This is a genomic window from Paenibacillus sp. FSL F4-0100, from assembly GCF_037993005.1.
Lineage (GTDB): Bacteria > Bacillota > Bacilli > Paenibacillales > Paenibacillaceae > Paenibacillus_AQ.
Genome location: NZ_CP150303.1, coordinates 2932914 through 3048256 on the forward strand (window position 1 = coordinate 2932914; position 115343 = coordinate 3048256).

The following is a 115343-nucleotide window of genomic DNA, read 5'->3' on the forward strand; positions in this document are numbered from 1 at the left end:
GAGGAAGAAGAAACACAGGAATGGAACGACCGTTCCTTCGATCTGTCTCCCGATGAGTCGGTACACTGCAAAAAATCCGAAGTGAAAGAAAAGGCAACCCAGCCGCCAAAGAGTTATACGGAAGGTACCTTGCTGAAGGCGATGGAGAGTGCCGGAAAATCCATTGAGGATGAAGCGCTTCGGGATGCGATGAAAGACAGCGGTCTGGGAACGCCGGCAACCCGGGCAGCGACCATTGAACGCTTGAAGAAGGTCGGATATATTACGATGCAGGGCAAAAGAATCACCGTTACCCAAAAGGGAAGGACGGCGGTGGAGTTGATCCGGCATGCTGGCGTAGAATTACTCGCTTCGCCTGAGATGACGGGTCAATGGGAACGGCGTCTTCACCAAATATCCAAGGGCGAGGCTTCGGCTGACGTGTTCATGCAAAACGTGCAGAAGTTTACCATTTCGATCATCAATAAGGTATCCTCGCAGCGTCAGGCCCCTTCGTCATTATTCGGCGGGGACGAGGACAAGTCCAAAGGCAGAGGGAAGCGAAGCACGGGGAAAGTTGCCGCAGCCCCACGCGACAAGGAAGAACGTACGGCTAAGCGGACTCCGAAGTCGGATGCCTCCACTTCAAGTGAAGCACCGTCCGTACGCTCTTCATTAGGCCGATGCCCTAGACCCGGATGTGAAGGGCATATTATTGAAGGACGCAAAGGCTATGGCTGCGCAAATTTCAAAACCGGCTGCAACTATGTCATCTGGAAGGAATTTGCCGGTAAACAAGTTTCGCATGCGATGCTGAAATCCTTGCTGCTTCAAGGAAAGACCCAGCTATTATCCTTTAAAAACGAGGACGGCAGCACGTATAAAGGCAGGATTGTCCTAGCTGCTGAAGGGAACGGAAAGCTTGCCGTTCAGGCAGAGGACTCGAATGAAGCCGTGAAATCGTGAGGCGACACCGTTAAATAAAAAAAACCGAGCCAACCAGGGATCCCCTCCTTGATCGGCTCGGTCTGTTTTGATTAATCTAAGTGATCTTCTATGACCTCGGGCACTTCGGTCAGCGCCGAAACGGTATACAGCACATTATGCGGCTCTTGCTTCAACTCGACCAGATTATATTGCCATTCGCGCTGCTGCTTGATATAGATGCTGTTGATGCCGGCCGTCAGCGCCGGAACGACATCCGTGCGAAGCGAGTTGCCGATCATCCATGTATCGGAGCGGGAGAATGTCCCCAACGTGAGGATTTCTTCCAATGCCGTAATATTTTTATGCTGGCGAATGTAGATTCGGTCATTGAAGTAATCGGCCAGCTTCATCTGTTTGATTTTCCGCTTCTGAATTTTAGTCTCGCCTCCTGTGTAGAGGTGGAGGCAGTGTCCATCTTCCTGAAGCTTCTCGAGCGTCTCGACCATGCCGGGGTAGGCTTCGATTTCCTGCTCATATACACTGAGCCCTAACTCGTAGAGAAGCTCTTCTTCCTTGCGCGAGCTTTCTCTTCCATGAATGCGGCCGAAATAATGGTACGTATCAATTAGGGATTGCGGGAAGTTCGCACTTGCAAATCCCAGCTTATCTACGCCGGCTACGTCGATTTCCATCTGCTTGGCCCGGACTTCTTCAGTAGTCAAGCCAACATGTTGAAACCATTCGGTCATACACTCGAAGTAATCGCCGAGAATCAGATTGAAGTATTTGTTGCAATGTATTAATGTGTCATCCATGTCGAAGATAATATGTTGCGATGTTTTACTCATGGTATACTCCTTCTTGCTATGAAAGTCGAATGTAAGTTTCCAGAAACATTTGAAGCTCGGCAGCCCCATCCGGCCGCAGACTGAATCTTTCGTTATTCTCGGACTTCAGATGGGAGCGCAGCAAGCCTGCTGCTCTCAATATCATCAAGTGGTGCATCAATTCCTCATAGGGCTGACCCAACTCGGACGCCATTTCGGACACGGCCTTCGGCTCATCTGCAATATAACGCAGGAGACGCAGGCGTTTCGGGTCGGCGAGAGCCTCGGTCATGCGGAGGAGAACGACGGGCGGCTCATCTTCCTCTTCTTCCGGGATATCGATAGGATACTGGAGCAGGAGTACGTTCTCATAGAAGCAATAGGTATTGATCGGCCGGAAATGCGTGCCCGGGAACAAAACGACGTTTTCTTGAGGCACATCGTCCAGTATAACCCCGCTTGAGGCATATTCGATCAAATTTTCGTCATCCATTTTCGGAAGGAGCATTCGTTTCTCTTCGGCATCGTCTTCCAGGAGCTGATATAGGTCAGGCTCCACTTCCGAGAAGTAGTGCTCATGCCACAGCTTCATCAGCGGTGTGTAGTTTTCTCGAATTCTAGATGTTTCATCCCGCGAGAGGGAGGGCAAGTGAGGCTGAAGCAGGTCATGCAGCTCTTCCACGGCGGAAGTTTCAATCCAATTCAGAAAATCCGGGATTTCAAGGTGTTCTCCCCGAAGCATGATTAAGGCGTATAACACATCATAATCCGCGAGCGGCCATGATCGGGCTCGGCTGAACTGGACGCGAACAGGCTGAGGTAAACGCTCGTCCATCTCTGTTATCAGCTGTTTTCCGATATCCAGGTTATCGGTCCATTTCCTTGTTGCATATATCATGAAGCTGCCCAGCAGCTCGTAGACCATAGATACATCGATACTAACTTTATATTTCATTAACGGATACCCTCCCAATTGATGGCATTGTTATTATTATGGCTTGTATGGATTGGGCTTGTCCACTATAATGTTCATCTGACTGTTTAAATTCATCGTTTTTTCACATTAGAGGAGGACTATATTTCAGTGACAGAAGCTGTAACCCCCCGTCAGGGGAGAACTCATTATTTCATTTTAATTGCCGTCGTCGTTGCGGCTGGTTTAAGCCAGGGACTGTTATTGCCGGTGCTGGCTATATTTTTGGAACGGATGGGCATTTCATCCTCCATGAACGGATTGAACGCGGCTGCCTTATATGTAGGCTCATTTGCCATGACACTTGTTGCGGAAAGACTTCTCGGCTGGGTCGGTTTCAAAAAACTGATCATTTCGGGACTAGTGCTCGTGATGCTGTCGCTGGTTGCTTTTCCGTTGATTCCAAGCGTGGCCGTCTGGTTTGTACTGCGCGTGCTCGTCGGTATAGGCGATAGCGCACTTCATTATGCCGCCCAGCTATGGGTGCTGATGATGTCAACGGTTAAGAACCGGGGGCGAAGCATATCCTTTTATGGCATGTCCTACGGTTTGGGATTCAGCATAGGGCCGCTGGGCATTCCGCTGCTGAAGTATGGCGAGGCGGTACCATTTATAATTCTGGCCGTGCTGTTCTTGTTCATTCTGTTGGTCGTGCTCTTCAAACTTCCGAACTTGAAGCCGGAAAAAAGCGAGAGTGGGGATCAGCAGCCAGCTGGACGCTATCTCAAAAGCTACCGCCTGGCCTGGTTTGCGTTGATTCCCGCGTTTCTCTACGGCTATATGGAAGCAGGGATTAACAGCAACTTCCCGGTCTACGGGTTAAGAAGCGGATTTACATTGGGCGAAATTTCGGCGTTGCTTCCTTTTGTCGGCATCGGCGGTCTGGTGCTGCAGCTTCCCCTCGGCATGTGGAGTGATAAATTCGGACGCAAACGGGTGCTGACGATCGCCGGTATTGTGGGCGGATGCTGTTTCTTGCTCATTCCTGCAGCAGGAACGAATTTCTGGGCAACCTTAGTATTATTAACGCTGGCCGGTGGCCTGGTTGGTTCTTTCTTCTCCCTCGGTTTGGCTTATGCGGCGGATATCCTTCCCAGAGTGCTGCTGCCGGCGGCCAACGTCGTGGCTTCCTTCCATTTTAATGCGGGCAGCATAGCAGGTCCGAATGCCGGGGGCGCCATCATGGAAACGGGGTGGAACGGAGGGATCTTCGTACTGCTTGGTGGATTGTATATTCTGTTTGCCTGTACGGGATTATGGTTTAAAGTCAAAACCACATCAACACAAGAATAGGAACGTGCGTTCTCATGGCAATTGCTTTCGCTTTCTTCTAAACTAGAGAGTAGGAATATGCACTTGACGGGAGAGACGATAACATGATTAAAGTGGATCGGCTGAAGAAAACGATGGGTCCTGAACGCACACCGGTGTTAAAGGATATCACTTTTCAGATGGAGCACGGGGAAATGATCGGTCTGATCGGTGCTAGCGGAAGCGGGAAAAGCTTGTTAATGAGCTGTCTATCCATGCAGCAAAAATGGGACGGAGGCAAATTAACGATTGATGGCGAAGATATGATGAATCCTGCGGGAAAACGGAGAATTCGCCGGGAATGGGCTTATCTTGAGCAGAACCCGTCCTTGAATGTTAATCGAACGGCACTTAAGAATGTATTGATCGGACAATCCAGCCAAACACCGCTGTGGCGGATGGTAACCGGGATGGTCCGGTCTGATGATTATATGGGAGCTATGGACACGATCGAGCACCTTGGGTTGTTGGACAAGGCCAAACGAAAAGCCGGCGAGTTAAGCGGCGGCGAGAAGCAGCGGATTGCTATTGCCCGTGCACTTGTTCATGGTGCCAAGGTGATTTTGGCGGACGAGCCGGTCACGGGACTCGATCCGGCCTCGGCCGAGCATGTATTGAAGACGCTCAAATCCTTATGCGAGGAAGAACGTTTAACCGTATTTACCGTTATACCCTTGGAGCTAGCCGAGAAGTATTGCACACGGATCATGGGTCTATCCGGCGGAGAGCTGGCCGTGGATGTGACCGGAAGACGTTTAACCCATGGCGAGAAGTCAAGACTGTAATTATCGATCACCAAAGACGCCAGGTGAATGTATAGAAATGAGTTGATACTTATTGAAATATAGAGTGATGCAAGCCCTCTTGGCAGGCTTGTTACTATGGATCATTAGCGGCTGCACCTTTATTCAGGACCCGGTCTCTTTAATGAAGAAACCGGATTTGCCGACGGATAAAGCGACGCTGAATGGCGCCATCCAATCTGCGCTTCTGAAGAATAAGCTGGATAATGCCGCCATTATCCGGCCGCGAAGTGACGTGGATAGCAGTTCCATCCGTATTCAGGACCTGGACAATGACGGAATTTTGGAAGCTGTCGTCTTCTATCAGACGCCGGACGATGAAGTGAAAATCCATGGCATGATCATGCAGCAGCAAGGCGACACATGGGTGAAGAATCTTGATTTCGACGGAGAAGGGACGGTATTGGAGTCGTTTGATTTCGTTGATTTTACGAATGACGGCAAGGTCGACATCGTAGCCGGCTTCTCACGCGGAGAAGAGAATCTTCAGAACCTGCTGGCCGTGTATTCATTCTCCGGGAATTCGCTCGAAAAAATACCGGCTTTGCCATACACACACTTTAATATCGGAGATATGAACGGGGATAAGATCAACGATATTACGGTTGTCTATCTTCAACAGAAAGAGCTCTCGTATATCAGCACCTATCAATACGATAAATACGAGGACGCCTTTGTCGAGCTGAACAAGCTGGATCTGGGACCGAATATCGAAAGTTATTACAATGTTGTCGCAGGTAAAGTGGCCAAGGACAAAGAAGGTATCATCTTGGACGCTTCGGTTGTATCCAACTCTTCTTATTCCAAACTCATCATTATGGAGGATAACCAGTTTATTGACGTCCTTCAGGATGAATTGCTTACCTACAAGGAACTGCCTGTAGAGAGCGAAGATGTGAATGATGACGGTATTTTAGAGTTTGGTGTTCTTACGAGACCGAGCGGCTGGGAGGATCGGCTTATTCTGGAAGAGATCCCGTTCTTCACCACGTACTTCCAGTGGGACGGAGTGGTACGGGAGAACAACGAAAAAGAAGGGCTTCAATTCGTGCTCCAAAGGTACTACGATATGAACAATCGATTCTATCTGGACTTTCCGCCAGACATGTATAATAAGATTACCATCACGCCGGAATCCAACAAAAATGCTTATTTGAATTTTGTGACGACCGACACGGGAGAGTCCGTTGCCGAGATTAAATTCTTTTCAAAGGCCCAGTGGGGAAAAGCCGAATCCGATTGGGAGATTCTGGTGAAGGAGAAAAACCGCGTAATTGCTTATCGCAGTCATGGCGATCTGAAATTGAGTAAAAAAGATAAAAAGCCAAACAGCAATAATGTGGCTCCTATCGAAAGAAAGGGGAACTAGACCTTGAGTAAAGTGCTCATATTAGAAGATGAAGAATCTATCCGCAGTTTTATCGTAATTAATCTGAAACGAAACGGCTTTGACGTCCTGGAGACTGGGGATGGCAACGAAGCCCTTCGTTTGCTGCAAACGACGCCAGATATCGATATCGCCTTGCTTGATGTCATGGTACCAGGGATTGACGGATTTGAAGTTTGCCGCAGAATTCGGGAAACGAACGAGCGGATCGGTATTATTTTCCTGACGGCAAAAGTTCAGGAGCAGGATAAAGTGTATGCCCTCTCCGTTGGTGCCGATGACCACGTAAGCAAACCGTTCAGTCCGACGGAGTTAATCGCCAGGCTGCAATCTTTACTGCGGAGGGTGAATGTCCAGCGTGCGGGAACCGCCAAGGTATCGTTTCAATCAGGTCCCTTTACGCTGGATCTGATCTCCAAGCAGTTTAAGAAGAACGGGCAGCCGGTGGAGCTGACGCCAACAGAATTTTCGCTGGTGCAGTTTTTCCTGGAGAAAGAAAACACGCCGCTTAGTCGTGATGTGCTGCTCGATCATGTATGGGGCAAAGAATATATGGGTGACCCCAAAATCGTGGACGTGAACATTCGGAGACTACGCCAAAAAATCGAAGGCAATCCTTCCGAGCCGGAATACCTCCAGACGGTATGGGGACACGGCTATAAATGGAAGGGTCAGGGACAATGATCATCAAAAAAGGCATTCGGCGGCAAATCGTGCTGCACTACTTCCTGGTAGTGTTCATCGCCTTGCTGCTGATTGAGGTTATATTTCTAATCGCTTTACGATCGTATTATTACGATACGGTATACAATCATATTTTGAATCACATTAATACCGCCAACGCCTTTTATCAGCCCTTCCGATTAACCTCGACGGAGAACGCTAACCAGTTGAGCGAGATGGTTCGCCATTTTGAATTGTATACAACGGAGCTTCAAATTTTGAATCCGGGTGGTCAAGTTCTCTCCACATCCACCGGTTTCGAAATAGAGCAGACCATCAAGACCAGTGATGTCACCCAAGCGCTCGCAGGCAATACGGGCCGTTGGATTGGCAAACAGCAAGGTACGGGGCAGATCGTAATGGCTGTATCTCAAACCGTTTCGAACGGATTTGAGAAAACGTACATTCTTCGCTATGTGACTTCGCTTGAGTTCATTAACGACAAGCTGATGAAAATCACGCTGTTTGCCGTCAGCATCGGTGGGGCCGTGCTAGCGCTCGTGCTTGCCTTCAGCATCGGGCTGGCCAATTCCATCGTAAAGCCGCTCAACAACATTACCACGGTATCTGCGCAGATGGCCAAGGGCAGGTTTAACGTGAGAATCAAAGGCGATTATAAATACGAGCTTGGTGAGCTGTCGTCAACCCTGAACTACATGGCGCAGGAGATTGTACGAAGCAATCAGGTAAAGGATGATTTTGTTTCATCCATTTCGCATGAGCTGCGGACTCCGCTCACAAGCATTAAGGGCTGGAGTGAAACGCTCGACTCCGGTGGCTATGATCCGGAAGAAACGAAGATCGGGATGCAGATTATTTCTAAGGAAACCGATCGTTTGATCGGTCTTGTTGAAGAGTTGCTCGACTTCTCCAAGCTCCAGCAGAATGAGATGAAGCTTGTGAAGGGTATCGTGAATTTACGGGAGCTTCTGCAAGAGATTATGCTCAATCTGTGGACCAAGGCCGAGAAGAAGGGCGTCCAAATCAAACTGGAGACCGATGAAAAGCCGATTATCTATGGGGATGCCAACCGCTTGAAGCAGGTGTTTCTGAACATTGTGGATAATGCGATTAAATTCTCGCATGAGAACGGCGTGATCAACCTGTCCTTCGCTATGGAAGACAAGTTTGTGATCGTAACCGTGGAAGATCACGGCATTGGCATATCGGACGAACATCTGCGGCGGGTAAAGGATCGGTTCTTCCAGGTTAATCCGCTTAACGGGGGAACTGGACTGGGCCTTGCGATTACGCAGCAGCTCATTGAACTCCATGGGGGCACGATGGAGATGGAAAGCGAACTCGGGCACGGAACATCCGTTATCGTCAAGCTGCCGCTGCCTGAAGGGAAAATACCGATGGCCGGCGGATTAGAGAACGGTGAGGATGACGTAGCCGGACCGACCGTATAAGCTTTGCCGGGTTACCGGCAAAGCTTTTCTCAAGAGTACAGAATTGTTAAGTTTTCAGCGAAGCGTACTGTATTCGCAATTATATGTTGTGGGGCAGTGTTTTGGGGTCCCCGCAAAGTATTCGGATTAAGCAGCGAGGTATAGGCTCCACTTTGTGGGGCTGATGTGTAAGGGGGAGTGCGGAATTGGGACACACAGCAGCAACGTTTTCTACTGAGCAAGGTCTGTTTGAATTAAAAGTGGCTGAGGCAGAACAGGCAGGAGTGATGCTGTCGCTTCTCAAGGAAGCGGCAGAGGTGATGGAACAGCAAGGGCGCAAGCAGTGGAGTCCTTCTATCTTCTCCTTCGACTTGATGGAGCAGTACCTGGCGGAGCGTGAGGTGTTTATCCTCTGGCATAAAGATGTCGCCGTCGGCATGTTCACGTTACAGTATGGAGATCCAGCTTATTGGGGAGAGCGGGATGATCCGGCATATGGTTATCTGCATCGGCTGACCGTGCGCGCCTCCTATCGGGGACTGGAGCTTGGAACCAAGATGATTTCCTTTGCGGAATCGTATTTGTTATCCATGGGTAAACAGGGTTTCAGACTGGATTGCGTAACTCATCTGCCAACGCTGAATCAATTTTATCAGCGCCAAGGATTTCAGTTCGTGGCTGAGCAGGATATGGGTGGTCGTGTCGTGAATTTATATGAGAAGAGATTTATTTCATAATTTTACAGTTTTATAAAACCTAAGTCGCATGCGCTTGAAACACAGTCAGCAGGGCACGATACATGAGAAAAAGCGATCCGTGACGGATCGCTTTTTTGTATAAAAGTCTGAAGAAATTGATCTCAGAGCTAATATGTTGTTGAAGAACTCGTTTAGGATGAAGAGACATTAGCCCGCAAGCGTCCTTTTTCGTATACATCCTGAAGCAGTCGGGACGGCTGGGTACGAATGGTTGGCTTCGGAAGTACGGTCTCATAAGGTCCAACAACCACTACGTTGCCGGGAGTTCCTTTTACAATCGCTCCATCCTTGATGATTGCTCCCTCACCGATAATGGCATGCTCGATATGAGCGCCCTTGCCGATTTTGACATTCGGCATGACCACACTGTCTTTAACGATGGAGTATTTGCCGATCTCCGCACCGCAGAATATAACGGAGCTCTTGGCTTTTCCTTCGAAGGTGCATTGGTCATGAATCAAGCAGTCTGTGTGTTCCGTATTCCGGTTCCGCGCTGCCGAAAGTTTGGTCTTCCATGCACGGGTATACATGGGCCAATCGGATCTTTCCAGAACAAGCTCGTTTTGGCTAAGCACATCCATATGGGCTTCCCAGAGGCTTTCTACAGTACCCACATCGCGCCAGTAGCCCTGGAAGCGATACGCAAGCAGCGACTCTTCTCCGGACAGCATCTTAGGGATGACATCCTTCCCGAAGTCATGGCTGGAGTTGGAATCAGCCGCATCCTCAATGAGGTGCCGCTTCAGATAGTCCCAACGGAACAAATATATGCCCATCGAGGCGAGGTTGCTTTGCGGTTCTGCCGGTTTTTCGGCAAATTCAATGATATTGAGATTGTCGTCAACGCTCATGACGCCAAACCGGCTGGCGTCTTCCCAGGGCACTTCCATCACGGAGATCGTGGCAGGTGCCTCCTGCTGTATGTGGGCTTCAAGCATTTCGCGGTAATCCATTTGATAAATATGGTCCCCGGATAGAATAAGGACATGTTCGGGATTTTGATCATCGATGTATGGAATGTTTTTATAAATGGCGTCTGCTGTACCCAAGTATCCATCTTGGTGTGTGCTGTTGGATGGAAGCAGAGCGATGCCTTCACGTCCTGTATGTGTTAGTCCCCAGGGTTCACCTTCACCGATATGTTCGTGTAATGATTCTGCCTCATATTGTGTTAGGACTCCAACCGTATCGATTCCGGAGTTCACACAATTGCTGAGAGGAAAATCGATTATACGATAATGTCCGCCAAATGGAACGGCGGGTTTTGCCAGCTTGGACGTAAGGGGGGCTAATCGTTTACCCTCTCCACCGGCCAGAAGCATAGCAATACAGTCTTTTCTCTTCATCACGTTTCCCTCCCAATGTATTTTCACGTTGTACATTACATAAACGACATTCCCGGGGTTTGAAACGATTATATTGAAAAAGTGAAATGAAAATTACAAAATTATTTTTCAGGGACATTTTTTATTTTCAACATGGTTAGAATGGGGTAATAGCACTAATAATATTTTGGATTTATAAAGAAAAAGCGGGTGACGATGATTGAACCAAGCAGTTAGGGAAGGAAACATGACTCCGGAACAATTGTATTTATTTCATGAAGGAACCTGGTTTCACAGTTACCAATCCATGGGTGCACACCGTGCTACGGAAGATGGAGTTGAAGGCGTGCGTTTTACGGTTTGGGCTCCGAATGCAAGGCAGGTGGGTCTTGCCGGAGACTGGAACGGCTGGGACGGTTCCCAGGACACGTTATATAGGATACCCGATTCGGGAATTTGGAGTCGGTTTTTCCCTGGGATGAAGACTGGAACTTTTTACAAATATCATATCACGGGACCGTATGGAGAAACGTTCTTGAAGGCGGATCCGTACGCGTTTCACGCCGAAGTTCGACCTGCAACCGCATCGGTTGTGACCGATCTTTCTGGATATCATTGGAACGACGCAACATGGAGAAGAAAGAACAGATCCCCCTACACCAAGCCGATGAACATATATGAGATGCACGTTGGAACCTGGCGGCAAAAAGAGGACGGTTCGTTCTATACATATCGCGAACTGGCGGACCAGCTGATCCCCTACTTGCTGGAGATGAGCTATACCCACGTGGAATTCATGCCCTTGGCTGAGCATCCGTACGACCTTTCATGGGGGTATCAGGGAACCGGATTCTTTGCGCTGACCAGCAGATACGGAAGTCCCCATGATTTCATGTACCTTGTTGATCAGCTGCATCAAGCTGGTATCGGCGTGCTGCTTGACTGGGTGCCCGCACATTTTGCCAAGGATGCCCACGGGCTTCGACTGTTTGACGGGGCGCCTCTTTATGAGTACGCAGATTCGCAAAAAGCAGAGAAACCGGGCTGGGGAACACTGTCTTTCGATTATGCCAAGCCTGAGGTGATTTCATTCCTCATCTCCAATGCCTTATTTTGGATGGATATGTATCATATTGATGGTCTTCGTGTGGACGCTGTGACAAGCATGATCCGGCTCGATTTTGAGAAGCGCGAAGGTCAGTATAAACCTAATGAACATGGTGGCTTGGAAAATCTCGAAGCGATATCCTTTCTGCAGGAATTGAATAAAGCTGTGTTTCGATATTACCCGAATGCCTTGATGATGGCTGAGGAATCCAGCGCATGGGCAGGAGTTACCGCACCTGTGCACGAAGGGGGCCTTGGGTTCAATTACAAGTGGAACATGGGCTGGATGAATGACACGCTGTCCTATGTGGAGCAAGAATTCGATCAGCGGCCTACCCATCATAATTTACTAACATTTCCCATTTGTTATGCCTATTCAGAAAATTTTACATTACCGCTGTCACATGATGAAGTTGTCCACGGGAAGAAATCACTGCTTAATAAAATGCCGGGGAGCTATGAACAAAAGTTTGCAGGACTCCGCATTTTGCTTGGATATCAGATCACCCAGCCTGGCAAGAAGCTGCTGTTTATGGGGGGAGAGTTCGGCCAATTCATTGAATGGAAGGATCAGGAGCAGCTGGATTGGCTGCTGCTTGATTACGAAAGCCACCGGAAGCAGTTGGCTTATACGGCAGCGTTAAACCGCATGTATGTGGAGGAGAAGGCGCTATGGGAGCAGGATCACAGGTGGGAAGGCTTTGAGTGGCTTAGCGCTGATGATCATGAGCAGAGTGTCTTATCGTACATGAGAATGGGCACAAAACCTAGCGATACACTAATCATCGTCATTAATTTTCAGCCCTGGGCATATGACCAATATCGGATCGGCTTACCGAGAGCGGGACAGTACGTGGAAATATTGAATTCCGATCATACCGATTATGGCGGCTCCGGACTGGTTAACAACGAAGACTTAAAAGCAGAGAAGAAGGCCTGGCATGGTCAAACCCACAGCTTGGAGATCAAGCTGCCTCCACTAGGCATGGTGGTGTTAAAGAAAAAGCCGCGTTCCAGAAAGTTGCAGGCACAAGAGGACGTTTCACTGAAGGCATCAGTAGTAAAAGAGAAGACGGCACGGAAAACCAAACGAATCTAAAGGGGGAAGCAGGATTGAAAGTGTTATTTGCTGCTTCAGAATGTGGACCATACATCAAGACAGGCGGATTGGCGGATGTGATCGCTGCTTTGCCGAAATCCCTTCGCGGCATGGGCGAGGATATTCGGGTGGTTCTGCCCAAATATCGCGGCATTCCTGACGACTACCGGGAGCGCATGGCGCATGTCGGGGAAACCCGGGTACGGGTAGGCTGGCGCGAGCAGTATTGCGGCATCGAGTCCCTGGTTGAGGACGGAGTCACGATTTATTTTGTAGACAATGAATATTATTTTGGCCGCGAAGGTATTTACGGCTACTTGGACGATGGCGAACGCTTTTCGTTCTTCAATCGCGCCGTTCTTGAGATCTTGCCGGTAATCGGTTTTCAGCCGGACGTGCTTCACTGCCATGATTGGCATACGGCGATGATTCCGCTGCTCCTTGAAGATGTCTACCGACATGATCCTTACTATGCGGGAATTCGAACCGTATTTACAATCCACAATTTGTTGTATCAAGGCGTATATCCGTACGAGGTGCTGGTCGATCTGCTCGGAATCCACAGCCGTCATTTTACAGCGGAGGGCGTAGAATATTACGGAAACGTGAATTTCATGAAAGCGGGAATCGTGTATGCAGATCATGTAACGACGGTTAGCCCGACTTATGCTTCGGAGATCCAGACCGGTTATTACGGATACGGACTCGACGGGCTTTTGTCAGCCCAAGGTTCGAGATTGAGCGGCATTGTGAATGGTATAGATACTAAGAGCTACAACCCGGCGACCGATCCGCACATCGCGATGAAGTACCGGAGCGGTCTGAGTAAGAAAACGCAGAACAAAATTGCCTTGCAAGAAGAGTTGAACCTTCCGGTAGCACCGCATATTCCGTTGATGTCGATGGTGACGCGGCTGGTCGATTCGAAGGGGCTCGATCTGCTCATCCGGATTCTGGATGAGCTGCTCTACTATGATGAGATTCAATTTGTCGTTCTGGGAACGGGTGATCCGTCTTATGAACATTGGTTCAAGGAAGCGGCGAATCGGTATCCCAATAAAATGTCGGCCCAGATTCGGTTCAATGAACCGTTATCGCGGCGCTTCTACGCTGGCAGCGATCTGTTCCTGATGCCTTCCAAATTTGAACCGTGCGGTATCAGCCAACTCATCGCCATGCGTTACGGCAGTGTGCCGATTGTCCGCGAAACAGGCGGACTGAATGATACGGTTCATGCATATAACGAGTATACGGGAGAAGGGAATGGATTCTCTTTCAAGGATTACAATGCCCATGATATGATGAACACGATCCGGCGCGCGACCTCGCTTTACCGCATGCCTGAGCACTGGCGTAAAGTGACTAAGAACGCATTGGGCGGGGATTATAGCTGGAACGTTTCGGCCAAGGAATATCAGGAGATATACCATCAAATCACCCAATCTCAGGCTTGAACCATAACAAGACACAGGGGTGTAAGGATAGCCAAATTATGCGCTGTCCTTGCACCCCTGTGCTCGTTAAAGTTTGGTATAGATGTATGGCGCCAGTTGGTCTGATCACATAAGATGAGTTTACTAATGTTTCAATCGCCGGCATAAAATTCGATATGCATAAGGCTCTAAATCGATATGCATTGTCCCGTTTACTGGTTTTACGGGCTCTTTTGTCTCGGCATCAATCCAATCGGACGTGACGATAGGATGCGATATGGTGCGTGCCGAGTTGCTGTTGTTCATCCAGACGATAAAATGCATGGTTTCGTCCGCACGCTCGTACACAATGCAAGGATCATGGAGATTCGCTTGCAGGAAGCGGAAGCGTCCCTGTCTCAGCGCCTTATGCTTTTTCCGAAGCGCGATCATCCCTTGATAAAACGTATACAGCTCTTGGTTTCGTTTCTTTGGATCCCATTCCATGCATTTGCGGCAATCGGGATCTCCGTCACCGGTCAATCCGATTTCGTCGCCATAAAAGATGCACGGCGTACCCATGAATGTAAACAGAAATACAACCGTGAGTTTCATGCGCCGGATATCTTCTCCCACACGGGTAAGCAGCCTCGGCGTATCGTGGCTGCACAGCAGATTAAAGACCACTTCGTTGGTCTGCTGCGGATATCGCATCAGGATCGAGCCGATACGGTTGGCGAACGTGAGCCCGTCCATGTTGCCGTTGAAGAACTCCAGCACCTTATCGGCAAAAGGATAATTCATTACGGAATCAAACTGGTCACCTTGCAGCCAGATTAAGGAGTCCGACCAGACCTCGCCCACGATATAAGCCTCAGGGTTGGCCTTCTTGACGACCTGTCTGAAATCCCGCCAGAAGTGATGATCAATTTCATTGGCAACGTCCAGGCGCCAGCCGTCGAGATTGATCTCCTTGATCCAGTATTCGGCTACACCCAGCAAATACGCCTTCACTTCGGGATTGGCGGTATTGAATTTCGGCATATTTCCGAAAAAACCGAACGTATCGTAGCTGGGAATGCCATCCTTGACCTCGCAGGGAAACTGGTTCACATGAAACCATTTCGAATACTTGGATTTCTCGCCGTGCTTCAGCACATCCTGAAAGGGCGGGAACTCCTCGCTGCAGTGATTGAATACCGCATCGAGAACCACTCGGATGCCTTTTGCGTGACAAGTATCTACTACTTTTTTCAACAACTCATTATCGCCAAAGTGCGGATCCACCTGTTTATAATCAACCGTGTCATATTTATGATTGGAGGGGGAGAGGAAGAGAGGAGTAAAATAAATGGCGTTGATACCCAGGTCAACGAGATCATCGAGATGATCCAGTACGCCCTGCAGGTCACCGCCGAAGAAATTATCCACCTCCGGCTTGCCGCCCCAGGTCTCGGTTTTTTCTGGATTGGTGGCTGCGTTTCCGTTAGCAAAGCGCTCCGTCATAATTTGATAAAACACGGCTTCCTTGGCCCATTCCGGTACTTTGAATACATCGACTTCATGTATGTACGGAAATTCAAAGTAACCTGCAGGCGGATAAGGATAGTCCCATCCGATTCCGTTGTCCACCATATAAACCGTTTCATCTCCGGCATGAATTCGAAAGCCGTAGGACAGTCTTTTGTATTTCGGCCTAACTCCGCATTCCCAGTAGTCAAACATGTCATCCGAGGCGGCCTTTTCCATGGTGATCTCGAAGTACGTACGGTCCCAATCGTATTTGTCGCCGGTCATGGCAACAACAGAATCAATGTCGTTTTTCTTGGTTCGAATCCGAAGATGAATGGTTTTCGTATCATATGCATAAGCCCATTTATCTCTTGGAACATGATACAGTGCTTCTAACAGCATGGTTACACCTCCTATATGAGTAAAGCTATAGCTAATTAATAACCAACTGCTGGCTTGCATGAATCATGGAGTGAAAGAGACCGCCCGGCTAGCCTTCCTATTTATCAAGTACTGCATGTTATGCGCAATTATAAGATGGGAAGGGGACGGAGAGATTATGCATCGTCGAAAGATTGCTTACCATAGATCCTCGTATCACTTTCTGGATGATGCTAAAGTCCTGTATTTACATTTATATGTAGGAAAAATTGAACGGCCCGTAATGGTTAACATAGCGAAGTGATTTCCACAATATGGACTCTCAATCGATTCACCCCTCTAATTTATTTGTTTAAATGATTAAAAGAATCATGAGTAACATAATCCTAAGGGTATGATGAATTGACCGTTGTATTAAAATAGTGGAGTAGACGCCATATGTAGGGTTTAATATAAGGGTGCTGTTCATGAGAACCCATGAATTTTCATTGCATATTCATGCATCCTGTTTTATAATGACTCAGTTGCATTTTTTCTGGTTGAATTTATTTGTAACAGTTAGGGGAGAAACGAGACATATGAAACGTAAATTTACAGCGTGGATGACCCTGTTCATGGTGGTCGTGCTGTCTTTTGGCAGTATCGTTCATGCGGAGGGTGAGAAGAAAACGGTGATTCTCGGCACGAGTGCCGATTATGCACCTTATGAGTTCCATAAAACGATAGATGGCGTGGATACCATCGTCGGATTTGATATCGATATTGCGAAGGAAATCGCCAAGGATCTTGGCGCCGAGCTCATTATTAAGGACACCTCCTTTGATGCTCTCTTGCCGGAGCTGACGAGCGGACGCGTGGATTTTGTCATATCGGGCATGAATCCGACAGAAGAGCGCCGAAAAAGCATCGATTTCTCCGAGCCTTATTATGCTGCGGAACAATCGGTTGTCGTTCGTAAGGAAGATGCACTAAAGTTTAACACGCTTGAGAGCCTGGAGGGAGCACGCATCGGGGTTCAGAAAAGCTCCATTCAGGAGTCCATTGCAAAGACAATTCCGAAAGCCAACGTGGTATCACTGGATAAAATCCCGGACTTGCTGCTGCAGCTGGAATCCGAGCGCGTGGATGTTGTTCTCGCTGAGTATCCAATCGCGAAGACCAATATGAATGAAGCGACGATGGTGATCACGGACGCTAAACCGACGGCTGAGAACGATGCTTATGCCATCGGGGTTCGTAAAGGGAACGAAGAGCTGCTGAAGAGCATTAATGCTACACTTGAGCGTTTGAAGGAGAATGACCAGATCCAGAAGTTTGTCGACGAGGCCAGCGACCTGGCTGCAGGCCGTAAAGCAGAGAATCTGAACACATTTGAGTTCTTTTGGAAATATCGCGATTATTACGCCAAGGGAATCCAGTTTACGTTGCTTATTTCGGCTCTTGGTGTATTTTTAGGCTTCATTCTCGGATTGATTATCGCTTTAATGCGGATGTCGGGTGTAAAAATCCTTAAGTTTTTGGCTACCGCTTATATTGAGATCATCCGTGGTACCCCGATGCTGGTCCAGTTGTTTATTATCCATTACAGTTTGGCGGCGTTTGATATTAAATTCTCACCGATCCAGTCGGGTATTTTGACGCTTTCTATCAACAGCGCTGCCTATCTAGCTGAAATATTCCGTGCCGGCATTCAAGGCGTGGACCGCGGTCAATTGGAGGCTGCACGCTCACTCGGAATGACCAAGGGCAAAGCGATGCGCCACATTATTTTGCCGCAAGCGTTAAAAGGCGTTTTGCCTGCGATCGGTAATGAGTTTGTTGTCATCATCAAGGAATCCTCCATCGTCTCCTTCATCGGTGTGGTGGACATTATGTATCAAGCCCAGATTTTGCGCGGCATGACGTTTGCGGCATTGAATCCGCTGCTTGTGGCTGCCCTGATCTACTTTATACTGACATTCGTTCTTTCGAAGCTTCTGGGTGTCTGGGAAAGGAAGTTGAGTGCAAGTGATAACCGTTAAGGATCTTCATAAATCGTTTGGCAAGCTGGAAATCTTGAAGGGCATTGACATTGAGATTGCAAAAGGAGAAGTAGTGGTTGTCATCGGGCCGAGCGGCTCCGGTAAAAGTACCTTCTTGCGATGTCTTAATTTGCTTGAAGTGCCGACCAGCGGCGAAATTTCGTTCGAGGGTGAGCTGATCACCGCCAAGAATCACAATATCAATGGAACCCGTGAGAAAATGGGCATGGTATTTCAGCAGTTTAATCTGTTTCCTCACAAGAAGGTCATCGATAATATTACGCTTGCTCCAATCCAGGTGAAGGGTGTCTCGGCAAAGGAAGCCGAGGCTACTGCAGACGAGCTGCTGAAGTCGGTTGGACTGCAGGATAAGAAGGAGTCTTATCCTTCCCAGCTGTCCGGTGGACAGAAGCAGAGAATTGCCATTGCCCGCGCACTCGCGATGCAGCCGCATGTCATGCTGTTTGACGAGCCAACCTCCGCACTGGACCCTGAGATGGTGGGTGAGGTACTGGAAGTAATGAAGAAACTTGCCGAAGGCGGTATGACGATGGTCATCGTCACCCATGAGATGGGCTTCGCCCGGGAAGTGGGAGATCGGATCCTGTTCATGGATGGCGGTAAAATCGTAGAGGAAGGCACGCCGGACCAGTTGTTTGGCAATCCGACTCATCCTCGTACGCAAGAGTTTTTAAGTAAGGTTTTGTAACTTTTATTTCTACATTGTAACAAACAAAAACAGCGCCATACCTGATCGTTTCAGGAATTGGCGCTGTTTTTGTTTGTTTATTGGTAACAATTGCTTGCAGTATAGGTTACAAAATTGTGATATATTGATGTTCGTTGACATATTACATCCGAATTACCAGGCTACATAAAAGGAGGCATCTTTAGATGTTACAACAAATGAGATCATGGACTAGAAATTATGGACTTAACAAAAATAATAAGATCGCTGGAAAAACAGCAAAATGGCTTACCGTTACAGCCGTTGTACTTGGCCTGACTTTCGCCGGAGGGGGACTGCAGGCACATGCAAGCGCAGTGCATGTCGCTAAGAATGGCGACACCTTCTACTTCTTATCTAAACAGTACGGTGTAAACATGGACAAGCTGATGAAGGCTAACCCTACGATTAAGGCAACGAATATATACCAGGGGCTAAAAATCACCATTCCAGGGACGGTATCGATGAACTCGACGGCATCTGCTGCACCTATCGCTCCAGGAACCACCGGATTTACGCCCAGCTTGAGCGTTTCCCCTGAGAAGAACGTGGTGGAAGCATGGGGCAAGACGTTTAATTATAGCAAAGCATTGTCGGTCAAGGCTACTGCCTATTCTTCTGCAGCAAGCGAGAACGGTGGTTGGGGCGCGGTTGATTACTTCGGAAATTCCCTTGAGCTCGGCACCATCGCTGTCGATCCCAAGATCATTCCGCTCGGTACCAAGGTGCTTGTAACAGGACATGAGCATCCAGGACTGCCGAAAAAGGCATTTGTGGCAGAAGCTCGTGATATTGGTGGAGCTATTAAAGGGAATAGGATTGATATTTTCATCCCAGGTTCAAAATCATCCGTGAATCAATTCGGCATTCAGGATATCAAATTGTTCATTATCGAATAATTTAATTCATCCTCATGAAATAATCATTCTAATACGGAAGACGGCTAGACTGGATCCAAACTCCAGTTAGCCGTCTTTTTTTGTTATTCAGATCTATCTCGACTCTGACACGCCTAACATCTCCGGGAGTGTGACGAAGCTATATCCCTTACTCCGCAGCTCGGTAATAATGTCCGGGAGCGCTTCGATCGTTCCGGTTAGGTTGGATCCCACGCCACCTCCGGCATGTTGGAGTACGATCGAGCCTGGCCCGACCGCTGATAAAATGTTGCTTTTCACCTCTTCCTTACTCAGCCCTTTCCAATCGAGGGAGTCGACATTCCAATTCACGACTTTGTATCCGTTTTTGCGTGCCCACTGAAGCTGCTCTTCATTGATATCACCATAAGGCGGACGGATTAGCCGAGGGTCCACTCCGGTTAGGGATTTCAAGATCGTGTTGGTACGTCCGATTTGGCCTTTGAATTTCTCCAGGCTCAGCTTGTTCAGCTGGGCGTGATTATAGGAGTGATTACCAATGGCGTGACCTTCATCATGAATTCGTTTCGCGAGATCGGGATGTTTTTTGGCCCGTTCCCCCACTGCAAAGAACGTGGCTTTTACCTGAAACTTTTTGAGGACGTCCAGTACTTTTCCGGTAAATCGGGGATCCGGGACATCATCAAAGGTCAGAGCGATCTGTTTGACCCGGGGTCCGCTGGAGCGAAAGGTATCCGGATATTTTCTCAGTAATTGACTTAAAGACGGCGCATCGTCTGAATTTTGGGTCTTATTGCGCTTGGCATGATCCAAGATTTGGCCGGATTCCGACATGACTGAAGTGTCCTGGGGTTGAAGTGACAAACTATGTACATCGGACGCGTGTGCCGAGATGTCCGGCACCATGAAAAAGAATAACAGGATACACAACAGGCAGCTTCCTGCACGGTATCGATTGAACATCACGATCGACCCCTTTCGCTTTTTAATATGGTATGCCCAGTTGATCGTGCGATTATCCTCAATATGGGAATGCGATGTTTTTTAGTTTTCCCTCAGAAAGGTGTATAATAACCGGTAACAGATTGGTTATTACATCTTGATCATTTGGATATGGAAGGAGATAATCGCTTGGCAGACTTGTTTACACCTTACAATTTCAAGAATTTGACCCTCAAGAACCGCATTGTTATGCCACCGATGTGTCAATATTCCGTTCAAGCTGAGGACGGGATTCCGAATGATTGGCATTTTGTTCATTACGTCAGCCGTGCCGTTGGAGGTACTGGCTTCATTATTGTAGAAATGACAGGCGTCCATCCTGATGGACGCATAACGAATCAGGACACGGGGATATGGGACGATAATCAGATCCCAGCCTATCGCCGTATTGTGGAGAGCGTGCATTCTTATGGAACCAAGATTGGTATCCAGCTTGGGCATGCCGGAAGAAAAGCGCAGGATGCAGAACCGTCAGTAGCTCCTTCTGCGATTCCGTTCAGTTCCCATTACAAAATGCCCAAGATGCTCTCCGGGGCGGAAGTGGAAGAGCTCATTCAAGCCTTCAAGGAAGGCGCGCGTCGAGCTGTTGAAGCCGGGTTCGATACCGTTGAGATTCATGGCGCCCATGGTTACCTCATTCATCAGTTTCACTCGCCGCTAACGAACCAGCGCAGTGATGAATATGGTCAAGACCTTCCTCTGTTCGGCGAGCGGGTTGTCCAAGCCGTTAAGGAAGTCCTGCCCGAAGGCATGCCGATCATAATGAGGGTATCTGCAAAAGAATATGTGGACGGCGGCTATGATGTGCAATACTGTGCGGAGATTTGCAAACGTTACCGCGATGCCGGCGTCGATATTTTTCATATCTCCTCGGGGGGAGAAGGCCAGGTCGGCGCCAATGGAGGTCCGGAAGCGAAGCCCGGTTATCAGGTGGATCTGGCAGCAGAGTTCAAACAGCTGTTAAAGGTGCCTGTTATTGCGGTAGGATTGCTGGATGATTACCATGCCGCGCAAGAGGTGATTTTGTCAGGCAAAGCGGATCTGGTGGCGATTGGCCGGGGCATGCTCCGCGATCCCTACTGGGCTGTTCATGCAGCCAAGGCGCTTGATGGAGGACAGAAAGTCCCCAAGCAATATGAACGAGCATATTAAAAAATGCGTGTTCCAAAATTGTGAGTTTTGAACAACTTCTAAAAAATTTTTGAAACGTTTGGGAACATGCAACGTAAATATTAATCATATACCAGTATTTTAAAGTGAAAGCGAGAGGAAGAGAACGATGTCCATATTTAAAAGATTGCGCGATTTGACCATGTCCAATATTAACGCCATTATCGACAAGGCGGAAGACCCGATTAAAATGACGGATCAGTACATTCGAGATATGACGGAAGATCTTGAGGATGCTGAGAAAGCGGTAGCTTCACAAATTGCCATTGAGAAACGCTTTAAAGCACTTTATGAAGAGCAAGCTGCGCTCGTGGAAAAACGCACGCAGCAAGCGCATACCGCAGCACAAGCTCAAAACGTTGATCTTGCCCGCCGCGCGCTGGAAGAGAAGAAGGCCGCCGAGGCCAAGCGTGATGAGTACAAAGCCAGCTACGATCAGAACAAACTGGCAGCCGACAATCTGCGCGGCAAGCTGGAAGAAATGCGCAAGCAGCTTACAGCGATGAAGAACAAACGTGAAACTTTGGTCGCTCGTTATAATGCCGCTAAAGCGCAAACCGAGATCAACAAAGCGATGAACGGGTTTGGGACTGACACAGCATCGGCCGGATTGAAACGAATGGAAGAGAAGATGCTGGCTATGGAAGCTCGTGCGGAAGCAAGCAATGAAATGTCGTCACGTGAGAAATCCCTTGATGAAGAGTTTGAGAACCTTGGCAAGGACAAAGTCGTTGAGGATGAGCTTGCAGCCTTGATGAAACAATACGAGAACAAGTAATAACGGATTTTAGCGGTCTAACAGTTATATTGTTCAGGGGGCGAGGGAGAAACAGCAGAGCTGAATGCAGCTGAGCTTCTCCTTCGCTTTTGTTTGATCGTAGATATAAGGGAAGATCCTTTTATTAGACGTCTGTCTTCAATTGAGGCAGCCCGGGCTTAAGGGAGTTTTTGTATGTTGAATGTGGAGGCTTAGAGATGGATTTTGATATGATCTTGCGTGTATTGCTATGGACAGCTGTCGGTGGGCTGCTGTTGTTTGTTTTGATGTTTGTGGATTCCCTGTTCACGAAATATAACGATCTTGAAGAAGTGAAAGCGGGTAACATGGCGGTAACCACAAGACTGATATTGAAACTGTTCGCACAAGGGTATATTTTATCCGTGTCGATTGGTACGTCATATCATCTACTTGAGGCGATAGTGGTATCAATCATTTCGTTTATCATATTGCTGATTCTCGAATCGTTGACAGAGCTCATGCTGCGTAACTTCGGCAAGCTGAACCTTGACAAAGGAACCCGCGAGGGAAAGACGGGATACGGTTTATTTGCAGGTTCGCTGCATGTGGTTGGAGCGTTAATTATTACCGCTTGCCTATAGAACGCATAATGGAGATAGGGGACAGGAAAGATGAGTATGTGGAAAAGAATCAGCAATTTATTTAGTAAGCCGGAGCCGCCCAAGGTAGAGAAAAGCATGCTGCAGCTGGCTCCCGGCGATATTTGTGAAGTGTCTCTAGTCACTTATGAAGTCACGGGTCGTGTGCACAATCGCGGTCGTAATGCGGTCGTCTTGACGCTTCAGGATGGCAGCACCATTGCTTATCTGCATATTGAGGAACGCGAGACGGTTCAGTATGCGTTATACGCTCCGATCGATGGACGGCTGGACTCTCCGGATGAGGTACCGTCCATCATCGATTTGGACGATCATGTCTTTCATTTGGAAGAGGAATACGGGGGACATGTATCGATTACGGGTCGTACTGCGTTTACGCAAAGTGGGGAGCAGCATGTATGGCAATACCAATCGGATGATTACAAGCTGCTGCGGATTGAATGGCAGAACGGGCGGTTTATGTTGTATGAAGGCGAGAAAGTGATACCGGGGGACGTTCGAGTTATCCGGGCGACTTAGGAGTGGTGGCATGAAGGAACGCTCTTTTATATCTATAAAAATCATATTGGTGCTGAGTTTATTCGTATCATTATTGAGTGGATGCGGAGCGCCGAATATCAAGGATACCTATCCGCTGGAATCCGTCAATCGAGACGGAAATGCAACGTCCTATGTATACCGGGCAGCTGATAAAAGCGTTCCCGATGTTGCAAACGAGCTCACGGCGGCAAACACGCCGGATCAATCGTCTCCTGCGGATACCGAGCGGATGTTTCTGGTGTATGGGGATGAGTATTACCATTTGCAGCAGGACCCCCAGAAGCCAACCGATACGCTGATCGAGATCGATTCCAGGGAGTATGTTCAGCGCAATTATGATTCAAGTTTTCTGCAAGGTTACTTAACGGCAGTTCTGATCGGAAATTTATTTGATTCGATGGGCGGCGGAGGTTACCGGGGGTATACAAGTAAAGATGTGTATAAACCGGCACAAGGTAACTATAAGAAGCCGACAAGCAAGGATAAGAAGATCGCTCCGCCGTTGACGGTGGACCGGAGCGGGAAGATTACTCGGCGCGGTCAGGATTCTGCCGGTACCGGTGGAGGCCTGTTCCGACGAAATCCGGATACAAGCGGAGACCGCGGCACGATTAAGCGCGGCGAAAGCGGCGGGGGACTGTTCGATTCGCCTAAGAAATCGTACAAGAAGCCGAAGACCCGAATCGGATCTGGCAAGATCTCCCGAAGGGGACGAAGGTAAAGCAAGGAGTCTATAAGCGCATGGTCTGGTGACCATGCGCTTTTTTTGTACGAGCAGAAGGGTTTCATATGAGCCGAAGGCTCGGTTTGAAGATTGCTCAGAATGTAGTACAGTAAGAATGTCAGGTTTCTTTGAGTCAGAAAGTGAGGAATGCGTTGTGAAGGATAATCATTCGATATCGCCTAAGAAACAAAATCATAAATTTGATCGGCGCGCTTTACAGGTAGCGGACGCGCAAGCGCTTGCCGCTTCATATGCAGGGCTTGGTCAGGAGGAGTTCATTCGGCTGCAGGATAGTGATGGACGTGTGCTTGCTTCCGATGTCATCGCCCCTCATCCGTTTCCGGCTTTTGCACGTTCGGGCATGGACGGTTATGCTGTTCGCTCAGTGGATTTGGCAGCATGCGATCTAGGGGGAAAGGTGTGGCTCGAGGTTGTTGACCAGATCCCGTGCGGATATGTGTCTTCAATCCCGATCGAGCAAGGCAAGGCTTCCCGCATCATGACAGGCGCTCAAGTCCCGGAAGGGGCGGACGCTGTCGTTATGCTTGAAGCGACGGAGCTTCGAATGGAGGATGGCTTAACCCATGTAGGCTTCAAGAGGTCCATCGAGAAGGGGAAGAATATCACTCCCCTCGGATTCGAGCTTCAGGAAGGTGATTTGATCCTCCGCCGAGGAACTCTGATCGGGCCTGGAGAAATTTCAGTTCTGGCTACCTTCGGCATACATCAGGTTGAAGTGTATCGTCAGCCAGTGGTAGGAATTTTCTCGACGGGCACCGAACTACTGGACATCACCGAGCCGCTTGAACCCGGTAAAATCCGAAACAGCAATACCTATATGCTCGCATCGCAAATTCGGGAAGCCGGTGGTGTGCCAGTGATTATGGAGGCGATCCCGGATGATATCGAGCTTGCCCGCCAGAAGGTGGAGCAAGCGCTGCAGGTGTATGATATCGTGGTTACGACAGGCGGCGTTTCAGTTGGCGACTACGATATTATGGGGGAGCTGGTGACATCCGGCGGTCTGGACATGCTGTTTAATAAAGTCACGATGCGTCCCGGAAGTGTTACAACCGCGGCTGTTAAGGATGGTAAACTGCTCTTCGCGCTATCGGGTAATCCGGGCGCATGTTATGTGGGATTTCTGTTGTTTGTCAGACCTGCGATCCGCAAGATGCTTGGCATGGAGCAGTTGTTCTTAACCGAATGGACGGCAGAATTGGGTTCGGATTACTCGAAAGTGAACAACTTTACCCGTTTCGTCCGGGGGAGCCTTAAGGTGTCAAACGGCAAGCTTGTAGCCACACCTGCATCCCTTGATGAATCGAGTGTCATGATCACGATCAAAGACAGTGACTGTTTAATCGTGATCCCGCCAGAGCTTCGAGGTGCAGTTAAAGGCCAAGCCGTACGGGTCCTCGTTCTGCCAGGAACCTGGACATGAAGGTTTTCCAGGTATGCGGTTATAAGAACAGCGGCAAAACCACGTTGATAACCGCCTTGATTCCACTGTTGAAACGCCATGGCATTCGGACAGCCATCATCAAGCATGACGGGCACGGATTCGAAATGGACCACGAAGGGACAGATACGTACAAATTCCGTGAGGCGGGAGCCGAGGGGATCGCTATCGCTTCGCCAGGGCGTACGGCGATGCTGATGGAAACGGAGCTGGAACTTGCGTCGTTAGTCCATTTGTACAGCGATTTTGAGCTGGTGCTTGTTGAGGGCTATAAGATGCAGCCTTATCCGAAGCTCGTACTGCTGCGAGGAATGGAGGATATTGGGCTAGTGGATCAAGTTGAAGAGATCAGGGGTATTGTGGTGCGTCCTGAAATGCTGAAGGAACCGTCAGCCCTGCATGAGATACAGCAGCGGCTAGCGGTTCCCCTATTTACTTGGAATGACACAGAGCGGATTACGTCGGTGCTGCTGTCATTATAAAGAAGTTGTGGTTAATCATCGGAGCGGCGTTCAATCGCCTCGGACATCGTTTTGTCCGTTAAGTGGGCGTACACTTCGGTTGTCTCGGTGGATGCGTGACCCAGTTGTTCTTTGGTTTTGTAAATATCATTTTGCAGATAATAGTCGGTTGCAAACGAATGCCGCAGCTTATGCACGGTTAGGGCTGGCTTGCCAAAACGCTTGGCGTATTTGATGATCATCGCCTGAATTGCCCGCTTGGTCATGCGCTGCCCTTCATTCTGGCCGTTACGCAGTGCAACGAACAGAGCCTTTTCTTTTTTCGGCACCTTGTAACGGGCCTGCCGAAGCTGCAGGTAATATTCAAGATCGTCTTTGGCTTGCGCACGGAAGTAGACCGGGGTTTTAAAGGTTTCGTCGTTATTACCTTTACGATAGACATGGAGCATTTTATTGTTCAGGTCGATGTCTGCCAGATTCAAATTGACCACTTCGGATACACGAAGGCCGGAATTTAATATGAGGCTGGCGATACATGCGTCTCTGACTTTATTTTGCTCATGCGCGTAGAGCGCCTGTTTGTTCTGCTCCACATCCAGCCCATAACCTTCGTGAATGTAAGTAATGAAATCCTGAAGCTCTTCTTCTTCCAGTATTTTTCCTTTTAACTTGGCAGCCGTATCTTTGGGTTTATGAATTCGCTTAATTTCCACTTTAGCCATGATGTTACGCTTGAGAAGCGGGTAAAAGTCCTCGTCCTCTGCAATCTGGCTTAAATAATGAAACAGGGAGCGCAGCGATGAGAGCTTGCGGGAAACCGTGATTCTGGAGTTGGTCCCTTCCCGGCGCGTAGTCAGATATAATCGATAACTGGTGATGCTGTCCATGCGCAGCGTCTCCAGCTCGAGCAGCGTCACCTCTCGATTAGAGGTTGCTTGGGACAGCCCCTCCGACCGGAGCCAATTAAAAAACGTTTCATAATCCCTTACATATTCGAGCAGGGTGGAGGGGGAGAGATCCGGGAGCTTGTAGTCGATAAATTGCTGTACGAACCAAGGCATGTCCGGCGATTTCTCATCGAGTCTTGCACGGTCGATATCTTTTTGTATATTCATGTTCCACCTCGAATACTTGTCTTTATAGCGATGACCTGTGTCATTAATTACTAGTGTAACATATGGAAAGTCTATCGTGCTTGCAGGTGTCAGATCACCGTGCTCACTGATCCGTTAATGCGCTTGTGTTTCACTATGAGCGGATACTATGATGAAGATATGACGCGTTAAAATGATAGATGATATGCCAGGGAGGCGGCAGCATGATTTCAGAACGAGCGGAACGCATGGGAATTGAGCTGGTTCCGAAGCGGAAACAAGCCGTTATCGTAAACTTAATGCAATTGTACCTATATGATTTTACCAAGTATCTGGATATTTCGGTAAATGATCAAGGGTTGTTTTTACCCTATCCGGATCTGGATGAGTTCTGGAAAAAGCGGGACCGGAAATACCCTTATCTGATTACGTTTGATCAACGGCCCGCCGGGTTTGCTTTGATCGAGCGGATGGATGACGCCGCAGAAGCGGACTATTACATGACGGAATTTTTTGTTATGCAAAAATATCGGCGAACGGGATTGGGGACTTGGGCGGCGACCTGTCTGTTCGATCAGTTCCAGGGACGCTGGAAGGTGACGCAAGTGAGCAGCAATATACCGGCGCAGGCGTTTTGGCGAAAAGTCATTGAATCTTATACGGGCGGTCGATATGAGGAATATATTGATCCGGTTCGTCATAATCCTTCGCAATATTTTAATTCCTAGTATTTTTACATGGATCGAAGGAGCGTTTCATTTTTTGATGATAGAATTTGATACAGGTCGATGCTTAGGAGGAATTTGAATGTATTTACCGAGTTTTCATCTGGAAGGGAAAAAAGCTTTTGTTACAGGGGCGGGACGTGGAATCGGACGCGCCATTGCCATAGGATTGGCAGAGGCCGGATGTGATGTCGGCTTGATGTCCCGAACCAGAAGCGATTTGGAGGAGACCGCAAATCTGATCAATGGTTTGAACCAGGGTCAGGCCTTTGTGCTGCCGGGTGATCTGACCATAAGGGAAGAAATGGAGGGAGCGATTCGAGAATTTGTGGATCAGGCAGGACGAATCGATATACTGGTCAATAATGCCGGCATGAATATTCGTACGCCTGCGCTGGAAGTGACGGATTCCGAATGGGACTTAATTATGCAGACCAACCTGAAGGCGGCTTTTGTAGCTTCTCAAGCGGCTGCCCGATTTATGAAAGATCAGGGAAATGGCAGAATCATTAACATCTCCTCCGTAGGCGGACACACGGCCCTTCGCACGGGCGTTGTCTATGGAGCCACGAAGGCGGCTCTCATCCATATGACCAAGGTGCTTGCGATGGAGTGGGCGCAGTATGGAATTCAGGTCAACTCGGTCGGACCTTGGTATTTCCGGACTCCGCTGACCGAGAAGCTGCTTAGTGATGAGGATTATATGCAGGCCATATTGGACCGGACACCGCTTAAGCGCGTGGGAAGTCTGGAAGAAGTGGTGGGACCTGTCGTTTTCCTGGCGTCCGAGGCTGCTAATTACATGACCGGGCAAACGCTGCTGGTGGATGGCGGACTTAGCATATATGGATTTTAACAGGGAGGAGAGTAAAGGAAGATGGAACGTCGAGCATTTGGACGAACGGACATGCAGGTTAGCGTGCTGGGATTCGGCGGCGCCGAGATCGGCAAGTCGGCTCAAAAGATGGTGGACCGGCTCCTGCACAGTGCATTGATGCAGGTCTTAACATGATTGATACCGCAGAAGGTTATGGGGACAGCGAGGAATTGATTGGCAAGGCTTTGTCAGGTCGAAGAGATGATTATTACCTGTTTACCAAATCCGGCCATGCTTCCGGTCTGGACTATCCGAATTGGGATCCTGTAATGCTTGCTCAGAGCATTGACCGCAGCTTGAAGCGACTGCAGTTGGACCACGTCGATGTTATCCATCTTCACAGCTGCTCTGAAGAAATCTTGCGGCGGGGCGAAGTGATTGAGGTGCTGCGAAGAGCTAAGGAGCAGGGGAAAACGCGGTACATCGGCTACAGCTCAGCGAACAGGATTATGCTTATCCTTATTGGGTCAGGTTAAGCGAATTGAATTACGATTTTCTCACGGATGTTCAGTAAGGCGTTGCAATGGCATTAAGATTCACCTTAAGCACGCCGGGCGTAGCAACTGCCATCGTCGGTACGGCAAATCCGGACCGCTGGGAGCAAAATGCCGCATTATTGGAAAAAGGGCAGCTGCCGGAGGATGTTTACGAGTCGATCCGCAATCGCTGGCGAGAGGTTGCCGGTGCGGATTGGGTGGGCAAGGTATAGGTGTATAAAAAGAGCCTGTCGAGAGATCTCGACAGGCTCTTTTTTCCTGCTTAAAAGATTGCAAACCATGACTGTAAATGATGATGTTATTTCAACATATGAAAAATTCATAATAGAGAAATGTCCATCCATTTCCTGATCTAACCACTGCATTATTTTCATCTGGCTTCCTCTATACCTAGCACATTTTCCTAGTTTAAAAAGGGAGGCATGAAGCGAAAAAAGTTGACATGGAAAAATTTCCCCCTGCAAAAGATGAATGTCCCCCTTTGAAACCAGTAGGGCTTGGAATAAAATTCTGGTAGACAGCAAGTATTTACATAAGGTTCTGAAAAAATACTTAGGGGGATTAGAAATGAAAAGGACTTCCATGTTACTCATGAGTGTCATGTTGTTGCTCTCCATGTTCCTAGCAGCATGCGGTAACAGCAGTGGCACCAACACTCCTGCTGCTGAAGGAGATACTCCGAAGACGGAAACGACTCCGCCGGCAGATGAGAAGAAGGATGAAGCCGCTCCGGTTTCACTCCGCGTGTTCTCGACTTTCGGAGGAACTGACGCAGCTCGCGAAGCCTTCCAGGCAGCGTTGGATGAATTCACGAAGGAGCATCCGAACGTGAAGATAGACAACGATACCATGTCCGCAAATGATGACGGTTTCAGAACGAAAGTTAACACCGACATGAACAGCGGCAACGAGCCTGACTTGCTGTTCTACTTCATCGGGGCTGACGCAGAAGGATTCGTCAATGCCGGTAAAGTTGTGCCGCTGAACGAAATTCTCGACGCTGACGCTGAATGGAAGAACGGCTTCATTCCTGACGCGCTTGAGCTTGCCAAGCAAAAAGACGGTAACATTTACGCTGCACCATTGACCGGTTTCTATGAAGGCTTGTTCGTTAACAAAAAAATCTTCGAAGAAAATGGTCTGGAGCTTCCAACAGACTGGGCGAAATTGACCACAGCTGTGAAAACGTTATCTGACAAAGGCATTATTCCTTTGTCCGTACCATTTGACCAATCCCACTACCTGATCGAACATACGATTTTGTCCGCAGCAGGTCCTGAAAGCCAAAGCAAAGGTCTGCTTGATGGCATCGATCCAAACTGGGAAAAAGCGTATGCGGCTATGAAAGAATTGTATGACCTGGGCGCATTCCCTAAAGATGCAGCAACGATCGACCTGAGCATGTCCGGCAACTACTATAGTGAAGGCCTGGCTGCTATGACCATAGAAGGATCTTGGGCAGTTGGCGGTTGGAGCGATGATACTCGTGACAACTCTACAGTTCTGCCATTCCCTACGGTTCCTGGTGGCGCTGGTAGCGGTAATGATATCGTAGGCGGTTTCGGTTCCGGTTTCTACCTCTCCAAAGCCACTTATGATGATGCAGCCAAAAAAGAAGCGGCAATCGCTTTGCTGAAACACCTGACTTCCCCGGCATCTATTCAAAAAATCGCTTCAGCTAACGGTGGTACACCAGCTGCTGACGTTGAAGTGACTGGATTGCCGCAAGTAGCTCTTGACGGTTTCGCTATGGCAGCTAAAGCAGCTACCATCGTTGCACCGGTTGACAGTAAAGTTTCGCAAGAAACGTTTGGTAACCTTCGTGCTAATGTTCAGCCTGTAGTGGAAGGTAAGAAGACTCCTACTCAAGCTATCGAAGAAGCGAAGAAAACCGAGGATGCCAACAAAAAATAGTTTTCATCAGAAACGGTAGAATTAAAAGTGACGTTACGCCGCCCCTCTGCTTTCATTTGGGCGGCGTAGTCATTTCGGCAAGGACGATGAAGAAAAATAAACATCAAGGGTGATTAATATGAAGGGTGATCGCAAGTACATTGTGATGTTTTTATTACCCGCAGCAGCCATCATGACAATCTTTTTATATTATCCGTTCTTCAAGAGTTTGTATCTTAGCTTTTATCGCACAAGCGGCTTTTTCGATAAAAAGTTTGTGGGATGGGCTAACTATGAGAGACTCGTTACGGATAAACTGCTTGGCGCTGCAACATTGCACACGCTGGAAATCATGCTCTATGTTATCGTGTTTCAGGTTGGGATCGCACTTGTGTTGGCCGTCCTGGTAGATAATATTTCCAAGCTCAAAGGGTTTTATCGAACTGTCTTTTTCTTCCCGGTTGTCATATCCGGTACTGCCATTTCCTTATTATTTGTATTGTTCTACAATTACAACTTTGGTTTGCTGAACAATTTGCTGGCGAATTTCAACATTGAGAAGATTCTGTGGCTGGATGCGAAGAATGCGCTTAAGGCAGTATCGATTCCAACGGTATGGCATTATGTGGGCTTTTATTTCGTCCTGTTCTTGACCGCCATGTCCAAAATACCCGCGGATTATTATGAGGCTGCAAAATTGGAAGGAATCACCGGGTTCAAGAAAACAACGATGCTTACAATTCCGCTCATCATGAGTGACATTAAGGTTGTTATCACCCTTGCCATTACGGGAACGTTGAAGGTGTTCGAGTTCATCTGGGTCATTACAAGCGGCCAGAATGGAACGGAAGTACTGGGAACGTATATGTACAAAAAGGCCATGGTGGATCAGAACTTTGGTTACGGATCGGCGGTTGCTATATACATGGTGATCTTTGGCGTACTGCTTGCATTGATTGCCAACCGTTTGATGAAAAGAGACGAGATTACATACTAAGCATTATAGGGGTGTACTGTTATGGAGCCAACCATCGTCGTTGAACACAAAACTCAGCGCGTTAGGAAAAGTCGGTTTAGTTTAGGCACCACGTTGATGTACGTGATTTTGACAGCGTGGTCCTTAACAACCATCTATCCGTTATTCTGGATCGTGAATAACTCGTTCAAGGTTTCTCGCGATGTGATGAATAATTCCTTTGGTATCGCATGGGAACCGGTGTTTGTTAACTATCAGAACGCATTTGACCGCATCAATATCGGAAGAAGTTATATCAATAGCTTGGTGATGTCCTTCAGTACCGTATTGTTGGTGTTATTGCTCGGAGGACTAGCCGCTTATGTGCTGTCCAGATTCAACTTTAAAGGCAAGCGCACGATTTATTCCATTCTGTATGCGACACTTTTGATCCCGGCGTTTGCTACCGTAGTTCCGGTATATGAGCTTCTTATCAAAACCAGCCTGGTCAATACATACTGGGGCCTAATCTTCCCGCAAACGGCAGGCAATCTGACGTTTGCGACCTTGGTTATTGCCGGTTATATGGCAACGATACCGAAAGAGCTTGAAGAAGCTTCTTTTATGGACGGATGCAACCGATGGCAGATGTTTGTTAAGATATTCGTTCCGATCTCGCAGCCTGTATTTGCATCGACAAGTATTTTTGTATTTATGTGGTCGTACAATGACTTGTTCTCAGCGTTGATCTTTGTAAACAAAGAGAATGTCCGTCCGATCGTTGCATTGCTTAATGAGATCAGTTCCCAATACGGAACAGACTTTGGCCTGATGGCTACGGCAGTATCGTTGACCGTTATTCCGGTGCTCATTGTGTACCTGTTTATCTCAAAGTATATTCAGAAAGGTTTGACCGAAGGAGCCGTCAAGGGTTAAGGAGACAGCGAATTCAACGAATAGGCAAGTCAAGAGGGGACGCTTTCGTCACCTGTTTGACTTGCCTATTCGTTGTTATATCCCATTTAGTCATTTAGTCTTTAAATCTGGATCATAGTCGGATTAGCATTTTAAGCAGATGGGTGATTAAATTCGATTAAGCGTGAGAAGCCATTTCTCCATAACCGGCATGGATTGCTCTTTGGGCAATCGCTTTTGCTGCGTTTAAGATGCTGCTATCGATGCCGTGATGTTCGGACACGTGGATGATATGCTCCATATTTGTCATGTTGGAGATGAGAGTTGTGCCCTCGCCAGGGTAGACGACTTGATCCACATCTTGTGCGATATAGGTTTTTTTAATTATAAAAATAAGGTGATTATTTCAATATATGAAAAATTCATAACAATGAAGAAAAGCGCTCCCTATCTCTCAGGCAAACTATATACGGTTTCACCCGTACCTAGTTACGACGAAAAGGATGAAATCAATCATCATACTAACTAAAAGAAAGTAGTTGACAAAATATTAGCTTCGTGTTAGTTTGTATATACAAATGAGAGGTGACTGGTTATGAATATCGATGATTCCATACTAAGCTCATGCTTGTTTTTTACATCGAATCGGTTTGCTCGTTCGATGACCAAGATGGCGGAGGAAGCTTTTGCCAAAGCTGGTTTATCGCCAACATATTCCTATGTTCTGGTGGTAATCCATCAATATCCCGGCATAACGCAGAAAGAGCTAAGCGATAAGTTATCGATTGCTCCATCCACAAGCACCCGGTTCATTGATAAGCTGGAGGAGAAGCAGTTGGTACTGCGCCAATCCGAATGGAAAGAAACGCATATTTTTTTAACGGATGAAGGGAAGTTGTTATATCAGGAGCTGAACCAATATTTTGAACAGCTGTATGGACAGTATGTTTCCCTCTTGGGGAAGGAACATAGCGAACAATTAACTAAACTTCTCCATGAATCCAGTGAAATATTGAAAAAGGGAATATAAAGCTTCTTTTTCACCCCTCATTTGTATATACAATTGATAAAGGAGAGATTCATCATGAAGATTGGTATTATCGGTGCAACAGGGAAAGCGGGAAGTCTGATTCTCAAGGAAGCACAAGCACGCGGTCATGAAGTAACGGCAATTGTACGTAATGCATCCAAGGTCTCCGATTCCAGTATTAACATTTTGGAGAAGAACGTGCTGGATTTGACTAATGCCGATCTTCAAGGCTTCGATGTTGTCGTGAATGCTTTTGCGGCGGCGCCTGGGCAGGAAACTCAATATGTGGAAGTAGGCCGAGTATTGATAGAAGCTCTGAAAGGCACGAATACCAGACTGTTTGTGATGGGCGGTGCCGGGAGCTTGTTTGTTGATGAAGCCAAAACCTTGCGACTCATGGAAACTCCTGATTTTCCTAAGGAATATTATCCGACAGCATTCCATGCCGGTGAGAATTTGAAAGACCTGGAGCAAACTTCTGATGTGAAATGGACGTTTCTTAGTCCGGCAGCCTTCTTTAATCCGAAAGGTCAACGCACTGGCAGTTATCAGGAAGGCAAGGACCATGTCATTGTCAATTCGAGCGGTCAAAGCTATGTCAGCTACGCGGATTACGCGATTGCGGTATTGGATGAACTTGAACAGCCGAAGCATATCAATGAGCGTTATACGGTAGTATCCGAGGCTTAATAAACCCGGCAACGACCTTCATATAGATTTTTGAATAAGCTGATTTCATCATGAAATCAGCTTATTTTAATGTGGGAAAACGGCCTTAATAAGTGAATAATACATCATATGAAAAATTCATAATAATCGAATAACTTCAATTTATCTAGCTAACTTCGATCTAATACACCCCAACCTCCTGTATAGTCCCTACACAAAAGTGAAAATGGTGGGGAGGGAAATATACATATTATGGTAAATGCTCTTCATTCCGTTAAAATGTATAAGTTATGCGTATGGTTGCATCATCCAGTGACCTGCATACAACATTGGTTGTACGCAGGCTGAACCGGAGTAAACACAGTAGGAACCGTTTTTGGTTTGTGACGAAACATCGTTAGATATAGGAGTTCATAAGAAACGAATATTGATATCACGAAATCGGCCTGTAGACATTTTTGGCATCTTAATTTGAAGAGTATGCTGTTTATAGGTCGCAATGCTTTGTGCAGGAAGAATGGGGACGGGTAAGACGATGGTCTGGCTTTGATCTTTTGGCAAACCATGGATTTTAATTTGTGTCCGATTTAGCTTAATCCATAAGTTTTCCGGATGGACACGTTTGGGGATATAACATTTTACAACCAGAAAGTTATGGGTATCAAAAGTTTCATATCGAAGTGTATTAGGGTTAGGCAGTATTTCATTTCCGGCGGTTGCTTGTTTTATCGTATCCTTTACATAATCCTCAATTAAGGTTGGATCCAGCTGGAAATCCTCATTGAGATCATTAAGATCTTTGAATGGAAACGAATTGTTCTTGAAAAAAGAGTCCTTTGACAACCAGTCAGGCCGTTTGGATCTTGAGTTCACTCTATATCCCTCCCTCGTTCTGTAAATTCATTATATGGGCGAAAGAATGTTAGAGTGACATCTGGGCTTCCAACTACATAGAATAAATCCAAGCGTATGATTTTGAATGAAGAGGTGGAATTGTGGTTTCGATTATCGGCAATATGAAGATTGTAAACGTGGGCCCCAGTTCTACGGTCTTGGTTGGAAATACAGGCGTCATTGATTTAAACAGTACCTCAAAAGCTTATTCCGGCGCCAACTCGTTCACCACTGGCGATAGTATTGGTACGAATATTACAAACAACCAGGCCAGCAGCACGAATACATTCGATCCGGACTTGATTGATTCACCTAATGCTTAATTAAGGTTGTGATCCACTGTGAATCTAACAGTACATCAATGTATTAATATACAGCAGTTTCGGGTGGGAGCGGTGACTAATTCTTCGGTCCTGCAGATTGGAACCGCCGGAGAGATCCGGGCATTATCCAATATATATAACACAGGTGGGTTTACAGGCCCTGCTCCGGAATTCGAGCCTCAAAATAATAGCAATAACCCCTTGGTCCCATTACCTGCGCCAATTGAAGGACTGTATAGGCAAGAATGAGGTGAATCACCTGTGCATAGATTGTATAAGGAGCAGGGGAGGCGGTTCCATGTATGATTATTATATACAGCAATTGTCCTATATTCTTCAAACCCAGTCAGACCAGCTGAGTAGAATGGAACAAATGCTGAAGGAAATGCGCAGTCAAATAGATCAATTAAAACCGGGAAGCGAGAAAACGATAGATCGGGTGCAATATAATTTTGATTTATTGAAGATTGAAAAATTGGAAGGCACCTTAAATATTGGATTGATGCCTAAGGCTGGGCAATCCCTGGACGATATTACCGTGAATGGTCAGCCGTTAGAACAGTCTCAGACGGGAAATACAGGCGGCGAACTACACTCGAACATATATCAGAATGTATCACGTTATCTAGAAGATATCGTACCTAAGCAGATCGAGCGCATGCTTCCCGAATCCAAGCTTGTAGTTGGTGATGAATATGCTGGGGTTATTATCGAGGATATTCGTAAACAACTCGGAGACCGTATAACCGTTTATCTGAGGCAATATCAAACGAATAGGGAATCTATGAACCCGCAAGATGTTGAGCAATCGATCATCAAACAAGTGAAGAGTGAGATCGTTACGGCAGTTGAGCAGCACCTTCTTAATTTGCAACGAGGGAAGTGGAATTCAAATGAAAATGACAGTCGTCAATAAAGAGCTTCAGGTTGGTTCGATCCGCATTACAGCGATCTCAAGTTCATCGGTACTGTTGATTGGAGATACCCATGTCATGAATTGCTCCTCCATGTATGATACGCCTTCCGAATCACTACAAATCACCCCGCTTGTTCCGTTATCTCCGAGTGCCGCATCATGAAGCGTCATTCACACGTTGATAACATGTATATCATCAATATTTCCAATAGCTCCGTATTTGTATGCGGTGAATCGGGACATATCGATGCCGATACGCGTGCATTGGCGGTTCAGCGGCAGGTGCCGGTGTTCTTTGAAGACGAGGGACAATATGAGGATTACCCGATATTCTCCAGGTTGATACCCACATGGCCGCCGTACTCAGACGTAGAACTAAATATTATACAAGATTATAAAAAGATTCATGTGGGATGCGTCGATATTATAGCCACTGCATCTGCATCGGTTGTACAGGTGGGTCCGAACGACACTATGGATTTGGAATCCAGGGTGAAGGCGATCAGACACTTTATTACGGATGCACCAGAGTATTTAAAGGATTATAAGGGAGTTATCGTCAAATAGAATTTCGTGAACCGGTACTGAACGAAAAATCAATATGTTACCTTCGTTCACGATGACTCTGACGGTTCCCCGATTGGTAGGAGATATGTACAAAAACGGGAGGAGCGCATGGCGCTCCTCCTGTTTCTATGTGATCTACGGATTATTCTCCTTGCTGATGGGCAGCTTCGTCTTTGATCTCTTCTCGGAAGCCGGAAATACTCTTTTCGCGACGAGCATTACGATCTTGGATCTGTTCTTTCTCGCTTGCCGGAATCTCATCCCCGAACTCCTCGAGATAATCTTCGGCTTCACGGTAGTTCTCAATCGTGTTCTGGACGGCCTGTTGCAAATGTTCTACATTGTCTTCGCGATTATCGGGTTTAGCCATGAGTTGTCACCCCCTTAAATTCAACTGCCTTGCTAAAATTTCACACCTCAAGAGTTTTCCATAATAAAAACATCCTTATGCATACGAGACTGACACTATCAAAAAAGCTACAGTATTGTAAATATTGCAAGTCACTTCTTTACATATCCGTTGGATGGAATATGTTATAATGTCGAAAAAGCAGACTTGCAGCATGACATCGAAATAAGAGGAGGAAGAATTCTTGAAATCAAGTCGTTTTATATTCTGGCTCAGTATGCTAATGATGATGGCATTGATGTTAGCAGCCTGTACCTCAGAACCGATAAAACAACAGCAAACTTCTACAGTAGAAGACCCTCCTGAATCGGTTGAAGAAGAAGAAGGTCAGACCATTACACTAGTAACGCCGGATACGGCGATGAAAGCGCCCGAGGAAAAAAGTAAATATCAGATACATACACGGTTGACGGATTTCCAACTCATAAATGAGTCAACAGGGATTGCTTGGGGGATAACGAACACGGAGCTGCGCCTTTACCAGACGCAGGATCATGGCGAAACGTGGGTTGATATCTCTCCATCCTCGAATGTACAGTTCGTTGATAAACTGGAGTATGGGAAAGACATCGTGTTCACGGATAAGAAACATGGTTGGATTATACGCAACAAGCAGAGATCAGCTGAAACGATCCTGCTCAATACGACGGATGGAGGAGACTCCTGGAAGCTTTCTTCGCTGCCGGAGACAGGTATCGTCACGGCCATGTCCTTCGTATCATCTCAGCAGGGATGGATTATGGCAAAAGGCGACCTTTCCCGGGGCTCTGAGGAGAAGTCGCTATTTCGAACCAGCAATAATGGCGGATTATGGGAAGAGGTCATGCAGAATACAGAGTATCCTACATCTCGCGTTCCCGGCAGCGTGATCCCACGAACAGGGTCCATTATTGGCTTAACCTTCACGGATTCGCTTGTCGGATTTGCGACCATCCGTGAAATGCAATCCTCCAAATTGTATATTACCCGTGATGGAGGTCAGAAGTGGAAGTCCTCCGGACAGATATTCAAGAGCAAACTGCTGGATCAGTGCGGTTCGGTCTTTGCAGGTGCCCCCAAGTTTCTGGGCAGAGGCAGTAGTGGAAGTGAGGTTTATATACCGATTACCTGCGTGAAGGAGGATCAGGCGAGCTATTTGGGTTACTTTACTGCCGACACGGGGAAATCATGGAATCTGGTGTCATTCCCCATTTCGGGTGATACCGGTCAGGGGTCTATTCAGCCTGTTTTCCGGCGGCTTCATGATGGGTGGAGAATGGTGAACGGTATTGTTTATCATACGAATGATATGGGCAAGACCTGGAATCCATTTCCAAGGAGTAAGCTGCTGAACGATAATCTTGCCAAATATCCGAACGTGGTAAAACTGCAGTTTACATCTTCTGATGTCGGTTGGATGCTGATTGAAACATCGGACAAGAATCGATCGCGTCTGATGAAGAGCAGTGACGGCGGGGCAACCTGGCAGGGTCTATAGTTTTCGACGAGAATATATGATCTGAATATGCCGATAAAAAAGCAGATTGAAAAAGCTTTATCGAATGTGACCATCAGTTCGGATAAAGCTTTTTTTCGGTATATATTGTGAAATAAATCACAAATAATAACCTCCACGTATGCTACTATAAAGGTGTAATCAGATACTCCAAATTGTTTAGAAGGGGACGATCCTCATGCATACCGATCAAATGACGATAAATTTCCTCCGCCTTTGCTACCATTGTGATGATGCTTGCTTATGCGACACCGAGGAGCAGTGTCTGGCCTGCTGGAATGAGCAGGAAATGACACCGCAGGAGCATGAAATGACAGGACAAGAAGAAACGATGAAATGGATGAGATTGGCTTACGATTGAATGGACATGAAGACAATGAAGACAATAAAAAGAATGAATGAAACAGGACGTTCTAGTCCCGGGAAGAAGCTGATGACTGGCAAAATGCAGACATCAGCTTTTTTTGGTGCTCCCAGAAAGGGACAAGTTCTTTAAAATTTCAATCAAACTTTCCATAAGGATGAGTTAAATTGTCCGAATTAAAGCATATACATATTTCAAGACAAGGTGGAGGGGGGAGCCGTATGGGATCGGGGTCAGTATGGATGTTCGATTTTTTCGGCAGCGTTATGCCCGTGTTTTTCATCGTCGTCATCGGGATCATTTTGCTGTCGGCCGGTAAGGGAATCTTGCAATGGAGTCAGAATAACCGACAGCCTTTGCTATCGGTCGATTCCAAGATTGTGAGCAAGCGAACGGAAGTGAAACACACGCAGCAGACAGATGATACGATGTCGAGCCGTACTCGTACCACCTATTATCTGACATTTGAAGTAGAGAGCGGAGACCGCATGGAGTTTGTTGTAAATGGCGAGGAATTCGGCATGTGCGCAGAAGGAGACGAGGGACTGCTGCGTTTTCAGGGAACCCGGTATTACGGTTTCGTTAGGCACCCCAGAGCGCATCTTAGCGTGGTTCGAGGTTATGATCATCCGAAATAAGAGACGGATTTGATTTTTATATGCACCTTCTCTTGTGGTATATATGAAGGAGAAGGAGGGACAGCATATGAAATTTCAGGATAAAACGGTTGTAATCACGGGCTCTGCCAATGGGATTGGCCGCGGAGTGGCAGAGGCTTACGCTCTAAGCGGAGCTCGAGTGATATTAAGCGATGTTCATGAAGAACAGGGCAACCTGGCGGCAAACGCCTTAAAAGAACAAGGATTGAACGCTATCTTCGTCCCTTGCGATGTAAGGAAGGAAGAAGATATTAAAAGCCTGATGAACCAAGCCGTCCAATATGCCGGCACCCTCGATATTTTGATTAATAATGCCGGGGTTTCCCGTTGGAAATCGCCATATGAGCTTACGGTTGAAGACTGGGACGATGTGATCAACACGAATGTCCGAAGCTGTTTTTTGGCTACGCGTGAAGCGGCGGTACATATGAAAAAGGCTGGAAGTGGCGGGGCTGTTGTCAACATGTCATCCACGCGTTCGATTATGTCCGAGCCGAATTCGGAGGCTTATGCAGCTTCCAAAGGAGCCATTGTCGCGTTGAGCCATGCCATGGCCGTCAGCCTGGGACCCGATGGGATTCGGGTGAATTGTATAAGTCCTGGCTGGATTGAAACTGGAAACTACGATGAGCTCCGTTCAGTTGACCATAAACAGCACCCAGCCGGGCGGGTAGGGACCCCAGCTGATATCGCCAAAGCCTGCTTCTATTTTACCGATCCGGACAATGATTTCGTGACGGGGGCCCATCTCGTTGTGGATGGCGGCATGACCCGCAAAATGATATATGAGCCTTAGTCATCTGAATATGAAGAGCGTCTTCCCATGGAAGGCGCTCTTTTTCTTGATGGTCATAGGGCCAGAGTCTACCATATGATACAAATTCGTGATGCATTAACATTTTTGAAGAAAACCTGTTCATGATAAATAAAAACAGTATGATGTAATTAATGTAAGTACGAAAAAGCCACATCTAATGAATGGGAAGGAATGAGGGTATGGGGAAATTGACGACAACCAGCACAAAAAATGAGCGTTCCAATCGAGTGTCCGTGTTCGTTACGCTGCTCATGTCCTATCTTGTGATACTGCTGATCCCGGTCATCGTGTTCTGGGGACTGTATACGCAAATCGAGCGGATTATGATCGAAAATGCCAACAACTCCAACATGGCGCTGATTGAGCAGGCGAAGCAGGTGGTGGACAGCCGATTGGATGAAATGCATCTGATTTCCCGGAACATCACTTCACATCCGCGACTGGATGGGCTGCTAAAGGCCAAATCCCCTCAAAATGGAACCGAGAACTACAATTACTACACTTTCATGCAGGAGATGCAGCGATACCGCAACAGCAGCAGTTTTATCACCGATTTTTATGTATATCTACGGGAGAGCGATACGGTTCTCAGTCCCACCTTAAAGACAACGTCCAGTGTCTTGTTCTCCGATATTTACGGATATGAAAAATTAACCTATCAACAGTATCAAAAAGATATTCTGCACGGCATCCACTTTAACCGGTATTTGCCCGTGACCGAAGTCGGTAAAGGATTAAATCAGAAACGCATGCTCACATATATGCAAACGCTTCCATTTGGAGAGAAGGCCAATCCCAAAGGCGCGCTTGTTATGCTGATTGAGGAGAGGCAGATCGCAGGATTGCTTGATGAGATTGTGAAAACAAACCACGGAACCATTTACATCAAGGATGCCAGCGGCCAAGTGATTCTTAGTGCCGGTGAATCAGAGGTTCGCAATATGGGTAAAACCGCGGATCATCCGCGTGTGTTGACAGTATCGACAAGATCTGCAAGGAGCGGGTGGGAGTACGTATCGGCCGTACCGGAAAAAGTGTTTATGGAAAAGGTCAATATGGTCAAACGAATGGCCGTTGGTGTTATGGCTATCTGTCTTGTCGCTGGGATTGCGGCCTGTGCCTTCATGACCTACCGCGCGTATTTCCCTTTGCGCGACATCATCCGCTTCATCCGGCAATCCCATCCGGCTAAGGAGGGGAAGGTACGTAACGAATATGATTTTATCAAATCGACGATGGCTGATTCCTTCGGTAAGCAGACAGAGATGAAGGAGCAATTGTCCAGGCAAACCCCTGTGATTCGGTCCAACTTTTTGCAGCGATTATTGAAGGGAAACGTGGATACGGCGGATATGTCCGATCATGCTCTGGATTTCATGGGGATCTCGTTCCCGTATTCCAGTTTTGCCGTTGCCTTGATCGAGTTGAGGGATGCCAGTGGGTTTATACATAATGAGCGGGAAAGAGAATGGGCCCTGATCCGTTTTGTCACCGGGAAGGTGGCGGAAGAAATTCATCCCTTTACCGCATATTCCGTGGAGCTGGAGAAGAACCTGGTTGCGATTATTCTAAACATCCCAGAGCCACTGCATGACAAGGCAGGCCAGCTGTACGATTGGGCAGAGCAAGTGAAGCAGGTGCTTGAACAGCGCTTTAAATCCGAAATAACGATCGGGATCAGCGATATCCGTACAGGTCTTGGATGCTTGGCGAGCGGCTACACCGAAAGCTTGAAGGCTTTGGAATATTCCATTTTTACTGCGTATAAACCGATTTTATTGTACGAAGAAATGAAACAGAAAACGGGGGTGTATTATGATTTTCCCATTGAGACGGAAATCCAGCTCATTAACGCTATGAAAAGCGGGGATACGGATAAGGCGCAGGATATCATCCAGTGTCTGTACCACAATAACTTCAACGGACAATCCATCTCGCCTGAGCTCGGCAGACTCATGTTCGCTAACTTGCTCAGCACCATGTTTAAGCTGCTTAATGCTTTGAATTTGAAGTACGAGGATATATTCGGCGAGTCAGGCAAATCGCTTGAGGAAATTACGGAGGGGAGTACGGTCGAGGAGCTCTACCGGGAGGTGAAATGGATGTTCGGCATGGTTTGTCTCTACGTAAAAGATCAAAGGGGCGATTCCTCTTCGCTGCTGCTTGAGAAGATCAAGAGCTACATTGAGGATCATCACGACGATTCCATGATCAGTTTGGCTTCCATTGCCGAGCAATTTGATATTACACCGCCGTATCTGTCGGCTTTCTTCAAGAAAAACAGCGGCACCAATCTCACGGATTATCTGGCCAAGATTCGGATCGAACGCTCCAAGGAAATGATGCGAGATGCTAAAAATACGATTTCGCACATTGCCCGGTCCGTCGGTTATACCAGTGACGTCGGTTTTATCCGGGTATTTAAGAAATACGAAGGGATCACCCCGGGAAAATACAAGGATACCCTGCATTCCCTATCATCGACCTTAAGAAATGATCATCTCAATTCTTAATCCCTGTTTATGCATGTTGAAACTGTACGGTATACGATGTAAGCGTTTCAGCATTAATATTTGGGGCAGGGCTGGTTGGAATCTTCTAAGCCTAGTCTTATCTCGGATGATCATTCTTTAGGAAAAAAGGGAGGCGTCGTGATTTGAAAACAAACCGGAAACGTGTTGCGAGACTTGCGATTTTTATGCTGATTGTGGCTATGATTGCCGGATGCAGCGGAAAAGGCTCGGGGGCCGAGAAGCCTGCCGGCGAAAAAGGTAAGGAAGGAACAGGCGTGGCTGCTAGCGGTGAAACGGGATATCCTGGGCAGCTTACCTATTGGGTATCGCTAAATGGAAACGCTTCAGCAACAATGCAGGATATGAACGGAATTGCCGCATATCAGGAATTGGAGAAAACGACGGGCACCAAAGTGAAGTTCCAGCATCCACCGGCCGGTCAGGAGGCAGACGCCTTCAATATCATGGTCTCGTCAGGCAATTTGCCGGATGTTGTGGAGTACGGATGGGCTAACGTATCAGGAGGACCGGATAAAGCAATTTCGGACGGTTCGATTATTCGCCTGAATGAGCTGATTGAAGAGCATGCTCCAAATGTATCGAAATTGTTGAACGAGCATCCAGAATACAAAAAGCTGATTACGACAGACGGAGGCAACATTTACGTATTTCCGTTTATCCGCGGGGACGAGTATTTGCTGACCTTTAACGGCCTCATTATCCGCCAGGATTGGCTTGATCAGCTAAAGTTATCCGTGCCGGAGACGATAGATGAATGGTATGAAGTATTAAAGGCATTCAAAACCAAGGATCCCAATGGAAACGGGCAGGCGGATGAAATCCCGCTCCTGCTTGATATGGATATGACGGCAATCAATCATGCGTTTGTCGGTGCGTGGGGGATTACGACTGGTTTTTATCAGGTGGACGGGAATGTGAAGTATGGTCCGATCCAACCGGAATTCAAATCATATTTGGAGACGATGAGCAAATGGTACGCCGAAGGTCTCATTGATCAGGATTACGCGGCAACGGACTCTACGCTAAAAGACGCCAAAGTGACCAACAATCAAGTGGGTGCCTTCTCCGGTTACATGGGCAGCAGCCTCGGCCGTTATTCTGAGCTCATGCTAAAAAGCAATCCGAACGTAGATCTGGTAGGTGCTCCGAATGTTGTATTGAAAAAGGGAGACACTCCAATCCTTGGACAGAAGGATTCGCCATTCAACGGATTCGGCGCGGCCATTACAAAAGCGAACAAGTTTCCAGCGGAGACGGTGAAATGGCTTGATTATAAATACGGTGAAGAAGGGCATATGCTGTTTAATTTTGGGGTCGAGGGAGTCAGCTACGATATGAAGGATGGATACCCGACTTACACAGATGAAGTGATGAAAAATCCGGATGGCCTATCGATCACCCAAGCGTTGTCGAAATACAATCTGGCCAGTTATTCGGGACCTTTTGTCCAGGATCGCCGTTACATCGAGCAGTATTCCGCGCTTCCCCAGCAAAAAGCTGCCATTGAGACATGGATGAAGGCGGAGAATGACCGTTTGATGCCGATTATTTCACCAACGGCTGAGGAAAGCACGCGTTATGCCTCGATCATGAACGATATTAATACCTACTACGAAGAGATGGTCAACAAATTCATTATGGGCGTGGAGCCGATTAGCGGGTTTGATCAATTTGTCCAAACGGTTCAAGGTATGGGCATTGAGGAAGCGCTCCAGATTCAGCAAGCTGCGCTGGACCGGTTCAACAGCCGTTAAATTGTAGTTGCATGAAGAGGGAGAAGACTCAGGATTCTCCCTCTAACTGTGAATGATTTTTTTGTCAGAGGAGGGCATAGGGTGCAGCTTAAGGAAGAGACAAACCACGTTACGTTACAGAGCAAGCCAGAGAGCTTCAGCACAAGAGTTGCGAAGGACTTTCGCCGAAATTCCACAATCTACCTGATGCTGCTGCCGGTGGTGGCGTTTTATGCCGTGTTTCACTACGGACCTTTATATGGACTGCAAATTGCGTTCAAAAACTTCTCGGCAGGGCTCGGCATATGGAATAGCCCGTGGGTTGGATTTCAACATTTCAGCGATTTCTTTAACGGATTTTTCTTTGAGCGGGTGGTTTCCAATACCATCATCCTGGGAGCGTACGATCTCATATTTGTTTTTCCCGCCTCCATTGTGCTGGCGTTAATGCTGAACGAGGTTCGGCATCGCATATTTAAGCGGACGGTCCAATCCATTACGTATATTCCCCATTTCATATCCGTTGTCGTGGTTGTCGGGATGCTGGTGGATTTTTTGTCGGTAGACGGGCTGATCAATCACATCATTACCTACTTCGGCGGAAAACCGATTTCGTTCATGCGGCTGCCGGAATGGTTCCGCACCATATATACCTCATCTGCCATCTGGCAAGGGATTGGATGGGGATCTATCATTTACCTCGCGGCCATTTCCAATATCGATCCATCCCTTTATGAAGCGGCTAAAGTGGACGGTGCCGGCCGCTGGAAGCAGATGCTTCAAATTACGCTGCCCGGCATTTTGCCAACGGTCATCATACTGCTCATCTTGCGGATTGGTTCCTTTATGGCGCTGCAGGATGAGAAAATTCTGATTATGTACAATCCGGTTATCTATGAGACGGCGGACGTTATCGGTACCTATGTCTACCGCAAGGGGATACTGGAAGCGAGTTATAGCTATAGTGCTGCTGTCGGCATGTTTAATTCCCTGATTAACTTTATGCTGCTCATTGGAGCCAATTATCTCAGCAAGCGGTTTACCGACACGAAGCTGTGGTAGAAAGGGGGCATCTCATGCGTACTTCAAAATCTGTCAGTGAAATCCTGTTTGATTCTGCGAATGTCATTCTCTTGTGCTTGCTATCGATTGTCACGTTATACCCTTTCCTCTACGTATTGTTTGCTTCGATCAGTACACCAGCCGAATTCGTTCAGCACCGGGGTATCCTGCTGTGGCCAAAGGGCTTCTCGCTGGATTCTTATCGAATGGTTTTTGAGAACCCCAATATCATCCGTAGTTACATGAACACCATATTTTATGTGGTGGTCGGCACGACGCTGAACATTCTGATGACGGCTCTCGGAGCCTATGGCTTATCCAGGAAAAACGTGATGTGGAAGAGTACCATTATGATGCTGATCGTCATGACGATGTTTTTCGACGGGGGGCTCATTCCGAAATACCTGCTCGTGAAAAATATGGGTCTGATTGATACGTACTGGGCTTTGATTATTCCAAGCGCCATGACGACATGGAACTTGATTATCATGCGAACGGCATTTCAAGGGGTACCGGATGCGCTCGAGGAATCCGCTCGGATCGACGGAGCCAGCGACTGGACCATTTTGTTCCGGATCATCATCCCGCTATCGCTGCCGGTCATTGCGGTCATGGTTCTCTTTTACGGGGTATGGCACTGGAATAAATGGTTTGATGCCCTCATCTATTTAAGGGATCGGGACCTGTTTCCGCTGCAGCTGATCCTGCGCGAGATTCTGATCCAGAACGATACCAGCAGCATGATGACCTCGGTAGGCGGGGGAGACCGGATGCCGGTTGGCGAGACGATTAAGTATGCAACGATTATGGTGGCTACGCTGCCGATTTTGTTTCTATATCCATTTTTGCAGAAATATTTCGTGAAAGGCGTCATGATCGGAGCCATCAAAGAATAAGGAGGTAGTTGACTCATGTGGGAGCAAGCCATTATGGATGCGGTAGAAAAAACAAAGAGGAATATTGAACAATTCCCGATGAAGTTTCCTCATATTACGGAAGAGAAGCGTTACGAGTGGGGAGAAAGCAATGACTGGATTGAAGGATTCTATACCGGAATGATCTGGCTGTGCTATGAATATACGAAGGACCCGCTATTTAAGGAAACGGCAATAGCCCAATTGCAGGATTACAAGCTGCGTCTTGAGGAGAAGCGACATCTGGATCATCACGACATCGGATTTCTGTATCTGCCCTCTGCCTTGGCAGCGTGGATTGTGGATGAACATGAAGATGGTAAACAGCTCGCTTTGAAAGCTGCGGATCATCTGATGCTGCGCTGGCGGGAAGAGGGACAGTATATTCAGGCCTGGGGCCGGAAGGGCGACGAGAAGAACGGAGGTCGCATTATCATCGATTGCATGATGAACATACCACTGCTCTACTGGGCCTATGATCAGACGGGGGATGAGCGATACAAGCGCGTGGCCGTGGCGCACGCGGATAAGAGTCTACGCTACTTAATACGGGGGGATGATTCGTCGTATCATACCTTTTACTTCAATCCAACAGATGGAACGCCCATCCGAGGAGGAACGCATCAAGGATATCATGACGGCTCAACATGGACGCGCGGCCAGGCATGGGCCATCTACGGATTTGCGCTCTCATACCGCTATACCCGTGAACCGAAATATTTGGATACGGCTTTACGTGCTGCCCGTTTCTTTATCGAATACCTGCCGGAGGATCATGTCGCGTATTGGGATTTTGACGTTCCGATTGAAGAGGCTACGCCTCGCGATAGCTCCGCTTCCGCCATTGCGGCGTGCGGCATGCTGGAGATATTGGAGCATCTGCACGGAGAAGATGACAATAAAGGGCTATTGACAGAAGCCGTTGAGAAGTCGATGATATCTCTGGTAAACCGATATTCTACCATCGGTGAGGAGGGTGAGGAAGGCTTGATCAAGCATGGTTCCTATTACGTCAGAGGTGGTGCGGGGCCTGATGATTATATGATCTGGGGCGATTACTATTACCTCGAAGCCTTGCTGCGACTGACCAAAGGGATACCCGGCTATTGGTATGAGAGAGGTTAGTATAATTGAATCTGTGAAACATATTGGGGATGCCGTGCGCTATGCGGCACTCCCTTTTTTGTGTAAAATATCAGAGAATCATTGTTCACAATATACTCATTAGCATTGTCAGAATGTCTTTGTTATGATGAGGAAGATTCAAATTTGAGATAAATGGTTTGGAGGAGATATGTGTGTTGAAACATGTGAAAGCTTCAGTCTTGCTGACCTTGGGTCTGCTGCTAATACTGGTGTTCCCGACTGCAACGTGGGCCCATTCCAAGCTGGAAACCAGTACGCCCGCGGCAGATGCCAAGCTGACGGAAAGCGTGCAGGAAGTAAGCCTGTCATTTAATGAAAATATCGATGAAAACTTGAGCACGCTCAAGATTAAAAATGCGCAAGGCGAATCGGTTGAAGTAGCGGAGGTCAAGATCAACCAGAATACCATGCTGGGCACACTGGCTGCACCGCTTCCATCCGGCTCCTATACGGTCGAATGGAAAATCGTGGGCGGCGATGGACATCCCGTGGATGGAACATACGCCTTCGAGGTAGATGCCCCGGAAGCGGAAGTTACCCCGGAGACACCAGCAGGTACTGAAGAAACGCCTGCGGATACAGGAAATACACAGGATGAAACAGCACCAGCAGATAACACCGCTACGGACAACACGGATCAGACGGCTGACCAGAATCAGCAGGCAGACAACACTTCTGCTACCGATACCGAACAATCGGCAGGCAGTGGGTCAACCGTGTGGATCGTCGTCATCGTGATTGTAGCGGTTGTTGCAGGATACTTTGGAATTAGAGCATCACGGAAGAAAAAATAAATGTCTTACTATTGGTTAGGTGAGCCGTTTCTATATTTAGCCTACGCCATGCTGGCAGGCATCTCGGTATTGTCCCTCGTACCGAAAGCATATAAGCCGGAAATTTCAGTTCCGGCCTGGCTTGGTCCAGTGGCAGCAGCAGCCATCATCGTATTCGGATTTGTGCCGCTGCTGCAAATCATCATGTTTTTCAAGGATGATATCGGGTTCTGGAACTCCTTTAACAGCATCATGTTCAAGTTCAGTGAGGGCGAGCGTTACGCCTGGATTCTGGTTCTCTCGATCCTATTGGCGATTCTGACCATGATCGTCCGCCGGAAACCCGGTTCTGTATTACGCTGGCTTACGCCTATTGCCTTGCTGGGCATTGCGGTGGCCATGTCCTCGTTTAACCATGCGGCATCCCTGTTCGATGGCGTTGGGCAGCTTGCCTTCTTCGGCCATTTCACCGCGATGGCGATATGGACGGGGACGTTGCTGCTTACAGGATGGTTCAGCGCGGATCAGGAGCGCTGGAGCGCATTTCTCAGATGGTTTCATCCATTAGCGGTCACCTGCGTCATCGTTGTGATCGGATCGGGTCTGTTCCTGATGACGGCGGTGACGCCGGAGCCCATAAACAGCTGGACGCTGTCCTATGGGCAAGCTCTGCTGGTTAAGCATATTCTTATTCTGCCGCTATTGGTGTTTGCCTTTGTTAATGGTTATCTCGTAAAGCGCAAGCTGCGCCGGGATTCCGGTTATCGTCCAGCGGCATGGGCACGAAGTGAAGGAATTCTGATCTGGTTGATCTATATCGTCACCGGATATATGAACCAGCAGCCGGCTCCGCATGAGGTAATCGATACATTGGCCTCCTATGGTCCTGCTGCAACCTTTGTTTGGTTCCATCCCGGGTTTACGATTGGTGAACTGGCATTTACGTGGAGCTGGATAGGAATTCTTAGTCTGTGTCTCGGCCTTGCTCTTCTGTGGAATGTCGTGAACGTATTTCGCAGAAACCGGGCAGCTGCCGTCGGACTGTTAAGCGGCTTAGGCGCAGTTGTGTTGATCTATTGCGGCCTGATGTTCTCGGTTACCGCTGTTTAATATTTTGGAAGTTAACAAGGTCCTTGCTGTTTATGCAGCGGGATCTTTTTTATTGTTGAAAGAGGAAGTTGGGAATGGATAAGGATGGTATACTGGGGAGTAAATAGATTATAGCTTTTACATGCACTAACACTTTAAATGGGGGAAGTTATATGAACAATGAGAGACAAATCCGCTTAGCATCGCATTCGGATGCATCCGTCCTGGTCCGGTTGAACTGGGAGTTTAATGAAGTGCAAATGCCGTTTGCGGATGTTGAAGACCGATTAAAGCAATCGGGTGAAATTGTAGCCATAGCTTATATAGGCGATGAAGCCGTAGGATTTGCCTGTGCCCAGTCCTTTCAATCCTTCTGTTACCGGGAGCTGATCGGTGAGATTACGGAAATGTACATTCAGGAGCGGGCGAGAAGGCAGGGGCTGGCGGGCTTGCTGATCGCTTTCCTGGAAGAACAATTGATTGCGCGTGGGGTTAAGACCGTAAAGGTGCTTACGGGTCATGATAATCATGCGGCCATTGGAGTTTATGAGAAATCGGGTTATAAGCGGGAGGATGAAGTGTTTCTGGAGAAAGAGCTGGAGTAAAATGATGCACGACTGTGAAATTATGGATTTTATCCATCTTAAGCATGTTGACCCTAGCTTACATCAGGATCATCATGCTTTCTTTATTTGCTGGAATATCTGATCGCTTTACTCAGGATGCTGAACATCGCTCCGGTATTGACCAGGCGTGAGCCCTGTATTTCTCTTAAACACCGAATGGAAAGAATGCATGTCCTTATAACCGACCTTCTCGGCAATTGTACTGATTTTGTCGGGGGTGGTGCGCAGCAGCTCGCGGCTCATTCGAATGCGTACGGTCTGCAGATAGTGATGCCAGCTCTGGCCTGTATACCGGCGGAATAACCGCTGCAGGTGGCGTTCGCTGAATCCGCTGATCTGTGCAAGCTGCGTCAAAGTGAGCTCTTGCATGTACTGCCCCTCCACGTATTGAAGAACATCATGAAAGGAGTGGTGTTGAGGCTCTGATGTCATGGGTTGTGAATGTTCAATGGCCCGGTTGAACTCTATGATCAGCTGTAGCAGCAGCGTGTGCAAATAAATGGCAGAACCGCTGCCTGGCATGGCATTTTGCTCATAAAGGGAGCCAAAGAGCCTCTCAAAGCGATCATGACGGTCCATAATCGCGTGGTACCCAAGGGATCCATCTTCCATACGTTCCAAAAAGGCTGCCGTTTCCGAACCTGATGCAAAAGCAATCAGTTTGGGCAGCAGCTGTACGGAGAATATGCAATTGTTCACAATGAGCGGTTTCCCGTTCGCAGCGGTGGGTCTAAATACGTGAGGCATTCCGAGTGGTATATAGAACATTTGACCTTTGCGTACGCGCTGTACCGAGTTCTCCAGGTGATGAAAGCCTTCACCCTCCGCAATATAAGCAATCTCCAGAAAATCATGGTTATGGTAAGAGCCTGTAAAATTCTCCACGTTGCGATTCACATACATCAAGGTGTCGTCCTGGAAAAAGGTATCTCCGTGATAGGTTTCCATCGGTCGTTTCATCGTACATGCTCCTTATCATTAATCGTAGGATAGATGTCCGTTATACCACATCGAATTGTCCGTTATCCCCATAATTCCACGTTCAGGTTCACTTATAATAATAGTTGAAATAGGCACGGTTAGGGAAGCGCATATCCCGATTTACGGCCTATAAAACTTGATTGTTGGGCTAACCCTTAATGAAGGTGAACGGAGGAATGTTCTATGTTCAGCGTAACGGATCTACGATGTGAGTATCAGCATAATCCGATAGGAATCGGCGAGAAGCACCCGCGTTTTTGTTGGAAGTTGGTCTCGGACGAAAGAGCAGTCAGTCAAACGGCCTATGAGATTGAGGTTTCGAATGATGATACCTTTGCCAAGCCCCTTTGGACCTCAGGGAAAGTGGCTTCAACGCAATCGGTTCATGTGGAATTAAGCGAATGGAGTGTATCGTCTTGTAAGCGCTATACTTATCGAGTCCGCGCATGGAATCAAGCCGGGGAAGTATCGGAATGGTCGGATGCAGCCTATTGGGAGACGGGGAAACTGCAAGGGGAGAAATGGGCAGGGAAATGGATTTCGGCACCTAGGTCTTTGCTGCCTGCTGACTCTGCTCATCTACCGCTGCTCCGCAAGAGCTTCAGCTTAAAGTCGCCCATTGCGAAGGCAAGAATATACGCCTCGGCCTTAGGGCTTTATGAACTGGAGCTGAACGGACAGCGGGTGGGAGATGGTTATTTCACGCCCGGCTGGACGAGTTACGATCATACGATTCAGACACAGACCTATGATGTGACGAAGATGCTGCATTCAGGCCAAAACGCGATCGGCGCTTGGCTCGGAAATGGCTGGTACAAGGGACAATTGGGGTGGGAGGATCGGAGAGTGATCTATGGAGAGTGTTTAGCGCTTCTGCTGGAGCTGCATATTACATATGCAGACGGGAGCGAAGAAGTAATTGCAACCGATTCAAGCTGGCAGTCGGCCAAAGGCCCGATCCAGATGTCGGAACTCTACCATGGTGAAACCTATGATGCCCGGTTGGAGCTGGAAGGGTTCAGTTCAGGAGATTATAAGGCAAATGATTGGTATGGTGTCGAGTTGATCGATCTCGGTTACGAGAAACTGAAGCCTCAGATTAACGAGCCCGTGAGAGCCATTCAAACGGTGCGGCCCGTTGAATGCCGGACCACACCAAAAGGTGAAACCGTCATCGACTTCGGACAGAATTTGGTGGGCTGGGTCCGATTTAGCGTGTCCGGTGCGAAGGGCACCATGGTGACGCTGCAGCATGCGGAGATACTGGATTCCGATGGTAACTTTTATACGGAAAACCTCAGAACCGCTAAACAAACGATTCAGTACACATTAAAAGGCGGCGGGAAAGAAACCTATGAACCTCATTTTACGTTCCAAGGCTTCCGATATGTGCGTTTAGACGGTTTCACAGAGGAGCAGCTGGACCGGGGGGCTTTCGAAGCGGTTGTGCTTCATTCGGATTTTGAAGAGACCGGGACATTCCAATGCTCGGAACCCATGGTGAATCAATTGCAGAGCAACATACGATGGGGACTCAAGGGGAATTTCCTGGATGTGCCCACGGATTGCCCGCAGCGTGATGAGCGGCTTGGCTGGACCGGTGATGCACAGATGTTTATTGGTACAGCGGCTTATCTTACCAATGTGGCACCTTTCTTCACAAAATGGTTATCGGATCTGGCTGCAGAACAGCGCGATGACGGAGCCGTTCCATTCGTTGTCCCGCATGTGCTTGGCGATGAAGCATATGCTTCGGCCGCCTGGGGAGATGCGGCAGTCATATGCCCGTGGACGGTATATGTCAATTATGGCGATCGACGGATATTGGAGCGTCAATATAGGAGCATGAAGAGCTGGGTCTCCTACATTCAGGCTCAAGGAGAGAATGAGTATTTGTGGAATACCGGCTTTCATTTTGGCGATTGGCTGGGGCTGGATGCAAAATCAGGCGACTACGTGGGTGCTACGGAACGGGATTTAATAGCGTCGGCGTTCTATTGTTATTCGGTAGAGCTGCTTAAGAAAACAGCCGTCGTATTGGGACAAGAAAAAGATGCTGCCCTGTATACTGAGCTTAAAGAAAAGGTTGTTGCTGCATTTCGTAATGAATTCGTGACCCCGTCCGGAAGGCTAGCGGCTTCGACTCAGACCGCGCATGTGCTTGCCCTTATGTTTGGGTTGCTGGATGAAGAGGCAGAAAAACGGGCAGCGAAACGTCTCTATTCGCTGCTAGAGGAGAGTAGATTTCATCTAACGACAGGCTTTGTGGGCACACCCTATATGAACCATGTATTAAGCCAGCATGGCATGCATGACGCGGCATATAAGCTGCTGCTGCAACGGGACTATCCATCTTGGCTGTATCCGGTTACGAAAGGCGCTACCACGATATGGGAGCATTGGGACGGTATTAAGGAAGACGGCAGCTTCTGGAGCCGTGACATGAATTCGTTTAATCATTATGCATACGGAGCCATTGGCGAGTGGCTGTATCGTACGGTTGCCGGTATCCAGACCGTAGAGGAAGCGCCGGGTTATAAACATATTGTGATTGCGCCTGTGCCGGGCGAAGGATTGACGTGGGCTGAAGGCAAAATCGATACGCTGTACGGAACCGTCCGGTCAAGTTGGAGAATGGAAAGTGGTGGAGCGTTTCAACTGGAGGTATCCATCCCGCCAAATACAACGGCGGAAATCCGTCTGCCAGGCGCTTTTGATGCCTCAAGCGTTATCGAAGGAAAGGCGATAGCTCTAGACCAAGCGAGCGGGATTAATTCTGTGCGTGATGGGGAGGCAGGAGTTATGATTCAAGTGGGCTCAGGAGAGTATGTATTCAGATATATTTATTCCTATCACGCAGTGTAGTAATGAATAAGCAGAGAGCTAAAGTTCCTTACCGTGGTGAATTACGGCAAGGAACTTTTTTTTCTCCTCACATAGTCACATTTATGGGCGAATGCACATACAAATACAAAGTGATCTTAAGGAAGCGAGGGGAACTCTGTGGCAGTCATCAAAACGAATTCGAGTGATGTGGATCTTCTGGCAAGATTGATCCGCGCAGAGGCAGAAGGTGAAGGCGAGCAAGGCATGCTCATGGTCGGAAATGTCGGCGTGAATCGTATACTGGGCAACTGCCTGGATTTCCGAAACATCCGCAATATGAATGATATGGTGTTCCAGAGCCCTGGAGGGTTTGAAGCAACACAAAAGGGCTATTTTTATCAACGGGCTAGGGATCGGGATCGTCAGCTTGCCCGAAGAGTGATCAATGGGGAACGGATATGGCCGGCGAGCAATGCTCTTTGGTTTTTCCGCCCGGCAGGGGATTGCCCAGCTACCTGGTACAATCAGCAGAACACAGGCCGATTCAAAGCACACTGCTTCTTCACCCCGACATATGCCGATTGCCCGACTGTTTTTTGATTCATGTTATACAACCGCTTAGGCGGGAGTTATAAATTAAAGGAGGAAATTACTTATGTACAATCAAGGTGTGCCGCCTGTGAACTTCATGAATGGAGTCCGTTATCCGGGAGTGCCGAGCCGCGGGACGGCTGGTTATATGGCGAACGTTCCACCGCAGGTGCCTAGCGGAAGCCCAATGACTCCAGGAGGCACCGTTGTTCCGGCCCCGCAATTCGAACAATCTTACGTTGAGAATATTCTTCGACTGAACCTGGGCAAACAGGGAACTTTCTACATGACATATGAAAACAATTCGCAATGGAATGCAAAGGTGTTCACAGGCGTGGTCGAAGCCGCTGGACGCGATCATATCATTATCAGCGAACGGTCGACAGGACGCCGTATCATCCTGCTGATGGTAAACCTGGATTATGTCGTGTTCGACGAGCCGCTTCATTATCAATATCCGGGTGTTATCGGCAACCCGCCTCCGACTGGAAGATAACTTCTAGCAGCCAGCATATGCATAATAACCTTCGTTTACTTAGGCGTAGACGGGGGTTATTTCATTATGTTTTAGATGGAAAATATTCAATTTCGTGCGTTTTTTTTCCACAAAGGTGCGTAAATACATCGAATTCTATTAACATTTTGAATGTTTATTCATAGAATATATCAATTCATCGAAAAACGAGTGCTAACGGCTGAGAATCAAATTAAAGCTTATAACAACGCTGATTAATGTCATAAGACAACGTTTGACTGTGTATCGTAGTACTATATAATTACTTATATAGCTTGATGAAGTCGGAATAAGATAAGGAGATGAGACCATTGGGAAGTTGATGCGTAGTCCGAATACGTTGTTATGCTTGATGGCACCACACATTTTTAATAACCGAAGGAGGTGTTCCTATTCGTCATAGCATGCTGTATGGCGGGTAGGAGATCGATTGAGTGACCCCTTACCGAGTTTGATAAGTTTAACCTTGGTATTGATTCTCGTCCTGTTAAATGGATTTTTTGTATCGGCTGAATTAGCTTTCGTTAAAGTGAAAAGCAGCCGCATTGACGCTCTGGTCGAAGAAGGACATAGACGTGCAAAATTTGCGCAGAACATACTGAAGAACCTGGACGGATATATATCCGCATGCCAGTTAGGTATTACCATCGTGTCCATTGGACTCGGATGGATCGGCGAAAGAACGATATCCGCTATGATTACGCCTTGGTTTAATGGCATTGGCTGGAACAATACAGCTGTTCATGCCGTGTCCTTGGTATTAGCCTTCATCTTGATTGCACTCATGCACATTGTATTTGGTGCATTGGCGCCTAAGACGGTGGCTGTTCGTAAAGCGGAACAAATTACGCTGTTATCAGCAGGTCCACTGCGGGTATTTTACACCATCATGTTCCCGTTTATCTGGTTTGCCAATGGGCTCTCCAATAACGTTCTCCGCCTATTCCGGATGCAACCGGTGGTTGAACGGAATGTGCATACGGAGGAAGAACTGCGGGATATGATGAAAGAGAGCAGTGAGAGCGGCCTGATGGATAGCACGGATATGGTATTGGTAGACAACATTTTTGAATTTGCCGATACGACGGCAAGGGAGATCATGATCCCCAGAACAGAAATGATCTGCTTATACAACAATCTTTCATTGGAAGAAAATCTGAAGATCGCAAGCGAGGGGATGCGAACCCGTTATCCAATCTGTGACGAAGACAAGGATCATATCATTGGCTTTATTCACATTAAAGATCTGATGCGCGGATTCGTTCATGACCAGCTTTCCTTGATTCGCCCGATCATTGCTGTTCCTGAGTCGATCAAGATCAGTGATCTGCTGCGAAGAATGCAGCGGAGCAAGACGCAAATTGCCATTCTTATTGATGAATACGGCGGGACTTCAGGACTCGTAACCCTGGAGGACATTATGGAAGAAATCGTCGGTGAAATTCAAGATGAGTTTGACGAAGAGCGCCCGGGCATTGAAAAGGTGGGGGAGGATGAATACTCCATTGATGGATTGATGCTGATCGATGAAATTAATGACCAATTTGGTCTGAACGTGGATACAGAAGACTATGATACTATCGGTGGATGGCTGTCCTCACGTCTTGAGGTGCTGCTCCCACACAAAGGTCAATCTGTCATGTATGAGGATTATCGCTTTGTGATTGAGGAGACCGAGAATAAACGGATCTCGCGGATTCGTCTGATCAGGCAGCAGCAGCAGCTGATTCAGGAAGAAGCAGGCGCGTAAACTGGATATTAGAAGAAGTAGCGACATATTATGCCGCTACTTCTTTTTATTTGCAAAGAGGTTTCAATAATTATATCAAACTGTGAAAAATTAGATACTTTTATGTCGAAATCATGTGTTAAAATATGGATGTTCCTAATATATTGAAAGAAAGGTGATATGATGTCAAAAGTACGCAGTCCTAAACGTATAGCTTCAGCGCTTGCAGTCAGTGTTCTATTAAGTTTATCTCTAGCGGGAGGGGCATACGCGGATTCCGCTGCAGACATTGCACCCGGTGCTTTAACAACTCCGCCTCCGGTGGAAATGAATCTGAACTCTTCTATCAATATTTTAGCCAATAAATATTTGATGAATTATTTTTCTTCAATTGGGAAAGTAAGCAGTACTCAAGTAGGCATAAGCGGTACTACCAGTGCTTCTCAAGCTGTTGATTCTCTGGGAATCAATTATGTTCTTCAACGCTGGACGGGCTCTGCTTGGGTTGATGCGGGAGCTTCATACGATAACGGAACGAATAAGGCCTCGCTGAGCGGAAGCAAAACTTTCAATGTGCAGGCGGGTTATTATTATCGAGCTAAGACGATTCACTGGGTCAATGAGAGCGGTACATATGAAGAAGGGACTTATCACACGAGTTCGGTTTTGGTGGAGCTATAATTCGAATACGGATTTATGAAGGAATGTCCCAAAAGATCATAGATCTTGCGGGACATTTTCTTTTCTTCGTTGAAAGACGCTCCGTGAAGAATCGTCTCACCCATCGATGGCTTATCATCTGCTCATGTGGACAATCATAAAATAAAAAGGTCGAAGACCAGCCCTCAATTTGAGCCTGTCTTCGACCTTTTTACGGTGCATGAGTGAAAATCCAGGCTGTTTTTCAAAGAAACCATATACTTTGGGGGCAGCCAGTTCTTTTTTTAGATCATCTAAAAATCATTGTATGCTGTTTGCGATTTTAATGAATTCTTCTTCCGAGAAGAAGCCGCTAATGGATACAACCACTTGATCATTATCGTATAAGAAGCGCAGGTTATTCTCGGTTAAATAGGCTTTCGCTCCGGATTCAAGAACAATCGTCTTCTTGATATCTCCATTGAGATTAATCATTTTGCCAAGTTGCATCCCGATGAGATCAATATAGAAAAACTTATCGTCCGAATTTTTATATTGAAGATGAAGCTCGTCAAAATCTGCATTGTCATCCTTTGTTAATGCGGTAGCCTCATGGAATTTGTAATCTTCCGGAAGATAATTGATTTTTGGTATTTTAAATACGGCACGTTTTTGTGACTCTGTCAGAGATTCATCGGTATCTGTGAAAGGAACATATTCGGTGTCCACTAATTCAGCTGGCGGTACATGCTCTTCTGGCTCTATTCCTTGTTCCGGTGGGGGAGCGGTTAATGCCTTGCCCTCATCAACAGGCTCTCGCATGCCGAATATTTGAGTAACCACACCATTTCCCCAATCCTTGATCTCCTGATAAACCGGTGTTACCGCTTGAGTTACAGAGGATGGAGAGAATATCAACGCACCAAAGGCCATCGATGCGGCGATGACTCCGGCTAACTGAAATCTGTGTCGACGCTGTTTCTTTTTGTTAGCCTGATTGATTTGTAACTTGACCTGCTGCCAAGATTGTCGTTTGGACTCGTTGTCAGTAGGGAGTGAGGAACGTGATGCTGCACGATCAAAGGCTTCGTCAAAGGCCTCGTCAAACCAATCATCGTATTTTTCGTTGCTCATCCAATTCACCCCACTCTCTATACAGCATTTTTTTTACGGATTCTCTGGCACGAAACAAGCGCTGCTTCACGATCTCTTCACGAGTATTCAGCAGCTCCGCGATTTCCCTGTACGTCAGACTATGTTTCCAACGGTACTCAATCAATAGCTTGTATTCAGGCTTCAATTGGTCGAGGTAATGCTCGATGGATTCCTCCAGCATATTCGACTCCACCTGATGTTCCACGTTTGTGGAAGAAACTGCCACGTCCTCTTCATTAATAAAAACACTCTCAACATCCACTTGGTTACGGTATTTTTTATTTTTTCTTAAATAATTCATGGTTGAGTTTTTGGCGACGACTCGGAGCCATCCCCGCATCTTGCTTTCCGTTTCAAAATTCGGCTTACTTGTCATCACTTTTATAAAGGACTCCTGAATGATATCCTCAACAGCAGCATGATCCCGTACGACATACAGTATCTGTCCATAAACGAGGTCATAAAATTCATAATAGATTTCTTCCTGAATAGGTTCGCTCAGATCAGCGAAATCTGCTGCAAGGAGGAGCTGTAATCGGTTGGACACGCGATAATCCCCTCTCTGGTGTAACCATCCTATTTCTCTCATCATTTTACAACATATCGGGTAAAAAAGCCCTATTAATTCTAATAACAGCCAGCTTTGAAGACTGTTTCCGGAAAATGGGTCTATCCTTATGAAGTCATGTGTTTGAAGCGCTTTAGCTTATGAGTTAAAATGGCAAGTCATAGACATGCGTCCATCTCTTCATCATATGCTCGGCAACCTATCGGTATTAATCGAAATGGGGTTGAAGTTGTATCAGGAAGGGCGTAGAAAGTCCATTATGATAAAAAAACAGAGCAGCCTCTGTTTAAAGGGCTGCTCTGTAGTATAGTTCCGATCTCATTACGATGTGCTTGTCGTGCACATAGCGGAATTGTAGCGGATTAAGCCCAATTCCCGTCGATGAATACGGGTTCCTCCGTGCCCTCATGAGTGATTCCGGTAATATTAAGCTCTTTGGAGCCCATCATGAAGTCGACGTGGGTAATGCTGGTGTTCAGACCGCTTGCTTGAAGCTGTTCGGACGTCATGGTCTTGCCGCCTTCAAGGTTAAAGGCATACGCGCTGCCGATGGCCAGGTGACAGGAGGCATTTTCGTCAAACAGCGTGTTGTAATACAAGATGCCGCTTTCCGAGATCGGAGAGCGATAAGGCACAAGCGCAACTTCGCCAAGATAATGCGAGCCTTCATCCATGGAGATCAGGCGGGTTAAGGTATCCTCGCCTTGTTCCGCGGAGAAATCAACGATGCGACCCTTCTCGAACGTAATCGAGAAATTGTCGATGATGTTGCCGCCGTAACTCAAAGGCTTCGTGCTGCGTACCGTGCCGTTCACGCCGGTTTTGAGCGGAGCGGTGAATACTTCCTCCGTCGGAATGTTGGCAACGAACCGCTCACCTTTCTCGTTGTGGCTGCCCGCCTGGGCCCAAATATGCCCCTCCGGAAGCTCGATCGTAAGATCCGTACCCTGTGAAGTGAAGCGGAGCTTATGATACTTCTTGGCATTGAGCTCATCCGATTTGTGCTGGAGGGTCGTGATATGCTCTTCCCATGCACCAATGGGATCTTCGAGATCCGCGCGAACCGCGTGGAAGATTGCGTCCCACATTTTGTCCACCTGCTGCTCGGCCGGAACGTCAGGGAACACCTTGGCAGCCCAATCAGGGGAAGCGTAGGCAATGCCGGCCCAGCTCATCTTATCGGCTTGCTGATATTGCCGGTATTTCGCTATGGCTGCGCCATATGTACGCTGATAATTGGAAATACGCTCCGGATCAACGCCTTTAAGCAGGTCCGGGTTCGAGGAGAGAATTGTCAAGAAAGCAGCTCCTTGCTCGGCAAGCTCGGTTACTTCCTCCGCATAATATGTCGGCGGCTCCAGAAAAGCTTCGTCTGGTGCCAGATCATACCGTATCCGGTTCACAACCTCATCACTGTAATTCACCTTAACCTGCTTGGCACCCGTTTCATAAGCTTTCTTCACGATAAGACGTACTAGCGGTGCGGCATCGATCATTGCGTTAACGACCAGCGTTTGTCCCGCCTGCACATTGGCACCCACCTTGACTGCAAGCTCTGCATAGCGTTCCAATTTTTGTTCAAAGCTGGACATGACAGACCCTCCATTTCTTTTATGCTAACTATAAGTAATTTCATGCGCTTTCTTAATTATCCCACAATTTTTCTGTTTGTAAATCAACCTCAGGTCAATTAATGGCCGCAAAATTTCAAAGAAAGCAGCTACTTCCTAAGAAATAGCTGCTTATTCTGTATCGTTTCTTAAAATGCCCAGTTTCCTTTCAGGAATACCGGCTCTTCCTGGCCATCTGCCGTCACTCCGTAAATATCCATTTCGCCGGAGCCGATCATGAAATCGACATGGGTTACGCTAGTATTAAGACCGTTTTGAATCAATTGCTCCTGATTCATATCTTTTCCGCCTTCTAAGCAGAAAGCATATGCACTTCCGAGTGCTAGGTGGTTGGAAGCATTCTCGTCAAACAATGTATTGTAATACAGGATGTTTGACTCCGAGATCGGGGATTGATGCGGCACCAGCGCCACTTCACCAAGGTAACGGGCACCTTCATCCATGTTCAGGAGACGCTCAAGGGTCTCATAACCTTGCTCTGCCGTGAAGCTGATCACTTTACCTTTTTCAAAAGTAAGGGAGAAATTGTTCACGATGTTACCGGCATAACTCAATGGCTTCGTACTGTGCACGGTTCCGTTGACGCCTGTTTTGAGAGGAGCGGTAAAAACTTCTTCTGTTGGCATGTTAGCCACAAAGGAATGTCCTCGCTCGTTAATGCTGTCGCCTTGTGCCCAAATATGCCCTTCCGGCAGCTCGATGGTAAGATCGGTTCCCGGTGCGATATAGTGGAGTTTCTTGTATTTCTTAGCGTTCAGCACGGAGGATTTCGCTTCAAGCACTTTGAGGTGCTTGTTCCAGGCTTCCACCGGGTTATCCTGGTCCACGCGCACAGTGTGGAAAATGGCATCCCACAATTTGCCAACCTGCTCGGACTCCGGCGCATCCGGGAATACCTTGGCAGCCCAAGATGCCGAAGGAACTGCGATCAGACACCAGCTAAACTTGTCGGACTGCTGATAGGCACGGTACTGCTTCAATGCCTCGCCGCGCGCTTTGTAGAAGTTTCCGATACGCTCGGAATCAATGCCGCTGAGCAAATCGGGATTTTCGGCAAGCACATGCAGAATGGCTGCGCCGTTCTCCACCAATTCCGTCATTTCACCGGCATACCATTTTGGGGCTTCGGTAAAGACATCATCCGCAGCCTTTTCGAATTGAAGTCTTGTTATCATTTCGTCGGTCCACAGGATCTTAACCAGGCGGGCACCCGCTTCGTATGCCTTTTTGGCAATCAAGCGAGTGAACTCGGCGGAATCAACAGGAGCATGAACCACTAAAGTTTGTCCTTCCTGTATGTTAACTCCAACCTTTACAGCCAACTCGGCATATTTGTCCAAGTATGTATTGAAATCGGACATTTGGTACCCTCCAATGCAATTTAATTTACCAACCCATATTATACTAGATCAAGCCGTATAAGAAAAACAATAATCAGCTGCCAAGAAAAGTGATATACTGAGTCTTGTGAGTGCTTTACAACGTAATGAAGGAGCGTGGAAACGTGTCAGAAGTCCGAATCGAGCGTGCGGATATGAAGCGGGATGATAGCGATCAGTTCGTAGGATATACCGTATTTTCTATAGATGGACATGCATCAGCCTACGAGATCACATTCCTGAGCAAGAATGGCCGGGACTGGGACTACAGCCTGAACTTCGCCGGCGAGCCGGGAATTGAGGAGCAGTTTCTTCAGATTGACGAGCGGATTGAAGCCGACAACGAGTTGTTTGATGATTTGCTGGATGCAGCCATCGATGCCAGCGAGTTCGGCGAATAAAAGACGAATCAGAAATGGATTCCAATGAAAACAAACCGTACACCTCCCATGGAAGGGAAGGGTACGGTTTGTTTAAGATTATAGAATCTAAAAGTTTTCAGCGGATATGAACAACTTAACCTATCGTAATTCGGCCTTCCGGATGGCGATACAGTTCTTTATTATTCTTACGGCTAAGCGCGTAAGCAAGGGTTAGCGGACCTAACCGGCCAAGGAACATGAGCAGGGCAACGGTGACCTTGCCAACTCCGGATAGCTCGGTTGTAAGTCCCATGGATAACCCGGCTGTACCGAACGCGGATACGGCTTCGAACAGAATTCTTAAGAATTCGCCAGATTCCGTAACGGACAGAAACATGGAAGCTCCCACTAATAACAGCAACGATAGAATCGTCAGCGTAATGGAACGGTAAACCAAGGCTTGGGAGATTCGATTGCGATAGAGAACAACATCACGTTTTCCCTGGATCATCGTAACGACAGCACCGATGAGCACGGCGAAAGTGGTTACCTTAATTCCGCCTCCTGTTGATCCGGGAGCTGCGCCGATGAACATCAGGAGGATCATGAAGAACTGGGAGGATTGCTCCAGACTCGAGATGTCCAAGGTGCTGATGCCGCCGGAACGCGGAGTGATCGATTGGAATAGAGAGGCCATGATTTTTACCGGGTAAGAGAGCGGCCCTAATGTTTTGGGATTGCCGTGCTCCAGAATAAAGATCATGACAGCCCCAATTACGATTAACAGTGATGTCACGGTTAATACAACCTTGGAGTGAAGAGACAGTTTCTTGCACTTCGGATACTCGATAAGATCAAAGATGACAATGAAGCCGATTCCTCCAAGAAAAATTAAGAGCATTAAGATAATATTGACAAATGGATCCGCTACATAGGTTGCAAACCCCGAGAAGGGGCCGTGAATTTGGCCAAAGAGGTCAAAGCCTGCATTGTTGAATATGGAAATGCTCTGGAATATGCCGAAGTATGTCGCATCTGCAAGCGGCATAATGGCAGAGAACCTGAGCGTCAGCAGCAAGGCGCCTGCACCCTCAATGATCAGAGCGTATATGAGCACTCTGCGGATGAGATCCACAATCCCTTGAATTTGGTATTGTCCCATCGCTGCCTGAAGGATCATGCGCTCGCGAAGCGAGATTCTGCGATTGAACATCAATGCAATCCAGGTGGCTGAGGTCATAAAGCCCAATCCGCCAAGCTGAACGAGCATGAGCATAACAATTTGTCCAAACATGGACCAATGAGTCCCTGTATCCACAACGGTTAAACCCGTTACACTGATGGCGGAAACCGCTGTGAAGAGAGCATCTACAATCGAGGTAGAACTCCCGTCTACCGTAGCGATGGGAAGTTTAAGCAGGAATGTCCCGATCAGTGTAATCGAGGCAAAGCCGATCGCCAGAAATTTGGGAGGGGTCATTTGGTTGCGAAGGTCTTTCTTTTTCATGCCAATTATCCTTTTCCGAATGTTATAATTTTAAAATCATTCTCTAATATAACACGAAAGGTGAATCATTTAACCATCATGAATTCGAACCGAGCACCGATTCCCGTATTTATTCCTCTGTTTATCGGCATCATAGCTATTTCTTTTTCCTCGATTTTTGTAAAATGGTCCAGCAGCCCCGTATCCATTCAAGCGATGTACAGACTAGTGATCACGTTCCTGATCATGCTGCCCTTCGCGGGAAAATACGTGCCGGATATCAAATCGCTGAAGCGAACAGATCTGCTGCTGCTCCTTCTATCCGGAGCGATGCTGGCGCTGCATTTTTTGTTATGGATGGGCTCCTTGAAGTGGACGAGCGTAGCCAGCTCCACGATTATCCTTGCTCTTCAGCCGGTATTCGTGATGATGGGTGCTTACTTCTGGTTTAAGGAGAAAACATCGCTGGCGGCAATCGGAGGCATGGCCATCGCCTTCCTCGGTGTCTTTCTTCTAATTGGAAGCAGTGGGCTTAGTGGGAGCAAGGGTCATTTGACAGGTGATATCATGTCTTTGCTGGGGACGGCTGCGGTTGCTGTCCATATGCTGCTGGGCCAATTGCTGCTGCGCCGTCTGCCGTCATTCCTATACAGCTGGCTTGTCTTTGCGGTAGCAGCGTCCGTACTGGCGGCGTATAACGTGGGCATGAACATTCCGATGACGGGGTATTCCGGACGAGAGTGGGGGATATTTGCCTTACTGGCTGTCGTGCCAACGGTATTCGGCCATTTGTTATTTAACTGGTTGATGAAGTATGCCACAGCCTCAACCGTATCAATGAGCGTTCTCGGAGAGCCGGTTGGAGCGAGTGTACTGGCTTTTCTCCTATTGAATGAGTCGATGAATTCCCTGCAGGCGGCAGGGGGAGCGCTTGTGCTGTTAGGGCTGGTATTATTCTTGAAAGTCGGGAAATCAAAAAAGCAGCCAGTAGACATTCAACCCGAAGCGCTGGGGTGAACTTCGCTTTATTTTTGCCCTGACAGAGTAGTTATGATTGAATTTGCGTACACTGATCCTAAAAAAAGTCAAATCATTACAAAAATGGATATTGACTTGAAAAGGGGTTTCGTGCGTGAAAGCAGTCACTTATCAAGGCAGACATCGGATCCAAGTGAAGGAGATGAAGGACGCCGTTCTTCAGCACAGCGAGGATATCCTGATCCGGGTCACCACCACGGCCATCTGCGGATCGGATTTGCATTTATATAACGGTGGATTACAACAGCTGACCGATGATTACATTATCGGCCATGAGCCTTTGGGAATCGTTGTGGATGCAGGTCCGGAAGTAAGCAGGGTCAAAGTGGGTGACCGTGTAATTATTCCTTTTATTATATCTTGCGGAAAATGCCTCTTCTGCCAGAATCACATGGAGAGCCAATGCGATTATGCGAATGAAGCCAAGAATACCGGCGGTTTTTTTGGATATAGTGACGCGTTCGGCGGTTTTCAAGGTGCCCAAGCAGAGCTGTTGCGCGTCCCTTATGGAAATTCCATGCCCTTTGTTATTCCTGAGGACGCCGAGATGGAAGATGAGAAGCTGCTCATGCTCTCCGATGCGCTGCCCACAGCCATCTGGAGCGTGGAGAACGGAGGGGTTAAACCGGGCGATGTCGTGATTGTTCTGGGCTGCGGTCCGATTGGATTGCTGACGCAGAAGTTTGCCTGGCTAAAAGGCGCGAAGCGGGTGATTGCGATTGATCATGTGGATTACAGGCTAGCGCATGCGAAACGGACCAATCTTGTGGAAACCTACAATTTTGAGAAAATCCCCGAAATCGAGCATTATATCCGAGAGATCACCAAGGGCGGTGCAGATGTTGTCATTGATTGTGTAGGTCTGGACGCCAAACGGACCCCTTCTGAAATGCTAGGCAGCATGCTGAGGCTCCAGGGAGGCTCATTGGGTGCATTCCGCATGGCTGTGAGTATGGTTCGTAAATACGGGACCATCCAGCTAACCGGCGTGTATGGGCTTGTTTATAATGCATTTCCGCTTGGAGAGCTGTTCGAACGCAATATTACGTTAAAAATGGGACTGGCACCCGTCATTCATTACATGCCGCACCTATATCAAATGTTGAAAGAGGGGACTATAGATCCTTCGGATATCATCACACATCGGCTCCCGATGGAGAAGGCTGCCCACGGATACGATATCTTCAATGAACGAAAGGATGGCTGTATCAAAGTCATCCTGAAGCCTTAAGCAGCTAAATAAACCGAATGAAGAAGCGTTCTTGGCGAATGAGGAGCATTCCCGGGACGCTTTTTTTGATGGAAAACGGTGTAACAGCGTTGACAAGGCAGCAGGAAGAATTCATAGTAATTAAAAATAGAATTGTAGAGTAAGAGAGGAATCGAACACAGATGAGCACCAAGTCAGAACGGCTTCCCGCAGGTATAGAGGGAAACCAGGGAAACACCTACCTTCAAGGCTTCAAAGATTGTATTCCAACCCTCCTGGGCTACCTGAGCATCGGTTTTGCGGCAGGTGTTGTCGAGCGCACCGCAGGTTTCAGCCTGCTCGAAATTACGCTCATTTCGCTGCTGCTCTATGCGGGCTCCGGGCAATTTATTGCTGCAGGGATGATAGCGGCTGCTAGCCCGATCCTATCGATCATTGTTACGATATTTTTTGTTAATGCCAGGCATCTACTGTTAAGCGCCGCGATTGCCCCGTATTTTAAAGGGCTTTCCTCAGGAAAAAGCTTCTTTATCGGCTCCCTGTTAACCGACGAGACATTTGGTGTTGCGGCAGCCAAGGCCACCGAGCAGAAGAGACTCGGCTATCAATGGATGGTCGGCCTGAATATCACGGCGTATCTGTTCTGGTGTGCAGCCAACGTAGCGGGGGGGCTAGTTGGGGAGTGGATTCCGGATCCGGAGAAGTTTGGCCTGGATTTTGCATTGCCCGGGATGTTTATCGGTTTGCTGGCTTTGCAATGGATCAGCCGGAAGAAGTATAAACTTGACTTCATGGTGGTTATGATTGCCGCCGTTTCGGTAGTAGCAGTCAGTACGATTCTGCCTGGAAGCGCGGCGGTGATTGTCGCAATTATGGTTGCGGCTACTGCAGGGATGGTGATCGAACAATGGAAATAAGATGGCATATCGCCATACTGATTATCGGTTGCGCTGTCGTAACCCTCATTCCAAGGGTTTTGCCGCTTATGGTCCTGAGCAAGCTCCGCATTCCGGAGATGATGATCCGGTGGCTCAATCATGTGCCGATTGCCGTCATGGGAGCTCTGCTAGCCCAGGAGCTGCTCCTATCGGATGGACGTGTAGATCCAGGTGGGCATACACTCGAATTGATTGCGGCCGTGCCCGCATTCCTCACCGCTTTTCTCACGAAAAGCCTGTTTGCCACCGTCATCGTCGGGATCCTGACTTTGGTGGGACTCCGCTTGTTTTTCTGACAAAACGAAGCGCTATGTTTGAGATGTTTTTCGTATCCCTAACCGGAACGATTAAAAACAACCATATTCCTTGGAATGACGAGGAATATGGCTGTTTCTATGTTCATTTGCTACCGTTCATTTGGGAAACTAGGATGTGCCAAGCCAGTGTCTGTAGGTTTCTTCCACTCCTTCTTCCAGGCTAAATAACGGGCTCCACTGCAGCAATGCACGGGTTCTCTCATTATTCAGGCAGCTGTGCAGAATATCACCATTCTTCGCAGGCAGATAGTTGACATCAATGCGGTTAGGATGCAGCCTGCTGATGTGATCGACGAGTGAATTGACGGTATGGCCAGTGCCGGTGCTAACATGAAGAACGCTCTCATCCCCGTGTTGGATGGAGGCGAGGTTCGCTTCAACCACATCCTTAACATAAATAAAATCCCGGGTTTGTTTGCCATCGCCGTATATATGAAACGGAGCGCCTTGACGCAGGCGGTCACCAAATACCGCCACAACACCGCCTTCCCCCTTCGCAGTCTGACCCGGTCCGTAGACATTCCCATAACGAAGAATGGTGTACTGCAGGCCGAAGAAGCGGTGGTATAAACGGATATATTGCTCACCTACCACTTTGGAAAGTGCATAGAGGGAGATCGGATTAACCGGATCATCCTCCGTCAGCTGAGATTTCTCCAGGTCCCCATATACGCCTGACGTCGAAGCAAACACAATCTTACGGACCCCAGCTTTACGACATGCTTCAAGTATATTGATGGTGCCCATAACATTCGCATCCGCATCAAGTCGAGGCTCCTTGATCGATCGCTGCACGTCGGCCTGTGCGGCCAAGTGGAATACGACGTCCGGCTTCAGCACGGAGATATATGCAGTTGTCTGCTGACTGTTTACATCGGCTACATGTAAAATTGCCTCGCTGTGCAGGCGACCTGGATCTCCGGTTGTCAGGTTATCGATCACATGGACTTCATAGCCTTGATTAACGAGTCCGTTCACCAGGTGGGAGCCGATAAAGCCTGCTCCGCCGGTTACAACCATCTTCATGTCTTAAACCCTCCAGCCTTTTGATTGGGATGCTTTATCCTACGTGATACGTAAGGATCATGCATTGGACAATTGACCAGGGGGGGCGAAGGAATGGGCAGATTAGATTGACGTTTACATTCCTGTTATAATGGAAGCTGAAATTTAACATTATATTTACACAAAAGAGGGAATGGAAAATGGAACGCTACCTTGAACAAAGGTTGAAATTAAGCATACTCGTTTTTTTGACGCTCTTATTGAAGTTGATCCTTCTAAGAGTGTTTCTGTTTAATGGGGTCGTATGGGGTAAGGTGCTTACCGACGCGCTGTCCCTGTTGGTCCTGATTAGCTTACTGGAGCTGATCCTGCCGGTAAGAGGGAAAAAGATGGTCTATGTGATCCTAGATGTCGTATTATCTTTTATCATGTTTGCGTCCGCGGTTTATAACGTTCATTTTGGGTCTATACCGACGTATACCGCGCTTGCGGGTATTGGTCAAGTAAACCAGGTAAGAGCCAGCATTACGGCTTTGCTAGAGCCGGAGCACTTTCTCTTCTTCCTGGACCTGCTAGTCCTATTGGTCATATGGGCGGTTCGAAAAATTCGTTCGCGCTCGCGAAGAGGATTGCATTTTGGTGGAGTCCGTTCCAGTTATTCCGCATCCTATTCGCGCAGACCTGGAATGAAGTGGCGCATCTCCATGACGGTAGTGCTGGTCATTACGAGTGTTCTGTCCGGACTTATCATCCGGAAAGAATGGGGAATCGAGAATGAAATCGTGCGCGCGGAGCAGATGGGCTTTATGAATTATCAGGTATCGGCCGTGATCCGAAATTCGCAGGAGAATCGTGCCTTAGCCGAAGGGAGTCTGCAGGACACCATTCTGCGGTCCCAGCAGCTGCTGGCGACCTATCCTTACGTTAAGGAAGCAAAGAACAAGCCGGACTACTTCGGCGCTGCCAAAGGCAAAAATCTGATTATCGTTCAGATGGAATCGCTGCAGAACTTTCCGGTGGGTCAATCCCTGAATGGCCAGGAGCTGACACCGGTGATGAACCAGCTTGCGGCTGGCGGTCTGTACTTTCCGCATATCTTCCAACAGATCGGGCAAGGCAACACTTCGGATGCCGAGTTTGCGGTCAATACATCGATTTATCCGACCGGAACGGTGGCGATGTCCACCGGGTTCGGAAATAAAGAGCTGCCGGGTCTGCCGCGGCTCTTGAACAAGCACGGGTATATTACCACGACATTCCACGTGAATGATGTGAAGTTCTGGGATCGAAGCAAACTGTACCCGGCACTTGATTTTCAGCATTATTACGACAAGCCGTATTTCACGAATGATAACTTCAATGAATTTGGACCTTCCGATGAAGAGTTGTTCCGTGTCGGCGTGGACAAGCTGCTGGAGAATCAACAGCAGAACAAGCCTACCTATGCCCATTACATCACGGTATCCAACCATTCTCCATACCATGTGAAGGATGAATTCGCGAAGATCACCCTGCCGGCTGAGCTGGAAGGGACCCATCTGGGGAATTACCTGAAGTCGGTGAATTATTCTGATTATGCACTCGGAACACTGGTTGACCGTCTGAAGCAGAACGGGTTGTGGGAGGATACCGTACTGGTTGTGTACGGGGATCACTTCGGCATCAATCCGGCAGAAGCCGACGCCAATATGATCTCGTCAACGCTAGGAATTCCTTACCATGAGCGGGTCAGCCGATTTAACATCCCGCTTGTCATTCATGTACCCGGCATGAAGGAAGGAAAGGTCATCGAGCAGGTGGGGGGTCAGGTCGATATTCTGCCAACCGTCGCTAACCTTTTAGGTGTATCGCTTGACGACGAAGGTTTTAACGCATTTGGGCATGACCTGCTGAATGTGGATCGCAATGTAATCGGGATGCGATATTATCTACCGACAGGCTCTTTCTTTAATAATGACATTCTGTTCGTTCCTGGTGACGGATTTGAGGACGGCACGGCGGTTTCCTTGAAGACGCTCGAGCCCGTAACAGACATCACGCAGTATCGCAGCGATTATGACTATATTCTGCAGTTGATGAAGCTGTCCGATGAATATGTGAAAATGCTGCCCAAGCGAGCGCCATAAAGCCAACAGTAGTTAACGAGGAAGAGGATTGTTTCATCAAGCCTGACGCAGGCATGGATGAAGCAGTCCTTTTTTTTCTTGCAAAAGCTGCGCTGGAGGATTGCCTCTGTTTCGTCATCTATGCTATTATTACTCTTATTGTTAACCTGATTTTTATTTGAAGAGGTTAACATTTAAAACGGAGAGGGAGAATGAAGATATGACGACTCAGATCCATTATGATTGGGCGACGCTGGCTGAACACGTTGTGCAAGGGTATGAAATTACGCCTACTGAGGCTTTGGCCATTCTGAACAGCGAGGATCAGGAACTGCTGACGGTTATGCAGGCTGCATATCGCATCCGCCGCGAGTACTACGGGAATAAGGTCAAGTTGAACATGATTGTAAACGCTAAATCCGGTTTGTGTCCTGAAGATTGCGGATACTGTTCCCAGTCCATCGTTTCGGAAGCGCCTATCGATAAATATGCATGGCTTACCAAAGACAAAATTCTCGAAGGCGCGCGTGAGTCGATTCGCCGAAAGGCGGGCACCTACTGCATCGTGGCTTCCGGTCGCCGTCCTACCAATCGAGAGATTGATCATGTAGTCGCAGCGGTGAAGGAGATTACACAGACTACTCAGCTGAAGGTGTGCTGTTGTCTGGGCTTCCTGAATGAGGACCACGCGCGTAAGCTCGCCGATGCCGGCGTGCATCGATATAACCATAATTTGAATACTTCCAAAGATAACTATGAACAGATTACGACCACGCATACATACGATGATCGGTTAGATACCGTGAAGCAGGCAAGCTCTTCCGGAATGTCCCCTTGTTCCGGAGCTATCTTCGGAATGGGCGAGAGCCTGGAAGAACGGGTGGAGATTGCGTTTGCTCTGAAATCGCTTGGAGCGGATTCGATTCCTTGCAATTTTTTGAATGCGATTGAGGGCACTCCTCTTGAAGGGCGCAAGGAATTGACCCCGACGATGTGTTTGAAGATTCTTGCCATGATGCGGTTTGTTAACCCCACGAAGGAGATTCGAATTGCAGGGGGGCGCGAAGTCAATCTGCGTTCCTTGCAGCCGCTGGGATTATACGCAGCCAACTCGATTTTCATCGGCGATTATTTAACGACAGAAGGCCAGGCGCATACCGCAGACTGGGGATTGATTGAAGACCTGGGCTTTGAAATTGAAGAATGCGCTTTGTCATGATGTATTGACATTTAAACATGAAGCACATACTATATACCCGTAGGGGTAGGGTCTGGGGGTTGAATGTCCCGTGCTCTTTCCACCAAGCATCAAGCTGATGCACATGACAATGATGGGGGAATGCTGCGTGCTGATTGCATCTGCCGCTCTGATTATATTTATATTCAGTATATATTACCGGAGGTATGTACCTATAACTGGCTTGAGGTTCATGAAGTGCAGCGATCTCCGACAGGCCCAGAAGGAATGTCCGAATCTGAAAATGCTCGATGTACGCGATGTTTCCGAATATATGGCCAGTCCTCGGAAAGAGACGATTAACATCTCGCTTGGGAGATTGCCGTATGTGTGGGAGCAGGAACTGAAACCCGATGACGCCGTGGTCATTGTAACACCGAAGCGTTCGGATGGAATCCTGGCTGCGCGCAAGCTGAAGAAGGCTGGCTTTACTTCGCTGTTTTATTTGCAGGAGGACTGCACGGCTTGCAATTCCATGCAGCACGTTTCTCTGAATTGATGATCATCTGATCAGCAGGTTTATGCTGGTCAGATTTTTTTATTGTTAAAGTGAAAGGTTAGAATTTGACAATGATAATCGTTATCATTTAGAATGGAAGAATATCGTTCATTTTACGGTTATTTTCGCTAAGGGAGTGTTCGTTGAATATGTTGATCGAGACGAAAACGATTATTGTTAAAGCAGGCACATCCAACCTGGTTGTAGAACGGTTCAGCAAGCCGGGACCCATTGAAGAAATTGAAGGTTTCATCGATCTGAATGTCCTTGTTAAGAATGCAAAGCGTACCGACGAAACGGAAGAAGTCATCGTCATGATCCGCTGGGAATCCAAAGAGGCGTGGAAACGCTGGGAGACCAGTCCGGCACATATTCAAGGACATCGTGATAACCGCGGTAAGCCGCAGCCTGAGCATGTGATCAGCTCCAGCCACGGGATGTATGAGGTTATGGCATCCAAAGGTCCGAGACCAGTGCAACAGGCATAATATTTTTATTATCCAAGAAGCGGCTCAGCAGCCGCTTCTTTTTTTGTTCCATAATTTCGAGTTAATGACAGATGTCCAGATAAGTTGTAGGCTCATTGAATCGCAGTAAATTACATCCTAATCTTTTGATACGGTTCCCCCGATTTATCAATCTGCTTCACCTAGCAGCAGCGAATCAGCTTGTGCTGTAGGGCTTTAAGCCGGCTTTTCGTCCCATCAAGTTATTAACCAAATTAACGTTGTCCTATGCTTTTGCAAAATGGGTGATAACAGCGTCACCAATCCAATCGACAGCTGGCATTAACTCGAAATGGTTCGCACCTTTCATTTCCATCAACTCACTATTCACGAATAATCGGGACATCGTTCTCATATCATCCCGGCTAAAGCAAAGTTCTCCTGCGTATAACAAAACAGGTGATGTTATTTTTTGGGGAATGCCTGCCAAGGAAGGCCAATCTTTTTCGACTTTTCGTAGCGAGAGCAGCGCATTGGTATTGACTTGGGTAAGTCGCTCTGCCATATTTTTGGGTACTTCAAATAATTGCTGCCAAAGATCTCGCCAAGCAATACCACCAAGCATAAGGGTATCTGTAACAATGTCATTGGATAAGTCTACAAATGAGTGCAGCTCACATCCTCCTAGCACCAGGCCGCTAATCTTATCGGAAAAGGATTCGGATAAAGCCAACGCGATTTTCGCCCCCAGCGAATAACCCCAAATAACGGCTTTCGGTAGATTCAGATGTTCTATCACTGTTCTTACATCCGACACCAAGAAATCCAATTGATACGCAGAAGGATCAATTGGACATGAGCTCCGTCCATGTCCACGTGGTTCAATGGCAACCAATTTGAAGTGCTTTTCTAACTTATCCACGTAACCGAAATCGACCCAATCTTGAATGGACATCGAAAATCCAAAGACTAATACCAGGGTTGGCCCTCCTTGATGATAGCCGAAAGTTTCATAATGAATGGTAATTTCTCCGTTTTTTATATACATTGTTGTGGTCTCCTTTTCCTCCGATTTGTTCATTCAACGAAAAATATCTTGACACATCCTGCCCCCAAAAAATAGACTTATAATTCACAGTTTGGTATGATGTTGGATGAAGACTGTCCAAAATCTCGGACTCATTTTCCTGTTTTCTATTGAAACGCCACATGGCGATTAAAAAAAGTCATTCTTCTGCAGCAAACAATGTTTCTGCAGAAGAATGACTTTTTTATTTTCTCCCCACAGCTTTATGAATCACGCCATGGGTTTGCGATCGCACTTTACTTGAACGCTGTTCCAATGAACAACTGTATCGTCGGGTGAGGCCAACAGGGGTTAAAGCGATAGATTTTAGGGAACCGTAAAGGGATGAAAGACAGGATCAGCTAATCATTCCACCTACTGTTTGGAGGAAGTCACCAATGTATCATCTATACAGCCATAATGATCTGGATGGTGTCGGATGCGGCATTATCGCCAAATGCGCTTTCGCCGAAGGAATTGATGTCCGTTACAACTCCATTCACGGTTTGAATCAGCAAGTCGCAAGGTATCTGAACCGGACTTCCGTGCAGGAGAATCCGTATGATGTGTTGTTTATTACGGATTTGTCCGTCGCTCCGGATATGGAGAAGGAACTGAACGTGTTTGTCGAAGAGGGAGGGCAGGTGCAGCTTATTGATCACCACAAAACGGCTCTTCACTTGAATGAATATAGCTGGGGGCAAGTGGATGTCACGCATCGGGACGGCCGCCCAGCATCGGCAACCTCACTATTCTATGAATATTTAATTGAGCATGGACATCTGGGCAGAAGCGAGGCACTGGACGAATTCGTAGAGCTGGTCCGCCTCTATGATACATGGGAATGGGAAGAGAATCAGAAGATTGAGGCTAAACGTCTGAATGATTTGTTCTATATGTTGTCCCTTGACGAATTTGAGAGCAAGATGACGCAGCGTCTGCGGGAGCAGGGGGGCTTCTTCTTTGATGAGTTTGAAGAGAAAATATTGGACATGGAAGAGAATAAAATCGATCGTTACATCCGCCGTAAGCAGCGGGAACTCATTCAGACCTTCGTGGGGGAGCACTGCGTAGGCATTGTATATGCCGAATCCTATCATTCTGAGCTTGCCAGCGAGCTGGGAACGACATATCCTCACCTGGATTACATTTCTATCTTGAACATGGGGGGAAGGAAAATGAGCCTTCGTACGATTCATGATCACGTGGATGTGTCCGAAGTGGCGATGCGATACGGGGGAGGCGGTCATCCCAAAGCAGCGGGGTGCACGATTAACGAGGAAGTGTATCAATTATTTGCTGCTGACTCGTTTGAGCTGGAACCGATCCGGTTCGACGCTTCACGGAATCAATTCAACATGAAGGGGACGGAGTCCGGTGTTCTATACGAAAGCTGGAGTGAGGATCTGTTGTTTGTTTATGCCCACGCCGGGGAATGGATTGTCGAGTGGAACGGGGAACCCCTCCCATTCCGGTTCAGATCGTTCGAGGAGGCGGAGCGGCACATGAAGCGGCAGTATGGCGCCTGGCTCTCCAGGGATGACGTGTTTGTGAAGATGCTGAAGGAGCAATGGAGGCGAAACCGTTCCAATGACCGGCCGGGACTGCCGCCGGATATGGATGAGGAGAAGTTAATGGAAGATCTGTAGAATTAACAGCATCAAGGGTGGAGGAGATCTATCCGAAAGACGCTTTATTGTGAGACAGGAGGAATATACGGTGAAAAAAATGATCGCCGGCTGGGCTCTTGCCCTGTTAACGGCAGGCATCCTCGCATGGAGTCAGACCCAAAGTCATTCCGAGCCCTCCATTCCCTCGGCTGTTCACAGCAAGGAGCTGCTGAAGGATGTTCCTGTACCTTGGTCCGCTACGAAGAACACCATTCGATTGAATACATCCGATCCAGTAAGTGCGGCTGTACTGACCTCCAAGACGCTGTGGCAGTCCACGAATGAGCATAGTCGTCCGCAGGCGGTGATTCTGGTGGATTTGGCTCAATGGTCCATTGCGGCTGTTAGCGTCGATCTGACCCAGCTTAGCGAAGGGCCTCTACTGTTTGTGGAAGAAGAGGGGATTCCCAAGGAGACACTGGAAGAGCTGAGACGGCTGAAGCCAAGGGGAGCGGAGCATAACAAGGGCATTGAGATTATTACTGTCGGCCCGATTTCGGATAGGGTGATGAAGGAGCTACATGGGCTTGAATATAAGACCGATCACATTGCTGCCGGGGAGCCAGCAGAAGCAGCAGCCGCTATTGATGAATACGCTGCTAAGGTATCCGGATCTGTACCCACCTCGGTTATTGTCGGATCGATGGATCGTCCGGATTATACGCTTCCTGCGGTAAGCTGGATTGCCCATATGCCGGAAACGATGCTGTATGTTCGCGAGAAGAATGTGCCTGAAGTGACGGCACAGGCGCTTCATAAGCGGAAAGGGAAAGCGAATATCTATATCATCGGTCCCGAAAAGGTGGTATCCCGGGCAGTCGAGGACGAGCTGCGGCAATATGGGAAGGTGACGCGGATATCCGGGGATGACCCGTTCGAGAATGCCTTACATTTTGCTCAGTTCAATGATCCCGTTACAGGCTTTGGTTGGGGCGTTCAATCACCGGGTTACAGCCTCTCGTTCTCAACCCCAGATTCGCCCGTATTGTCCATTGCAGCCGCTCCATTGTCCCATATGGGTAAGCATGCACCTTTATTGTTTACGGACCGCGACGGGGTGCCACGCTCCATTACGAAGTATGTAGACTCGATACGGCGTCAGAGCGGCACGTCCCCTAAGGAAGCTCCTTATAATCACGCCTGGATTATTGGAGACGAACAGACCCTGACTACGAAGCTCCAGAGTGAGATTGATGAAATTCTAGACATGGATGCAGGGCGTGACTAATGTCGTCCTCCAAGTCCAGTGGCTGGTAAAGTTGATCTATCGTGTATTGAATGTAAAGAAACCGTTCCTTTCGTAAATGGTGGTAGCACATCCATTTTACCAAGAAACGGTTTCTTTTCGTTCGTCTAAAGTATGTTTCCGCACAACGTAGCGGAGAGGACGAATTAATTCCGGACAAGCGTCAGCGCTCGCCTTTGCCCTCACATTTCGTCCTTGCTCAGAACCGTTCCAAGAAATTTGGGGACAACAGCGATGGTAGGAACGATTCGTACACGAAGCGTCGTATAAAAGAAAGAGGGCATCCCGCTAGATCTAGGATCTTTTGGGATACCCTCTTTGATATTGGATGATAGGTTCAGCATGCGAACGTTCATCGCCATATTTTAAATTCAAAGATATTCGCAGGGATTAAGCATACCAGCCCCATACGAAGATGAACAGCGTTCCGAAGATCGTGACAAGGCCAACGAACAGAGCGTAGGCAATGTTGATGTAAACGGATTTTTTGTCATCACTTTCCCCGACGTGCATGAACAGCATGAGCTGAACGGTTGCCTGCAGGATAGCGGTAACCAGCAGAACGGCCAATTTCGAAGCTGCCGGCATATCCAGCAGAACGACGAGTGCAACCGCTGAAAGGACGAGAGACGATAGATAACCCGCTACATGCTTAATTGGAAATAGCTGTTTTAACATGTCACATCAGTCCTTTCAAGTATACAAAGCTGAAGATGAAGATCCACACAACGTCCAGGAAGTGCCAGTAGAGCGAGAAGATGAAGGACTTGTTGGCTGTGGAATGATCCAGTCCATGCTTTTTAATTTGAAGCAGAATGCCAGTTCCCCACAGGAGACCGAAGGTAACGTGAGCTCCGTGGGTGCCAAGCAATGTGAACAAGCTGGAGGAGAAGGCGCTGGTTGAGAGCGTTACTCCTTCATGCACATAGGTGAAGAATTCGAAGATCTCGATCCCAAGGAATCCTGCACCGAGCAGCAGGGTGATGACCATAAAGATCATCATCTGCTTTTTCAGTCCCAGACGCATCGCATGAACAGCCAAACCAATGGTGAAGCTACTCGTTAAGAGCAGGAACGTTTCAAGTAATACTGGTGTAATTTCAAAGATTTCTGCTCCGCTCGGACCACTGGCAAAGCGGTTCACGAGAACGAAGTAGACGGTAAACAAGGTTGCAAAGAGCGCAATTTCAGCTCCAAGGAACAGCCAGAAGCCAAATATACGATTACGGTTTTCCTCTGTTCCATATTCCAGCGGCTGAGTGGCATCTATTTTCATACCGTATCACCCCGCAATTTCTGTTCGGTTTGAACAATCTCTTCAACCGGGATGTAGTATCCGTGATCACGGTCAAAGGACATGGTTGCCAAAATAATCAATACCGCAATACCGGCAACGATGGATGGAATCCACCAGCTGAATACCAGGAAGAAGCCAAGGAAGAAGAAGGCGATACCCAGTATAAATGGTTTTCCGGTGTTGCTTGGCATGTGAATCTTCGTGATTTTCTCATCCGAAAGCGGCTCGTTGTTTTTCTTCGAGAACCAGTGGGCGTCGCGGCCTTTGACTTTCGGCGTTACCGCAAAGTTGTATACAGGAACCGGACTTGGCGTAGACCATTCCAGTGCACGTGCATCCCATGGATCTCCTGTTTTGTCGCGCGGCTCGTAACGTGTACTCCAGTAGATGTTGTATACCAGAATGATGAATCCGATCGCCAGGCCAATTGCGCCGACCATCGACAGCATATTCAGCGGGCCAAAGCCGGTTTCGGCCGAATAGGTGTACGTACGACGGGTCATCCCCATAAGTCCCAGGAAGAACATCGGGAAGAACGTAACGTTAAATGAGATGGCAATAAACCAGAATGCGATTTTGCCAAGCTTTTCGTTCAGACGGAAGCCGAATACTTTAGGGAACCAGTAATGGAAACCGGCAATGACGGCGAATACGGCGCCTGGAATAAGCACATAGTGGAAGTGGGCAACCAGGAACATCGTATTGTGATACTGATAGTCGGCACTGGCCATCGCCAGCATGACGCCGGTAACGCCACCGATCGTGAAGATCGGAATAAAGGCAAGCGAGTAGAGCATCGGCGTCGTAAAACTGATTCGACCCTTTCGAAGCGTGAAGAGCCAGTTGAATATTTTGATTCCGGTCGGTACGGCAATCGCCATCGTCGTGATGGAGAAGAAGCCGTTAACCATAGCCCCTTGACCCATCGTATAGAAATGGTGGGCCCATACCAGGAAGGACAACCCGGAGATAATCACCATACTCAATACCATGGAGCTGTAACCGTACAAGTTTTTTCTGGAGAAAGTCGAGATGATCTCACTGAAAATACCGAAAGCTGGCAGAATGACAATGTATACCTCAGGGTGTCCCCATACCCAGAACAGGTTGGCCCATAGCATATCCATGCCGCCGTTGGCCATCGTGAAGAATTGCGAACCAAAGACGCGGTCGAACATCATAAGCAAGAGCGCAATCGTAAGTACAGGGAAAGCAAAGATAATAATGACGCAAGTGATCAATACAGACCACGTAAACATCGGCATGCGCATCAGGGTCATGCCCGGAGCACGCATCTTCAGAATCGTCACGATAAAGTTCAGACCTGTCAGCAAGGTACCAATCCCTGAAATCTGAAGCGCCAGCGAGTAGTAGTTATTGCCGACCGTCGGACTGAACTCGATACTGGCCAGCGGGAAATAGGCGGACCAGCCGGCATCCGGCGAGCCTCCGATAACGAAGGAAATGTTGAACAGCATCGCGCCGGCAAAGAACAGCCAGAAGCTGATTGCGTTCAGTTTAGGGAAAGCTACGTCACGGGCACCGATCTGAAGCGGAATGATGACGTTCATCAGACCGAAGATAAACGGCATCGCCATAAAGAGGATCATGATAACCCCGTGAGTCGTGAATACTTCATTATAATGCTGACCGTTCAGAAACTTCATGTCCGGCGCAGCGGTTTGCGCACGCATCATGATCGCGTCCACGCCTCCGCGGAACAGCATGATCAATGCACAGATGATGTACATGACCCCAATTCTTTTGTGATCCACGGTTGTGAGCCATTCCCGCCAGAGATAACCCCACTTCTTGTAAAAGGTTAAACCGAAGAGGATTGCAAGCGAGACGAGAACAATACTCACCATGGCACCGTAAATTAACGGATCACCGGTAACGAAAAATTCGTCCCATTTCATAAAGGCCTAGCTCCTTTCTGGATGTATGAAGTAGATCGGGTGAAGAACGTTTTCCTCACCGATTTAATGTCCTTCATGTTGATGATTTGGACTTTCTTCAGCCGGGGAGTCCGGCAGTTGTTCATTCGGATCATCGTCTTTATGGTCCTGATGCTCCTCATTGCCGTTGACATCACCGCCATGGTGATGGTCTTCGGATGGCGGCGGGCTGAATTCCAAATGCGTGTTGGAGAAGGTCATTCGTCCGACATGCGCGGTATCCAGAAGCTTCTTGAACTCATCTTCCTTCAGTTCAGGCGCGGTATCCTTTACATCCTGAACCCACTCATCGTACTCGGCAGAGGTCATGGCAAGTGCTTCAAACTCCATATGAGCGAACCCTTCGCCGTTGAAGTTTGCGTTACGGCCCATCATCGAACCTGGTACGTCGGCAACCATGTTCAGCTTGGTGATCATGTCGCTCATCGCATACTTCTGCCCGTGAAGCTGAGGGATCCAGAAGCTTGTGATCGGACCGAAAGAGTAGAGACGGAATTCGATCGGACGGTTGGTTGGAATGTTGACGTAATTGACGGTCTCAATTCCTTCTTCCGGATAGCTGAAGTGCCATTTCCAGTTCGAAGAGGAAGCGTAAATGACCAAAGGCTTTTGGTTTTCGTATCCTTCAGGAACGTTCTCGACGGCGACCGTCGTTTTGACGGTTACCACAGAGAGCACGGCAACGATCAGAATCGGAATGGCAGTCCACAGAATTTCCAGCCATTTGTTGCCCTCTTCATGAGGCGGTTCGTAACCTTCGTTGGATTTCTTGGCTCGATATTTTGTGAGCATGTAGATATAGAGCGCGTAAACAACCGCTAGTATTCCGACCATCATGAGAATGGAGAATATGATTGTATCGGATAGGGTTCTCGCAGCCGGTCCTTTCGGATCTAATACCGTGATCGAGCTGCAGCCCGATAAGAGCAAGGTAAAGCATAAAAACAATGCAAATAACGGCCCTCTTTTGTTCATGATGTACCCCTTTCCTTGAAACGTTCGTTCGATTCAATGTTACTAACACATCTATAGTAGAAAGTTCCGGTCGGCTTTGCAAAACACATAAATTTGTATAATTAACATATAAACCCACATTCGTGTCAATGTATGTAATTTTATGTGTTCAATTTGTTACAAAAGGGGAGGGTTGTGAGCGAAATCATTGTAGTGGCGCGGTTCTGGGGCAGTTCATACTTTGTTCAAACATTCACGAGAGTTACCAGTTTCGTCACAAATTCGGGCCTGTTTTTCGCTGTATTTCCCTTCTGGGCTTGCCGAATAAATCCCAGTATTGATAAGGGTTTAAGCGTGTATGTATATTTTTTCACAATAATATCGATGCGATTTTTTTATTTCCAGTTTACTTATTTCCCCAAAAGTACCGAAGAGGCTTGTGATATGATATAACTAAAATTTGGAACGATATATTTTACTGGAAATCGTGGAACTCTTGATAGGAAAGAGAGGAGAGCATGTGCGGTCGTTCTGGATATGGTTTTTATTTCTTGTTTTAAGCTGGCTATGCGCCTTCGTCCCTGTGCTGCAGCATGTAAATCCGGATCAATTGCCTTGGAGATTGGGAAGCAGCGCTATTTTCTTCTCGGCCTTTTTTCTATCGCCGTTATACCGCGCCAAGCCTGCAATGCTATTTGTCACACTGCTCGTTGCGTCTTTATTCTCCATGATCTCCTTATGGCCAACCAGCACAAGTGCATCAAACCCATACATTCTACTGGTTTATTCCATTCTGGCAGGAAAAGCCGTATATCGGCTTCCGTTCATCCATGCTGCCTGCATAGGTCTTGTTCTGGCCGCAGGTGCCATGGTGCCAGGTTTGTTCGGATACGCCGAGTTTCCATGGTTCTTCCTCGTTCTATACTCGGTTATGCTCGCGATGGGTCTTGCCTTATTTCGCACGGTCTGGTCCCGTAATCAAGAGTCAACGGTTCGATATGAAACGCTGCTCAGTGAGTATCGTAATATGAAACGCCGCCTGATTACGGATGAGCAGCATGCCAGGCAGGAGGAGCGGGCTCAAGTCGGTCGGGATATCCATGACTCCGTCGGGCATAAATTAACGGCGCTGCTCATGCAGCTTGAGATGCACCGGATGCAGGCGGACGGGGAAACCGCTGAAGTTCTGAAGGGGCTTAAAGCCCTTGCCAAAGAAAGTCTGGAGGAGACCAGGAACGCGGTGAAATCCATGAAACAGCAGGAGACCAGCGGATTGCCTGCGATCATTGGACTTCTCCGGCGCTTGGAATCCGAGAGCTTTATGCGCGTGACGCTAACGGCGCGGCATGGAGCACTTACCGTACCGTTAAACAATATCCAATCCATTGCGGTATACCGAGCGGTTCAGGAAGCTATGACCAATGCGATGAAGCATGGGAGCACCCGAGAAGTGCATATCATCTTCGAAGCGCCGGGAGGCGGGATATTCCGTTTTGAGGTAAGCAATCCGTATCACCGGAAACGCGATACATACCGGGATGGTTATGGTTTAAAAGCGATGCGAGAACGAATGGAAGAGGCTGGGGGCGAGCTTCAAATCTCCCAGTACGACAACCAATTTATCGTTCGCGGAACGCTATTCATGTCCAAGTTCATAGAGGAGGGAGTCCGCTGATACGTTTATTATTGGCAGAGGATCAGGCCATGGTTCGTCAAGGTCTGAAAATGATGATCGAAAGCGATTCGGATATGCTGGTTGCCGGTGAAGCTGGTAACGGCAAAGAGGCGGTGGCTTTATGCGAAAACCATATCTTTGATGTCGTTGTGCTCGATATCCGAATGCCGGAGATGAACGGATTGGAGGCTGCCCGCATTATACGTTCACGATGGCCGAAAACCAAAGTGCTGATGCTGACGACGTTTAACGACGACCAGTATGCGGTCGAGGCGTTAAAGAGCGGGGCAAGCGGGTACATGCTGAAGGAGGCCGAGCCAGAGGCCCTGATCCGCTCGATTCGAAGCTGCTTAAGCGGCGGATTGTCGCTCCAGGAGGATGTGGCGGCCAAGGTGATCCCCAAACTGCTGGAAGAGAAGAAAGCGCCCGTCGTTGATGCTTCGATTACCCCGCGGGAGCTGTCCATCATACGTCTGGTAGGGGAAGGGCGAAGCAACCGCGAAATCGCAGACGAGCTGGGTTTGTCGATCGGAACGGTCAAGAATCACGTCAGCCAGATTATGGACAAACTTGATCTAAGAGACCGGACACAGCTGGCGATTTATGCCATACGGCACAATGTGGTTTGATTCGCGAGAAAAGGCGATGACCCGTTAAATCCGAATCTAACATGACTGAAGTCATGGTTCGGAATCAAAGCAATGACCGAGGGCAGTGATGGCACTGCCTTTTTGCATATACACTTGTAGCTGTGGACGATATGAACGAAGGGCGCCAAGGCAGCTTAGGTTTCATTTCGAGAATGGGGGGAGACATGATGCTGGAAACCGTAGAACTTCGAAAAGTGTTTAAGGGCAAGACTGCTGTGGAGGGAGTCAGCCTGTATCTGGACCGGGGGGAATCCGTCGGATTGATCGGTCCGAACGGCGCCGGGAAATCGACAACCATCTCCATGATTTCATCCTTGCTGAAACCGACGGGCGGCGACGTACGCCTGAACGGCAAAAGCGTGCTCAAGCATCCGCAGGATATTCGCACCGTATTAGGCGTGGTGCCTCAGGAAATTGCCTTGTATGAAGAATTGACATCGTATGAAAACCTTAAATTTTTCGGGCGCGTATATGGATTGAACGGGAAGGAATTGGAGATCAAAATTCAGGAGCTGCTTGAGACGGTCGGCCTTCGGGATCGCCAGAAGGAGTTAATTCGAACCTATTCCGGAGGCATGAAGAGAAGGATCAATATCGCAGCGGCTCTGCTGCATGATCCGCAAATCGTTATCATGGATGAACCAACCGTGGGCATTGATCCGCAGTCCCGCAATCATATTCTTGAAACGGTCCGGCGCTTGAACCGGGACAAAGGTACAACGGTACTGTACACAAGCCATTACATGGAAGAAGTGGAGCAGCTGTGCAGCCGGATGTACATCATGGATCACGGGCGGATTATCGCTTCGGGTACCAAGGAGGAGCTGCAGCACATCTTGTCCGGTGAGGATACGCTGATCATCCAGCTGAATCGCCCGGATCCGGAGCTGGCCGAGGAGCTTCGATCCATAGAAAGCGTCAGGCAGGTTGAGGAGACGGATCATGGCTTGAAGCTCATTGTAATGAAGAACAGTTACATTCTGTCCGGCATCGTGCAGGCTGCGGAACGCAATGGGGTACAGATTCAGAATATTCATATCCAGTCGCCAAGTCTCGAGGATGTATTTCTTCATTTGACCGGCCGCAAGCTTCGGGATTGAGAGGAGGGACGGACGCTTGGGCGTATTTTTCAAAAAAGACTTTCTCGTCTATTGGAGAGACCGGAAAAAGATGCTGATTGCTTTGTTTATGCCATTAGCGCTAATCCTGGTTCTCGGATTTGCCTTGCCGAATTGGGTAGAGAATTCGAATGGGTCTCTTGAGATGAGAGTCGCATTGGTCGTGAAGGACCGACATGAAGAGGGAGTCCATGCCTTTCAAGAAAGCCTAAAGAGTATGTCAATCAGTACGGAACAGAAGAACGAACTGAGTAAAGCAGCCGCAAATTTCCAACTGGAAGCCCTATTAATGAATATGTTCGGGGACGATGAGGTTGAAGAATTCCTTCAAGTTGCTGCATTGGATGACCAGACTGCCCAAGTACAGCTGAAGGAAGAGAAAGTGGAGGCCATCATAACAGTTCCTGAGGCATACACGCTGGCTGCACTTAACAAGCTTCTCCTGCATGAGGGGGACGGCGCGGTTCTGACTTTAACGGCGCTAGAGAATTCGATGAAAGTGAATATTCTGCAAAATATGCTGGATGGATTTTTGGGTACCGTTAATTATCAGGCTGCGCTGGACAGCGGAATGGAAGGACAGGAAAGCAAGGGTGAAGGCGAGCTTGCGCTGGCGAACAGCCCTGTCGGCGGATTGGAACAAATCGAAGGTGTGGACATGATCACCTCGTTCCAATATTACGCACTGGCGGTCAGTATATTTTTTGCGCTGTCCGTCTCCACAACGACGGCGTCCAAATCGATCACGGAAAAGCGAGAGATGGTGTTTATGCGTCTCCTTCTTGCCGGAACCCATCCATTTCGCTACTTGTCCGGCAAGGTTGGGTCGACCTTGTGCATGTCTCTGCTTCAATCTTCGGTACTGATCATGATCTCACACTTTCTGTTTCAGCTTTTTCCGGGGAAGTCCCTGATCTTCTGGATCGGTCTGACCTTCATCATCTTCATGCTGTGTCTAACGGTCGCGGCGTTATCCGCGCTTTTTACAGCCATGCTATTCCGAATGAAGGACGCTGATGTCGCAACCGGCATTTCATTCATACTGCTAGTTGTGCTCGGGGTCATCGGAGGGAATCTGGTGCCGATCTATATTTTGCCGGATTGGCTAATGAACATCGGCAGCGTTACCCCCAACGGCTTGGCCTTAATGTCCATGATTCAGTGGATTCAGGGCAGTCCGTTTCAAGAGCTATGGCTGCCGATCCTGTACCAAGGGGTATTCTTCATCGTTATTCTAGCTGCGAGTTTATGGATCTTTCCAAGAAGGGGGCGGATCTGATGGCTCCCATCTTATTATCGCAATGGATGAAAGACAAGCGGAATCCATGGATGATCATCATGTTCATCGGTCTGAGCATCATAGCCACGCTTATGTTCGGAGCGAACGTTGACAGCAAGATCAAGATTGACATCTTCACCGAAGACGGGGCGGTGGAAAAGTCTGAGGCCAAGTGGATCGAATTGCTGAATCAAAACGATACGTTCGAATTTCGAATTCAGGATGAACAGGCGGCAAGAAAAAAAGTGCGCGAGGGACGCGCAGATCTCGCCGTGAAGCTGGTTTCTGACGATTATCGCATCATAGCCGCAATGGATAACCCATATGTCCAGCTAGCTGATCAGCATCTCCGTACGGTTTATGAACGAGAGATGTTGCTTCGGGCCGCAGCAGCGAACGTGCAAGATGAAACGAAATTCCGCGAGCACGTACATGCTTATATGGAGAAACCGCCCTTGCGTCTCCAATCCGAGTCGCAGGATGGGGGAGAACTCGTTCGTCATGATATGGGACTTCAACTGCTGTTTGGATTTTCGTTATTCCTAGTGATGTTTACCGTTGGGTTCAAGGTGAATACGATTACGAAAGATAAAGCATCCGGCGTTTGGAACCGGCTCACTCTGTCTCCTGTCCGAAAAACGGAGATGTATATGGGTCACCTATTATACAGCTCTTTGATCGGCGTCTTGCAGATCATCCTGGTGCTGCTCATCTTTCGGTATGGTTTCGGCTTTAACCTAGGCGATCAATATAGCTTGTTGCTGCTAGTCATTGTGATCTATACACTGACTATCGTCGCTTTATGCATGCTCTTTGTCGGCATCTTGCAGTCGCCCGAGCAATTTGGGACGCTGTTTCCGTCCATCATTCCGATCATGCCGCTCATCAGTGGGATATATATGCCGCCAGGTACAATCACGAATCCGATTCTGCTTGGCATTGCGGAGGTCATTCCGCTGACCCATGCCATGAAAGCATTGACGGGAATAGCCGTGTACGGTTACGGCATCGCGGATCTCTGGCTCCCAATTTCCAAATTGCTGCTCATCGGGGTGTTGTGCATGGGCATAGGAATTAATCTGATGGAACGTCGTCATGTGTAAAAGAGGATCGTCGGCAAGAAGAATGTCGTTTTGTAGAAATCGGAAAATCGCCGTACCTCCGAAATAAGATAGCAGAAGTGGCACACTCACAATAGGAATGGGCCTTCCCTGTGGATCAAAGTCCGGGGGAGGGCCCTTTTTCTTATGATACCGCATGGAGGCGGATAAGCTCCGCAAGCCGGATAAGCCCGCTCTCCAGCTGATCGTACGAGGCGTAAGCATAGGATAGGCGCAGATGCTGCTGGTCGTTACGATCATATATATTTCCGGGATTAAGCAAAATGCTCTCCCTCAGCGCTTGTTCAAATAAAGGGCGAATGGAGAGGGGGTTCTTGATGCAAAGCCAAATATAGAATCCCCCTTGGGGTGTATTCCAGAGTGCAATATCGTGAAAATATTGCTCCAGTAATGACAGGGTAAAGTCTCGGCGTCTCATCAGCTCTGCCCGGATCTGAGCGAGATGATTCTCATATAACCCACTGGAGAGCCATTCGGCGACGGCATGCTGGGAAAGGGAGCTGGAGCCGTAATCGGTTTGCATTTTGATATCGGACAGCCGATCGATGACCGGCTCAGGCCCGACGATCCATCCGATGCGCAGCCCGGGACCCAGGGTCTTGGACATGCTGCCCATATAGAGCACTAGGCCTTGATTATCCGAAGCTTTCAGAGGGAGGGGTGAAGGGGTGTCAAACCATAAATCCCCATACACGTCATCCTCGATTAAGGGCAGCCTTTCTTGAGCACAAATCTGGAGCAGTTCTGCCCGCCTGACGGAAGACATTAGCGTTCCGGTAGGGTTATGAAAGGCAGGGATAGTATAAAGCAGGGCAGCGCTGTGTTGGCGCTTAAGTCTCCCGATGGCTTCCGTTCGGATCCCGTTCTCATCCATAGGGATGCCGTGCAAATGCATGCCGGCGGATTGAAACACATGGATCGAGTTCAGGTAAGAGGGATTCTCTACCAAAATGGAGGAACCGTGATGCAGCAATCCAAGCGAGATCAGCTGTAAGCCTTGCAGCCCGCCGGAGACGATGAGTATGGAAGCAGGGGAGGCCATAATCCCTTTCTTTTTCAGATGATCGCTGATGATTTCCCTTAAGTATAGGCTCCCTTTCGGTTCCGAGTAGCCCAAGGTGAAGCGGCTGGACATCCTGCCGCTAAACGTCTCCCGCATTTGGTCAGCCGGAAGGAGATCAGGAGAGAGCTCGCCTGTTCCGAGACGGATCATGCTAGCATCGGCTTCCGCACGATTGATTTGCTGGATCATATGGATGTTGGGCTGATAGGAGCCGGATTTCACATATTGATTCCAATCAGGCGGAGGCGTGGCAGCAAGTAAACTCCATGTATTGTTAATAATTACGGTCCCTTGTCCCACGCGGGATTCGATTAAACCGTCTGCGGCGAGCTCCCCGAGTGCATACACAATGGTGCTGCGGTTCACTTGAAATTTGGCAGCCAGATCTCGCTGCGTGGGAATTCGGGTTCCGACCGGCCATTCCCCGTTCATGATTCTGCTCTTGATAACATCATAAATTTGCTGATGAAGCGGCACATTGGAGTGCTTATTCAATTTCCATTCTTCAGCCATAGGTATAGGTAAACCCGCTTTCATGTAGGAATATGCCTCAGTATAACTCATTGGTTGGGTCAAGTGCCAACCAATTGGTTGGAGACGCAACCGATACCCTCCTTTACAATGGTGGAAATATTCGCTGGAGGTTTGGTTTCATATGATAGGCGTCATCGTTCATGGATTCATTCTAGCTTTGGGTCTTATTCTTCCTTTGGGCGTGCAGAACGTGTTTGTATTTAATCAGGGAGCGGTACAACCCCGCTTCATCAAGGCACTGCCCGTCATGATTACCGCATCGCTATGTGATACGCTGCTGATCTCATTAGCGGTTCTGGGGGTATCCGTTGTTGTTCTGGAATATGAATGGATCCGAACCGTGCTGTTTTCATTGGGGATCTGTTTCCTGGTCTATATGGGAAGGGTAACCTGGGAGAGTAAACCTTCGGGTCAAGCGCAAGAAGAGACTCGTTCGTTTACGCCGAAAAAGCAAATTGTATTTGCCATGTCTGTATCCTTGTTAAATCCGCATGCTGTTCTGGACACGATCGGGGTCATTGGCACAAGCTCGCTCCAATATACAGGGATCGACAAAGTGGTCTTTGCCGTTGTATGTATCGCAGTTTCGTGGTTGTGGTTCTTGGGTCTTGGAATAGCGGGCAGGACAGCGGGAAGGATGGATCCATCAGGGAAATGGTTGTCCACGTTGAACCGAATATCGGCGTTGATTATGTGGGGAACAGCGGGGTATCTCGGGGTTAGCCTGATTCTATCCTAGCCGAAACGGTATGTGTGATTTTTTTATTATAGAAGATAAATCCCTTTGCCCACTCCTCTTCCAACCTATATAATGAGCCTAATTCAAAAGGGTATAAGGAGGGGGAGTTATGGAATACAGATTAATAAAGGCGGATCCCAAGATGTTCTCGAAATATTTTGCTACCTATTATAAGAATAATTGGTTTAGACCGAGCTGGGGTGATTTAACCAAGGTTCTAGCGGATTCGGACGACGGTTACTGGGTTGTCTTAGGTGACGATAAAGTGGCGGGAGTTTATTTGTCTGACCATTCCATCGGACTTGTGTTTGGTATCCCCCCATATTCTATTACCACAAAGATGATTGATTACGTGAAGAGCTATACCTTAAAATCCTGGAACTTGACAGAGTCTCTGCATGCTCATAATGTTCTGGTTGAGCAGGAGATCGCTTTTCGTGAAAATGGTTTCGTTCAGGTTGAATCCAGGCAATGCATGATGCGGCCTACCGAACAGCTGGAAACATCGATGGATCTCCATTATATGGATAGAAGGCCCACAATAGAAGATATGTCTAAGATTGTAGAGGTGTTTAGGGAAGCGTATGCAAATGGCCCGGATGAGCGGGAAGTCCAAGTTTATGCGGATGATGCGGCCCGATATTTTGACATAGTGGACCCCAAGCTGTTGGAAGCCTCTTCAGTAGTATATGACCGAACAACGGAAGAAATCGTCGGTGTATGTTTGATCTCTTTATGGGAGGGCCTGCCACTCGTTTATAGCATCGCAGTATTACCCCAACATCGAGGGCTGGGGTTGGCGAGCGGGATGCTGGATAGGGCATTAACGGCCTTGGAGCCTGATTACCCTGTGCTGCGCCTCTTTGTAACGACGGGAAATCAAGCGGAGCAACTGTATAGGAAGAAAGGTTTTCTCTCCGGCGGGGAATATCATCATCTTAAATACACCATAGAGTAAGATATGCTGCGCAGGGTGTTTGGTAGTGTGATAAACGGAAGATCGTGCTTTGATCTATTCTCTAAGGGGGCATTCAGGTGAATATTTCGATTGGCGGCTATTCTTTTTATAATACGTTTCTGGATGGAAAAATGGATGTGTTCGGTTATTTGGAGACGGTGAAGTACCGGTACCGAATGGATGCGGTTGATTTGTGGAACGGTTTTTTCATCGATCGGAGCGATAGCGTATATAAGCTTGCTGATAAGAGTTACATCCGGAAAATCAGAGAGGCACTGGATGAGAAAGAGATGAGGGTGGTTAACTTTGCTGTGGATGGAGCGCACCTATGGGATCCAGACCCGGATATCCGGCAGAAGCTGTACGAGAACGCGCTGGTTCATCTGGATGCCGCTGAAATCCTGGGCGCCGAAACCGTGCGAATCGACACCGGCGGCAGTTATAAGGAATCGGAGCCGATGACTAACGAACAGTTCGAGTATACCGTTAAACGTTATCGGGAATATGCGGATCGTGCAGCGGATGGCGGTTATACCATTGGTCCGGAAAATCATATGGGCGCATCGCTGCTTCCGCGAGAAATGAAACGGCTTGCCGAGGAAGTCCAACATCCGGCTTTTGGTTTTCTGCTTCATCTTGGCAGATGGAAGGCAGATGAGGCTGAAGGTGATGAGATGGTTGCCCCATGGACGGTACATACTCATTTTGACGCAAAAACAGCGATTCATCCCGATGCGGAGGAGAAGGTGCGGAGCCTGATCGCAGGCGGATACAAGGGTTACTGGGGCGTCGAATACAATGCGCCGCATAACCAATATGTGGAGATGGAATGGATTATCGGGGCTGTAAAACGGATCGTGAGTAATGCCAGTCGAGTTGAGTTGGAATGATGAAATCGTGCGAGATGGTTGCTTTGTATTGCAATGGAAGTGCGTGCGTTTGAAGAGCATTGGAAGGACGTTTGTATTGCGTTTGAAAGGCATTTGAAAGGCATTTATATTGCATTGTATGGCATTGTATGGCATTGTATGGCATTTGCATTGCATTGCATTGTATTGTATTTGTTTTGCGTCGAATTGCATTTTATTATATTATATTTGTATTTCTAACGGACTGAGCATCCGTTATCTAGTTAAAAAAGATGAGTTTAACTAGTTTAGCGGACATGAGATACGTTATTCGCCGTAAAAGTGTGATTATCGCCCTATGTTAACTGAAATAACGGATCTGGTGTCCGTTCGATTCGCGAAATGAGCAATTCTGAACGAAATAACGGACCTGGAGTCCGCTCGATTCGCGAATTAAGCTATTTTGATCGAAATGAAGGCACTAGTGTCTGTTCGATTCGCGAATCGAGCTAGTTTGATCGAAATGAAGGGGCCTAGTGCCTGCTCGATTGGCGAATTCAGCGATTTTGATGGAAATGAAAGCACTAGTGTCTGTACGATTCGCGAATCGAGCTGGTTTGATCGAAATAAAGGCGATCAGGTCCGGTAGCGCCAAATGGAAAGAATAATCCATGTTCGTCTTAGACTGATACTGATTCAGATATTGCTCTGTAGTTATAAGGGGAAGGAAGTTGTGTGGTAGACTGCGCTTTGTACGCAGATCATTTATCCTTATAGCAGAAAAACAAGAGAGCGGGTTCCATGGAACCCGCTCTCTTGTTTGTTGTCAGCGGCCAGTAAGAAAAATGTCGAAGGCCATCTTAACTGGTTAACTTAAACTGGCTGTTGTATAACTCGTAATAAAAGCCGTGTTTGGCCAGCAGTTCTTCGTGTGTGCCACGCTCCGCGATACCGCCTTGATTCATGACGAGAATCTGGTCAGCCTCGCGGATCGTGCTTAGACGATGAGCGATGACAAAGCTCGTTCGGCCCTGCATCAGGGTGCGCATGGCGGTTTGAATATGCATCTCCGTCCGCGTATCGATGCTGCTGGTAGCCTCGTCCAGAATCAGTATGACCGGATCGGCAAGCACCGCACGCGCGATCGTCAAGAGCTGCCGCTGGCCCTGGCTCAGGTTGCCTCCGCCCGAGAGAAGCTGCGTATCATAGCCTTCGGGCAGCTTCATGATGAAGTCATGCGCATTGGCAAGCTTGGCGGCAGTTTCGATCTCTTCGTCCGAGGCATCAAGCCGGCCGTAGCGGATGTTCTCCCGAATCGATGCCGAGAATACATAGGCATCCTGCAGCACGATTCCCAGCTTGCTCCGAAGATTGTCCTTATCCAACTGACGGATGTCGACCTCATCAATGGTGATCACGCCAGAATCGATCTCATAGAAACGGGTGAGCAGATTGATGATGGTGGTTTTGCCGGCACCTGTCGGACCGACGAGCGCAATGGTCTCGCCCGGCCGAGCGGTGAGTGATACATCCTTTAGAATCGGGACGCCCTCCTTATAACTGAAACAGACACGGTCAAATTGTACCTCGCCATACATGTCATCCGTTGTATTATCGTCTTGGTTGTCTTGGTACTCGGACTCGGTATCAATAATCTCAAAGACCCGTTCAGCACCCGCCACAGCAGATTGCACCAGGTTGAATTGATTCGCTAGATCGTTCAGCGGCCGTTGAAACTGCTTCGAGTAGTTTAGAAATGCAACGACAATACCCACGGTAGTATAATCCTTGAATGCCATATACCCGCCAACCGCCGCAATTAAAGCAAAGCTGACGTTATTCAGCACGTTCATAACCGGACCGACGGTACCCGAATAGATCTGAGCTTGAATACTGGCATCGGTCAGCTTCTTGTTCATGACATCGAACTGCGCAGCGGCATGCCGCTCCCGGCGATATACCTGTACAACCTTCTGACCCGAGACGGTTTCCTCGATAAAGCCATTAAGCTCCCCCAGCGTGCTCTGCTGCTTGGAGAAATGCTTCCTTGTCCGGCTTGCTACCGTCTTCGTGAACAGCATAACAAGCGGAATGGTCACCATGCTGAGCAGCGTCAGCCATACGTTCAGGTACAGCATGATGGCGAGCGATCCAACCAGGGACAGCACGCTTGAGATTAGCTGGGTTACGCTCTGATTCAATGTCCCGGAGACGTTCTCGATATCGTTGGTCGTGCGGCTCATCAATTCGCCGTGCGTCTTGCTGTCGAAGAATCGCAGCGGAAGAATTTGAAGTCTTGCAAAAATATCCCTCCGCATGGCCTGAATAGACAGCTGGGAGACCTTAACCATGACATGCTGTTGTAGCCATGCCGTGAGCGCGGTACCCGCGTAAACGGCAAGAAGCACCGCACACAACCCCATGAGTCCCTCGAAATCTCCTGGAATGATGTAATGATCCACCGCATTTCCCAGCAGGAAAGGAGCCACCAGGGACAGAATCGTCGCGATGAGCGTGAATAAGAAAACAGCGATCATACCGCCCTTAAATGGACGAATGTAACCCCAGATCCGGCGAAGCGTTGCCATCGTATTTTTGGGCTTCGCCTTGGCCATCGTCATTCCACGCATGGGGCTGCCGCCGCGCATGCTAAAGTCCGGAGCGTCCGCATGGCCTTGCTTGGTTTCCTGATCCGCTTTAACCATGGGAAGACACCTCCTTGCCGAATTGCGATTGATAAATATCCTGGTATAACTCACAGGAAGCAAGCAGCTCGCTGTGCGTACCCTCCGCTACCAATTTTCCATCATCCAGCACCAGTATAAGATCGGCATCGATCACGGAAGAGATCCGCTGGGCAATCATGAGGCAGGTACGACCGTTCATCAACTGGGCTAACTCTTTCTGAAGCCTGGACTCCGTCCCCATATCGATGGCGCTTGTGCTGTCGTCAAGAATAAGAATGGCGGGGCGAAGCAATAATGCCCGTGCAATGGAGATCCGCTGCTTCTGGCCGCCGGAGAGGTTCACGCCTCTTTGTCCAAGCACGGTATCGTACCCTTCCGGCATGGACGAAATGAATTCATGCGCCTGCGCAGCCTTAGCTGCTGCCATCACTTCTTCATCGGAAGCATCCGCTTTCCCGTAGCGGATATTGTCCCGGATCGTGCCTGTGAAGAGGATGGATTCTTGAAGGACGATGCCAATGCGTTCGCGTAACGCCGATAAGTCGATCTGTCGCACATCGGTCCCATCGATGAATATCCGCCCGGATGTTACATCATACAGGCGGGGGAGCAGGGATACCAGCGAGGTTTTTCCCGAACCGGTTGCTCCCATAATTGCGACGGTCTGCCCTGGCTGAACCTTGAAACTGATATTATGTAAAACGGGCTTCTGTATTTCCGGTTTATAGGAAAAAGTCACCTGGTCAAATACGATTTCTCCCTGCTTGTATACATTCATCGTCGGCTGAGCAACGTTTACAATCTCGGATTCTGTATGCATGACTTCCTGGATACGATCAGCGGAAACCTTGGCTGTAGAGATTCGGACCAGCATCATCGCGACGGAGGATACGGAGAATAGCACCTGCGTCACATAGTTGATAAAGGCTACCAGGCTTCCCACCTCGAAAGAGCCATCGATCGCGTTCTTCCCGCCAAGCCATAGGACAACCACGATACTGATGTTCAGTATCATGGTGAGGATGGGCATATTGAGCGCAACGATCCGTTGTGTTTTAACCGAAACTTGCGTGAAGTCGGTATTCGCTTGATGGAATCGATCCTTCTCATACCCGGCTCGCACGAATGCTTTGGATACCCGGATGCCAGCGAAATTCTCCTTCAGGACCGTATTCACCTTATCGAGTTTCTTCTGAACGGTGGCGAATAAGGGGAGGGTGGCGCGGATCAGGAAGAACATCACAACGAACAACAATGGAACGGCAATGGCCAGAATGATGGCAAGCTTGGGGCTAATGATCACCGCCATAATAATGCTTCCAATCGCGAGAAACGGAGACCGAACGAAGATGCGCAGCAGCATCTGGACCATGGTCTGAAGCTGAACGATGTCGCCCGTCAGCCGGGTGATAAGTGAACCGGTCGAGATGTCGTCCAGATTACGGAACGAGAGAGTTTGAACCTTGCGGAATAAATCCCGGCGCAGGTCGGCACCGAAACGCTGCGAGGCAACGGAAGAATAGATCGTACATCCGAGACCTCCAAGCAGCCCGATGGCAGCCGCACCCAGCATGATAAGACCTGTATGGAGAATGTGTGAAGTATCGTTCTGCATGACACCTTGATCAATAATGCTGGCCATGAGAATGGGCTGAAGCAAATCCATGGCGACTTCCAGCAGCATGAGCAGCGGCGCAAGCAGGGCCGCAGCCCAGTGGGGACGTAAATAACGAAATAATTTGAGCAAGAATAATGGCACCTTCTTTATTCTTTTTAGTCTAAATACCAAGTTAAGCCATAGGCTTCAACCTTGTCAAAGGGAAAAGGGATAAGTGCAACTTGCATCTCTTAAGAAAAACTTTAACTTTTCCCTACTTTTCCTTAAACTCTATTTATTAATCTGGATAAACCAAGCTAGAGGGAGTTGTTGAAGTTGAAAAAGAGTTTGATCATGCTCGTTATATTTCTGTTAGTCGGATGCGAGTCGATAATGACGGAGACGCCTAACGTGAATGATAGGGTAGAGAGTAGAGATGGACAGGAATCAAAAGCGGGTTCCGACACGCAATCGAATCCTCCATCAGCTGTGCAAACGATCCGTGTAACAGATGAACAAGTGACACGTGGAAATTTGGTCCTGGTCAACAAGGATCATCCGCTTGATCAGGGAGCGGTGCCGAAGGATATCGTAACATTGTTTGAGAATAAAGACTTAATGCATGGTTATGTGGTTCTGGACAACACGATCCGGTTATCGCGCAGTGTGGCAGAGAAATTCGGTGATATGGTTGAAGCCGCCGGAGAAGACGGAGTCAATCGCTTCATGATCAGCAGCGGGTATCGGGATGAGGGCGAGCAAGAACAGCTTTATCGTGAAAAAGGTTCCGATTACGCCTTGCCTCCAGGCTACAGCGAACATAATCTCGGGCTCTCGATGGATATCGGATCGACGCAGCAGTCGATTGATCGATCGCCCGAAGGGAAGTGGCTGAAGGAGCATGCATGGGCGCACGGATTCATTCTGCGATATCCTGAGGACAAAACAGAGATTACAGGCATTCAGTATGAACCGTGGCATTTTCGTTATGTTGGGCAGCCGCACAGCATGATCATGAAGGAACTGAATCTTACATTGGAGGAATATTTGGATTACCTGAAGGAACAATCCAGCTATAGAACAACCGTAGATGGGAAGGAATACGAAATAGAGTATGTACCCGTGACGTCCAAAGACATGGAGATTGAGATACCGGCGGGAAGCGAGTATGAGATATCTGGAAACAATATCGACGGAATCATTGTGACGGTACTGCTAAACAAGGATGATGAGGAATGAAATTATCGTATAAATGGATGCTTGTATTACTATATGCGCTGTATCTCTATGTCTTACTCAAGGTGATTTTATTCAAGTTCGGTTCCGTAGATATATCAGTTCTGTGGCAGCAGCTGCATCGAGCCACCGAGATCCCGGATTATGTACAAAATCGATTGCAATTTGCCAATTTCACGCCCTTTGAATCCATTCGTATGAATATCAAGCACCTTTCAAGTACGCATGACGTGGTCAATCTCTTTGGCAATATCGCCATATTCATGCCCAATGGCCTATTCGTCGGTCTTATGCTTAGGAACAAGTTCCTCGGATTCATTGGCTCCTTCACGACATCCCTGGGGTTGAGCCTGGGACTGGAATGCTCCCAGCTCTTTTTTTCAATGGGAAGTTTTGATGTGGATGATTTAATCCTGAATACGGCCGGTGGTGTGCTTGGGTACGGCATGTTTCTCGTGCTTAAACTCACCTTAGCGGGAACAACTCTTCCTACTGATGAGAGAAGAGGAAGAACGGATAAGCCTTTAACTGGGAACGAATAAGTAAGCAATCACGAGACCCGGCCGGAACTCGATCCGTTCTGTAAAATGCCCGGTTTTAAGACATCCGCTGTCCGGATACGGTCCCTGAAGTGACACGTGATTGGGAGTAGTAGGAAAAGATCGTGGTTTAGAGAGCTGGGAGCCATGGTATCATGCGGTCGGTGACGTTTCCGAAGGCCGCCAAGGAGTGGTGGAACATAAGAATAAGTATGTTTTGACGGTTGGCCGCCGTGAGGCTGCTAATAACCCCCCCCCCCTTAGACAGATGTGGCATGGATCTAATATGTACCTGGATAACCCGCAGACAAAGGTGATTTCCCATGTCGTGCTGGGCCAGTAGGGATAACGAGAATGGCAAACGTATGGAGATAGTGGAAAACCCGGTCCTGGACCGGGTTTCTTTTGACCTAAACGAGCTGATCTTGGAGGGCTTTCGCCCACTGTTCATGAAGCTTTTCTTCGGAAAGATGGAAAATGTCGTGATAACCATCCGGGTTGCGGATGATTTGATTTAATGGACCTAACCCATATTTTTTAATGATGAACTCAACCATCAGATAGGAGAACTGAAATCCCGTTTTGCCGAAATCCCAGGAATCATCATTGAGATCCTCGAAACTTGGAATTGCATGATTGCTGATGGCTGCCGAAGTCGTGCTTCGAATGAAATCTTCGGACATTTGCTGCGCTTCGTACCCGCCAATGCCCTGCCGGATCCATTTGGGGGCCAGGGGGTTGATGTCGCTGATCAACCACATGGTATACAAGTGCAGAGTGGACCGGAGGATCGATTGATACGTATGCTCGGGACCCGGGTTTAAGGGTGAGACGATTTTTAACGTGTTGTTATCGAACGTGCCCATGAACCAGTCAGGTGCATCCGATTCTCCAACGGCTTGATGGAATGTTGGCAGATCGGGATAGATCTCAATTACGATTTTACGTGATGGCTGATGATTATATTTCGCTGCAATCTGTTCTACATTGTTCTTTAGTTCTTGAAACAGGTCCTGATGCACTTGGCTCTGACGATGACTTGCTTCACTTTTGCTTTCAAAGGATATCAAATCAAGAATTGACATAATTGTGATGTCACCCCATTCTTTTAATTCTTTCTTTAGCTTCTCTAAGGAACGGTACAATCGATTTTTGACCGCACTTTCGCGCATGCCCACGATCCTGGATATTTCCGACAGCGTACAATCCACAAAAAATCGCAAGGATATAATCTGCTGATCAAGCTCACTCAGCTGCTTAAGTGCCGCGCTAATATCGATTCGAATATCTACATATCTGGCAAAATCAAGGGAGATGGACTGTGATTCATAACTTGTAAAGTCATAAGGCATCTCATGTTTACGTGATATACTTCGATATTCATTTTTAACCGTGTTCTGGGCGATTTTAAAGATCCAGGTGAACAGACTGGAGTTCCCGTTAAACTTATCGAGGTTCTCCATGGCCCTTAAGAACACTTGTTGTGTTAAGTCATCTGCAGCCATCGGATTCACTTTCAGTGCGAGATAATGGCGAATCCTCAGGCGGTATTCATCATACATCTCTTCAAATGTACGCTTGGTTCCCTGGTTATCCGGATAAACAGGGAGATTGTCATGAGCTCTTGACATGGATAAGAACCTCCTCTTGACCTTACAGTTAATTAGACACCGGAGGGAGGCAAAAAGCCACATTCGACGGAAATAATTTCTGCTTATTTTCATATGGTGACTGGGCTGGTAAATCTAGGTTGTTGACGTATTTGTATCAATCCTCCTATAAAGGCACAAGAATGAAAGACGGCTCTGCATATGATGTCATCATGATAAACAGGGAAGCGAGGTGATCCTAATATGTCATCGAAACGCGCAAGGAAGTCCAGATCTGCTTCCAAATCGAGCCCTCCGCAGCATTGGGTAGGCCAACCGGTCGTGGTCGTTCTGAAGGACGGCAGCTACTATATCGGAGAACTGAATCAGATCCAAGGCCGGGAAGTAACGCTGTCTGGACTTCGTGCTAACAAAAATATGCCGGCTTCGATTGCTCGGAGCGGGGATAAAGCGCAAATTTCCGGATTTTTAAGCAACTTGTTTGGAGGTCCTCCAAGCGCTCCGGCAGTCGAAGGGGCTGAGCGAGGAGAAGGAGTCGCGGCTGTAGGCGGATTGGGCTTCTTGGGACAAATCGTGCCTCACATTACGCTGGGCATGAATGTGATAAAAACCATTATGCCATTAATGGGAATGTTAAAAATATAACGTTACAAAAGCGTCAGGCAAATCACGAGACTAAGAAAAAGAAGCTTGGAGGTTTCAAGCTTCTTTTTGCATGAAATATGATTCCGCCATAACCATCGAACTATTACTTGGCGATGGCACGCTGAATAATCGATTTGGCTTCCAATGCAATGGCTTCATCCCTTTCGTCGATGGCCTGGATGAATATTAACATGGGGATGTATACGGCGATCATTCGTGCCAGAATCTTAGTTTCTTCGTCCACTTCGCCATAGATATTATAGAAAGCCTCTCTGGAGGCCGGTGGCAGGAAGCTGTATACGATACTCAGGTCACAGGCAGGATGGCCAATGTTTATGTCACCCCAATCAATAATGCCCGAAAGCTTGCCGGCATCATCGACCAACATGTTTTTAAAATGGAGATCCCCGTGGATTAGAACATGTCGATGCCTGGCCCGATCCAGGTGGATGCCCTGCAAATAGACTGCAATCTCGTTCAACTCCGCCTGCGTAATATAGTGGGTAAGGTTGGAGAGAAGATTCAGCATTTTGTCTTTCCGGCCAGCCAGATCGGTCAAATTACGCTGGTCAGACAATACCCCCGCTTGCTGTGCTATTTCTACAGGAAACGAATGCAGGTTCTTCAGGAACCGGGCGAGCGTTGACGCCGACTGTATCCGCATTTGATCCGAAATTCCAATCGGAAATTTCCCGGGAAGATAGGTATACCCCAGAAAAGGTGCAGGATAGTCTTCGCTTTCTTTTCCGAAGAAAAGGGGTTTCGCATAAGGTACTGTTATGTAGTTTGCAAGCTTGGGCAGGATTTTTGCTTCGGTATTGAGTAAAGATATGGCAATACCTCTTCGAGGAAAGCGAAACACATACTCATCGCCAACGCGATAAACGGTGTTGTCCCATCCGTTGCCAATCTCCTGGACCTTGAGGGTGGACAATTGGGGAAATTGACGGTTAAGTAATAATCGGACTAACGGCTCGGTTACTTCCCATTCGGCATCCCATAGATTTCGGCCCATGATGACCTTCACCTCCATAATGAATTTCTCGTATGATGAATCGGATGTTATCAAGTCTAACGGAAGCGCTCCGTAAAGGGCAATTGAAAGAATAACTATAATTGAAATTCACCTGCGAATATGTGCATCTGAATCATAGTGATTCCTTTCACAATAACAATATTGTATAGTAGAAGAGAGATAAAAGTCACTTGGGGACATCTATAAGACAATAATTTGACGAAATGAAGGGATACGAGTGCCATATTTACGCTTTAAAGGATTTACCGAAGTTTTTCTTGAAGAAATCACACCACAGGTCGTTGCCGAATTCGCCGGTATTGTTCAAATACCGCAGGAAATTGTAAAGATTGAACTGCTTCCTTATCAGATCATAACCAATACGCCGTTATCCGTGGAAATCCTCATGTTCCAGAGAACTCAGGAGATTCATGATGCTGTCGCAGCCCGCATTCACGACATCTTGTCGGAACACGGGTACCGAAACGTACATATTTTCTTCGTGATTCTTAAGCGGAATCTTTATTATAAAGAAGGCAGGCCATTAGAATAAAATAAGACGTTGCAGGCGAGACAAGGATGCAGATGATGCATTCTTGTTTTTTTATATGAGGTAAAACAGGATCAATTCTTCTTGGATGCTGTCATAAGCCTAGAATCATTCTAGAAGGAATTCTCCATCCGTTTCATAAACGTACGAGCTGCTGTACTTAAATATTTGTCATTGCGATAGTACATCTCCAAATCCCTGGAAGGAGGGTGTTCGATGGCAACTGCCTTTAAACCGAGGGACTGAAAGCTGTCGATCAGTTGACTTGGTTGAATGGTCGCACCGATTCCTTCTCTCACAAGCTGAAATAGAGAGGTTACCGAACCGGTCTCCATCAGGATTTTGAGTTCAATCGCGAGCTCTTTGCACCATGCGTTGATCAGTTCGCGTCCATAAAACCCATTCGGATACATCACAAATGGAATACGTTCCAGTTCTTGAGGCTCTATTAGCTCACGGCTGGCTAAACGATGCTGTTCATAAACATAGAGACTATAGGTTTCTGTGTAAAAAGGTAGGCGGTTTAACCGGCTGTCAGGCTTAATGGCAAGACCCACCCCGATATCGACTTCATTGTTTAGCACTTGGTTCACGATATCAATGGAAGGAATGATCTGCACTTGAGTATTCGGAAACTCCTTGTGAAACTCAACAAGCAATGAAGTCAGTCGATAATCCAAATCGGAGGGAAGCACGGCTACCCGTAAACAGCCTGTGTTTAAATGGGTCAAGTCCGCAATTGCTCTCTTTGCATTTTCCATTTGCTGAATCATCTGTCGGGCATAGTGTTCCAGGATCGCTCCAGCTTCCGTCTGAACGGTTTTTTTACCCATGCGATCAAATAACGGAACCCCGACTTCATCCTCCAATACCCGTATTTGTTGACTTAAGGTGGGCTGGGAAATACCCAGTTTATGTGCCGCTTCGGAAAAATGAAGTTCCTTGCACAGCATCAAAAAATAGTGCAGCTGTCTGATCTCCATTCGATTCACTCCGTATCATATAGTTATAAACTATTGTTTATATAGAAAATATAGTATTGATCTATTATTGTTTAAAAACTACAATGAGGTCAAGTTAACCGCAGACTACAAGCAAGACAGTAATGAAGAAGGGGTGGTCCATATGAATATATTGAAAGTTGAAGTACGGACGAAACAGCTGGCTATGATCAAGAAATTCTATGTAGATCTTTTGGAATTTGAAGTCAAGAAGGACGCGGATGAACGATTGGAGCTCCAAGCCGGTCGATCAACCATCGAATTTGTTCAGGATCATGACTCCCGCGCCTTTTATCATATTGCCTTCTCCATCGCCGTTAACCAATTATCAGAAGCTATGAAGTGGTTGGAGAATAACGGGATCGAGCTGATTACTCAAGATGGCAATCAACCATTTGAATTTAAGGATTGGCCGGCATCGGCTTGTTATTTTTATGATCCTGACGGCAATTTGATTGAATTCATTGCTCATCATGCGACGGTTCACGAGCAAGCAGATTCTTTCCATGCGAAGCATATTATAGCGATTAGCGAAATCGGTCTTCCGGTGGTTGATGTCCGTGAAGAAATCCGTCGACTGCATGAAGTCTTCGGTTTATCGCTATGGAGAGGCGATGGCAAACAATTTGCTGCGATGGGTGATGAGAACGGGTTGTTGATAGTCATTGATAAACATCGGCCTTGGTTCCCTGTACACATTAAGCCCGGCATGTTTCCGACAGTGGTGTCAATTCAGGGACATGCCCCTGAAAAACAGCATCTTGTCATGAATGATGGACTTTATATCTTATCTTCACTATCGTTATGATAGAGTGAAAGGGAATACCAAGATTTATAAGAAGGTTGATAGGAGGACCCATGGACCATTTACAAAACATGTTGAAGGATTATTACGGCTTGGAGCATACCGGAATTTCACCACAACAGGGTGGATGGGCTGCACTGGCATTCAGGGTACGGGATGTCAAACATACCTATTTCCTGAAAGTATATGAGAAAAGCCGTGCATCAACTCCGAAGTGGACTGCGCTGATTGATGATTACGTGCCTGTACTGTTGTGGCTTGAGGAACATAGTCGTTTACAAGGTAAGATACCTGTGCCGATTCTCACAAAAGACGGACGCTATCAATGCGAGGATGACGAAGGGATCTATCTGTTGTATGAATATATCGTCGGGGACACGATTGCCGATCAAGAACTGACAGAGGATCAGGTACGGCAGCTAGCGGAGATGATCGCAGAGCTCCATCGTTATGGAGAAGAGGTTCCGCTTGTGACAAGTGCCATGACGGAAAACTACACGGTGCCGTTTCTTGGGCAGCTAAAGAGCACGCTGGACGGGGAGTTGCCGTATGACCTCGGGGAAGTGATGCTTCGTCATATCGATAGCTTGAAGGAATTAATGCTTAAAGTTGAAGAGTTGTCCGAAGCGCTGAAGAATCGTGATCTCCGCATGGCATTATGCCATACCGACGTACATGGATGGAATCTGATGTCAGACGGACAACAACTGAAATTGATTGATTGGGAGGGACTGAAGTTGGCACCGGTGGAAGCCGATATGATGTCCTTTGCCGACGAGCCCTACTTTGCTGAATTTATGAGGATATATAAAGAAATGCATGGTCAGTATGAGATAAACGTCGAGGCGCTTGCATTTTATCAAGGGAGACGCAAATTGGAAGATATCTGGGAGTTCATGGAGCAGCTGCTCTATGATACTCAGGATGACAATGAGCGTGCGTTAACGCTCCAGAGTCTGAGAAAAGAGCTGGAAGAGATCGCTTCTTCCCATCGGGATTGATCCTTATACATGAAAAAAGCCAGCCAGTAGAGTGAAGCACGCTTCAATCCTACCAGGAGGCTTTTTTCCTTGCTTGTCTATTTCGGTGTTTTACATCACATACTTTGCAAGTACCCAACAGAGCAGAGCCATAAACCAGGAGACAAAACCGAAAATCATCACGATTTTGTTCTCGCTCCAGCCGTACTTGAGACTGAAGTGGAAATGGATGGGGGCCATTCGGAACAGACGCAACTTGGTTCGTTTGTAATACCATACTTGCAGGATGACCGAAAGCTGCTCGGCCAAATAGATGATGAACAGCAGCGGAATCAGAATTTCGACCTTCTCGATCACCGCTAAGAATGAAAGGGAACCGCCAATGGCAAGGGATCCCGTATCGCCCATAAAAGCCCGGGCCGGATAAATGTTGTAGAGCAGCAAGCCAAGCAGGCAGCCGATCATGACCAGCGAGAACATCTGAACTTCCGGTTTGTCGGAGATTAAGAAGAAGAAAAAATAAGTAGGTATGGCTACATTGATTAATAGTCCGTCCAATCCATCGGTAAAGTTAATGGCATTCGCCGAACCCACAATGAATAACAGCATGATGATGACATAGACGCTTACCGGCAATTGGAGATGGAATCCGTTGAAGAGCCGGATATCACTTGTCAGTGAAAAGGAATGGAACAGCACATACAGTAATGCGCCGGTAAACAGGAACTGAAATACAAGCTTCATGCGACCGGAAATGCCGGACGGGTCCTGCCATGCAGCTTTTTTGAAGTCATCCATAAATCCGATCAAACTGAACAAAAGAAAGGTCGAGCATAAGAAAACGGTAAGTGGCGCGGGTTGAAATTGCAGTGACATCGCAACGCCAATCAGCAATATAAGACCTGCCATTAACGGCGTCCCGCGTTTGGCCTGATGATCAGGAGGCAGCTCGGTCCGGATTGGCTGCGTAAGCTTTAACGTACGCAATCCCCAGATAAGCAGGGGGGTGAACAGTGTCACCAGCAAGAACGATAGTCCGGATACGCCCAGAATTCCATTCATCTCATACACATCTCTTTCTATCGATTTCGTGTTAGTACATTGTATTTCGATGAAATGGACAAATATTCCTTCAATTTTCTAGAATTGATAGGGTCCGTTAATGGACAATCGTAATGCCATAGCCGTCATTTCCCGTGGAGTGTAGGGATACCCCTCTAACATCCACCACAAGATGGTCTCGTGAAATGCACCCGTCATAAAGTTGATCACCACGTCGGACGGAACGCTGATCTCAGCGCCTGTCTCAATGGAAGCTTCGAGCCCAACCTTGACAAAATGGTATAGCGTGGCTTTGAAATAACGCGTGAATGGCGTGTCCGGATGGATTAAAATGAAGGCTTCGTAAAACTGCCGATTCTCCAGCACATGGTTGAATAACGCTACCATATTGGAGGGCAGTTCCACATAATCCACCTCTTGAAGGGATATTTTTTTCTCGATCACGATGCGGTGTTCCAAATCTTCCATCGTCTCCTTGGACATGACCTCCATTAACTCGGCTACACTGCTAAAATGCTTGTAAAAGGTAGGCCGTGTCACTTGTGCCTCGGCACATAGATCCGTAATGGATATGGGATCGATTCGGGAAGCCATCATGTGAAGGAGAGCGGTTTTTATTTTCTGCAGGGTTCTGATTTCTCTCGGATCTAACTCCGGTTTCATGACAGTAGCTCCACTCCTTCGCAGTTCCACAATATGTATCTCTCTATTATACAATACACCACATGTACTGAATCTGAGTAGGAGATGTAGTAAGATCCACGAGTACTCTATTCTTCATGTAAGAATCGACGCCAAACGCAGATGGTCATATATCTTAAGATGTGAGTTGCTCGAAGACGGCATGAAGCATCAAGACCGATTCGCTACGCTCCTCGTTATCATGTTACAAGCGAAGTGCAGTACTAAGTTTCGCTTGCACGGCATCTTCGTGCTTGAAGTAAGGTGAGAAATGAAGTAGCCATTGCTACCTTGATTATGGTTTAATCTATTTAATGGCTACAAGAATTTTAAACCCTTGAACGTAATATTATTGAATTGAATGCGGTTAGATCATTAAGGATGGACAGCACCGAAAGTATCGGGAGCTTACAACGTCGATAACGGCGATTGTGAGCTCTTTTTGCTTTCCAATAATTAGGTTGCTGCTATAATGAAGATCTGGATGATTCCATTTACACCCGAATCCATTCAACAGTTGCATACACTTTTTGAAGGAACGAAGATTCATGTTGATAGCATGTTGATGAAAGAGTGCAGTTTGTTTAACAATGAAGTTCATATGCAGGATCACATTCCAATCTATTCATGGAATGAGTCGATAAAAAGGTCTTTCGTTGATGCACTGCAGCTTCGAGGTTATAGTAAAAACACGATAAAAGCATATTGTAGTCAAGTCCATCGATTTCATGCTTTTGTACAGCAGCAAAATCAGAGGATGGGTCACGACAAATTGATTCAGAGTTATTCCTTACACTTACTTCATAGAAAATGTTCTCATTCCTATGTTAATCAAGCGCTCAGCGCGATCAAATTCTATGCTCAAAAAGTATTATTGCATGAGGAAACAGTCTCTTATGTTCGCCCTAAGAAAGAAAAGAAGTTGCCGAATGTGTTATCGATGAACGAAGTGATGTTGATCTTAAAAGCACTCCATAATTTAAAACATCGTGCGATCCTATACCTTACATATTCCTCAGGATTACGGGTAGGGGAAGTGGTTCGGTTGAAAACTCAAGACATTGATTTCGAGCGAAAAACGCTTCGAGTTTATCAAGGCAAAGGTCGAAAGGATCGTCTTACGCTATTATCCGATACAGCTATGGATATAGTTCAACCGTATTTACAACAAGAAAAGCCTGAGAAGTGGATGTTCCCAGGTCAACACCCAGAGCGCCATATAACTGAACGAACGGTTCAAAAAGTGTTCGAACAAGCACGTGCTGCTTCTGGAATCCAGAAAAAGGTTAGTATTCACGCTTTGCGCCATTCATTCGCTACACATCTATTGGAAGGTGGAATTGACATTCGCTTCATTCAAGAGTTGCTCGGTCATCAAAGTGTACGGACCACCGAAAGGTACACACATGTGAGTGTGAAGGACATAAGAAGGATTAAAAGTCCGTTAGATCAATTGGAAGAGGAGTCGTAAACTTGGTTGTTGAAGGTGTGTTCACGAAGTTCGTGAACACCTCAAGAGATGATGTTTTTGCGAAGGTCGTGAAAAAGACGTTACATGAAATCAATGCTGCTTATTTTGGAGGATCATTCAATGAAGGTTTATTTAGAAGCATTATCAGAACAAGATTTTACAACGATCATAGAATGGATAAATCAAAAAGATGAAGATTTCATCGTACAATGGGCAGGTTTAACTTATTCCTATCCATTAACCATAGAACAATTGAAAGCACATTACAGTAAAGGAATAAATACGATTGAATCGGATGTTTTTATTTATAGGATCAAAGAGGCAGAGCAATTTGTTGGAACAATACAACTATGCAGGTTTAATAAAGAACTTGAAGAAGCTGCAATTGGAAGATTTTTAATTGGTGAAACGCAAAATCGAGGAAGAGGAATTGGAAGCAAGGCATTAAAGGAAATTGTAAAGATTGGATTTGAACAATTCAGATTAAAGGCAATAAATTTAAACGTATTTGATTTTAATGTATCGGCAATAAGATGTTACGAGAATATTGGTTTTAAGAAGATGAATCGTATGGAGAATGTATATCAAGATAAGGCAGGACGCACGTGGAATAATATCGAAATGAAATTAATCAAAGATCATTTTGTGGGCTAATTCGAGAGGGCATTGACATCATGTAACATAATATTCACGCATCGGAGCCTGGTGGCTCCTCGGTCCGTGAGATGTGATCGGCAGAGGAGTAGATTCAGCGGACACATCCGCACCGACTACCCGCATCACGGCCGGACACTGGGGGGGCCTTAAGTCGGTGGGACGTCGTGAATACGGGAACGTTATGCGAAAGGCGATGTGAATGAATAGAAGGAGGATCATATATGGGATTATATGAACTATATAAAGAAATGAAAGACAGTGGGGAACCAGTTAATTTCGACAACCTTTCAGTAGATGATTTAAGAATTATCTATTGTGATGAGGAAAAAACTGATTGGCAAATAGTAGAACTTTTTAATGTGTCCGCTTCAAAGGTGGGGAGGATCAGAAGGAAACATGGAATTACCATCAAGAATATGGTGTTTGATGAATTGTTGATGGGAAAAAATGAAGAAAGCTTAAATATAAATTTGAATATAAAGAACCGACTTTTGGTAGATGAGAATATTGACATGATATCCAAAGCAGTTGCACATTTTGCTTTTAGAAATGGCCCTATTGAGGATATGCATGCGGATGGACAATTATCTGAAAGTGATATGAAGAAATTAAACAAGTTTGTACATAATAGGTTGGCTTATGTTTTTCAACTTATTGTTCAGGATAGATGGTTGGAATTAGATTTCTTAATTAAATCAAGATCATATTCTGGTACTGGTTGGGATAAATCAGAACCTGATGATGGTGACAATAGAGCTATTTTAAAGAGAATGTTAAATAGAGATTAATATTGTGAAAGCAACTCAAGTCCATTCGCATAACATAATATTCACGCTGCGGGCATACGCCCTGGGTCCGGCATTCGCCGGACACCCAACACTCGTTGGGTCGTGAATACAGGAACGTTATATGCAATCGACAAATCATACAGGAGTGATAGAAACATGGAGGAATTAAAAACATTCGAGGAATTAGTAGAGAACGATAAAACATATCTCTCTAACCTACTATTCGGAAACGGCTTTTCCATTAACTTTGGTAGTAAATTTATGTATAGCAATCTTTTTGAAGAAGCAAAAGAACTCTTCATAGATGAAGACATTAATTTGTTTGGAGAACTAAATACGGACAAATTTTGAGTATGCTCTTCGTGTTTTAGATACTTCAATTAATACCAACAAAATATTTAATATAGATTTTGTAGGTGTTGCTGAGAGCTATGAGAGAATCAAAAGTGCATTAATAGAAACAGTACGAAAAGTACATCCTGAGCCGCAAGAACTTACTATGGATCAAGATAATGATCTTAAAACAACATTCAGGCTATTTCAAGAGAAGGTCTTTACCACGAATTATGATTTATTAGCCTATTGGGCATTGAATAAAGTTAATAAAGTTAGAGCAGTAGGAGACAGCTTTGGGTATGACAAAGACTCTGAAATGATAATTTTTGGTGCTGGGCCAGGAGTCTCGTCAGATAAAAACCCAGTAAGACTTTATTACCTTCATGGATCACTACATTTATATATGGATAAAGGGGAAATTATTAAGATAACTACTAAACGAAATCCAATTGGAAGAACTGATCTACCTCTACTAGATAGAATTACGGAAACGTACGAGTCGGGGTACTTTCCTTTATACATATCAGAAGGCACTTGGAAGCAAAAGTTGAATAAGATTTTAAACAACAAATATTTAAGCTTTTGCTACAGTGCATTAATGAAGACGTCTAAAGCTTTAACCATATACGGACAGTCTCTTGATAAAGAGAGTGACAAACATATAATTGATGCGATCAAAAAATCGGATATTCAAAAAATTGCTTACGGTATATACGATGTGAGTAATAAAGAACGGATTATTCATGAGTTAATAGGAAATTTTCAAGGCACCTCAATTCAGGTGAATTTTTTTGACGCAAGAAGTTTTTTTGAATCATTAAAGAATATTGAAATGGAAGAATTATTTGAGTAGCTCTTTGAAGCGTCGACAACATATAACATAATATTCAAGCTACGTCTCCTTTGGAGCCTTGGTCAGCTGGATGAATCTCAGGGAGGAATTTCAGCAGTCAACCTCTGCGAGGTTCATGAATACAGGAACGTTATGTGAAAAACCTAATCATTTGAAAATCTGTATAAACTTTAAAAATAGTGTTCACAGCTACTAAATAATTATTTAAAGAAATGTGGTAGGAACATATGTCAAGAAAAAATAACAACCCTGGAAAAAAAGTGAGTGAAAATTGGAAGGTTCTATTGAGAAACACTATACTAACAGCCCTGACAACAAGTCTAATTACTACAATTTTATCCTTTTCATTATGGAACTGGCAGTTTGATAAAACTAAAGAACAAGAAAAATGGGATAAGAAGTTTGGGATATTTTCAAGACTTACAGATGACCTTGCTATGCATCATACTTTGCTAAGTGCAAAACTAAAATTTAATCTTGAACTTCATTCAAGAACAAAAGGAATACAATTTGCTTCAATAGAAGAAAAAAGAAGAATAGAAGATGAGTTGGAAGAGTATTTGCCATATGAATATGAAGGCTTAGTTGAGTATGATAAAAATAAACCTAAATTAATCGGTTCTTTTTTTATTGCAGAAGCTACATTCGGAGATAAGACAGATAAAGCAATACTGGATTATCTAAACAACATAATTAACAAAAGACCTCAAGAACATATTGATACATATCTTGCAAGATTGAACAAAAAAGAAGCAACAATCAATATACAGGACTTAGTAGATAGTATATATATTGATGCTGATATATTAAGACAGAATATACTTGAACAAATGAAGAATGAGTTAGGGTTGTAATATTTTCTTAGGAGATGAAAACAAAATGAATAAATTTTCCGAGGATGTCAGGCTAATCACATAACATAATATTCACGCTGCGGGCATACGCCCTGGGTCTGGCATTCGCCGGACACTCAGCTACTCTGAGTCGTGAATACAGAAACGTTATGTGAAACCTATGGAAAAGCAATTTACAATTATATATAATCTGATTCTAACATCAAAAAAATAACTAACTTAAGAGGTGTTTTTATGAGTAAGCACAGTGACAATATTTTCTGTGAGTATACGATTAATTCATGGGAAGACTGCAGAAAGTTATTTAGAAGCATTGAAAAGTGGGTATTTAGGGGACAATCAAATAGTCAATGGTCATTACAAACTACATTAGAAAGAGGAGCTAAAATCAATAACTCTAATATTAGAGATATTCCAATGATTGAAAGAAACATTATTGAAAAATTTCAACGTAGAGCTTTTCATTACTTGGAAAAGCCTCCAGAAGTAGAGAATGTTTTAGAGTGGTTATCTTTAATACAACATCATGGAGGACCAACGAGATTATTAGACTTTTCCTATTCATACTTTGTGGCATTGTTTTTTTCAATCGATCAGGCATTGCAAGAATCCACTGTCTTCTGCCTAAATAAAAAGTTAATCAATGCGAAGGGTCTTGAAACAGAAAAATGGAGAGGTTTAGAGGATGAGAAGTATTTTGGGACAAGAATATATTGTAATGAAAAATTAATTGAACAAACTTCAAGCCCACTTGTAATGTTAATTGAGCCCTTTAATATACATGAGCGACTCTCCAGTCAGCAAGGTCTATTCGCTATTCCATTTGAAGGACATCAAGCATTTGAATACAATCTGTCCTTAACTGTAAATAGATTTAGAAAGGAATTACCAATAAGTAAGATAATTGATAATCATGATGAAGATTTAATAGAGTTATTGAATCAGGAATGTGCATTGCTTAAAGTGAATATTCCAAAAGATTTTCATAATGAAATTAGAAGAGAATTAAAGTTAATGAATATATCTAGTGAAACTATTTATCCAGGAATTGATGGCTTTACAAAATCATTATATGGTGAATTTGATATAAATTATCGATCTTAAACTTGTAGTAATTCTAGATGGCATTGGAATCACATAACACGGTGTTCATGCATCGGGCATTCGCCCTCGATCTGGCAGAGGGATTTCGGAGAAGAGGTAGCAGCCAGACACATCCGCACCGACTAAGCGCATCGCGCCCGGCCACGTTGTGGCCTTAAGTCGGTGGGACGTCGTGAACATATGAACGTTATCAGAAATCAATGCAAAACCAAAAAAGTGATTCAACTAAAGAGGCGGTAGAGTGCAAAATTACCCATTCTAGCACTGTTTTTTTAGATCAATACCAAGGAGATGATGAAATGCAAACCGTATATGAAGCAGTTGGTGGTCACGAGGGTTTGTTGAAGTTGGCGGAGGCTTGGCATGCTCGAGTACTGGAGGATGAGGTGGTAAGCCATGCGTTTAGTCATGGTTATCACCCTGAACACACGGAGCGGCTGGCGGCGTACTGGGCAGAGGCTTTGGGAGGTCCGCAACGCTATACCGAAGAATATGGTAATGAAACCACCGCTGTTCGCCTTCATAGCGGTAACGGTCCTCACAATGATATGGACAAACGAGCTATTGTCTGTTTTGATCAAGCGTTGGTCGATGTAGGCATTGCAACTAATGACAAATTAAGACAGGTACTTCACGACTATTTTGCCTGGACCACAATCAACACGATGGCAAGATATCCAGGTTCCGCCAATGACGTTCCAGAAGGACTCCAAATCCCACACTGGTCTTGGGACGGTCTTGTCGGTCATCAATAGTGCTTACCACTGTTAGAATTAAAGTAACAGAGAACGATAGTGTAATCGATGAAGGCACTGACATCCGATAACACCGCATTCACGCATCTGGGCATTCGCCCCTCGGTCCGGAGGAAGCATTTCTAGGAAGCGGATTCAGCGGACAACACCTGCGAGGCTAAGTCTTCGACCCGGCGGGGCGATCACTTCGTTTGATCACCAGGGCAGCTTAAGCCTCTCGGGTTCGTGAATGCGTAAGACGTTATATGAAACCGGTGTAAAACCATTATCACATTAAGGAGATAACCCTATTATGATTTTGAAAGAACCTGAGAGTATTCTATATGAAATACTTGAGGATATAAAAACTACTTTCGGGATAAGTATATTTGATGCAGAACCGATATCTTTTGGTTATGCCAATTTAAAGTGGAGGATAAGTACAACTTCAGGAATGCTATTTGTAAAGCAATATCATTATGGCAGATACCCTGAGGAATTATTAAAGTCAGTTGCTGTAGCTTTGGAAGTACAGAACATGTTGTCGCAAAATGGAATACCCTGTCCCAAATTATTGAAAACAAAGAATGGTTTCATTAACAGAACAATGTCTGGCGAACGGTATGTACTGACTGAATATTGTGAGGGTAAGATGGTGACCCCTGGTAATGTTAGTGCAGATCAGATGAAGCATTTAGGACAAGCAGTCGGTAAGATGCACTATATTCTTAATCGTAAAGCTCCTCAATCTTTACCTTTACATTGGCAACCTGATTCTAAGGAAGTAACTTTGTCTAACTGGGAGAAGAATTGGCAGAAAGCAGTCTCAGTTGGTTCTAATAAATATATAAATGCATTAGAAGTTCAAAAAAAGATTATTGATCAAATTAATTTAGATATATTTTCATCATGTGAGGAAGGGTGGGCTCATTGGGATCTCTTCATAGATAATCTGCTCTTTCATGATGATAAATTATCGGCAATTCTTGATTTCGATAGACTGAACTATATTTATCAAGAATTTGATATTTCACGTCCACTCTTATCAGGGGCGATTAATAATAATAAGCTGGTTTTCGAATCTGCGAAAGCATTTTTAGAAGGATATAAGGAAAATATGCCTCTCTCGTTAAAGAAGCTGTTAAGATCAATAAAACTAACTTGGTGGAAAGAAGCTGCATGGGTAAATGTTAATTCAGAAAACATTAGGACTCTAAGTAGATTCGCTGATGAATTAATATGGGTTGGAGAGAATTGGACAATATTAGAGGATATTTTTAATGACAAAAGTATTCCGATGAAGCCACCGGCATCATATAACAATATGTTCACGCTTCGGGACATTCGTCCCTCGGTCGCCAGAGGAATTTCAGGAAGTGGACTCAGGCGACACATCCGCACCACCTAACCGCATCGCGGCCGCTCACTTTCGTTCACTTAAGGTGGTGGGACGTCGTGAACATGGAAACGTTATATGCAACCTTAAAGGTAGGAAACTACAGAATAGTATAATTTGATATTATTTTAAAACAAAAAATATATTAGGAGTATTTTTATGGCTGATCTTACCCCTTTATTGACCATATCTGGCGCGTTTGGTGCGGCGTTTGCCGGGCAATATTTAGGACATAAACTAACACGTAAGCGTGATATCGAAAAACAAAATAAGGAAAAATTGCAAAATTTATATTCTCCTTTAGTCTATAAAATCGTAGATTATATAGACAATGAGTGTTTTAATTCCAATCTTACTCCTAATAATTTTATTGATGAACCAGAGACATTTGCTTTGGATCATCTTAGTATACAGCTAAAAGAGAATACGAATGATCTATTCAATAGTATATTGGCTGATATAAGTGAAAAACTAATATATGCTAACCAAAATTTGATTATGAGTTTTGAGATTGCTAAGAAGTATGGAAAGGAATTTAATTATGGTCAGGAAAAAGCAACCTTAATGATAAATATTTATTCTGTAAGAAGTCGTATGGAATTATCTTCAGTATTTTTGTCACAATATTTAAAGCTT

The 115343-nt window shown here is 47.0% G+C and carries 113 protein-coding genes and 1 pseudogene (2 of these 114 cut by a window edge); 85 read left to right on the forward strand and 29 right to left on the reverse strand.

Annotated features, from left to right (window positions below; all coding sequences use genetic code 11):
- Positions 1-945, forward strand: partial view of a type IA DNA topoisomerase gene (locus tag MHH48_RS13120; RefSeq protein ID WP_076321180.1) — the 3' end only. The gene continues 1347 nt to the left of window position 1, outside the view; 945 of the gene's 2292 nt are visible here — the last part of the coding sequence; its start codon lies beyond the left edge, outside the window; it ends in the stop codon at positions 943-945.
- Positions 946-1016: 71 nt separating this feature from the next.
- Here MHH48_RS13120 and MHH48_RS13125 read toward each other — a convergent pair whose 3' ends face one another.
- Both MHH48_RS13125 and MHH48_RS13130 read right to left on the reverse strand, forming a co-directional pair.
- Complete coding sequence (locus tag MHH48_RS13125) at positions 1017-1754, reverse strand: HAD family hydrolase (RefSeq protein WP_076321181.1); 738 nt, start codon at positions 1752-1754, stop codon at positions 1017-1019.
- A 16-nt stretch (positions 1755-1770) separates the two neighbouring features.
- Entirely contained in the window at positions 1771-2688 is a 918-nt protein-coding gene (locus MHH48_RS13130) for a helix-turn-helix domain-containing protein (protein ID WP_076321182.1), read from the reverse strand.
- A 129-nt stretch (positions 2689-2817) separates the two neighbouring features.
- On the opposite strand from MHH48_RS13130, the gene MHH48_RS13135 reads away from it, so the two are divergent.
- The 6 genes from MHH48_RS13135 to MHH48_RS13160 all read left to right on the forward strand — a co-directional run bounded on the left by MHH48_RS13135 (position 2818) and on the right by MHH48_RS13160 (position 9058).
- The gene (locus tag MHH48_RS13135; protein WP_076321183.1) at positions 2818-3999 is read left to right on the forward strand and encodes an MFS transporter; all 1182 of its coding nucleotides are present in this window, start codon (positions 2818-2820) and stop codon (positions 3997-3999) included.
- Between the two features lie 83 nt (positions 4000-4082).
- Positions 4083-4802 carry an ATP-binding cassette domain-containing protein gene (locus MHH48_RS13140; protein ID WP_076321184.1) on the forward strand — a complete coding sequence of 240 codons (720 nt, stop codon included), beginning with the start codon at positions 4083-4085 and terminating at the stop codon, positions 4800-4802.
- Positions 4803-4854: 52 nt separating this feature from the next.
- Positions 4855-6189: a VCBS repeat-containing protein gene (locus tag MHH48_RS13145; protein WP_256720407.1), complete on the forward strand. Its 1335-nt coding sequence runs from the start codon at positions 4855-4857 to the stop codon at positions 6187-6189.
- A 3-nt stretch (positions 6190-6192) separates the two neighbouring features.
- A complete protein-coding gene (locus tag MHH48_RS13150; RefSeq protein ID WP_076321185.1) occupies positions 6193-6891 on the forward strand; it encodes a response regulator transcription factor in 699 nt (232 codons plus the stop codon).
- Complete coding sequence (locus tag MHH48_RS13155; protein ID WP_076321186.1) at positions 6888-8342, forward strand: sensor histidine kinase; 1455 nt, start codon at positions 6888-6890, stop codon at positions 8340-8342. Before MHH48_RS13150 ends, MHH48_RS13155 begins: the two co-directional genes overlap by 4 nt.
- Positions 8343-8527: 185 nt before the next feature.
- Complete coding sequence (locus MHH48_RS13160; protein ID WP_076321187.1) at positions 8528-9058, forward strand: GNAT family N-acetyltransferase; 531 nt, start codon at positions 8528-8530, stop codon at positions 9056-9058.
- A 152-nt stretch (positions 9059-9210) separates the two neighbouring features.
- On the opposite strand, the gene MHH48_RS13165 is transcribed toward MHH48_RS13160, so the two are convergent.
- Positions 9211-10425, reverse strand: coding sequence for a glucose-1-phosphate adenylyltransferase (locus tag MHH48_RS13165; RefSeq protein ID WP_076321188.1), 1215 nt, complete (start codon positions 10423-10425; stop codon positions 9211-9213).
- Positions 10426-10651: 226 nt separating this feature from the next.
- Between MHH48_RS13165 and glgB the strand changes: the two genes are divergently transcribed.
- On the forward strand, positions 10652-12610 hold the full coding sequence (gene glgB / locus MHH48_RS13170) for a 1,4-alpha-glucan branching protein GlgB (protein WP_076321189.1): 1959 nt from the start codon (positions 10652-10654) through the stop codon (positions 12608-12610).
- A 14-nt stretch (positions 12611-12624) separates the two neighbouring features.
- Positions 12625-14064 (forward strand): glycogen synthase GlgA, encoded by a 1440-nt coding sequence (glgA, locus tag MHH48_RS13175; protein WP_076321190.1) that lies wholly within the window; start codon positions 12625-12627, stop codon positions 14062-14064.
- Positions 14065-14187: 123 nt separating this feature from the next.
- Here glgA and MHH48_RS13180 read toward each other — a convergent pair whose 3' ends face one another.
- Complete coding sequence (locus MHH48_RS13180; RefSeq protein WP_076321191.1) at positions 14188-15936, reverse strand: alpha-glycosidase; 1749 nt, start codon at positions 15934-15936, stop codon at positions 14188-14190.
- 557 nt (positions 15937-16493) lie between these two features.
- Here MHH48_RS13180 and MHH48_RS13185 point away from each other — a divergent pair.
- The 3 genes from MHH48_RS13185 to MHH48_RS13195 all read left to right on the forward strand — a co-directional run bounded on the left by MHH48_RS13185 (position 16494) and on the right by MHH48_RS13195 (position 19562).
- Complete coding sequence (locus tag MHH48_RS13185; protein ID WP_076321192.1) at positions 16494-17936, forward strand: ABC transporter substrate-binding protein/permease; 1443 nt, start codon at positions 16494-16496, stop codon at positions 17934-17936.
- Complete coding sequence (locus MHH48_RS13190) at positions 17923-18645, forward strand: amino acid ABC transporter ATP-binding protein (RefSeq protein ID WP_076321193.1); 723 nt, start codon at positions 17923-17925, stop codon at positions 18643-18645. Before MHH48_RS13185 ends, MHH48_RS13190 begins: the two co-directional genes overlap by 14 nt.
- 185 nt (positions 18646-18830) lie before the next feature.
- Complete coding sequence (locus MHH48_RS13195) at positions 18831-19562, forward strand: 3D domain-containing protein (RefSeq protein WP_076321194.1); 732 nt, start codon at positions 18831-18833, stop codon at positions 19560-19562.
- 93 nt (positions 19563-19655) lie between these two features.
- Here the strand turns inward: MHH48_RS13195 and MHH48_RS13200 are convergent, their stop codons facing one another.
- Positions 19656-20504 carry a polysaccharide deacetylase family protein gene (locus MHH48_RS13200; RefSeq protein ID WP_076321195.1) on the reverse strand — a complete coding sequence of 283 codons (849 nt, stop codon included), beginning with the start codon at positions 20502-20504 and terminating at the stop codon, positions 19656-19658.
- 168 nt (positions 20505-20672) lie between these two features.
- Here MHH48_RS13200 and MHH48_RS13205 point away from each other — a divergent pair, with 168 nt between their 5' ends.
- The 7 genes from MHH48_RS13205 (at position 20673) to mobB (ending at position 26319) form a co-directional block, all read left to right on the forward strand.
- On the forward strand, positions 20673-21695 hold the full coding sequence (locus tag MHH48_RS13205; protein WP_076321196.1) for an NADH:flavin oxidoreductase/NADH oxidase: 1023 nt from the start codon (positions 20673-20675) through the stop codon (positions 21693-21695).
- 127 nt (positions 21696-21822) lie between these two features.
- Positions 21823-22491: a PspA/IM30 family protein gene (locus MHH48_RS13210; protein ID WP_076321197.1), complete on the forward strand. Its 669-nt coding sequence runs from the start codon at positions 21823-21825 to the stop codon at positions 22489-22491.
- Positions 22492-22688: 197 nt separating this feature from the next.
- The gene (locus MHH48_RS13215; protein ID WP_076321198.1) at positions 22689-23093 is read left to right on the forward strand and encodes a DUF350 domain-containing protein; all 405 of its coding nucleotides are present in this window, start codon (positions 22689-22691) and stop codon (positions 23091-23093) included.
- A 30-nt stretch (positions 23094-23123) separates the two neighbouring features.
- Complete coding sequence (locus tag MHH48_RS13220; RefSeq protein ID WP_076321199.1) at positions 23124-23630, forward strand: DUF4178 domain-containing protein; 507 nt, start codon at positions 23124-23126, stop codon at positions 23628-23630.
- Between the two features lie 10 nt (positions 23631-23640).
- On the forward strand, positions 23641-24372 hold the full coding sequence (locus MHH48_RS13225; protein WP_076321200.1) for a DUF4247 domain-containing protein: 732 nt from the start codon (positions 23641-23643) through the stop codon (positions 24370-24372).
- A 157-nt stretch (positions 24373-24529) separates the two neighbouring features.
- Positions 24530-25819 carry a gephyrin-like molybdotransferase Glp gene (gene glp, locus MHH48_RS13230; RefSeq protein WP_076321201.1) on the forward strand — a complete coding sequence of 430 codons (1290 nt, stop codon included), beginning with the start codon at positions 24530-24532 and terminating at the stop codon, positions 25817-25819.
- On the forward strand, positions 25816-26319 hold the full coding sequence (mobB, locus tag MHH48_RS13235) for a molybdopterin-guanine dinucleotide biosynthesis protein B (RefSeq protein WP_076321202.1): 504 nt from the start codon (positions 25816-25818) through the stop codon (positions 26317-26319). Before glp ends, mobB begins: the two co-directional genes overlap by 4 nt.
- 11 nt (positions 26320-26330) lie before the next feature.
- Here the strand turns inward: mobB and xerS are convergent, their stop codons facing one another.
- Positions 26331-27413, reverse strand: a complete 1083-nt coding sequence (gene xerS, locus MHH48_RS13240) for a tyrosine recombinase XerS (RefSeq protein WP_076321203.1) — start codon at positions 27411-27413, stop codon at positions 26331-26333.
- A gap of 203 nt (positions 27414-27616) precedes the next feature.
- On the opposite strand from xerS, the gene MHH48_RS13245 reads away from it, so the two are divergent.
- From MHH48_RS13245 to MHH48_RS13270, 6 genes and pseudogenes are all read left to right on the forward strand, one after another.
- Positions 27617-28120, forward strand: coding sequence for a GNAT family N-acetyltransferase (locus MHH48_RS13245; RefSeq protein WP_076321204.1), 504 nt, complete (start codon positions 27617-27619; stop codon positions 28118-28120).
- A gap of 79 nt (positions 28121-28199) precedes the next feature.
- Positions 28200-28973: a glucose 1-dehydrogenase gene (locus tag MHH48_RS13250; protein WP_076321205.1), complete on the forward strand. Its 774-nt coding sequence runs from the start codon at positions 28200-28202 to the stop codon at positions 28971-28973.
- A gap of 21 nt (positions 28974-28994) precedes the next feature.
- Positions 28995-29703 (forward strand): annotated as a pseudogene (locus MHH48_RS13255) (aldo/keto reductase).
- A gap of 355 nt (positions 29704-30058) precedes the next feature.
- A complete protein-coding gene (locus MHH48_RS13260; protein ID WP_076321206.1) occupies positions 30059-31405 on the forward strand; it encodes an extracellular solute-binding protein in 1347 nt (448 codons plus the stop codon).
- A gap of 118 nt (positions 31406-31523) precedes the next feature.
- Positions 31524-32381: a sugar ABC transporter permease gene (locus MHH48_RS13265; protein ID WP_076321207.1), complete on the forward strand. Its 858-nt coding sequence runs from the start codon at positions 31524-31526 to the stop codon at positions 32379-32381.
- A gap of 21 nt (positions 32382-32402) precedes the next feature.
- Complete coding sequence (locus MHH48_RS13270) at positions 32403-33275, forward strand: carbohydrate ABC transporter permease (protein ID WP_076321208.1); 873 nt, start codon at positions 32403-32405, stop codon at positions 33273-33275.
- A gap of 157 nt (positions 33276-33432) precedes the next feature.
- On the opposite strand, the gene MHH48_RS13275 is transcribed toward MHH48_RS13270, so the two are convergent.
- Positions 33433-33612 carry a hypothetical protein gene (locus MHH48_RS13275; RefSeq protein ID WP_340390673.1) on the reverse strand — a complete coding sequence of 60 codons (180 nt, stop codon included), beginning with the start codon at positions 33610-33612 and terminating at the stop codon, positions 33433-33435.
- Positions 33613-33849: 237 nt separating this feature from the next.
- Here MHH48_RS13275 and MHH48_RS13280 point away from each other — a divergent pair, with 237 nt between their 5' ends.
- Positions 33850-34284 carry a MarR family transcriptional regulator gene (locus MHH48_RS13280; RefSeq protein WP_076321209.1) on the forward strand — a complete coding sequence of 145 codons (435 nt, stop codon included), beginning with the start codon at positions 33850-33852 and terminating at the stop codon, positions 34282-34284.
- A gap of 54 nt (positions 34285-34338) precedes the next feature.
- Positions 34339-34974 carry an NAD(P)-dependent oxidoreductase gene (locus MHH48_RS13285; RefSeq protein WP_076321210.1) on the forward strand — a complete coding sequence of 212 codons (636 nt, stop codon included), beginning with the start codon at positions 34339-34341 and terminating at the stop codon, positions 34972-34974.
- 390 nt (positions 34975-35364) lie between these two features.
- Here MHH48_RS13285 and MHH48_RS13290 read toward each other — a convergent pair whose 3' ends face one another.
- Complete coding sequence (locus MHH48_RS13290) at positions 35365-35826, reverse strand: Hsp20/alpha crystallin family protein (RefSeq protein ID WP_076321211.1); 462 nt, start codon at positions 35824-35826, stop codon at positions 35365-35367.
- 122 nt (positions 35827-35948) lie between these two features.
- On the opposite strand from MHH48_RS13290, the gene MHH48_RS13295 reads away from it, so the two are divergent.
- Genes MHH48_RS13295 through MHH48_RS13315 form a run of 5 tightly spaced genes read left to right on the forward strand, consistent with a single transcriptional unit; the run spans position 35949 to position 37653 of the window.
- Positions 35949-36170, forward strand: a complete 222-nt coding sequence (locus MHH48_RS13295; protein WP_076321212.1) for a spore germination protein — start codon at positions 35949-35951, stop codon at positions 36168-36170.
- An 18-nt stretch (positions 36171-36188) separates the two neighbouring features.
- Positions 36189-36419 (forward strand): spore germination protein GerPB, encoded by a 231-nt coding sequence (locus tag MHH48_RS13300; RefSeq protein ID WP_076321213.1) that lies wholly within the window; start codon positions 36189-36191, stop codon positions 36417-36419.
- A 49-nt stretch (positions 36420-36468) separates the two neighbouring features.
- On the forward strand, positions 36469-37086 hold the full coding sequence (gene gerPC, locus MHH48_RS13305) for a spore germination protein GerPC (protein ID WP_076321214.1): 618 nt from the start codon (positions 36469-36471) through the stop codon (positions 37084-37086).
- Complete coding sequence (locus MHH48_RS13310) at positions 37064-37249, forward strand: spore gernimation protein GerPD (protein ID WP_076321215.1); 186 nt, start codon at positions 37064-37066, stop codon at positions 37247-37249. The genes gerPC and MHH48_RS13310 overlap by 23 nt, the downstream gene beginning before the upstream one ends.
- Entirely contained in the window at positions 37246-37653 is a 408-nt protein-coding gene (locus MHH48_RS13315) for a spore germination protein GerPE (RefSeq protein ID WP_076321216.1), read from the forward strand. The genes MHH48_RS13310 and MHH48_RS13315 overlap by 4 nt, the downstream gene beginning before the upstream one ends.
- 142 nt (positions 37654-37795) lie before the next feature.
- Here MHH48_RS13315 and tlp read toward each other — a convergent pair whose 3' ends face one another.
- Complete coding sequence (gene tlp, locus MHH48_RS13320; protein ID WP_071218157.1) at positions 37796-38023, reverse strand: small acid-soluble spore protein Tlp; 228 nt, start codon at positions 38021-38023, stop codon at positions 37796-37798.
- A gap of 223 nt (positions 38024-38246) precedes the next feature.
- Between tlp and MHH48_RS13325 the strand changes: the two genes are divergently transcribed.
- From MHH48_RS13325 to MHH48_RS13380, 12 genes are all read left to right on the forward strand, one after another.
- Positions 38247-39539, forward strand: coding sequence for a YCF48-related protein (locus MHH48_RS13325; RefSeq protein ID WP_076321217.1), 1293 nt, complete (start codon positions 38247-38249; stop codon positions 39537-39539).
- A gap of 196 nt (positions 39540-39735) precedes the next feature.
- The gene (locus tag MHH48_RS13330; protein ID WP_076321218.1) at positions 39736-39918 is read left to right on the forward strand and encodes a hypothetical protein; all 183 of its coding nucleotides are present in this window, start codon (positions 39736-39738) and stop codon (positions 39916-39918) included.
- Between the two features lie 224 nt (positions 39919-40142).
- Entirely contained in the window at positions 40143-40559 is a 417-nt protein-coding gene (locus MHH48_RS13335; RefSeq protein WP_076321219.1) for a DUF2500 domain-containing protein, read from the forward strand.
- A gap of 67 nt (positions 40560-40626) precedes the next feature.
- Positions 40627-41376, forward strand: a complete 750-nt coding sequence (locus MHH48_RS13340) for a glucose 1-dehydrogenase (RefSeq protein WP_076321220.1) — start codon at positions 40627-40629, stop codon at positions 41374-41376.
- A 200-nt stretch (positions 41377-41576) separates the two neighbouring features.
- Positions 41577-43910, forward strand: coding sequence for an AraC family transcriptional regulator (locus MHH48_RS13345; protein WP_076321221.1), 2334 nt, complete (start codon positions 41577-41579; stop codon positions 43908-43910).
- 143 nt (positions 43911-44053) lie between these two features.
- Entirely contained in the window at positions 44054-45685 is a 1632-nt protein-coding gene (locus MHH48_RS13350) for an extracellular solute-binding protein (RefSeq protein ID WP_076321222.1), read from the forward strand.
- An 81-nt stretch (positions 45686-45766) separates the two neighbouring features.
- Positions 45767-46726 carry an ABC transporter permease subunit gene (locus MHH48_RS13355; RefSeq protein WP_076321223.1) on the forward strand — a complete coding sequence of 320 codons (960 nt, stop codon included), beginning with the start codon at positions 45767-45769 and terminating at the stop codon, positions 46724-46726.
- 14 nt (positions 46727-46740) lie between these two features.
- Positions 46741-47622: a carbohydrate ABC transporter permease gene (locus MHH48_RS13360; RefSeq protein WP_076321224.1), complete on the forward strand. Its 882-nt coding sequence runs from the start codon at positions 46741-46743 to the stop codon at positions 47620-47622.
- 15 nt (positions 47623-47637) lie between these two features.
- Positions 47638-48765 carry a glycoside hydrolase family 88 protein gene (locus MHH48_RS13365; protein ID WP_076321225.1) on the forward strand — a complete coding sequence of 376 codons (1128 nt, stop codon included), beginning with the start codon at positions 47638-47640 and terminating at the stop codon, positions 48763-48765.
- Positions 48766-48938: 173 nt separating this feature from the next.
- Positions 48939-49580, forward strand: a complete 642-nt coding sequence (locus MHH48_RS13370; RefSeq protein WP_076321226.1) for a copper resistance protein CopC — start codon at positions 48939-48941, stop codon at positions 49578-49580.
- Positions 49581-50669, forward strand: a complete 1089-nt coding sequence (locus tag MHH48_RS13375; RefSeq protein ID WP_076321227.1) for a CopD family protein — start codon at positions 49581-49583, stop codon at positions 50667-50669. It begins immediately after the preceding gene.
- A gap of 152 nt (positions 50670-50821) precedes the next feature.
- A complete protein-coding gene (locus MHH48_RS13380) occupies positions 50822-51253 on the forward strand; it encodes a GNAT family N-acetyltransferase (RefSeq protein ID WP_076321228.1) in 432 nt (143 codons plus the stop codon).
- A 108-nt stretch (positions 51254-51361) separates the two neighbouring features.
- Here MHH48_RS13380 and MHH48_RS13385 read toward each other — a convergent pair whose 3' ends face one another.
- The gene (locus tag MHH48_RS13385) at positions 51362-52234 is read right to left on the reverse strand and encodes an AraC family transcriptional regulator (RefSeq protein ID WP_076321229.1); all 873 of its coding nucleotides are present in this window, start codon (positions 52232-52234) and stop codon (positions 51362-51364) included.
- A 204-nt stretch (positions 52235-52438) separates the two neighbouring features.
- Here MHH48_RS13385 and MHH48_RS13390 point away from each other — a divergent pair, with 204 nt between their 5' ends.
- From MHH48_RS13390 to MHH48_RS13410, 5 genes are all read left to right on the forward strand, one after another.
- The gene (locus MHH48_RS13390; protein WP_076321230.1) at positions 52439-55120 is read left to right on the forward strand and encodes a glycoside hydrolase family 78 protein; all 2682 of its coding nucleotides are present in this window, start codon (positions 52439-52441) and stop codon (positions 55118-55120) included.
- A 138-nt stretch (positions 55121-55258) separates the two neighbouring features.
- Positions 55259-55681 (forward strand): cell wall hydrolase, encoded by a 423-nt coding sequence (locus MHH48_RS13395; protein ID WP_076321231.1) that lies wholly within the window; start codon positions 55259-55261, stop codon positions 55679-55681.
- An 88-nt stretch (positions 55682-55769) separates the two neighbouring features.
- Positions 55770-56168, forward strand: coding sequence for a spore coat protein GerQ (gene gerQ / locus MHH48_RS13400; RefSeq protein ID WP_256720417.1), 399 nt, complete (start codon positions 55770-55772; stop codon positions 56166-56168).
- A 448-nt stretch (positions 56169-56616) separates the two neighbouring features.
- Positions 56617-57936, forward strand: a complete 1320-nt coding sequence (locus MHH48_RS13405) for a hemolysin family protein (RefSeq protein ID WP_076321233.1) — start codon at positions 56617-56619, stop codon at positions 57934-57936.
- A gap of 159 nt (positions 57937-58095) precedes the next feature.
- Positions 58096-58596 (forward strand): hypothetical protein, encoded by a 501-nt coding sequence (locus MHH48_RS13410; RefSeq protein WP_237566378.1) that lies wholly within the window; start codon positions 58096-58098, stop codon positions 58594-58596.
- 279 nt (positions 58597-58875) lie between these two features.
- Here MHH48_RS13410 and MHH48_RS13415 read toward each other — a convergent pair whose 3' ends face one another.
- From MHH48_RS13415 to MHH48_RS13430, 4 genes are all read right to left on the reverse strand, one after another.
- Complete coding sequence (locus tag MHH48_RS13415; RefSeq protein WP_076321235.1) at positions 58876-59688, reverse strand: DUF4367 domain-containing protein; 813 nt, start codon at positions 59686-59688, stop codon at positions 58876-58878.
- Positions 59666-60256, reverse strand: coding sequence for a sigma-70 family RNA polymerase sigma factor (locus MHH48_RS13420; RefSeq protein ID WP_076321236.1), 591 nt, complete (start codon positions 60254-60256; stop codon positions 59666-59668). The genes MHH48_RS13415 and MHH48_RS13420 overlap by 23 nt, the downstream gene beginning before the upstream one ends.
- A gap of 383 nt (positions 60257-60639) precedes the next feature.
- A complete protein-coding gene (locus MHH48_RS13425; protein WP_076321237.1) occupies positions 60640-61869 on the reverse strand; it encodes an aminopeptidase in 1230 nt (409 codons plus the stop codon).
- Positions 61870-62036: 167 nt separating this feature from the next.
- Entirely contained in the window at positions 62037-63269 is a 1233-nt protein-coding gene (locus MHH48_RS13430; protein WP_076321238.1) for an aminopeptidase, read from the reverse strand.
- 143 nt (positions 63270-63412) lie between these two features.
- Between MHH48_RS13430 and MHH48_RS13435 the strand changes: the two genes are divergently transcribed.
- Positions 63413-63688 (forward strand): hypothetical protein, encoded by a 276-nt coding sequence (locus tag MHH48_RS13435; RefSeq protein WP_071224350.1) that lies wholly within the window; start codon positions 63413-63415, stop codon positions 63686-63688.
- Positions 63689-63803: 115 nt separating this feature from the next.
- Here MHH48_RS13435 and MHH48_RS13440 read toward each other — a convergent pair whose 3' ends face one another.
- Positions 63804-65156 carry a TrkH family potassium uptake protein gene (locus MHH48_RS13440; RefSeq protein ID WP_076321240.1) on the reverse strand — a complete coding sequence of 451 codons (1353 nt, stop codon included), beginning with the start codon at positions 65154-65156 and terminating at the stop codon, positions 63804-63806.
- A 78-nt stretch (positions 65157-65234) separates the two neighbouring features.
- Between MHH48_RS13440 and MHH48_RS13445 the strand changes: the two genes are divergently transcribed.
- The 4 genes from MHH48_RS13445 to MHH48_RS13460 all read left to right on the forward strand — a co-directional run bounded on the left by MHH48_RS13445 (position 65235) and on the right by MHH48_RS13460 (position 68617).
- Positions 65235-66152, forward strand: coding sequence for a DMT family transporter (locus MHH48_RS13445; RefSeq protein WP_076321241.1), 918 nt, complete (start codon positions 65235-65237; stop codon positions 66150-66152).
- A gap of 115 nt (positions 66153-66267) precedes the next feature.
- A complete protein-coding gene (locus MHH48_RS13450; RefSeq protein ID WP_076321242.1) occupies positions 66268-67404 on the forward strand; it encodes an alcohol dehydrogenase catalytic domain-containing protein in 1137 nt (378 codons plus the stop codon).
- Between the two features lie 161 nt (positions 67405-67565).
- Positions 67566-68300 (forward strand): AzlC family ABC transporter permease, encoded by a 735-nt coding sequence (locus MHH48_RS13455; protein WP_076321243.1) that lies wholly within the window; start codon positions 67566-67568, stop codon positions 68298-68300.
- The gene (locus tag MHH48_RS13460) at positions 68291-68617 is read left to right on the forward strand and encodes an AzlD domain-containing protein (RefSeq protein WP_076321244.1); all 327 of its coding nucleotides are present in this window, start codon (positions 68291-68293) and stop codon (positions 68615-68617) included. Before MHH48_RS13455 ends, MHH48_RS13460 begins: the two co-directional genes overlap by 10 nt.
- A 129-nt stretch (positions 68618-68746) precedes the next feature.
- On the opposite strand, the gene MHH48_RS13465 is transcribed toward MHH48_RS13460, so the two are convergent.
- Positions 68747-69664: an NAD-dependent epimerase/dehydratase family protein gene (locus tag MHH48_RS13465; RefSeq protein ID WP_076321245.1), complete on the reverse strand. Its 918-nt coding sequence runs from the start codon at positions 69662-69664 to the stop codon at positions 68747-68749.
- A 179-nt stretch (positions 69665-69843) separates the two neighbouring features.
- Between MHH48_RS13465 and MHH48_RS13470 the strand changes: the two genes are divergently transcribed.
- The 4 genes from MHH48_RS13470 to MHH48_RS13485 all read left to right on the forward strand — a co-directional run bounded on the left by MHH48_RS13470 (position 69844) and on the right by MHH48_RS13485 (position 73972).
- Positions 69844-71769 carry an LTA synthase family protein gene (locus MHH48_RS13470; RefSeq protein ID WP_076321246.1) on the forward strand — a complete coding sequence of 642 codons (1926 nt, stop codon included), beginning with the start codon at positions 69844-69846 and terminating at the stop codon, positions 71767-71769.
- 199 nt (positions 71770-71968) lie between these two features.
- Positions 71969-72967: a biotin synthase BioB gene (gene bioB, locus MHH48_RS13475; RefSeq protein WP_076321247.1), complete on the forward strand. Its 999-nt coding sequence runs from the start codon at positions 71969-71971 to the stop codon at positions 72965-72967.
- 70 nt (positions 72968-73037) lie between these two features.
- Positions 73038-73484, forward strand: coding sequence for a rhodanese-like domain-containing protein (locus tag MHH48_RS13480; RefSeq protein WP_256720408.1), 447 nt, complete (start codon positions 73038-73040; stop codon positions 73482-73484).
- A gap of 149 nt (positions 73485-73633) precedes the next feature.
- Positions 73634-73972, forward strand: coding sequence for an antibiotic biosynthesis monooxygenase (locus MHH48_RS13485; protein ID WP_036665294.1), 339 nt, complete (start codon positions 73634-73636; stop codon positions 73970-73972).
- A gap of 244 nt (positions 73973-74216) precedes the next feature.
- On the opposite strand, the gene MHH48_RS13490 is transcribed toward MHH48_RS13485, so the two are convergent.
- Positions 74217-74978 (reverse strand): alpha/beta fold hydrolase, encoded by a 762-nt coding sequence (locus MHH48_RS13490; protein ID WP_076321248.1) that lies wholly within the window; start codon positions 74976-74978, stop codon positions 74217-74219.
- Between the two features lie 416 nt (positions 74979-75394).
- Here MHH48_RS13490 and MHH48_RS13495 point away from each other — a divergent pair, with 416 nt between their 5' ends.
- Both MHH48_RS13495 and MHH48_RS13500 read left to right on the forward strand, forming a co-directional pair.
- Positions 75395-76645, forward strand: a complete 1251-nt coding sequence (locus MHH48_RS13495; RefSeq protein ID WP_076321249.1) for an oligoribonuclease — start codon at positions 75395-75397, stop codon at positions 76643-76645.
- A 79-nt stretch (positions 76646-76724) separates the two neighbouring features.
- A complete protein-coding gene (locus tag MHH48_RS13500) occupies positions 76725-77894 on the forward strand; it encodes a cell wall-binding repeat-containing protein (protein ID WP_256720418.1) in 1170 nt (389 codons plus the stop codon).
- Between the two features lie 408 nt (positions 77895-78302).
- Here MHH48_RS13500 and qoxD read toward each other — a convergent pair whose 3' ends face one another.
- The 4 genes from qoxD to qoxA all read right to left on the reverse strand — a co-directional run bounded on the left by qoxD (position 78303) and on the right by qoxA (position 82142).
- Entirely contained in the window at positions 78303-78590 is a 288-nt protein-coding gene (gene qoxD / locus MHH48_RS13505) for a cytochrome aa3 quinol oxidase subunit IV (RefSeq protein WP_076321251.1), read from the reverse strand.
- Between the two features lies 1 nt (position 78591).
- Positions 78592-79188: a cytochrome aa3 quinol oxidase subunit III gene (gene qoxC / locus MHH48_RS13510; RefSeq protein WP_076321252.1), complete on the reverse strand. Its 597-nt coding sequence runs from the start codon at positions 79186-79188 to the stop codon at positions 78592-78594.
- On the reverse strand, positions 79185-81128 hold the full coding sequence (gene qoxB / locus MHH48_RS13515; RefSeq protein WP_076321253.1) for a cytochrome aa3 quinol oxidase subunit I: 1944 nt from the start codon (positions 81126-81128) through the stop codon (positions 79185-79187). Before qoxB ends, qoxC begins: the two co-directional genes overlap by 4 nt.
- 63 nt (positions 81129-81191) lie before the next feature.
- Positions 81192-82142 carry a cytochrome aa3 quinol oxidase subunit II gene (gene qoxA / locus MHH48_RS13520; protein WP_076321254.1) on the reverse strand — a complete coding sequence of 317 codons (951 nt, stop codon included), beginning with the start codon at positions 82140-82142 and terminating at the stop codon, positions 81192-81194.
- A 499-nt stretch (positions 82143-82641) separates the two neighbouring features.
- On the opposite strand from qoxA, the gene MHH48_RS13525 reads away from it, so the two are divergent.
- From MHH48_RS13525 to MHH48_RS13545, 5 genes are all read left to right on the forward strand, one after another.
- On the forward strand, positions 82642-83796 hold the full coding sequence (locus tag MHH48_RS13525; RefSeq protein WP_076321347.1) for a histidine kinase: 1155 nt from the start codon (positions 82642-82644) through the stop codon (positions 83794-83796).
- Complete coding sequence (locus MHH48_RS13530) at positions 83793-84425, forward strand: response regulator transcription factor (protein ID WP_076321255.1); 633 nt, start codon at positions 83793-83795, stop codon at positions 84423-84425. The genes MHH48_RS13525 and MHH48_RS13530 overlap by 4 nt, the downstream gene beginning before the upstream one ends.
- 188 nt (positions 84426-84613) lie before the next feature.
- Positions 84614-85546 carry an ABC transporter ATP-binding protein gene (locus MHH48_RS13535; RefSeq protein ID WP_076321256.1) on the forward strand — a complete coding sequence of 311 codons (933 nt, stop codon included), beginning with the start codon at positions 84614-84616 and terminating at the stop codon, positions 85544-85546.
- A 16-nt stretch (positions 85547-85562) separates the two neighbouring features.
- Positions 85563-86843, forward strand: coding sequence for an ABC transporter permease (locus tag MHH48_RS13540; protein ID WP_076321257.1), 1281 nt, complete (start codon positions 85563-85565; stop codon positions 86841-86843).
- The gene (locus tag MHH48_RS13545; RefSeq protein ID WP_076321258.1) at positions 86843-87946 is read left to right on the forward strand and encodes an ABC transporter permease; all 1104 of its coding nucleotides are present in this window, start codon (positions 86843-86845) and stop codon (positions 87944-87946) included. The genes MHH48_RS13540 and MHH48_RS13545 overlap by 1 nt, the downstream gene beginning before the upstream one ends.
- A 142-nt stretch (positions 87947-88088) precedes the next feature.
- Here the strand turns inward: MHH48_RS13545 and MHH48_RS13550 are convergent, their stop codons facing one another.
- Positions 88089-89540 carry a PLP-dependent aminotransferase family protein gene (locus MHH48_RS13550; RefSeq protein ID WP_076321348.1) on the reverse strand — a complete coding sequence of 484 codons (1452 nt, stop codon included), beginning with the start codon at positions 89538-89540 and terminating at the stop codon, positions 88089-88091.
- Positions 89541-89682: 142 nt separating this feature from the next.
- Here MHH48_RS13550 and MHH48_RS13555 point away from each other — a divergent pair, with 142 nt between their 5' ends.
- The 3 genes from MHH48_RS13555 (at position 89683) to MHH48_RS13565 (ending at position 92148) form a co-directional block, all read left to right on the forward strand.
- Positions 89683-90300 (forward strand): LysE/ArgO family amino acid transporter, encoded by a 618-nt coding sequence (locus MHH48_RS13555; RefSeq protein ID WP_076321259.1) that lies wholly within the window; start codon positions 89683-89685, stop codon positions 90298-90300.
- A gap of 109 nt (positions 90301-90409) precedes the next feature.
- On the forward strand, positions 90410-91258 hold the full coding sequence (locus MHH48_RS13560) for an N-acetyltransferase (RefSeq protein WP_076321260.1): 849 nt from the start codon (positions 90410-90412) through the stop codon (positions 91256-91258).
- 77 nt (positions 91259-91335) lie between these two features.
- Entirely contained in the window at positions 91336-92148 is an 813-nt protein-coding gene (locus tag MHH48_RS13565; protein WP_076321261.1) for a TIM barrel protein, read from the forward strand.
- Between the two features lie 818 nt (positions 92149-92966).
- On the opposite strand, the gene MHH48_RS13570 is transcribed toward MHH48_RS13565, so the two are convergent.
- Both MHH48_RS13570 and MHH48_RS13575 read right to left on the reverse strand, forming a co-directional pair.
- Positions 92967-94811 carry an ABC transporter ATP-binding protein gene (locus MHH48_RS13570; protein ID WP_076321263.1) on the reverse strand — a complete coding sequence of 615 codons (1845 nt, stop codon included), beginning with the start codon at positions 94809-94811 and terminating at the stop codon, positions 92967-92969.
- Positions 94804-96540 carry an ABC transporter ATP-binding protein gene (locus MHH48_RS13575; RefSeq protein WP_076321264.1) on the reverse strand — a complete coding sequence of 579 codons (1737 nt, stop codon included), beginning with the start codon at positions 96538-96540 and terminating at the stop codon, positions 94804-94806. Before MHH48_RS13575 ends, MHH48_RS13570 begins: the two co-directional genes overlap by 8 nt.
- Positions 96541-96726: 186 nt before the next feature.
- On the opposite strand from MHH48_RS13575, the gene MHH48_RS13580 reads away from it, so the two are divergent.
- The 3 genes from MHH48_RS13580 to MHH48_RS13590 all read left to right on the forward strand — a co-directional run bounded on the left by MHH48_RS13580 (position 96727) and on the right by MHH48_RS13590 (position 98508).
- Positions 96727-97629: a M15 family metallopeptidase gene (locus tag MHH48_RS13580; protein WP_076321265.1), complete on the forward strand. Its 903-nt coding sequence runs from the start codon at positions 96727-96729 to the stop codon at positions 97627-97629.
- Positions 97626-98168 carry a VanZ family protein gene (locus MHH48_RS13585; protein WP_076321266.1) on the forward strand — a complete coding sequence of 181 codons (543 nt, stop codon included), beginning with the start codon at positions 97626-97628 and terminating at the stop codon, positions 98166-98168. Before MHH48_RS13580 ends, MHH48_RS13585 begins: the two co-directional genes overlap by 4 nt.
- Positions 98169-98268: 100 nt before the next feature.
- The gene (locus MHH48_RS13590; protein WP_076321267.1) at positions 98269-98508 is read left to right on the forward strand and encodes a hypothetical protein; all 240 of its coding nucleotides are present in this window, start codon (positions 98269-98271) and stop codon (positions 98506-98508) included.
- 67 nt (positions 98509-98575) lie between these two features.
- On the opposite strand, the gene MHH48_RS13595 is transcribed toward MHH48_RS13590, so the two are convergent.
- On the reverse strand, positions 98576-99796 hold the full coding sequence (locus MHH48_RS13595; protein ID WP_076321268.1) for a sigma-70 family RNA polymerase sigma factor: 1221 nt from the start codon (positions 99794-99796) through the stop codon (positions 98576-98578).
- 222 nt (positions 99797-100018) lie between these two features.
- On the opposite strand from MHH48_RS13595, the gene MHH48_RS13600 reads away from it, so the two are divergent.
- Positions 100019-100420, forward strand: coding sequence for a hypothetical protein (locus MHH48_RS13600; RefSeq protein WP_076321269.1), 402 nt, complete (start codon positions 100019-100021; stop codon positions 100418-100420).
- A gap of 103 nt (positions 100421-100523) precedes the next feature.
- On the opposite strand, the gene MHH48_RS13605 is transcribed toward MHH48_RS13600, so the two are convergent.
- The gene (locus MHH48_RS13605; protein WP_076321270.1) at positions 100524-101435 is read right to left on the reverse strand and encodes an aminoglycoside phosphotransferase family protein; all 912 of its coding nucleotides are present in this window, start codon (positions 101433-101435) and stop codon (positions 100524-100526) included.
- A 238-nt stretch (positions 101436-101673) separates the two neighbouring features.
- Here MHH48_RS13605 and MHH48_RS13610 point away from each other — a divergent pair, with 238 nt between their 5' ends.
- Complete coding sequence (locus MHH48_RS13610) at positions 101674-101988, forward strand: DUF1904 family protein (RefSeq protein ID WP_076321271.1); 315 nt, start codon at positions 101674-101676, stop codon at positions 101986-101988.
- A 110-nt stretch (positions 101989-102098) separates the two neighbouring features.
- On the opposite strand, the gene MHH48_RS13615 is transcribed toward MHH48_RS13610, so the two are convergent.
- Positions 102099-102968 carry a LysR substrate-binding domain-containing protein gene (locus tag MHH48_RS13615; RefSeq protein WP_076321272.1) on the reverse strand — a complete coding sequence of 290 codons (870 nt, stop codon included), beginning with the start codon at positions 102966-102968 and terminating at the stop codon, positions 102099-102101.
- A 142-nt stretch (positions 102969-103110) separates the two neighbouring features.
- Here MHH48_RS13615 and MHH48_RS13620 point away from each other — a divergent pair, with 142 nt between their 5' ends.
- Positions 103111-103794, forward strand: coding sequence for a VOC family protein (locus MHH48_RS13620; RefSeq protein ID WP_076321273.1), 684 nt, complete (start codon positions 103111-103113; stop codon positions 103792-103794).
- Positions 103795-103844: 50 nt separating this feature from the next.
- Entirely contained in the window at positions 103845-104792 is a 948-nt protein-coding gene (locus tag MHH48_RS13625; RefSeq protein ID WP_076321274.1) for an aminoglycoside phosphotransferase family protein, read from the forward strand.
- A 90-nt stretch (positions 104793-104882) separates the two neighbouring features.
- Here the strand turns inward: MHH48_RS13625 and mraY are convergent, their stop codons facing one another.
- On the reverse strand, positions 104883-105833 hold the full coding sequence (gene mraY / locus MHH48_RS13630) for a phospho-N-acetylmuramoyl-pentapeptide-transferase (RefSeq protein ID WP_179090577.1): 951 nt from the start codon (positions 105831-105833) through the stop codon (positions 104883-104885).
- Between the two features lie 78 nt (positions 105834-105911).
- Complete coding sequence (locus tag MHH48_RS13635; RefSeq protein ID WP_076321276.1) at positions 105912-106496, reverse strand: TetR/AcrR family transcriptional regulator; 585 nt, start codon at positions 106494-106496, stop codon at positions 105912-105914.
- Between the two features lie 490 nt (positions 106497-106986).
- On the opposite strand from MHH48_RS13635, the gene xerA reads away from it, so the two are divergent.
- From xerA to MHH48_RS13685, 10 genes are all read left to right on the forward strand, one after another.
- The gene (gene xerA, locus MHH48_RS13640) at positions 106987-107985 is read left to right on the forward strand and encodes a site-specific tyrosine recombinase/integron integrase (RefSeq protein ID WP_256720409.1); all 999 of its coding nucleotides are present in this window, start codon (positions 106987-106989) and stop codon (positions 107983-107985) included.
- Positions 107986-108105: 120 nt separating this feature from the next.
- Complete coding sequence (locus tag MHH48_RS13645; RefSeq protein WP_076321277.1) at positions 108106-108639, forward strand: GNAT family protein; 534 nt, start codon at positions 108106-108108, stop codon at positions 108637-108639.
- A gap of 224 nt (positions 108640-108863) precedes the next feature.
- A complete protein-coding gene (locus MHH48_RS13650) occupies positions 108864-109430 on the forward strand; it encodes a hypothetical protein (RefSeq protein WP_083659881.1) in 567 nt (188 codons plus the stop codon).
- Positions 109431-109586: 156 nt separating this feature from the next.
- The gene (locus MHH48_RS13655) at positions 109587-109781 is read left to right on the forward strand and encodes a hypothetical protein (protein ID WP_076326723.1); all 195 of its coding nucleotides are present in this window, start codon (positions 109587-109589) and stop codon (positions 109779-109781) included.
- Between the two features lie 43 nt (positions 109782-109824).
- Positions 109825-110619: a DUF4917 family protein gene (locus MHH48_RS13660; protein ID WP_256720890.1), complete on the forward strand. Its 795-nt coding sequence runs from the start codon at positions 109825-109827 to the stop codon at positions 110617-110619.
- A 227-nt stretch (positions 110620-110846) separates the two neighbouring features.
- Positions 110847-111473, forward strand: coding sequence for a hypothetical protein (locus tag MHH48_RS13665; RefSeq protein ID WP_076326725.1), 627 nt, complete (start codon positions 110847-110849; stop codon positions 111471-111473).
- A 234-nt stretch (positions 111474-111707) separates the two neighbouring features.
- Positions 111708-112577, forward strand: a complete 870-nt coding sequence (locus tag MHH48_RS13670; protein WP_076326726.1) for an FRG domain-containing protein — start codon at positions 111708-111710, stop codon at positions 112575-112577.
- Positions 112578-112777: 200 nt separating this feature from the next.
- Positions 112778-113332, forward strand: a complete 555-nt coding sequence (locus MHH48_RS13675) for a group II truncated hemoglobin (RefSeq protein WP_218641298.1) — start codon at positions 112778-112780, stop codon at positions 113330-113332.
- A 292-nt stretch (positions 113333-113624) separates the two neighbouring features.
- Positions 113625-114719 carry a phosphotransferase gene (locus MHH48_RS13680; RefSeq protein ID WP_076326728.1) on the forward strand — a complete coding sequence of 365 codons (1095 nt, stop codon included), beginning with the start codon at positions 113625-113627 and terminating at the stop codon, positions 114717-114719.
- Between the two features lie 147 nt (positions 114720-114866).
- Positions 114867-115343 carry the 5' portion of a hypothetical protein gene (locus MHH48_RS13685; protein WP_076326729.1) on the forward strand. It continues 432 nt past the right edge of the window, so only the first 477 of its 909 coding nucleotides appear in the window; its start codon is at positions 114867-114869; its stop codon lies off the right edge, out of view.

Coding starts and splice junctions, on each gene's coding strand:
- MHH48_RS13125 (WP_076321181.1), bottom strand. CDS start 1,754: ATGAGTAAAACATCGCAACATATTATCTTCGACATGGATGACACATTA.
- MHH48_RS13130 (WP_076321182.1), bottom strand. CDS start 2,688: ATGAAATATAAAGTTAGTATCGATGTATCTATGGTCTACGAGCTGCTG.
- MHH48_RS13140 (WP_076321184.1), top strand. CDS start 4,083: ATGATTAAAGTGGATCGGCTGAAGAAAACGATGGGTCCTGAACGCACA.
- MHH48_RS13155 (WP_076321186.1), top strand. CDS start 6,888: ATGATCATCAAAAAAGGCATTCGGCGGCAAATCGTGCTGCACTACTTC.
- MHH48_RS13165 (WP_076321188.1), bottom strand. CDS start 10,425: ATGAAGAGAAAAGACTGTATTGCTATGCTTCTGGCCGGTGGAGAGGGT.
- glgB (WP_076321189.1), top strand. CDS start 10,652: ATGACTCCGGAACAATTGTATTTATTTCATGAAGGAACCTGGTTTCAC.
- MHH48_RS13180 (WP_076321191.1), bottom strand. CDS start 15,936: ATGCTGTTAGAAGCACTGTATCATGTTCCAAGAGATAAATGGGCTTAT.
- MHH48_RS13185 (WP_076321192.1), top strand. CDS start 16,494: ATGAAACGTAAATTTACAGCGTGGATGACCCTGTTCATGGTGGTCGTG.
- MHH48_RS13195 (WP_076321194.1), top strand. CDS start 18,831: ATGTTACAACAAATGAGATCATGGACTAGAAATTATGGACTTAACAAA.
- MHH48_RS13200 (WP_076321195.1), bottom strand. CDS start 20,504: ATGTTCAATCGATACCGTGCAGGAAGCTGCCTGTTGTGTATCCTGTTA.
- MHH48_RS13210 (WP_076321197.1), top strand. CDS start 21,823: ATGTCCATATTTAAAAGATTGCGCGATTTGACCATGTCCAATATTAAC.
- MHH48_RS13215 (WP_076321198.1), top strand. CDS start 22,689: ATGGATTTTGATATGATCTTGCGTGTATTGCTATGGACAGCTGTCGGT.
- MHH48_RS13220 (WP_076321199.1), top strand. CDS start 23,124: ATGAGTATGTGGAAAAGAATCAGCAATTTATTTAGTAAGCCGGAGCCG.
- MHH48_RS13225 (WP_076321200.1), top strand. CDS start 23,641: ATGAAGGAACGCTCTTTTATATCTATAAAAATCATATTGGTGCTGAGT.
- mobB (WP_076321202.1), top strand. CDS start 25,816: ATGAAGGTTTTCCAGGTATGCGGTTATAAGAACAGCGGCAAAACCACG.
- xerS (WP_076321203.1), bottom strand. CDS start 27,413: ATGAATATACAAAAAGATATCGACCGTGCAAGACTCGATGAGAAATCG.
- MHH48_RS13245 (WP_076321204.1), top strand. CDS start 27,617: ATGATTTCAGAACGAGCGGAACGCATGGGAATTGAGCTGGTTCCGAAG.
- MHH48_RS13250 (WP_076321205.1), top strand. CDS start 28,200: ATGTATTTACCGAGTTTTCATCTGGAAGGGAAAAAAGCTTTTGTTACA.
- MHH48_RS13260 (WP_076321206.1), top strand. CDS start 30,059: ATGAAAAGGACTTCCATGTTACTCATGAGTGTCATGTTGTTGCTCTCC.
- MHH48_RS13265 (WP_076321207.1), top strand. CDS start 31,524: ATGAAGGGTGATCGCAAGTACATTGTGATGTTTTTATTACCCGCAGCA.
- MHH48_RS13270 (WP_076321208.1), top strand. CDS start 32,403: ATGGAGCCAACCATCGTCGTTGAACACAAAACTCAGCGCGTTAGGAAA.
- MHH48_RS13280 (WP_076321209.1), top strand. CDS start 33,850: ATGAATATCGATGATTCCATACTAAGCTCATGCTTGTTTTTTACATCG.
- MHH48_RS13285 (WP_076321210.1), top strand. CDS start 34,339: ATGAAGATTGGTATTATCGGTGCAACAGGGAAAGCGGGAAGTCTGATT.
- gerPC (WP_076321214.1), top strand. CDS start 36,469: ATGTATGATTATTATATACAGCAATTGTCCTATATTCTTCAAACCCAG.
- MHH48_RS13310 (WP_076321215.1), top strand. CDS start 37,064: ATGAAAATGACAGTCGTCAATAAAGAGCTTCAGGTTGGTTCGATCCGC.
- MHH48_RS13315 (WP_076321216.1), top strand. CDS start 37,246: ATGAAGCGTCATTCACACGTTGATAACATGTATATCATCAATATTTCC.
- tlp (WP_071218157.1), bottom strand. CDS start 38,023: ATGGCTAAACCCGATAATCGCGAAGACAATGTAGAACATTTGCAACAG.
- MHH48_RS13330 (WP_076321218.1), top strand. CDS start 39,736: ATGCATACCGATCAAATGACGATAAATTTCCTCCGCCTTTGCTACCAT.
- MHH48_RS13335 (WP_076321219.1), top strand. CDS start 40,143: ATGGGATCGGGGTCAGTATGGATGTTCGATTTTTTCGGCAGCGTTATG.
- MHH48_RS13340 (WP_076321220.1), top strand. CDS start 40,627: ATGAAATTTCAGGATAAAACGGTTGTAATCACGGGCTCTGCCAATGGG.
- MHH48_RS13345 (WP_076321221.1), top strand. CDS start 41,577: ATGGGGAAATTGACGACAACCAGCACAAAAAATGAGCGTTCCAATCGA.
- MHH48_RS13360 (WP_076321224.1), top strand. CDS start 46,741: ATGCGTACTTCAAAATCTGTCAGTGAAATCCTGTTTGATTCTGCGAAT.
- MHH48_RS13365 (WP_076321225.1), top strand. CDS start 47,638: ATGTGGGAGCAAGCCATTATGGATGCGGTAGAAAAAACAAAGAGGAAT.
- MHH48_RS13375 (WP_076321227.1), top strand. CDS start 49,581: ATGTCTTACTATTGGTTAGGTGAGCCGTTTCTATATTTAGCCTACGCC.
- MHH48_RS13380 (WP_076321228.1), top strand. CDS start 50,822: ATGAACAATGAGAGACAAATCCGCTTAGCATCGCATTCGGATGCATCC.
- MHH48_RS13385 (WP_076321229.1), bottom strand. CDS start 52,234: ATGAAACGACCGATGGAAACCTATCACGGAGATACCTTTTTCCAGGAC.
- MHH48_RS13390 (WP_076321230.1), top strand. CDS start 52,439: ATGTTCAGCGTAACGGATCTACGATGTGAGTATCAGCATAATCCGATA.
- gerQ (WP_256720417.1), top strand. CDS start 55,770: ATGAATGGAGTCCGTTATCCGGGAGTGCCGAGCCGCGGGACGGCTGGT.
- MHH48_RS13410 (WP_237566378.1), top strand. CDS start 58,096: ATGATGTCAAAAGTACGCAGTCCTAAACGTATAGCTTCAGCGCTTGCA.
- MHH48_RS13415 (WP_076321235.1), bottom strand. CDS start 59,688: ATGAGCAACGAAAAATACGATGATTGGTTTGACGAGGCCTTTGACGAA.
- MHH48_RS13425 (WP_076321237.1), bottom strand. CDS start 61,869: ATGTCCAGCTTTGAACAAAAATTGGAACGCTATGCAGAGCTTGCAGTC.
- MHH48_RS13430 (WP_076321238.1), bottom strand. CDS start 63,269: ATGTCCGATTTCAATACATACTTGGACAAATATGCCGAGTTGGCTGTA.
- MHH48_RS13440 (WP_076321240.1), bottom strand. CDS start 65,156: ATGAAAAAGAAAGACCTTCGCAACCAAATGACCCCTCCCAAATTTCTG.
- MHH48_RS13445 (WP_076321241.1), top strand. CDS start 65,235: ATGAATTCGAACCGAGCACCGATTCCCGTATTTATTCCTCTGTTTATC.
- MHH48_RS13455 (WP_076321243.1), top strand. CDS start 67,566: ATGAGCACCAAGTCAGAACGGCTTCCCGCAGGTATAGAGGGAAACCAG.
- MHH48_RS13460 (WP_076321244.1), top strand. CDS start 68,291: ATGGAAATAAGATGGCATATCGCCATACTGATTATCGGTTGCGCTGTC.
- MHH48_RS13465 (WP_076321245.1), bottom strand. CDS start 69,664: ATGAAGATGGTTGTAACCGGCGGAGCAGGCTTTATCGGCTCCCACCTG.
- MHH48_RS13470 (WP_076321246.1), top strand. CDS start 69,844: ATGGAACGCTACCTTGAACAAAGGTTGAAATTAAGCATACTCGTTTTT.
- bioB (WP_076321247.1), top strand. CDS start 71,969: ATGACGACTCAGATCCATTATGATTGGGCGACGCTGGCTGAACACGTT.
- MHH48_RS13485 (WP_036665294.1), top strand. CDS start 73,634: ATGTTGATCGAGACGAAAACGATTATTGTTAAAGCAGGCACATCCAAC.
- MHH48_RS13490 (WP_076321248.1), bottom strand. CDS start 74,978: ATGTATATAAAAAACGGAGAAATTACCATTCATTATGAAACTTTCGGC.
- MHH48_RS13495 (WP_076321249.1), top strand. CDS start 75,395: ATGTATCATCTATACAGCCATAATGATCTGGATGGTGTCGGATGCGGC.
- MHH48_RS13500 (WP_256720418.1), top strand. CDS start 76,725: ATGATCGCCGGCTGGGCTCTTGCCCTGTTAACGGCAGGCATCCTCGCA.
- qoxD (WP_076321251.1), bottom strand. CDS start 78,590: ATGTTAAAACAGCTATTTCCAATTAAGCATGTAGCGGGTTATCTATCG.
- qoxC (WP_076321252.1), bottom strand. CDS start 79,188: ATGAAAATAGATGCCACTCAGCCGCTGGAATATGGAACAGAGGAAAAC.
- qoxB (WP_076321253.1), bottom strand. CDS start 81,128: ATGAAATGGGACGAATTTTTCGTTACCGGTGATCCGTTAATTTACGGT.
- qoxA (WP_076321254.1), bottom strand. CDS start 82,142: ATGAACAAAAGAGGGCCGTTATTTGCATTGTTTTTATGCTTTACCTTG.
- MHH48_RS13535 (WP_076321256.1), top strand. CDS start 84,614: ATGCTGGAAACCGTAGAACTTCGAAAAGTGTTTAAGGGCAAGACTGCT.
- MHH48_RS13545 (WP_076321258.1), top strand. CDS start 86,843: ATGGCTCCCATCTTATTATCGCAATGGATGAAAGACAAGCGGAATCCA.
- MHH48_RS13550 (WP_076321348.1), bottom strand. CDS start 89,540: ATGGCTGAAGAATGGAAATTGAATAAGCACTCCAATGTGCCGCTTCAT.
- MHH48_RS13555 (WP_076321259.1), top strand. CDS start 89,683: ATGATAGGCGTCATCGTTCATGGATTCATTCTAGCTTTGGGTCTTATT.
- MHH48_RS13560 (WP_076321260.1), top strand. CDS start 90,410: ATGGAATACAGATTAATAAAGGCGGATCCCAAGATGTTCTCGAAATAT.
- MHH48_RS13570 (WP_076321263.1), bottom strand. CDS start 94,811: ATGGTTAAAGCGGATCAGGAAACCAAGCAAGGCCATGCGGACGCTCCG.
- MHH48_RS13585 (WP_076321266.1), top strand. CDS start 97,626: ATGAAATTATCGTATAAATGGATGCTTGTATTACTATATGCGCTGTAT.
- MHH48_RS13595 (WP_076321268.1), bottom strand. CDS start 99,796: ATGTCAAGAGCTCATGACAATCTCCCTGTTTATCCGGATAACCAGGGA.
- MHH48_RS13600 (WP_076321269.1), top strand. CDS start 100,019: ATGTCATCGAAACGCGCAAGGAAGTCCAGATCTGCTTCCAAATCGAGC.
- MHH48_RS13605 (WP_076321270.1), bottom strand. CDS start 101,435: ATGGGCCGAAATCTATGGGATGCCGAATGGGAAGTAACCGAGCCGTTA.
- MHH48_RS13615 (WP_076321272.1), bottom strand. CDS start 102,968: ATGGAGATCAGACAGCTGCACTATTTTTTGATGCTGTGCAAGGAACTT.
- MHH48_RS13620 (WP_076321273.1), top strand. CDS start 103,111: ATGAATATATTGAAAGTTGAAGTACGGACGAAACAGCTGGCTATGATC.
- MHH48_RS13625 (WP_076321274.1), top strand. CDS start 103,845: ATGGACCATTTACAAAACATGTTGAAGGATTATTACGGCTTGGAGCAT.
- mraY (WP_179090577.1), bottom strand. CDS start 105,833: ATGAATGGAATTCTGGGCGTATCCGGACTATCGTTCTTGCTGGTGACA.
- MHH48_RS13635 (WP_076321276.1), bottom strand. CDS start 106,496: ATGAAACCGGAGTTAGATCCGAGAGAAATCAGAACCCTGCAGAAAATA.
- xerA (WP_256720409.1), top strand. CDS start 106,987: ATGAAGATCTGGATGATTCCATTTACACCCGAATCCATTCAACAGTTG.
- MHH48_RS13645 (WP_076321277.1), top strand. CDS start 108,106: ATGAAGGTTTATTTAGAAGCATTATCAGAACAAGATTTTACAACGATC.
- MHH48_RS13650 (WP_083659881.1), top strand. CDS start 108,864: ATGGGATTATATGAACTATATAAAGAAATGAAAGACAGTGGGGAACCA.
- MHH48_RS13655 (WP_076326723.1), top strand. CDS start 109,587: ATGGAGGAATTAAAAACATTCGAGGAATTAGTAGAGAACGATAAAACA.
- MHH48_RS13665 (WP_076326725.1), top strand. CDS start 110,847: ATGTCAAGAAAAAATAACAACCCTGGAAAAAAAGTGAGTGAAAATTGG.
- MHH48_RS13670 (WP_076326726.1), top strand. CDS start 111,708: ATGAGTAAGCACAGTGACAATATTTTCTGTGAGTATACGATTAATTCA.
- MHH48_RS13675 (WP_218641298.1), top strand. CDS start 112,778: ATGCAAAACCAAAAAAGTGATTCAACTAAAGAGGCGGTAGAGTGCAAA.
- MHH48_RS13680 (WP_076326728.1), top strand. CDS start 113,625: ATGATTTTGAAAGAACCTGAGAGTATTCTATATGAAATACTTGAGGAT.